The sequence below is a fragment of the Advenella alkanexedens genome (assembly GCF_019132845.1).
Classification (GTDB): domain Bacteria; phylum Pseudomonadota; class Gammaproteobacteria; order Burkholderiales; family Burkholderiaceae_B; genus Advenella; species Advenella alkanexedens.
This window is the reverse complement of record NZ_JAHSPR010000004.1, coordinates 115,344-230,686: the sequence shown is the minus strand read 5'-3', so window position 1 is coordinate 230,686 and position 115,343 is coordinate 115,344. Positions and strand designations below refer to the sequence as shown.

At 49.1% G+C, this 115,343-nt stretch carries 101 protein-coding genes, 5 tRNA genes and 2 pseudogenes (2 of these 108 cut by a window edge); 69 read left to right on the top strand and 39 right to left on the bottom strand.

Going from position 1 to position 115,343, the window contains the following annotated elements:
• Nucleotides 1-1,017, bottom strand: partial view of an AMP nucleosidase gene (locus tag KU392_RS07250; RefSeq protein ID WP_169295210.1) — the 5' portion only. It extends 480 nt beyond the left edge of the window; 1,017 of the gene's 1,497 nt are visible here — the first part of the coding sequence; the start codon lies at nucleotides 1,015-1,017; its stop codon lies beyond the left edge, outside the window.
• An 82-nt stretch (nucleotides 1,018-1,099) separates the two neighbouring features.
• The gene (locus tag KU392_RS07245) at nucleotides 1,100-1,864 is read right to left on the bottom strand and encodes an RNA methyltransferase (protein WP_217734965.1); all 765 of its coding nucleotides are present in this window, start codon (nucleotides 1,862-1,864) and stop codon (nucleotides 1,100-1,102) included.
• A 113-nt stretch (nucleotides 1,865-1,977) separates the two neighbouring features.
• On the opposite strand from KU392_RS07245, the gene KU392_RS07240 reads away from it, so the two are divergent.
• Together KU392_RS07240 and KU392_RS07235 are read left to right on the top strand one after the other, a co-directional pair.
• Nucleotides 1,978-2,772 carry an inositol monophosphatase family protein gene (locus KU392_RS07240; RefSeq protein ID WP_169295209.1) on the top strand — a complete coding sequence of 265 codons (795 nt, stop codon included), beginning with the start codon at nucleotides 1,978-1,980 and terminating at the stop codon, nucleotides 2,770-2,772.
• Between the two features lie 16 nt (nucleotides 2,773-2,788).
• Nucleotides 2,789-3,643, top strand: coding sequence for an undecaprenyl-diphosphate phosphatase (locus KU392_RS07235; RefSeq protein WP_169295208.1), 855 nt, complete (start codon nucleotides 2,789-2,791; stop codon nucleotides 3,641-3,643).
• A gap of 202 nt (nucleotides 3,644-3,845) precedes the next feature.
• On the opposite strand, the gene KU392_RS07230 is transcribed toward KU392_RS07235, so the two are convergent.
• From KU392_RS07230 to KU392_RS07220, 3 genes are read right to left on the bottom strand one after another with little or no spacing between them, the layout of a single operon-like run.
• Complete coding sequence (locus KU392_RS07230) at nucleotides 3,846-5,057, bottom strand: CaiB/BaiF CoA transferase family protein (RefSeq protein ID WP_217734964.1); 1,212 nt, start codon at nucleotides 5,055-5,057, stop codon at nucleotides 3,846-3,848.
• On the bottom strand, nucleotides 5,058-5,915 hold the full coding sequence (locus KU392_RS07225; protein WP_189384184.1) for a MaoC/PaaZ C-terminal domain-containing protein: 858 nt from the start codon (nucleotides 5,913-5,915) through the stop codon (nucleotides 5,058-5,060).
• Nucleotides 5,916-5,942: 27 nt separating this feature from the next.
• Complete coding sequence (locus KU392_RS07220; RefSeq protein ID WP_169295205.1) at nucleotides 5,943-6,857, bottom strand: SDR family NAD(P)-dependent oxidoreductase; 915 nt, start codon at nucleotides 6,855-6,857, stop codon at nucleotides 5,943-5,945.
• 155 nt (nucleotides 6,858-7,012) lie between these two features.
• On the opposite strand from KU392_RS07220, the gene KU392_RS07215 reads away from it, so the two are divergent.
• A complete protein-coding gene (locus KU392_RS07215) occupies nucleotides 7,013-7,921 on the top strand; it encodes a LysR substrate-binding domain-containing protein (protein WP_169295204.1) in 909 nt (302 codons plus the stop codon).
• A 105-nt stretch (nucleotides 7,922-8,026) separates the two neighbouring features.
• Nucleotides 8,027-9,025, top strand: a complete 999-nt coding sequence (locus tag KU392_RS07210) for a Bug family tripartite tricarboxylate transporter substrate binding protein (protein WP_169295203.1) — start codon at nucleotides 8,027-8,029, stop codon at nucleotides 9,023-9,025.
• 74 nt (nucleotides 9,026-9,099) lie between these two features.
• Here the strand turns inward: KU392_RS07210 and KU392_RS07205 are convergent, their stop codons facing one another.
• The 7 genes from KU392_RS07205 to KU392_RS07175 all read right to left on the bottom strand — a co-directional run bounded on the left by KU392_RS07205 (nucleotide 9,100) and on the right by KU392_RS07175 (nucleotide 15,168).
• Nucleotides 9,100-10,077, bottom strand: coding sequence for a Bug family tripartite tricarboxylate transporter substrate binding protein (locus KU392_RS07205; protein WP_169295202.1), 978 nt, complete (start codon nucleotides 10,075-10,077; stop codon nucleotides 9,100-9,102).
• Nucleotides 10,078-10,153: 76 nt separating this feature from the next.
• Nucleotides 10,154-11,146, bottom strand: a complete 993-nt coding sequence (locus KU392_RS07200; protein WP_169295201.1) for a Bug family tripartite tricarboxylate transporter substrate binding protein — start codon at nucleotides 11,144-11,146, stop codon at nucleotides 10,154-10,156.
• Nucleotides 11,147-11,179: 33 nt separating this feature from the next.
• Nucleotides 11,180-11,881 carry a 3-oxoacid CoA-transferase subunit B gene (locus KU392_RS07195; RefSeq protein WP_169295200.1) on the bottom strand — a complete coding sequence of 234 codons (702 nt, stop codon included), beginning with the start codon at nucleotides 11,879-11,881 and terminating at the stop codon, nucleotides 11,180-11,182.
• Nucleotides 11,874-12,548 carry a 3-oxoacid CoA-transferase subunit A gene (locus KU392_RS07190; RefSeq protein WP_169295199.1) on the bottom strand — a complete coding sequence of 225 codons (675 nt, stop codon included), beginning with the start codon at nucleotides 12,546-12,548 and terminating at the stop codon, nucleotides 11,874-11,876. Before KU392_RS07190 ends, KU392_RS07195 begins: the two co-directional genes overlap by 8 nt.
• Nucleotides 12,549-12,556: 8 nt before the next feature.
• Complete coding sequence (locus KU392_RS07185) at nucleotides 12,557-13,519, bottom strand: Bug family tripartite tricarboxylate transporter substrate binding protein (RefSeq protein ID WP_169295198.1); 963 nt, start codon at nucleotides 13,517-13,519, stop codon at nucleotides 12,557-12,559.
• An 84-nt stretch (nucleotides 13,520-13,603) separates the two neighbouring features.
• Nucleotides 13,604-14,776: a thiolase gene (locus KU392_RS07180; protein ID WP_169295197.1), complete on the bottom strand. Its 1,173-nt coding sequence runs from the start codon at nucleotides 14,774-14,776 to the stop codon at nucleotides 13,604-13,606.
• Nucleotides 14,777-14,778: 2 nt separating this feature from the next.
• Nucleotides 14,779-15,168, bottom strand: a complete 390-nt coding sequence (locus tag KU392_RS07175) for a Zn-ribbon domain-containing OB-fold protein (protein WP_169295196.1) — start codon at nucleotides 15,166-15,168, stop codon at nucleotides 14,779-14,781.
• Nucleotides 15,169-15,417: 249 nt separating this feature from the next.
• Here KU392_RS07175 and KU392_RS07170 point away from each other — a divergent pair, with 249 nt between their 5' ends.
• The 3 genes from KU392_RS07170 to paaG are packed head-to-tail and all read left to right on the top strand — an operon-like array spanning nucleotide 15,418 to nucleotide 18,566.
• Nucleotides 15,418-16,608 carry an acyl-CoA dehydrogenase family protein gene (locus KU392_RS07170; RefSeq protein WP_217734963.1) on the top strand — a complete coding sequence of 397 codons (1,191 nt, stop codon included), beginning with the start codon at nucleotides 15,418-15,420 and terminating at the stop codon, nucleotides 16,606-16,608.
• 48 nt (nucleotides 16,609-16,656) lie between these two features.
• Nucleotides 16,657-17,769: an acyl-CoA dehydrogenase family protein gene (locus KU392_RS07165; protein ID WP_217734962.1), complete on the top strand. Its 1,113-nt coding sequence runs from the start codon at nucleotides 16,657-16,659 to the stop codon at nucleotides 17,767-17,769.
• Nucleotides 17,766-18,566: a 2-(1,2-epoxy-1,2-dihydrophenyl)acetyl-CoA isomerase PaaG gene (gene paaG, locus KU392_RS07160; protein ID WP_169295193.1), complete on the top strand. Its 801-nt coding sequence runs from the start codon at nucleotides 17,766-17,768 to the stop codon at nucleotides 18,564-18,566. Before KU392_RS07165 ends, paaG begins: the two co-directional genes overlap by 4 nt.
• 21 nt (nucleotides 18,567-18,587) lie before the next feature.
• Here paaG and KU392_RS07155 read toward each other — a convergent pair whose 3' ends face one another.
• The 3 genes from KU392_RS07155 to KU392_RS07145 all read right to left on the bottom strand — a co-directional run bounded on the left by KU392_RS07155 (nucleotide 18,588) and on the right by KU392_RS07145 (nucleotide 20,624).
• The gene (locus tag KU392_RS07155) at nucleotides 18,588-19,370 is read right to left on the bottom strand and encodes a UDP-2,3-diacylglucosamine diphosphatase (protein WP_169295192.1); all 783 of its coding nucleotides are present in this window, start codon (nucleotides 19,368-19,370) and stop codon (nucleotides 18,588-18,590) included.
• On the bottom strand, nucleotides 19,363-19,872 hold the full coding sequence (locus KU392_RS07150) for a peptidylprolyl isomerase (RefSeq protein WP_211182384.1): 510 nt from the start codon (nucleotides 19,870-19,872) through the stop codon (nucleotides 19,363-19,365). The genes KU392_RS07155 and KU392_RS07150 overlap by 8 nt, the downstream gene beginning before the upstream one ends.
• 119 nt (nucleotides 19,873-19,991) lie before the next feature.
• Nucleotides 19,992-20,624 carry a tetratricopeptide repeat protein gene (locus KU392_RS07145; protein ID WP_217734961.1) on the bottom strand — a complete coding sequence of 211 codons (633 nt, stop codon included), beginning with the start codon at nucleotides 20,622-20,624 and terminating at the stop codon, nucleotides 19,992-19,994.
• Between the two features lie 194 nt (nucleotides 20,625-20,818).
• Here KU392_RS07145 and cysS point away from each other — a divergent pair, with 194 nt between their 5' ends.
• Genes cysS through KU392_RS07120 form a run of 5 tightly spaced genes read left to right on the top strand, consistent with a single transcriptional unit; the run spans nucleotide 20,819 to nucleotide 25,700 of the window.
• The gene (gene cysS / locus KU392_RS07140) at nucleotides 20,819-22,270 is read left to right on the top strand and encodes a cysteine--tRNA ligase (protein ID WP_169295189.1); all 1,452 of its coding nucleotides are present in this window, start codon (nucleotides 20,819-20,821) and stop codon (nucleotides 22,268-22,270) included.
• Nucleotides 22,271-22,279: 9 nt separating this feature from the next.
• Nucleotides 22,280-22,921, top strand: a complete 642-nt coding sequence (locus KU392_RS07135; RefSeq protein WP_217734960.1) for a DNA-3-methyladenine glycosylase family protein — start codon at nucleotides 22,280-22,282, stop codon at nucleotides 22,919-22,921.
• Nucleotides 22,922-22,959: 38 nt separating this feature from the next.
• Nucleotides 22,960-23,916 carry an acetyl-CoA carboxylase carboxyltransferase subunit alpha gene (locus KU392_RS07130; RefSeq protein WP_169295187.1) on the top strand — a complete coding sequence of 319 codons (957 nt, stop codon included), beginning with the start codon at nucleotides 22,960-22,962 and terminating at the stop codon, nucleotides 23,914-23,916.
• Nucleotides 23,897-24,958 (top strand): tRNA lysidine(34) synthetase TilS, encoded by a 1,062-nt coding sequence (tilS, locus tag KU392_RS07125; protein ID WP_246587363.1) that lies wholly within the window; start codon nucleotides 23,897-23,899, stop codon nucleotides 24,956-24,958. The genes KU392_RS07130 and tilS overlap by 20 nt, the downstream gene beginning before the upstream one ends.
• A 46-nt stretch (nucleotides 24,959-25,004) precedes the next feature.
• Nucleotides 25,005-25,700 carry a metallophosphoesterase gene (locus tag KU392_RS07120; RefSeq protein ID WP_217734959.1) on the top strand — a complete coding sequence of 232 codons (696 nt, stop codon included), beginning with the start codon at nucleotides 25,005-25,007 and terminating at the stop codon, nucleotides 25,698-25,700.
• An 80-nt stretch (nucleotides 25,701-25,780) separates the two neighbouring features.
• Here the strand turns inward: KU392_RS07120 and KU392_RS07115 are convergent, their stop codons facing one another.
• The 3 genes from KU392_RS07115 to KU392_RS07105 form a co-directional block, all read right to left on the bottom strand.
• Nucleotides 25,781-26,119, bottom strand: a complete 339-nt coding sequence (locus KU392_RS07115; RefSeq protein ID WP_217734958.1) for a hypothetical protein — start codon at nucleotides 26,117-26,119, stop codon at nucleotides 25,781-25,783.
• A gap of 206 nt (nucleotides 26,120-26,325) precedes the next feature.
• Nucleotides 26,326-26,403 (bottom strand) — tRNA-Arg (locus KU392_RS07110).
• Between the two features lie 17 nt (nucleotides 26,404-26,420).
• Nucleotides 26,421-26,498: transfer RNA gene (locus KU392_RS07105), tRNA-Arg, on the bottom strand.
• Nucleotides 26,499-26,814: 316 nt separating this feature from the next.
• Between KU392_RS07105 and KU392_RS07100 the strand changes: the two genes are divergently transcribed.
• The 3 genes from KU392_RS07100 (at nucleotide 26,815) to KU392_RS14305 (ending at nucleotide 29,703) form a co-directional block, all read left to right on the top strand.
• A complete protein-coding gene (locus KU392_RS07100) occupies nucleotides 26,815-28,029 on the top strand; it encodes an MFS transporter (RefSeq protein WP_217734957.1) in 1,215 nt (404 codons plus the stop codon).
• On the top strand, nucleotides 28,029-28,727 hold the full coding sequence (locus tag KU392_RS07095) for a LysR substrate-binding domain-containing protein (RefSeq protein WP_246587362.1): 699 nt from the start codon (nucleotides 28,029-28,031) through the stop codon (nucleotides 28,725-28,727). The genes KU392_RS07100 and KU392_RS07095 overlap by 1 nt, the downstream gene beginning before the upstream one ends.
• A 274-nt stretch (nucleotides 28,728-29,001) precedes the next feature.
• Nucleotides 29,002-29,703 (top strand): Rieske 2Fe-2S domain-containing protein, encoded by a 702-nt coding sequence (locus KU392_RS14305; RefSeq protein WP_169295183.1) that lies wholly within the window; start codon nucleotides 29,002-29,004, stop codon nucleotides 29,701-29,703.
• A gap of 77 nt (nucleotides 29,704-29,780) precedes the next feature.
• On the opposite strand, the gene KU392_RS07085 is transcribed toward KU392_RS14305, so the two are convergent.
• The 4 genes from KU392_RS07085 to KU392_RS07070 form a co-directional block, all read right to left on the bottom strand.
• The gene (locus KU392_RS07085) at nucleotides 29,781-30,818 is read right to left on the bottom strand and encodes a mechanosensitive ion channel family protein (RefSeq protein WP_281421605.1); all 1,038 of its coding nucleotides are present in this window, start codon (nucleotides 30,816-30,818) and stop codon (nucleotides 29,781-29,783) included.
• Between the two features lie 211 nt (nucleotides 30,819-31,029).
• On the bottom strand, nucleotides 31,030-31,227 hold the full coding sequence (locus KU392_RS07080; protein ID WP_169295181.1) for a hypothetical protein: 198 nt from the start codon (nucleotides 31,225-31,227) through the stop codon (nucleotides 31,030-31,032).
• Between the two features lie 208 nt (nucleotides 31,228-31,435).
• Nucleotides 31,436-32,254 (bottom strand): enoyl-CoA hydratase/isomerase family protein, encoded by an 819-nt coding sequence (locus tag KU392_RS07075; protein ID WP_217734956.1) that lies wholly within the window; start codon nucleotides 32,252-32,254, stop codon nucleotides 31,436-31,438.
• Between the two features lie 100 nt (nucleotides 32,255-32,354).
• Nucleotides 32,355-33,323 (bottom strand): AraC family transcriptional regulator, encoded by a 969-nt coding sequence (locus KU392_RS07070; RefSeq protein WP_281421607.1) that lies wholly within the window; start codon nucleotides 33,321-33,323, stop codon nucleotides 32,355-32,357.
• 347 nt (nucleotides 33,324-33,670) lie between these two features.
• Between KU392_RS07070 and KU392_RS07065 the strand changes: the two genes are divergently transcribed.
• From KU392_RS07065 to KU392_RS07030, 8 genes are all read left to right on the top strand, one after another.
• Nucleotides 33,671-34,498: an ABC transporter ATP-binding protein gene (locus tag KU392_RS07065; protein WP_217734954.1), complete on the top strand. Its 828-nt coding sequence runs from the start codon at nucleotides 33,671-33,673 to the stop codon at nucleotides 34,496-34,498.
• Nucleotides 34,499-34,506: 8 nt separating this feature from the next.
• Nucleotides 34,507-35,391, top strand: coding sequence for a branched-chain amino acid ABC transporter permease (locus tag KU392_RS07060; RefSeq protein WP_217734953.1), 885 nt, complete (start codon nucleotides 34,507-34,509; stop codon nucleotides 35,389-35,391).
• The gene (locus KU392_RS07055; protein ID WP_217734952.1) at nucleotides 35,391-36,431 is read left to right on the top strand and encodes a branched-chain amino acid ABC transporter permease; all 1,041 of its coding nucleotides are present in this window, start codon (nucleotides 35,391-35,393) and stop codon (nucleotides 36,429-36,431) included. The genes KU392_RS07060 and KU392_RS07055 overlap by 1 nt, the downstream gene beginning before the upstream one ends.
• Before the next feature lie 23 nt (nucleotides 36,432-36,454).
• Nucleotides 36,455-37,627: an ABC transporter substrate-binding protein gene (locus KU392_RS07050; RefSeq protein WP_217734951.1), complete on the top strand. Its 1,173-nt coding sequence runs from the start codon at nucleotides 36,455-36,457 to the stop codon at nucleotides 37,625-37,627.
• 4 nt (nucleotides 37,628-37,631) lie between these two features.
• The gene (locus KU392_RS07045) at nucleotides 37,632-38,444 is read left to right on the top strand and encodes an ABC transporter ATP-binding protein (protein WP_169295174.1); all 813 of its coding nucleotides are present in this window, start codon (nucleotides 37,632-37,634) and stop codon (nucleotides 38,442-38,444) included.
• A gap of 2 nt (nucleotides 38,445-38,446) precedes the next feature.
• Entirely contained in the window at nucleotides 38,447-40,264 is a 1,818-nt protein-coding gene (locus tag KU392_RS07040; protein WP_217734950.1) for an AMP-dependent synthetase/ligase, read from the top strand.
• A 116-nt stretch (nucleotides 40,265-40,380) separates the two neighbouring features.
• The gene (locus KU392_RS07035) at nucleotides 40,381-41,511 is read left to right on the top strand and encodes an acyl-CoA dehydrogenase family protein (RefSeq protein WP_217734949.1); all 1,131 of its coding nucleotides are present in this window, start codon (nucleotides 40,381-40,383) and stop codon (nucleotides 41,509-41,511) included.
• A 23-nt stretch (nucleotides 41,512-41,534) separates the two neighbouring features.
• The gene (locus tag KU392_RS07030) at nucleotides 41,535-42,728 is read left to right on the top strand and encodes a thiolase family protein (protein WP_217734948.1); all 1,194 of its coding nucleotides are present in this window, start codon (nucleotides 41,535-41,537) and stop codon (nucleotides 42,726-42,728) included.
• An 89-nt stretch (nucleotides 42,729-42,817) separates the two neighbouring features.
• Here KU392_RS07030 and KU392_RS07025 read toward each other — a convergent pair.
• Together KU392_RS07025 and KU392_RS07020 are read right to left on the bottom strand one after the other, a co-directional pair.
• Nucleotides 42,818-42,910 (bottom strand) — tRNA-Ser (locus KU392_RS07025).
• A 95-nt stretch (nucleotides 42,911-43,005) separates the two neighbouring features.
• Nucleotides 43,006-44,280, bottom strand: a complete 1,275-nt coding sequence (locus KU392_RS07020; RefSeq protein WP_169295170.1) for an aspartate kinase — start codon at nucleotides 44,278-44,280, stop codon at nucleotides 43,006-43,008.
• A 165-nt stretch (nucleotides 44,281-44,445) separates the two neighbouring features.
• Here KU392_RS07020 and KU392_RS07015 point away from each other — a divergent pair, with 165 nt between their 5' ends.
• The 8 genes from KU392_RS07015 (at nucleotide 44,446) to KU392_RS06980 (ending at nucleotide 51,791) form a co-directional block, all read left to right on the top strand.
• Nucleotides 44,446-45,390, top strand: coding sequence for a 2-hydroxyacid dehydrogenase (locus tag KU392_RS07015; RefSeq protein ID WP_217735002.1), 945 nt, complete (start codon nucleotides 44,446-44,448; stop codon nucleotides 45,388-45,390).
• A gap of 225 nt (nucleotides 45,391-45,615) precedes the next feature.
• On the top strand, nucleotides 45,616-46,503 hold the full coding sequence (gene mmsB, locus KU392_RS07010) for a 3-hydroxyisobutyrate dehydrogenase (protein WP_169295168.1): 888 nt from the start codon (nucleotides 45,616-45,618) through the stop codon (nucleotides 46,501-46,503).
• Between the two features lie 66 nt (nucleotides 46,504-46,569).
• Nucleotides 46,570-47,718 (top strand): acyl-CoA dehydrogenase family protein, encoded by a 1,149-nt coding sequence (locus KU392_RS07005; protein WP_425514649.1) that lies wholly within the window; start codon nucleotides 46,570-46,572, stop codon nucleotides 47,716-47,718.
• A 49-nt stretch (nucleotides 47,719-47,767) separates the two neighbouring features.
• Nucleotides 47,768-48,859 (top strand): magnesium and cobalt transport protein CorA, encoded by a 1,092-nt coding sequence (locus tag KU392_RS07000; protein WP_217734946.1) that lies wholly within the window; start codon nucleotides 47,768-47,770, stop codon nucleotides 48,857-48,859.
• A gap of 121 nt (nucleotides 48,860-48,980) precedes the next feature.
• On the top strand, nucleotides 48,981-49,460 hold the full coding sequence (locus tag KU392_RS06995) for a DUF1178 family protein (protein ID WP_217734945.1): 480 nt from the start codon (nucleotides 48,981-48,983) through the stop codon (nucleotides 49,458-49,460).
• Nucleotides 49,461-49,561: 101 nt separating this feature from the next.
• Complete coding sequence (locus tag KU392_RS06990) at nucleotides 49,562-50,701, top strand: NAD(P)/FAD-dependent oxidoreductase (RefSeq protein WP_217734944.1); 1,140 nt, start codon at nucleotides 49,562-49,564, stop codon at nucleotides 50,699-50,701.
• A gap of 190 nt (nucleotides 50,702-50,891) precedes the next feature.
• Complete coding sequence (locus KU392_RS06985) at nucleotides 50,892-51,377, top strand: YajQ family cyclic di-GMP-binding protein (protein WP_169295163.1); 486 nt, start codon at nucleotides 50,892-50,894, stop codon at nucleotides 51,375-51,377.
• A gap of 3 nt (nucleotides 51,378-51,380) precedes the next feature.
• Complete coding sequence (locus KU392_RS06980) at nucleotides 51,381-51,791, top strand: PaaI family thioesterase (RefSeq protein WP_287810514.1); 411 nt, start codon at nucleotides 51,381-51,383, stop codon at nucleotides 51,789-51,791.
• A 91-nt stretch (nucleotides 51,792-51,882) separates the two neighbouring features.
• Here the strand turns inward: KU392_RS06980 and efp are convergent, their stop codons facing one another.
• The 5 genes from efp to acnB all read right to left on the bottom strand — a co-directional run bounded on the left by efp (nucleotide 51,883) and on the right by acnB (nucleotide 60,465).
• Nucleotides 51,883-52,440 carry an elongation factor P gene (efp, locus tag KU392_RS06975; RefSeq protein WP_169295162.1) on the bottom strand — a complete coding sequence of 186 codons (558 nt, stop codon included), beginning with the start codon at nucleotides 52,438-52,440 and terminating at the stop codon, nucleotides 51,883-51,885.
• 75 nt (nucleotides 52,441-52,515) lie between these two features.
• Nucleotides 52,516-53,682, bottom strand: a complete 1,167-nt coding sequence (gene earP, locus KU392_RS06970; RefSeq protein ID WP_169295161.1) for an elongation factor P maturation arginine rhamnosyltransferase EarP — start codon at nucleotides 53,680-53,682, stop codon at nucleotides 52,516-52,518.
• Complete coding sequence (locus KU392_RS06965; protein WP_169295160.1) at nucleotides 53,666-54,877, bottom strand: DUF2863 family protein; 1,212 nt, start codon at nucleotides 54,875-54,877, stop codon at nucleotides 53,666-53,668. The genes earP and KU392_RS06965 overlap by 17 nt, the downstream gene beginning before the upstream one ends.
• A 52-nt stretch (nucleotides 54,878-54,929) precedes the next feature.
• Complete coding sequence (gene acnA, locus KU392_RS06960) at nucleotides 54,930-57,623, bottom strand: aconitate hydratase AcnA (RefSeq protein ID WP_217734943.1); 2,694 nt, start codon at nucleotides 57,621-57,623, stop codon at nucleotides 54,930-54,932.
• 250 nt (nucleotides 57,624-57,873) lie between these two features.
• Nucleotides 57,874-60,465: a bifunctional aconitate hydratase 2/2-methylisocitrate dehydratase gene (acnB, locus tag KU392_RS06955; protein WP_169295158.1), complete on the bottom strand. Its 2,592-nt coding sequence runs from the start codon at nucleotides 60,463-60,465 to the stop codon at nucleotides 57,874-57,876.
• 418 nt (nucleotides 60,466-60,883) lie between these two features.
• Here acnB and KU392_RS06950 point away from each other — a divergent pair, with 418 nt between their 5' ends.
• Nucleotides 60,884-61,852, top strand: coding sequence for a hypothetical protein (locus KU392_RS06950; RefSeq protein WP_169295157.1), 969 nt, complete (start codon nucleotides 60,884-60,886; stop codon nucleotides 61,850-61,852).
• Nucleotides 61,853-61,929: 77 nt separating this feature from the next.
• Here the strand turns inward: KU392_RS06950 and KU392_RS06945 are convergent, their stop codons facing one another.
• Both KU392_RS06945 and KU392_RS06940 read right to left on the bottom strand, forming a co-directional pair.
• On the bottom strand, nucleotides 61,930-62,202 hold the full coding sequence (locus KU392_RS06945) for a GNAT family N-acetyltransferase (RefSeq protein ID WP_169295156.1): 273 nt from the start codon (nucleotides 62,200-62,202) through the stop codon (nucleotides 61,930-61,932).
• Between the two features lie 96 nt (nucleotides 62,203-62,298).
• Nucleotides 62,299-62,676, bottom strand: a complete 378-nt coding sequence (locus KU392_RS06940; RefSeq protein WP_169295155.1) for a hypothetical protein — start codon at nucleotides 62,674-62,676, stop codon at nucleotides 62,299-62,301.
• 263 nt (nucleotides 62,677-62,939) lie between these two features.
• Here KU392_RS06940 and KU392_RS06935 point away from each other — a divergent pair, with 263 nt between their 5' ends.
• The 4 genes from KU392_RS06935 to KU392_RS06920 are packed head-to-tail and all read left to right on the top strand — an operon-like array spanning nucleotide 62,940 to nucleotide 65,777.
• Nucleotides 62,940-63,398 (top strand): MaoC family dehydratase, encoded by a 459-nt coding sequence (locus tag KU392_RS06935; RefSeq protein ID WP_169295154.1) that lies wholly within the window; start codon nucleotides 62,940-62,942, stop codon nucleotides 63,396-63,398.
• 53 nt (nucleotides 63,399-63,451) lie between these two features.
• Nucleotides 63,452-64,603, top strand: a complete 1,152-nt coding sequence (locus KU392_RS06930) for an acyl-CoA dehydrogenase family protein (RefSeq protein ID WP_169295153.1) — start codon at nucleotides 63,452-63,454, stop codon at nucleotides 64,601-64,603.
• 12 nt (nucleotides 64,604-64,615) lie between these two features.
• Nucleotides 64,616-65,647, top strand: coding sequence for an acyl-CoA dehydrogenase family protein (locus tag KU392_RS06925; protein WP_169295152.1), 1,032 nt, complete (start codon nucleotides 64,616-64,618; stop codon nucleotides 65,645-65,647).
• Entirely contained in the window at nucleotides 65,640-65,777 is a 138-nt protein-coding gene (locus KU392_RS06920; RefSeq protein ID WP_169295151.1) for a hypothetical protein, read from the top strand. Before KU392_RS06925 ends, KU392_RS06920 begins: the two co-directional genes overlap by 8 nt.
• Here the strand turns inward: KU392_RS06920 and KU392_RS06915 are convergent.
• Nucleotides 65,770-66,759 carry a malate dehydrogenase gene (locus KU392_RS06915; protein WP_169295150.1) on the bottom strand — a complete coding sequence of 330 codons (990 nt, stop codon included), beginning with the start codon at nucleotides 66,757-66,759 and terminating at the stop codon, nucleotides 65,770-65,772. The two genes, KU392_RS06920 and KU392_RS06915, sit on opposite strands and share 8 nt — an antisense overlap.
• A gap of 242 nt (nucleotides 66,760-67,001) precedes the next feature.
• Here KU392_RS06915 and KU392_RS06910 point away from each other — a divergent pair, with 242 nt between their 5' ends.
• From KU392_RS06910 to KU392_RS06880, 7 genes are all read left to right on the top strand, one after another.
• Entirely contained in the window at nucleotides 67,002-67,766 is a 765-nt protein-coding gene (locus KU392_RS06910; protein ID WP_169295149.1) for a GntR family transcriptional regulator, read from the top strand.
• Nucleotides 67,767-67,855: 89 nt separating this feature from the next.
• A complete protein-coding gene (gene sdhC / locus KU392_RS06905; RefSeq protein ID WP_169295148.1) occupies nucleotides 67,856-68,272 on the top strand; it encodes a succinate dehydrogenase, cytochrome b556 subunit in 417 nt (138 codons plus the stop codon).
• Nucleotides 68,272-68,652: a succinate dehydrogenase, hydrophobic membrane anchor protein gene (sdhD, locus tag KU392_RS06900; protein ID WP_169295147.1), complete on the top strand. Its 381-nt coding sequence runs from the start codon at nucleotides 68,272-68,274 to the stop codon at nucleotides 68,650-68,652. The genes sdhC and sdhD overlap by 1 nt, the downstream gene beginning before the upstream one ends.
• A 3-nt stretch (nucleotides 68,653-68,655) precedes the next feature.
• Nucleotides 68,656-70,434 (top strand): succinate dehydrogenase flavoprotein subunit, encoded by a 1,779-nt coding sequence (sdhA, locus tag KU392_RS06895; RefSeq protein ID WP_169295146.1) that lies wholly within the window; start codon nucleotides 68,656-68,658, stop codon nucleotides 70,432-70,434.
• Nucleotides 70,435-70,444: 10 nt separating this feature from the next.
• Nucleotides 70,445-71,161, top strand: coding sequence for a succinate dehydrogenase iron-sulfur subunit (locus KU392_RS06890; RefSeq protein ID WP_169295145.1), 717 nt, complete (start codon nucleotides 70,445-70,447; stop codon nucleotides 71,159-71,161).
• Between the two features lie 11 nt (nucleotides 71,162-71,172).
• On the top strand, nucleotides 71,173-71,433 hold the full coding sequence (locus KU392_RS06885) for a succinate dehydrogenase assembly factor 2 (RefSeq protein WP_169295144.1): 261 nt from the start codon (nucleotides 71,173-71,175) through the stop codon (nucleotides 71,431-71,433).
• A gap of 46 nt (nucleotides 71,434-71,479) precedes the next feature.
• Nucleotides 71,480-72,790, top strand: coding sequence for a citrate synthase (locus KU392_RS06880; RefSeq protein WP_169295143.1), 1,311 nt, complete (start codon nucleotides 71,480-71,482; stop codon nucleotides 72,788-72,790).
• A 100-nt stretch (nucleotides 72,791-72,890) separates the two neighbouring features.
• Here the strand turns inward: KU392_RS06880 and KU392_RS06875 are convergent, their stop codons facing one another.
• Both KU392_RS06875 and KU392_RS06870 read right to left on the bottom strand, forming a co-directional pair.
• The gene (locus tag KU392_RS06875) at nucleotides 72,891-73,289 is read right to left on the bottom strand and encodes a DoxX family protein (RefSeq protein WP_169295142.1); all 399 of its coding nucleotides are present in this window, start codon (nucleotides 73,287-73,289) and stop codon (nucleotides 72,891-72,893) included.
• 3 nt (nucleotides 73,290-73,292) lie between these two features.
• The gene (locus KU392_RS06870; RefSeq protein ID WP_169295141.1) at nucleotides 73,293-75,575 is read right to left on the bottom strand and encodes an NADP-dependent malic enzyme; all 2,283 of its coding nucleotides are present in this window, start codon (nucleotides 75,573-75,575) and stop codon (nucleotides 73,293-73,295) included.
• 288 nt (nucleotides 75,576-75,863) lie between these two features.
• On the opposite strand from KU392_RS06870, the gene KU392_RS06865 reads away from it, so the two are divergent.
• The 12 genes from KU392_RS06865 to KU392_RS06810 all read left to right on the top strand — a co-directional run bounded on the left by KU392_RS06865 (nucleotide 75,864) and on the right by KU392_RS06810 (nucleotide 92,056).
• Nucleotides 75,864-78,737, top strand: a complete 2,874-nt coding sequence (locus KU392_RS06865) for a 2-oxoglutarate dehydrogenase E1 component (RefSeq protein WP_217734942.1) — start codon at nucleotides 75,864-75,866, stop codon at nucleotides 78,735-78,737.
• 31 nt (nucleotides 78,738-78,768) lie between these two features.
• Nucleotides 78,769-79,971 (top strand): 2-oxoglutarate dehydrogenase complex dihydrolipoyllysine-residue succinyltransferase, encoded by a 1,203-nt coding sequence (gene odhB, locus KU392_RS06860; protein ID WP_169295139.1) that lies wholly within the window; start codon nucleotides 78,769-78,771, stop codon nucleotides 79,969-79,971.
• 93 nt (nucleotides 79,972-80,064) lie between these two features.
• On the top strand, nucleotides 80,065-81,495 hold the full coding sequence (lpdA, locus tag KU392_RS06855) for a dihydrolipoyl dehydrogenase (protein ID WP_169295138.1): 1,431 nt from the start codon (nucleotides 80,065-80,067) through the stop codon (nucleotides 81,493-81,495).
• Between the two features lie 129 nt (nucleotides 81,496-81,624).
• Entirely contained in the window at nucleotides 81,625-82,716 is a 1,092-nt protein-coding gene (gene zapE, locus KU392_RS06850) for a cell division protein ZapE (protein ID WP_169295137.1), read from the top strand.
• Nucleotides 82,717-82,733: 17 nt separating this feature from the next.
• Nucleotides 82,734-84,098, top strand: coding sequence for a tryptophan--tRNA ligase (locus tag KU392_RS06845; RefSeq protein WP_217734941.1), 1,365 nt, complete (start codon nucleotides 82,734-82,736; stop codon nucleotides 84,096-84,098).
• Nucleotides 84,099-84,110: 12 nt separating this feature from the next.
• Nucleotides 84,111-84,662 (top strand): D-alanyl-D-alanine dipeptidase, encoded by a 552-nt coding sequence (gene ddpX / locus KU392_RS06840; protein ID WP_169295135.1) that lies wholly within the window; start codon nucleotides 84,111-84,113, stop codon nucleotides 84,660-84,662.
• A 129-nt stretch (nucleotides 84,663-84,791) separates the two neighbouring features.
• Nucleotides 84,792-86,339, top strand: coding sequence for an ABC transporter substrate-binding protein (locus KU392_RS06835; RefSeq protein WP_169295134.1), 1,548 nt, complete (start codon nucleotides 84,792-84,794; stop codon nucleotides 86,337-86,339).
• A 71-nt stretch (nucleotides 86,340-86,410) separates the two neighbouring features.
• Entirely contained in the window at nucleotides 86,411-87,427 is a 1,017-nt protein-coding gene (locus KU392_RS06830) for an ABC transporter permease (RefSeq protein ID WP_169295133.1), read from the top strand.
• Nucleotides 87,427-88,293: a D,D-dipeptide ABC transporter permease gene (gene ddpC / locus KU392_RS06825; protein WP_169295132.1), complete on the top strand. Its 867-nt coding sequence runs from the start codon at nucleotides 87,427-87,429 to the stop codon at nucleotides 88,291-88,293. Before KU392_RS06830 ends, ddpC begins: the two co-directional genes overlap by 1 nt.
• The gene (locus KU392_RS06820; RefSeq protein ID WP_169295131.1) at nucleotides 88,293-89,312 is read left to right on the top strand and encodes an ABC transporter ATP-binding protein; all 1,020 of its coding nucleotides are present in this window, start codon (nucleotides 88,293-88,295) and stop codon (nucleotides 89,310-89,312) included. Before ddpC ends, KU392_RS06820 begins: the two co-directional genes overlap by 1 nt.
• Nucleotides 89,302-90,294, top strand: coding sequence for an oligopeptide/dipeptide ABC transporter ATP-binding protein (locus tag KU392_RS06815; protein ID WP_169295130.1), 993 nt, complete (start codon nucleotides 89,302-89,304; stop codon nucleotides 90,292-90,294). Before KU392_RS06820 ends, KU392_RS06815 begins: the two co-directional genes overlap by 11 nt.
• Entirely contained in the window at nucleotides 90,248-92,056 is a 1,809-nt protein-coding gene (locus KU392_RS06810) for an ABCB family ABC transporter ATP-binding protein/permease (protein ID WP_217734940.1), read from the top strand. Before KU392_RS06815 ends, KU392_RS06810 begins: the two co-directional genes overlap by 47 nt.
• A 112-nt stretch (nucleotides 92,057-92,168) precedes the next feature.
• On the opposite strand, the gene KU392_RS06805 is transcribed toward KU392_RS06810, so the two are convergent.
• Nucleotides 92,169-94,529 carry a Tex family protein gene (locus tag KU392_RS06805; RefSeq protein WP_217734939.1) on the bottom strand — a complete coding sequence of 787 codons (2,361 nt, stop codon included), beginning with the start codon at nucleotides 94,527-94,529 and terminating at the stop codon, nucleotides 92,169-92,171.
• A 217-nt stretch (nucleotides 94,530-94,746) separates the two neighbouring features.
• Between KU392_RS06805 and yoaA the strand changes: the two genes are divergently transcribed.
• Entirely contained in the window at nucleotides 94,747-96,795 is a 2,049-nt protein-coding gene (yoaA, locus tag KU392_RS06800) for a DNA repair helicase YoaA (RefSeq protein WP_217734938.1), read from the top strand.
• A gap of 197 nt (nucleotides 96,796-96,992) precedes the next feature.
• Here yoaA and KU392_RS06795 read toward each other — a convergent pair whose 3' ends face one another.
• Nucleotides 96,993-97,820: an outer membrane protein assembly factor BamD gene (locus tag KU392_RS06795; protein WP_169295126.1), complete on the bottom strand. Its 828-nt coding sequence runs from the start codon at nucleotides 97,818-97,820 to the stop codon at nucleotides 96,993-96,995.
• 85 nt (nucleotides 97,821-97,905) lie between these two features.
• Here KU392_RS06795 and KU392_RS06790 point away from each other — a divergent pair, with 85 nt between their 5' ends.
• The 5 genes from KU392_RS06790 to phaR all read left to right on the top strand — a co-directional run bounded on the left by KU392_RS06790 (nucleotide 97,906) and on the right by phaR (nucleotide 102,838).
• A complete protein-coding gene (locus KU392_RS06790) occupies nucleotides 97,906-98,877 on the top strand; it encodes an RluA family pseudouridine synthase (protein WP_169295125.1) in 972 nt (323 codons plus the stop codon).
• The gene (pgeF, locus tag KU392_RS06785) at nucleotides 98,874-99,662 is read left to right on the top strand and encodes a peptidoglycan editing factor PgeF (protein WP_217734937.1); all 789 of its coding nucleotides are present in this window, start codon (nucleotides 98,874-98,876) and stop codon (nucleotides 99,660-99,662) included. The genes KU392_RS06790 and pgeF overlap by 4 nt, the downstream gene beginning before the upstream one ends.
• Nucleotides 99,663-99,809: 147 nt before the next feature.
• Nucleotides 99,810-101,444 carry a PHA/PHB synthase family protein gene (locus tag KU392_RS06780; RefSeq protein ID WP_246587359.1) on the top strand — a complete coding sequence of 545 codons (1,635 nt, stop codon included), beginning with the start codon at nucleotides 99,810-99,812 and terminating at the stop codon, nucleotides 101,442-101,444.
• A gap of 42 nt (nucleotides 101,445-101,486) precedes the next feature.
• A complete protein-coding gene (gene phbB / locus KU392_RS06775; RefSeq protein WP_169295123.1) occupies nucleotides 101,487-102,224 on the top strand; it encodes an acetoacetyl-CoA reductase in 738 nt (245 codons plus the stop codon).
• 53 nt (nucleotides 102,225-102,277) lie between these two features.
• The gene (gene phaR / locus KU392_RS06770; protein WP_211182381.1) at nucleotides 102,278-102,838 is read left to right on the top strand and encodes a polyhydroxyalkanoate synthesis repressor PhaR; all 561 of its coding nucleotides are present in this window, start codon (nucleotides 102,278-102,280) and stop codon (nucleotides 102,836-102,838) included.
• Between the two features lie 23 nt (nucleotides 102,839-102,861).
• Here the strand turns inward: phaR and KU392_RS06765 are convergent, their stop codons facing one another.
• The gene (locus tag KU392_RS06765) at nucleotides 102,862-104,001 is read right to left on the bottom strand and encodes a GNAT family N-acetyltransferase (RefSeq protein WP_217734936.1); all 1,140 of its coding nucleotides are present in this window, start codon (nucleotides 103,999-104,001) and stop codon (nucleotides 102,862-102,864) included.
• A gap of 1 nt (nucleotide 104,002) precedes the next feature.
• Between KU392_RS06765 and KU392_RS06760 the strand changes: the two genes are divergently transcribed.
• The 3 genes from KU392_RS06760 to KU392_RS06750 all read left to right on the top strand — a co-directional run bounded on the left by KU392_RS06760 (nucleotide 104,003) and on the right by KU392_RS06750 (nucleotide 106,784).
• Complete coding sequence (locus KU392_RS06760) at nucleotides 104,003-105,025, top strand: CobW family GTP-binding protein (protein ID WP_169295121.1); 1,023 nt, start codon at nucleotides 104,003-104,005, stop codon at nucleotides 105,023-105,025.
• A 247-nt stretch (nucleotides 105,026-105,272) separates the two neighbouring features.
• Nucleotides 105,273-105,349: transfer RNA gene (locus tag KU392_RS06755), tRNA-Met, on the top strand.
• 205 nt (nucleotides 105,350-105,554) lie between these two features.
• Nucleotides 105,555-106,784: an ArsB/NhaD family transporter gene (locus tag KU392_RS06750; protein WP_217734935.1), complete on the top strand. Its 1,230-nt coding sequence runs from the start codon at nucleotides 105,555-105,557 to the stop codon at nucleotides 106,782-106,784.
• 129 nt (nucleotides 106,785-106,913) lie between these two features.
• Here KU392_RS06750 and ssb read toward each other — a convergent pair.
• Both ssb and KU392_RS06740 read right to left on the bottom strand, forming a co-directional pair.
• Nucleotides 106,914-107,264: pseudogene (gene ssb, locus KU392_RS06745) on the bottom strand (single-stranded DNA-binding protein); the annotation flags it as partial.
• A gap of 296 nt (nucleotides 107,265-107,560) precedes the next feature.
• A tRNA-Met gene (locus KU392_RS06740) sits at nucleotides 107,561-107,637 on the bottom strand.
• Between the two features lie 82 nt (nucleotides 107,638-107,719).
• On the opposite strand from KU392_RS06740, the pseudogene scpB reads away from it, so the two are divergent.
• From scpB to infB, 5 genes and pseudogenes are all read left to right on the top strand, one after another.
• Nucleotides 107,720-108,233, top strand: a pseudogene (scpB, locus tag KU392_RS06735) (SMC-Scp complex subunit ScpB); the annotation flags it as partial.
• Nucleotides 108,234-108,529: 296 nt separating this feature from the next.
• On the top strand, nucleotides 108,530-110,068 hold the full coding sequence (gene rluB / locus KU392_RS06730) for a 23S rRNA pseudouridine(2605) synthase RluB (RefSeq protein ID WP_169295117.1): 1,539 nt from the start codon (nucleotides 108,530-108,532) through the stop codon (nucleotides 110,066-110,068).
• A 212-nt stretch (nucleotides 110,069-110,280) separates the two neighbouring features.
• Nucleotides 110,281-110,763: a ribosome maturation factor RimP gene (rimP, locus tag KU392_RS06725; protein ID WP_169295116.1), complete on the top strand. Its 483-nt coding sequence runs from the start codon at nucleotides 110,281-110,283 to the stop codon at nucleotides 110,761-110,763.
• Complete coding sequence (gene nusA, locus KU392_RS06720) at nucleotides 110,760-112,244, top strand: transcription termination factor NusA (RefSeq protein ID WP_169295115.1); 1,485 nt, start codon at nucleotides 110,760-110,762, stop codon at nucleotides 112,242-112,244. Before rimP ends, nusA begins: the two co-directional genes overlap by 4 nt.
• 75 nt (nucleotides 112,245-112,319) lie before the next feature.
• On the top strand, nucleotides 112,320-115,343 hold the 5' portion of the coding sequence (gene infB, locus KU392_RS06715) for a translation initiation factor IF-2 (protein WP_217734933.1). The gene runs 78 nt beyond the window's last position; 3,024 of the gene's 3,102 nt are visible here — the first part of the coding sequence; its start codon is at nucleotides 112,320-112,322; its stop codon lies off the right edge, out of view.

Genomic DNA, 115,343 nt, shown 5'->3' with positions numbered 1-115,343 from the left:
ATCGCGCACATAACCGTGTGCCAGTACGTAGTCGCCCAGTCTTTGGGTGTTGCGCAGGCCTGCGCAGTGGCCCAGCATGATCCAGGCAGAGGGGCGCAGCACGGCAATATGATCGGTAATGGTTTTGGCATTGGACGGTCCTACGCCCATATTGACCAGGGTAATGCCCAGCCCGTCAGGGCGTTTAAGGTGATAGGCCGGCATTTGCGGCAGGCGCACCGGTTGACTGCCGGTTTCGGGGGTGTGGGTGGCGGTGGTAACCAGATTGCCTGGCTCAACCAGTTCACTATAACCGCTGTCGGGGTCACGGACCAGTTCGCGGGCCTTGTTGCAGAAGGCATCTACATAAAACTGGTAGTTGGTGAACAGGACAAAACCCTGAAAGTGTTCAGGGGCGGTTGCCGTATAGTGCTGCAGGCGGTGCAGGGAATAATCAATGCGCGGCGCGGTAAAGGGGGCCAGTGGTTCTGGCATATTGGTGTCGGTTTTCAGGGTGCCGTTAACGATGGCGTCATCCATGATCGCCAGGTCGGGCACATCAAAATAATTGCGCAGGGTCAGGTTGTTGGTATCGTCATAGACCCTTTCCACATACTGGCTGCCCGTAAAAGAAAAATGCAGGGGAATGGGGGTTTTGGATTCGCCAATCTCAACCGCCACCCCATGGTTTTTGATGAGCAGGCTGATTTGTTCCAGTAAATAGGATTTGTACAGCTCGGGCTGGGTAATAGTGGTGGCGTAGATACCCGGTTCGGTGGCATAACCGTAGGAAAGGCGCGAGTCAATTTCCCGGTGATCGGTAACACGCAGGCGGATGGCCGGATAAAATGCCCGCACGCTGTATTCGGGCGGGTTTTCATTGTTGATGAAATCGTAGAAAGCCGTGCGAATAAACCGGGTATTGCGTTGATATATATACACCAGCTGCTCATAGGCCTTTTCGGCATTGTCAAAAGCCATAAAAGCAATATGCTCGGGTGTGGAGATGGCTTTGGGGGTAAGATGCGTATATGTCATTGTCGTATTTTGTTATTGGAATTCAAGGGGTTTTTCTTTCCAGACAGTATAGCGGCATATTATGACAATGACAGCACCCCCATTATTTTTTGCTGGCGTGTTTGATAATGTTGGTGCAGACACCGCGCATCATGTCCACTTCTTCCTGGTTCATATGAATGCGGGTGAACAGGTAGCGCATGCGGGGCATCAGTTTTTTCGGGTGTGCCGGGTTCAGGAAATCAATGGTGATCAGGGCCTGTTCCCAGTGTTTAAGCAGGGCTTCCACTTTTTCACTGGGAGCATACGCGATTGCATTTTGGGTTTCATTGGCCTGGGTGGCCGCCGGATTGTTTTCCATCAGGGCGTAACGCAGTTCCCAGGCGGCCAGTTGCAGTGCCTGGGATACATTCAGGGAGCTGTAGGCCGGATTGGCCGGAATGTGACAGATCCGGTGGCAGCGGCTGATTTCCTCATTTTCAAGGCCGGTTCTTTCCGTACCCAATACCACTGCCACGCGGTTTTCGGGGGCGCTGGCCAAATGACGGGCGCTTAATTGGGCGCTTTGGCGGATGTCCAGGGCTGGCGGGCCCATGTCCCGGCTACGTGCGGTCAGCGCGAATGACAGCGTGACCGGGGCCAGGGCTTCATCCAGGGTTGAAACAAGGTGGGCATTGTGCAGGACATCGGTTGCGCCACTGGACAGGGCAATGGCTTCGGGGTTGTTTTTGATGTCCGGGTCTTTGGGAGACACCAGTACCAGCTCGTTAAAGCCCATGGTTTTGATGGCCCTGGCGGCGGCACCGACATTGCCGGGATGACTGGGTGCCACCATGATAAAACGGGTATGGGCAAAGCTGGGAAGCATGATATTCCTTCAAAAACCATATATTCTAGTGAAAAACAGGTGTTTGGCTAGAACTTGTGGCGGTTGTCATTTAAAATGCCTATTTTACCCAACTCGACTAAAACAGAACAAATATGCATCCAATGCTCACCATTGCCATCAAGGCAGCAAGACGTGCCGGCGCAATCATCAATCGCGGCAGTCTTGATATTGATAAAGTTCAAATCGCCCGTAAAGGCCATAATGATTATGTGACCGACATTGATCATGCGGCCGAAGAGGCGATTATTGATGTGTTGCGTGAGGCTTATCCTGATCACGCTTTCCTGGGGGAAGAGTCCGGTTTTGTATCCGCACAGGAAGGCGACACAAGTGTTGCACCTGAGTATCAATGGATTATCGACCCACTGGATGGCACCAAAAATTTCATTCATGGCTTGCCCAACTACGCGGTTTCCATTGCCCTGGCGCATCGTGGCGTTATTACACAGGCCGTTATTTATGATCCGGCCCGTAATGAAATGTTTACCTCTACCCGTGGTGGTGGCGCCTTTTTGAACGACCGTCGTGTCCGCGTTGCCAACCGTACCCGTTTTTCCGACGCCATGCTGGCTGGCCGCTTCCCTTCCGTGACCAGCTCCAACCGTAAAGGGGCCGAGCGTTTTTATCCCCTGATTGATGAAAGTACGGGTTTTCGCCGTTTGGGTGCCACGGTGCTTGAATTGGCCTATGTGGCTTGCGGGCGTCTTGATGGTTTCTGCGGTGTCAACCTGAAACCCTGGGATATCGCGGCAGGCAGTCTGCTGGTTCTGGAAGCCGGTGGCCTGATTGGTGACTTTGAAGGTGAGCAAACCTGGATGAAAACCGGCAATTTGCTGGCAGGTAGTCCCAAAGTATTTACTCAAATGATTGCTGCTTTGCAAGAATAACGCCAAGAAAACGTGAATGGAACAGTTTATTTATTTACTGAAGGCGGCCTTCCTGGGTGTGGTGGAAGGCCTGACCGAGTTTTTGCCTATTTCAAGTACGGCGCATTTGTTAATTCTTGGTGACTGGATCAACTTTGATTCGGGTGATTTCAAGGTTTATGAGATTGTCATTCAGCTGGGTTCCATTCTGGCGGTTATGTGGATTTTCAGGTTTCGTCTGTGGCAGGTCATACGGGGTACGTTTACCGGTGACCGTACCGAGCTGCTGTTTACGCGTAACCTGATCCTCGCATTTTTGCCGGCTGCGGTTATTGGGCTTATTCTGATCAAGCAGATTGCCCAGCTGCTTGATGGCAAGTTTATTGTTTATGCCTTTACCCTGGTACTGGGTGGTATTCTGATGTTGTGGGTTGAACGCCGCCCCGATATGGCCAAGCATGCACCAGCCGATTCTGATGCTCAAAATGCCAAGGTGAAACGTCTGGAAGATATTACCTGGAAACAGGCGCTGGTGGTGGGTTTTGCCCAGTGCCTGGCCATGATTCCCGGTACGTCCCGTTCCGGTGCCACGATTATTGCCGGCATGATGGCGGGCATACACCGTAAAACCGCGACCGAGTTTTCATTTTTCCTGGCCATGCCTACCATGCTGGGAGCAACGGTCTTAAGTATGTATAAATACGGTGGCGAGCTTAGCGACAGCAATATGCTGGCCGTGGTGATCGGTTTTATCGCAGCTTTTGTCAGTGCCCTGTTGCTGGTTCGTGCTTTGCTTAAGTTTATCAGCGTTTATTCTTATCGGCCGTTTGGCTGGTATCGTATTGTGCTGGGCCTGATTGTCGGCCTCTGGGTGTGGTCGGCAGCCGCTTAAGGTTCTCTGCGACTCCCGGGGTTTTGTTAATAAGGAAGCGGCAGTGAAAAAATCCCCCTGAAACCTGGTTTCAGGGGGATTTTTTTCTGGTTTCCACGCTTTCTGGTTCCCACGCTCCCGCGTGGGAACCGCTCCGGTTTGCATTCCCACGCGGGAGCGTGGGAACGAGTACGCGGGAGCGTGGGAACCAGCAGAAGGGCGATTATTTGTTCAGCTTATACTGCTTATCCAGATTGAATTCGCGCAGGATTTCTTCAGTATGCTCCCCCAATAAAGGCGGGGCCATGCGATATTGAATGGGCGTTGCTGAATAGTTAATCGGGTTGGCCGTGGTAGGCGCAACTCCGGCAATCGGGTGCTCAACCGTTTTCCAGATATTTCTTGCCTTGACTTGTGGCATTTCAAAAACCTGGTCAATGGTATTGATAGGGCCACAAGGCACGCCTGCCGCTTTCAGTTTGTCCAGCCAATTGTCCCGGGTATCGGTACGCATGATGGGCTCCAGAATGGCAATCAATTCCTTGCGGTTTTTCAGGCGACTGCTATTGGTTGTGTAATCCGGATTTTCTGCCAGATCAGGGCGGCCAATGGCTTTGCTGTATGCTGCAAATTGACGGTCGTTGCCGACAGCGACAATCAAATGCCCGTCGCTGGAAGCGAAAACCTGATAGGGCACGACGTTCTGGTGAGCATTACCTGCCCGTTTGGGGGCAACACCCGAGGTCATGTAGTTCAGGTTCTGGTTGGCCAACATGGCAATATGGCAGTCCAGCAAGGCAACATCAATGTGCTGGCCAAGCCCGCTTTTGTTGCGCTCTTGCAAGGCGCCCAGGATACCAATAGTGGCATACATACCCGTCATGAGATCGGTAACCGCCACGCCTGCCTTTTGCGGGCCACCGCCAGGCAAGTCGTCGCGTTCACCGGTAATGCTCATCAGGCCGCCCATTCCCTGGATGATGAAATCATAGCCGGGCTCCTTGGCCATGGGGCCAGTCTGGCCAAAGCCGGTAATGGAGCAATAAATCAGCCTGGGGTTGATTTCCTTGATGCTTTCGTAATCAAGGCCGTATTTTTTCAGGCCACCGACCTTGAAGTTTTCAACCAGAATATCGCATGATTTGGCCAGTTCACGAACCAGATTGCTGCCTTCTTCACTGGCAATATCTATGGCGATAGAGCGCTTGTTGCGGTTGGCACTTAAATAGTAGGCCGCTTCACTGGTGTCGTTACCTTGCGCATCTTTCAGGTATGGAGGCCCCCAGGCACGGGTATCGTCGCCCGTTTCGGGGCGTTCAACCTTGATGATATCAGCGCCCAGGTCGGCCAGGTTTTGCGAGCACCAGGGGCCTGCCAGCACACGCGACAGGTCAAGCACCTTGATGCCTTCTAATGGTAATCCACGTTTAGTCATTTATTTAATCTCGGCAAAGCCATTGCTTAATACAATAATATTTCTTTCTTTGACTTTAGCCTGGAACTGGATTTCGTGCTCATTGCGTTTCCACATTTCACATACCAGCGTTTCACCCGGATAAACAGGTGCAGAAAAACGGGTATCAAAACGAACCAGACGCGCAGGATCATAGTCGCAGAAGGTCTTCATGATAGCATGAGCCGCTACGCCATAGGTGCACAGGCCGTGCAAAATGGGTTGTGGATAACCAGCTGCACTGGCAACGGCCGGATCGATATGCAGGGGATTCGGGTCGGCATTGAGACGATACAAAATGGCCGCCTGCGGCAGGATGGGTAATTCACAGACCTGATCCGGTGCCGTATCGGGGACCTTGGGCAGGGCTGGGGGCGGTTCATCACTAACACCAAAGCCACCATCTGCACGGCAGAAGGTGGTTTGTTCGATGGTGGCCAGCAAGGTACCTGCCTCATCGTAAAGCTTGCGCTCGGTAATCACCAGGGCGCCTTTGTCGGCACCCTTGTCAATTACGTGGGATACCCTGATTTTACCGGTGATTTTTCCGCTGGCAGGCAGCGGTTGATGAATCGTGGTGCGTTGCTCGCCGTGAACCAGTTTTACCCAGGTAATGCCGGCGGCCGGATCTTGCATCCAGAAGCCGGGATAACCCAGAACAACCGCCATGGTGGGGAAGGCCTTGATGTTTTTTTCGTAAACAAATTGCAGCTGGTTTTCATCAAGGGGGTCTTGTCCCAGGCCAATACCCAGCGCGTACAGGATGCTGTCCTTGACAGTATATTCCTGCACGACATCGGGGAACGTCCAGTTTTTAATAAGGTTATAGTCTAAAGCCATTCTTGTCTCCTTGTTGATCAACAGGAATTAAATAGGATCCCAGTTGATGACTTCGGGAGAGCGCTCAAGTTTGAAGAAGCTGCCTTTCAGTGCAGGTGCGGCCACTTCGGCAATTAGTTCAGGGGTCCAGCCGGTAGACATGTGAACTGAACGGATAGGACGAGGCTGGCTGAACAGCATGATTTCGTTGGCACGTACACCAAAGATCTGGCCGGTTACTTCAGAAGCGGCGTCACTGCCCAGATAAACGGCCATTGGCGCGATTTTATTGGCTTCCATTTTTTGCAATTTTGCAACGCGTGCTTTTTCTTCGGGTGTTTCGGCTGGAATGGAGCTGGTCATGCGGCTCCAGGCAAACGGAGCAATACAGTTTGAACGTACGTTGTAGCGGGCCATGTCAAGCGCAATAGACTTGGATAGGCCAACAATGCCCATTTTGGCGGCAGAGTAGTTGGACTGGCCAAAGTTGCCGATCAGGCCGGAAGTAGAGGTCATGTGTACGAAAGCACCGGATTCCTGTTCGCGGAAGTAAGGCGCAGCGGCACGGCTGACGAAGAATGAACCATGCAGGTGAACATCAATCACCTGGCGCCACTCTTCTTCGCTCATTTTGTGGAACAGACGGTCACGCAGGTTACCGGCGTTATTCACGATAATGTCAATTTTGCCGAAACTGTCAATCGCGGTCTGGATGATATTGTTGGCACCTTCGTAGCTGGCAACGCTATCCAGGTTGGGAACTGCCTGACCACCGGCCTTGATGATTTCATCAGCAACTGTTTTGGCCGGGCCGTCGCCACCGCCTTCACCGGTCAGGGAAACGCCAATGTCATTGACGACAACTTTGGCACCTGCTTTGGCATAAGCCAGGGCAATATCACGGCCAATACCGCCACCGGCACCGGTTACAACAACTACTTTTCCTTCTGCAATTCCGCTCATTTTTGATCTCCGAGGTTTTTTTAGGATATAAATAAGAATGCAACCATAAAAACACGATGTGTTCATGGTTTACACATATGGTTGGAGTATAGTAGGCCATAAAATGAATTTTACTTATTCATATTTTTTAACTACCCCCTTTCAATTTATTTAAGATGCGCTACGATTTAACGGATTTAAAATTATTTATCAATATTGGTGAGACATCGAATCTGACCCGTGCTGCCGAAAAGACCTTTCTTTCTTTACCAGCGGCCAGTGCTCGAATCAAGAATCTTGAAGAGTCGTTGAAGGTGCGATTATTGATCCGTCAGGTGACCGGGGTAAAAATGACCCCCGCTGGTGAGATCCTGCTTAAATATGCCAAAGGGGTTTTTCAGCAGCTCGATTGTCTGCATTCCGAACTGCAGCCTTTTTCAACCGGCATCAAAGGCAAGCTGAGAATTCTTGCCAACATGACTGCCACCCATTCTTTTTTATCTGAAGCCCTTTCTTCTTTCCTGCTTGAAAACCCCGATGTTGATATCGAGTTGGAAGAAAAACTGACCAAAGACATCGTTTCCGCCATTCGGGCCGGGTCTGCCGACTTGGGTATTGCATCTGGCAGCATCAATCTGGATGGGTTGGATATTGTTCCCCTTTTCAAGGACGAACTGGTGGTGATTACCGATCTTGAACATGAATTAAAAGATGTTGAAGAAATCAGGTTTGAGGATTTGATCGAAAAATATCAGTTTGTCGGGATTCACCCAGAAAGCGTCATTCAGTCATTCCTGGAAGAAAAAGCATACAAATTGGGCAAGCGCATTCATCAGCGTGTGTATGTGGGGAGTTTTGAAACGGTCTGCCGCATGGTTGACGCCAAGATTGGCCTGGCAATCGTGCCTATAGAATGTGCCCGTAATTACAGCAAGTCAGAGCGTTTGAATATTGTGCGCATCAGCAATGATTGGGCCAATCGCGAGCGCTTCATCTGTCGCCCGGGGGGCAAGGATATTCCTGCCTTTGCCGAGAAGTTCATCGAACACGTGATGAAAATTGCCGGTAACATCAAGCGGCAATAAGCATGGCTTTCAATTTCATGAGGGATGTCTTTTAAAAAGAAAAGGGTTAAAAGATAAAAAGAAACGGCATAATTGGCGGTTAAGTAAATAAAGGAGACGTTAATCATGCCGGTCTTATTCAAACATCGCAGAGCAGTTATTAAAACATTGGCAGCCGTAGTGGTGTCAGGTTTGCCTTTTGGCGCCAGTTGGGCGGATGCCGACAAGTGGCCAGAGCAGGCGGTTAATTTTGTGGTGCCATTTGCACCAGGCGGTCCGGTTGATACGGCAGCCCGCATTGTGACTGCACCCTTGAATGATAAATGGAAGCAGCCCATCGTGATTGATAACAAGGCGGGAGCAGGTGGTATTGTGGGTGCCCGATATTCCGCCAAGGCCAAACCCGATGGTTACAACTATTTCTTTACAGCTATTCATCATGCCATTTTGCCCAGTCTGAACGACAATCTGGGTTACGATGCCCAGAAAGATTTTGAGCCTGTCGGGGGTGTTGCGCGTTTTCCGTTAATTCTGGTGGCCCATCCTTCGCTGAATGTGAAGTCGGTCCAGGAATTGATTGACCTGGCCAAAGAAAAGCCCAATACCATTTCTTACAGTTCATCAGGTACGGGTGGCGGTACGCACCTGGCAGGCGAATTGTTTGCCAGTATGGCGGATGTCCAGTTGCAGCACATTCCTTACAAAGGCAGTGCACCTGCGGTACAGGATCTGGTGGGTGGGCAGGTACAGTTAATGTTTGCCGATGCCACTTCTGCCTTGCCCTTTATTAAAAGCGGTAAGGTGATCCCGTTGGGTGTGGGCAATAAAGAGCGCTCTGCCTTGGCACCTGATGTCCCCACCATTGCTGAATCCGGTTTGCCTGGCTATGAGGCTTATTCCTGGAGTGGTCTGTTTGCCCCCAAAGGCACACCGGCTGATGTTATTAAAAAGCTGAATGCAGACATGAATGAAAGCCTGAATACGCCCGAGATTATTGAAAAAATGAACGGTTCCGGCTCTGAGCCCATGCCTACAACGCCTGAAGAGTTTGGCCAGTTCCTGGATGTTGAAATCAAGAAGTGGCGCGATACGATCCAGAATGCCAACATTAAAGTTCAGGGTTAAAGTTTGAGTTTTGCCACCCGATAAAAAATCCGGCCATATGGCCGGATTTTTTTATATGGAACAGGTTCGCCGGATTATTGATTTGGCTGGATACCCGCTTTCTCAATCACTGCTTCCCAAAGCTTGTACTCACGATCCACTTTGGCTTTCAGGTCAGCGCCGTTACTGAATGTTCGGGTGTAGCCACCGGTTTCCATCAGTTTGTCAAACTCGGGGTTTTGGTCAATGTTTTGCAGGGCCACTTCAAGACGCTTTACAACATTTTCCGGCAAGCCTGCGGGGCCAACCAGGGCATACCATCCGGTTACGGCATAGTCTTCAATGCCGGCTTCGATCATGGTCGGTACATCGGGCAGTGCCTTGTTGCGAGTGGCTGATGTGACGGCCAGCGGGCGCACTTTGTCACCGTTGATATAAGAAATGGCGGTGCCGCTAATGTCAAACATGAAAGAAATCTTGCCGCTCATCACGTCAACCATGGCGGGGGCATTGCCGCGGTAAGGTACATGCAGCATTTCCGTACCCGTTTTTTGCTTCATTAACTCGGCAGACAGCTGGTTGGAAGAACCAATACCGGCAGAACCGAAAGAAATGGCGTTGGGGTTGGCCTTGGCGTATTCAACCAGTTCCTTGACGGATTTGATGGGCAGGTCTTTGTTGGCGACCAGAACGTTGGTGTAGTCAACAATATTGCCAATATAGGTAAAGTCTTTGTCAAGATTGAGGTTGGCTGATTTCTGGATATGTGGCGTGATGGTGGGGGTAGGGCTGGCAATAAAATACAGGGTATAGCCATCGGGTTTGGAACGAATGACGGTTTCGGCGGCAATCATGCCACTGGCACCGGTTTTGTTTTCAATCACGACGGATTGCTTGAGTTCATCGGACAGGAATTTCGCAAATGAACGGGCTGCGGTATCAACCGGTCCGCCTGCCGCATAACCAACCAGCAGTTTGATGGGACGATCCGGCCATTCTGCCGCAAAGGCAGACATTGAAGCGGACAGGGCAGTAAGGGCAGTTGCTGCCACCAATAGTTTCTTGACTAACATAGGGTCTCCAGAAGATACAATCTTAAGGCAAATGCCTTAAAAAAGTTCAAAATTAAAATTTTAGATGTGCCAAAAGTTATTGAACTTTGGCACCTGATTTTTCAACGGCCACTTTCCATTTCTGGATTTCGCTGCTGATATGTTGTTTAAATTCATCCGGTGTTGAACCGGTGATTTCGTAGCCGTAACTGTTGAGTTGTTTTTTAATTTCAGGATCATTGGCCGCATCAACAAATGCCTTGTTCAGTTTCTCGACAATCGCATCAGGTGTTTTGGCCGGGGCAATAATTCCGTACCAGCCGTCAACCGTAAAGTCGGGCAGGCCAGATTCGCTAACGGTAGGGACATCGGGCAATACGTTTGAACGGTTTTTCCCGGTTACGGCCAGGCTTTTTAGCTTGCCGCTTTTAACGTGTGGCATGGAAGTGGAAATGCTGTCAAACATCAGGGAGACTTCCCCGCCCAACAAGGCGACGACTGCCGGGCCACTGCCCTTGTAAGGAACATGAATCATATCGGTGTCGGTGGCTGCCTTGAACAGTTCTGCGGCCAGGTGGCTGGTGTTGCCATTGCCTGCCGAGGCAAAGGTAAGGGCCCCCGGATTCTTTTTGGCGTAGTCGATGAGTTCACTGATATTGTTAGCCGGTGTCTTGTGGGGCGCAGCAACAAGCATGGGCAGGGTGGCCAACAGGGATACCGGTGCAAAATCCTCTTCAGTGTTGTAAGGCAATGAGGCGTACATGCTTGGATTGATGGCATGCGCAGCCAGTACCATCAGGACGGTATAACCATCAGGCTTTGATCTTGCCAGTTGGGAAGTGGCAATGCTGCCGCCAGCACCCGGCTTGTATTCAATCACAATGGGCTGGCCCAGGGCTTTTTGCATTTGCGCGGCAACCGGGCGAGCCAGCATGTCGGCACTGCCACCAGGAGGGTAAGGAATAAGCAAGGTGACTGGCTTGGTTGGGAAATTGTCGGCTTGTGCGTGGGCAACCGTCAATCCGCCACAAAATAATACGGTTCCCATGCCTGCCAATAATTTTGCAACGATCGTTTTTGATGCTTTCATTTTATGTCTCCTCGATTTATTTTTTGGAACCGCTTAGTTGCTGTAATAAGGTTGCTGGTTCTTGTCCAGAAGGATTTTTTTGGGTGGTGTTTCCGCCACCAGCTTGCCTTCGGTTTTTGCCTGCAGGTCTTCAAGGCTTAAACCGTCTACCATGGCATGTACGTGAAAGGCATTGTCTTTCACTTCAATCACGGCCAAGTCGGTATAGACCCAATCAACCACGCTGATACCGGTAAGCGGATAAGTGCAGGCATTCAGCAATTTGGGCTGTCCGTCCCGGGTGGTATGATCCAGCATGACAATGACATTTTTGGCGCCAACAGCCAGGTCCATGGCACCGCCAATGGCTGCGATGGCATCAGGTGCATCGGTAATCCAGTTGGCCAGGTCTCCGTTTACGGCTACCTGAAAGCCACCCAGAATGGAATAGTCCAGGTGACCGCCTCGCATCATGGCAAAAGAATTGGTGTGCTCGGTGATGGAAGCGCCTTCCAGAAGCGTGATGGGTGTGCGGCTGGCATTGATGATGTCGTAATCAATTTCATGATCAATGGCCGTGCGACCCATCCCTAAAATGCCGTTTTCGCTGTGAAGAATGATTTCCCGGTCTTCGGGCAGATAATCGGCAACCAGGGTTGGCATGCCAATGCCCAGGTTCACGTAGACGCCATCGGGCAGGGTTTGGGCGACAAGTTTGGCAATCTGGGCCCGGTTCAATGAAGTAATACTAGACATTGCCAGCTCCTGCCAGAACAATTGATTTGACAAAAATACCAGGTGTCATGACGTGTTCGGGGTGAATTTCCCCCAGTTCTACAATCCGGTCAACCTGGGCGATCGTGTTTTTGGCTGCCGTACTCATAACGGGATTGAAATTGCGGGCGGCCCAGCGATAAGTCAGGTTCCCCCAGCGATCCCCCAAATGGGCTTTGATCAGGGCGAAATCACCGTGCAGGGGTTGTTCAAGAATATAGCCTACGCCATCAACAACACGTTGTTCTTTGCCTTCGGCAACACGGGTGCCATAACCGGTGGGTGTAAAGAAGGGGCCCAGACCGGCACCGGCTGCGCGCAGGCGCTCGGCCAGTGTGCCTTGGGGCATGCATTCAAGCTCCACTTTGCCGGCACGGTAGGCTTGGGCAAACACATCCGATAAAGGCGGGCGTGGGTGCGAACAGATGATCTTGCGAACCTGTCCGTTTTTGATCAGGCCGGCTATGCCGATTTCGCGGGTACCCGCGTTATTGCTGATGATCGTCAGGTCTTTGGTGCCGATCTTCTGAAGGCTGGCCAGCAGCTCGAAAGGAATGCCGGCATCCCCAAAACCGCCAACGATGACGGAGGCACCGTTGGGGATTTGTTCCAGCGCTTCAAGATGGGATGAAACGATTTTATTGATCATGCTAAGTGTTAGTCCATTTTCAGATTGGCCGCTTTAACGGTATCGGCCCACAAGGCTTGCTGGTCTTCAATGAATTTGGCAAACTCTGCAGGCGTGTTGCCACCCGGCTGGCCGCCCATGGCGGCAAAACGGGCTTTTACGTCCTCGCTTTCCAGGGCATTTTTGGCGGCTTTATGAAGCTTGTTAACCACATCATCGGGGGTGCCGGCCGGTGCCAGCAGGCCAAACCATGCGGTCACCACCATGTTGTCAATACCGGCTTCTTTCATGGTGGGCACGTCGGGCAGTTCGGCAACCCGTTCATCGCTGGTCACTGCCAGTGCCTTGAACTTGCCAGACTTGATGGAAGGCAGTGAGCTGGGCAGGTTGTCAATCATGAAGGTGTATTGATTGCCAAGCAGGGCGCTGACGGCAGGGCCGGCGCCTTTATAGGGAATATGCTCGGCTTTCAGGTTGGCGCGTTGCATGAACATTTCTGCCGACATATGCGGAGACTGGCCTTTGCCAGATGAACCAAACGTTTGGTGCTGCTTGTTCTCGGAAACGTACTTGATCAGTTCGTCAACCGTATTGACAGGTGTTTGCTCATTGACAACCAGTACATTGGGTACTGAAATAACCAGGGAGATGGGGGCGAAATCTTCTTTTTTATAGGGAAGTGAATCGTACAGGCTGTAGTTAATGGCATTGGGGCCAATGTTACCCATGATCAAGGTATAACCATCGGGTTTGGATCGTACCAGTGCCTGGGTACCGATAATGCCAGCGGCACCCGCCTTGTTTTCAACCACAACGCTTTGACCCAGTTCCTTGCCCATTTTTTCACTGAGGATACGGGCCGCAATATCCGTGGTACCACCAGGCGCAGCGGGCACAATAATCGTGATATTTTGTTCTGGCCATTCAGCCATGGCAGAGGTGCTGAACAAAATGCCAAGCGAAAGGGCCAGTACTGATTTAATACGTTTCATAATGTCTCCGGTCTTATGGTTATGGGTTTGCCGGCCCTTTTCTGGAAAGGGCCGGTTGGGTGAATTTAAGTTTTTTATTAACACTTAAAGTGTTTCAGCGGTGCCCAGAATAGCGGTTGACTGGCTTGACAGCGTACCGCCATTGCCATGGACAACTGCCAGTTGAGCACCGTTCACCTGGCGCTCGCCACAGCTGCCACGCAATTGACGTACTGCTTCGATCAGGATGAAAATGCCATACATGCCGGGGTGAACGCAGGACAGGCCACCGCCGTTGGTGTTGACTGGCAAGATGCCGCCTGGGGCAATATTGCCATTGCTCACGAATGCACCGCCTTCGCCTTTTTTGCAGAAACCCAGGTCTTCCAGGAACAGGATCGTGTTAATGGTAAAGGCGTCATATACTTCGACCACATCAATATCAGACGGTTTTACGCCGGCCATTTCAAAGGCGATCTTGCCTGATTGTTGTGCCGCGGTAACGGTCAGGTCTTGCATGGAGGAAATCTGGCGGTTCCAGCAGGCGGTTGAGTTACCCAGGACATACACTGGTTTTTGTTTCATGTTTTTGGCGCGGTCGGCACGTACCAGCACGAATGCACCGGCTCCATCGGTGACCAGACAGCAGTCACGAACGGTGAGTGGGTCGGAAACCATTTTTGAGGACAGGACGTCTTCAATCGTGAGTGGATCACGCATGGTGGCTTCCGGGTTCATTTGTGCCCATTTACGTGCTGCAACGGCCACTTCAGCCAGGTTTTCACGGGTGGTGCCGTACTGATGCATGTGACGTGCTGCAGCCAAAGCGTAGGAGCTGAGCGGACTCAGCGGGTTGTACGGATTTTCATAAGGCTGTGGATCCATTTGCTTGCGCATATTGCCGATGGCGCTGCGGCTAAGCGTAGAGGTGCGCTGTGTGCTGCCATAGCAGACCAGTACGGCATTGCATTGACCGGATTCCAGTGCCTGGATCGCCGGCATTAAATGAGCTACAAAGCTGGAGCCGCCAATCATGGTGCTGTCAATAAAGGTGGGACGAATACCCAGGTGTTCGATAACCGGCATGACCCACATGGTGGAAGCTACGCTGGCGGTGGCAATGCCATCAATATCCTGCATGGTCAGGCCTGCATCATCAACGGCACGCTTGGCCGCCTGGATCAGGATTTCCATTTCGGTGTAACCGGTTGCCATACCCAGACCTGCTTGCCCTACACCGACAACAGCGGCAGCACCCCTTAGTTTTTTGTCAATCATTTTTATGCTCCTGCTGGTGTGAAAATAACGATGTTCTGGTCGCCAGACTGGCGAATGCCTGCCTGGACTTTCTGGCCGATTTTCACCTCATCGGGTGCAATGCCTTCCACATGCGCCATCATGCGCGGACCTTCATCCAGGTCGATCAGGGCAACGTTATAGTCACCACCTGCGTCCGGTTTGCGGCGGATAACAGTGGTGGAGTAAACGGTTCCCTTACCTGAGGGTGCGTACCATTCAAGTTCATCCGAACCACAGTTTGGGCAGACCATGCGTGGAAAGAAAATACTTTTGCTGCAATCGCTGCAGCGTTGAATCAGGAAGTTTCCCTGGGCAAGTTGATCGTGGTAATGCTTTTCGGCACCCACGCTTAGAGATTTATTTTGCGTCATGAAAATTCTCGTAAAGTGATAATAAACGTATTCATAGTGGGCTACAGTATTCCTCTATATGAAATTTAAGACAATCTTGTTTTTATGAAGTCTGTCTTAAGACGGATTTAATTATGGTTTCTACTAATACGACGGGATACTGATATGTTTTTCGCTTCAGCCTTTCTTGAATGGGGGGTTCCAAAAAAGTAAATTGTGAAACCCTGTTTTTTGTAGTGTCATAGCATGAATTAAAAAATGGAGGACATTATGGATCTGAATTTAACGCAGGAAGATATTGCATTTCGGGAAGAGGTCAGGCAGTTTGTGGCAACGTCCTTGCCCCAGGACATTAAAGACAAGGTGTTCAAACACCAAAGGCTGGATAACAATGATTACATCCGTTGGCATCGTGTGCTGGATGATCATGGTTGGGGTGCACCCAGCTGGCCGGTCGAGTTCGGTGGGACCGGCTGGAGTGCATTGCAAAAACTGATTTTTGAAATTGAAAGCTTTAAGGGTGGGGCCCCTCGCCTGCTGCCGTTTGGCCTAAGCATGATTGGTCCTGTCTTGATGAAATATGCCAGTCCTGAAATGCAGCGGCGCTTTTTGCCTCGCATGTTAAGAATTGAAGATTGGTGGTGCCAGGGTTATTCCGAACCGGGTTCGGGCTCTGACCTGGCTTCACTGAAAACCCGTGCCGAGAAAACCCCTGAAGGTTATGTGGTGAACGGGCAAAAAACCTGGACCACGCTTGGTCAGTATGCCGACTGGATGTTCTGCCTGGTTCGTACCGATCCTGATGCCAAGCCACAACGCGGTATTTCCATGCTGTTGATTGATATGCGACAGCCTGGCGTGACGGTGCGCCCCATTAAAACGCTGGATGGCGGCCATGACGTGAATGAGGTTTGGCTGGAAAATGTCAAAGTGCCTTATGAAAACCTGGTGGGTAACGAAAACGAAGGCTGGACTTATGCCAAATATCTGCTGGGTCATGAGCGTACCGGTATTGCCGGTATCGGTTTATGTTATCGCGAGTTGCAGATCCTTAAAAACCTGGCCGCTGAAGTACAGTGGAATGGCAAGCCGGCCAACCAGGATGTTCGCATGAAAGACCGGATTTCCCTGATTGAGGCGGATATTCTTTCCCTTGAAATGATGTTGTTGCGCGTGGCGGCAGACAGTACGCAAGGTCCGGGCCCACAGGCGTCCGTCCTGAAAATCCGTGGTTCGGAAATCCAGCAGGATCTGGCACGCCTGCAGCTTGAAGTCATGGGCTTGAACAGCTGGCCTTATAGCCCGTCCTGGCTGGAAGCCGGAGAGGATGTGTTTGGACCGGGACACCCGTTTGCGGCAGCCGCATCGGCCAATTATTTTGATATGCGCAAAACCACGATTTACGGTGGTACGACAGAAGTTCAGAAATCCATTATTGCCAAGCAGATTCTGGATGTATGAAGGGTTGTTGAACGTAGAACAAAGAACTAAGGGATTTTGGAGAAAATAATGGATTTTGCATATAGTCAAGAACAGCAAATGCTGGCGGAAAGCCTGGGCAGGGTAGTTAAAGAAGATTGGAGTTTTGAAAAACGGCGCCAGCGCCAGCAGAACAATGAACTGGACAGCAACAGCTGGAACACCCTGGCCGAGCTGGGGGTGCTGGGTCTGAGCGTACCGGCCGAGTATGACGGTTTTGGTGAGTCTGCGTCTTCCTTGCTGGCCATTCATCAGGAATTGGGGCGTGGTCTGGTTTCCGAGCCGGTTGTGCCCAGCGCGGTTATTTGTGCCAGAATTCTGGCCAACAGCGATCACGAAGCGCTCAAGCAGCAATACTTGAGTGCGATTGCCAGTGGACAAACCATTTTCAGCCTGGCGTATCAGGAAAGCCAGCGTAGCGACAATCTGGCAAACATTGACACACAGGTCGTCCTCCAGGATGGCCAGTTGGTGTTGTCTGGGCAGAAGCGGGCAGTATGGCATGCCGGTGCTGCCCATGCATTTGTCGTGAGCGCTTTGCTCAATAATGAACTGGCTTTGCTGGTTGTGCCTGCAGGCGTGGAAGGGATTGTCATTAACGACTACCCCACCATGGATGGCAGCCGTTGTGGCAATGTGGATTTTGCTGGCGTGCGGCTTGATGAATCTGCTTTGCTGGCAAACGGTGAGGCTGCCTTGCAATTGCTGAACCAGGGGCTGGATGACGGTATTGTTGCCTTGTGTGCTCATGCCGCCGGTGCCATGGATCATCTGTTGCAGATCACGGTTGAGTATCTTAAAACCCGTCAGCAATTTGGCAAACCACTGGCCCAGTTCCAGGTGCTGCAACACCGTCTGGCTGATATGTACATCCAGAAAGAAGTGGCCTTGTCCATGGCCTATGTGGCAGCGGCCGGGGCAGGTGAGCCTGACCAGGATAAAAAGCGTCGCATGCTGTCTTCGGCCAAGATCAAGGTGGCGATGGCCGGTCGTTTTATTGGTGAGAGTGCCGTGCAGTTGCATGGCGGTATGGGCATGACCCATGAGCTTGAGGTGGGCGATTATTTCAAACGTCTGATATTTATTGATTATTTACTGGGTGATACCCAATATCATCTGAAACAGCTGGAGGCCCTGGAATGATTGCCAAATTATATGAAACCATTCTGTTTGCTTATCGCGAAGGCGTGGCTTACATTACCCTTAACCGTCCCGAGCGCTTGAACAGTTTTACGGCAAAAATGCATGATGAGCTTAAGGATGTCCTTTCCCTGCTGGAGTCCCGGGTGGATTTGCGAGGCGTTATTTTGACCGGTGCCGGGCGGGGGTTTTGTGCCGGTCAGGATTTAAGTGAGCGTAAGCCCCTGCAACCGGGTGAAGTGCGTGATTTGGGTGAAAGCCTTGAGAATAATTACAAGCCACTGGTTTTGCGTTTGCGTGCCTTGCCAGTACCCGTGGTGTGTTTTGTCAATGGGGTAGCGGCGGGTGCCGGGTTTAGCCTGGTATTGGCCTGTGATATTATTTATGCCGTACAATCAGCCAAATTCATTCAGGCGTTTGCCAAAATCGGTTTGATTCCCGATGCCGGCTCAACCCACTTCCTGCCGCGTCTTATTGGTACGCAACGCGCCATGGCCGCTTCCATGCTGGCCCAGCCGATTTCTGCCGAACAGGCCCAGGCGTGGGGAATGATCTGGAAATGCATTCCAGATGAGTCCTTGCAGGATGAAATTGCGCAAATGCATCAAACCCTGTTGAGTGGGGCCACCAAAGCTTTGGCAGCCACCAAACAGGCGATTTATGCCAGCAGTGAAAACTCACTGGAACAGCAGCTTGACCTGGAAACCGAATTGCAGCGGGAAATGGGAGCAACCGAAGATTATCGGGAGGGTTCCGTGGCTTTTCTTGAAAAACGGCCTCCTGTGTTTCGGGGCACCTAGTCTTTGTTCATTGCCCCGACCTTAGGGGCTGGCAGGCCAGTCAAAGCGGTGTAAACAAACACCGTTTTTTTTTATCTCTATATAGCCACCGCGAACCGGTTCGCGGTCATATTCCCAGTCGGGCAACACCCAGCGTTCAACTATGTTGCCATGAAGTGTGCTTGTGTGATGGCCCGGCTTATGGGTGTGGCCATGGATCAGGGTATGAACCTGGGTGTTTTCAAGGAAGGCCTGTTCTATCGCGGCAGCAGAGACATCCATCATGGCGTTGTTTTTATATTGATGCGAGTTTTTGCTTTTGTTGCGAATGTGGTTGGCTATACGATGACGCAAACGGCGGGGTAGGGCAAGGAATGTGGCCTGGATAAAGCGGTTGTGCACGATTTTTCTGAATCGTAGGTAGCCCGGGTCATCGGTACAGTATTCATCTCCGTGACTGAGACGGATAGGGCCGGCTGCCGATTCTATGACAACCATGTCTGCCAGGAGGGTCGCGTTTATCTGTTGGGCCAGTTTGTGCCGGATAAGAAAATCGCGGTTGCCATGCATTAAATACAGGGGAATCCGGGTGGCTGTTTTTTCGAGTTGGCCAAGGGCCTCTTGCAGCCAGGGCTCGGGTGATTTCAGGGCGATGTCGTCACCGGCCCAGAAATCAAAAATATCCCCGACCAGTATCAGTGCATTGGCCTGGGCCCGCGCACTGTCCAGGAAAGCATAAAAAGCCTGTCTGGTCCTGGGAATATGCTCGCCCAGATGAATATCCGAGGCGAGCCAGAGGGTTCCGTCAAGCGAAAGTTTATTCAACGATGCTGGCTTTCTGGATAACCACGTCATCGACAGGGACGTCCTGGTGGAAACCACGGTTGCCGGTTTTCACGTTTTCAATCTGGTCAACGACTTCAGTGCCTTCCACGACTTTACCGAAAACGGCATAGCCCCAGCCTTGGGTGGTGGGAGCGGTGAAATTCAGGAAGTCGTTATCACGGGAGTTGATGAAAAACTGGGCCGAGGCAGAATGAGGGTCTTGGGTGCGTGCCATGGCAATGGTGTATTTGTCGTTTTTCAGACCGTTGTCGGCTTCGTTTTTGATGGGGTCACGGGTGTTTTTCTCTTTCATGCCCGGTTGCATGCCACCGCCCTGGATCATGAAGTTTTTAATGACGCGGTGAAAAATAACGTTGTCATAAAAGCCTTCCTTGACATAGCCCAGAAAGTTTTCGGCAGTCACGGGGGCTTTTTCGGTATTCAGTTCAATAACGATATCGCCGTGATTGGTTTCCAGTTTGACACGGGGTAGTGTGCTCATTGTTGATTCCTTTGTTGATAGTGAGGTTTCAGCAGCCAGTGAAACAGGCATAATTGCCAGCCCACTGAGCAATACTAGTGAACGGGCAAGCAGGCTTGCCCTGGAAAATAAATGCATGCTTAGTTTCCGTTGATGATTTGTTTGGTTGCCGCGGCCTGTTTCGCGGCACCGGCAACCCCGTTTTGTACGGCCTGGTCAAAAGAGTGGTTGGCCATGATGAGCTGAACCAGCCCCAGGTTGCGATGGGCGATACCATATTTGGGGTTGATGCCAACGGCCATTTTCAGGGATTGATAAGCCTGATCCAGTAAACCCGCTTGCAGTTGCAGGGTGGCCATATTGTTCCAGGGCTCGGCAAGCTCAGGATATTTGCTGGTCATGTCCAGGTAAACGTTAATGGCCTCGGTGGTTCTTCCAAGACCGGTCAGGGCACGCGCGCGCAAGAAACGCAGCTGCACATCGGTGCCGGGTTGTTCCATATAAGAAACCGTTGGCTGTTTTTTTTCAATTTCATTCAGGGCCTGCTGGAATTTTCCGCTGGCAATGAGTTGGTTGATGCGAAGGCTGGCCTGCACCGGTGTTTCAGGAAGCGAGGTGTCAACCGAGGGTTCAAGCTTTTTCAGCACATCGGCCAGCGCCTGCCAGCCACCATCGGGTTTGATGGCCGAGGGTTCCTGTGCAATTGCCCCATGCATGAAGAGTGAAATTGCAGCGATACCGGCCCATTTGAAAAAATTTAATCGTTGTCTCACTGATCATCCAAAAAATAATTGATCCATAAATTAAACCAGGTGCAGATATGCAGATGGAATTGCTATACTTCCGTTATTGCGTATTTTAGCCTCAGTTCAGATTAGAACGTATTAAACTCTCACTGAACCTGATTAAATTCTTCGATTAACTGCATCCGTCATGTTTGCCGGATGATTTTCTGTTTCTTTTTTCTATGCATATCTATAACTCTTTATCCCGTACGAAAGAGCCGTTCAGGACGGTTGAGCCCAATAAGGTGCGCATGTATGTATGCGGGATGACGGTGTATGACTATTGCCATCTGGGGCATGCCCGGATGCTGGTCAGCTTTGATGTCGTGCAGCGCTGGTTGCGGGAAAAGGGATACGAAGTTACCTATGTGCGTAACATTACGGATATTGACGATAAAATCATTCGCAAAGCGGTGGCCACCAATAAAACCCTGGCTGAAGTGACCGGTTTTTATACCGATGCCATGCATGCCGATGAGCGGGCCCTGGGTGTCCAGTCGCCCGATCACGAGCCTCGTGCCACTTTGCACGTGCCAGGCATGCTTGAAATCATCCAGCGTTTGCAAGACAAGGGTCTGGCCTATCAGTCTGATGATGGTGATGTCAATTTTGCTGTCCGTAAATTTGACGGTTATGGCAAATTGTCAGGCCGTTCACTGGACGATATGCGCGCGGGTGAGCGGGTGGCGGTTTCCTCCAGCAAGCAGGATCCGCTTGATTTTGTCCTGTGGAAATCAGCCAAGGAAGATGAACCCGATGACTCCAAATGGGCATCGCCTTATGGGTTCGGACGTCCAGGCTGGCATATTGAATGCTCGGCCATGAGTAAAGAATTGCTGGGCTTGCCCCTGGATATCCATGGGGGTGGTCCCGACCTGAAATTTCCTCACCATGAAAATGAGATAGCCCAGACCGAAGGTGCTTATGGCGGCAATCTGGCCAATTTCTGGATGCATTGCGGTCCTTTAATGGTGGATAACGACAAAATGTCGAAGTCTTTGGGCAATTTCCGTACCATTCGTCAAACCGTGGGTGTCCGGGAAGAGGCCAGCGAGTCGGCGGATTACGAGTGGAATTTGCGTGAAGCCGAAATGTTGCGCTTTTTTATTGTGCGCAATCATTACCGCAGTCCGCAAAACTTTACGCCTGATAACCTGTTCGATGCCCAGGCTGCCATTGATCGCATTTACCAGACGCTGAACAATGTGGGCGTGCAGGAAGCAGGTATAGACTGGTCTTCCAGTTACGCAGCCGCTTTCAAGGCTGCCATGGATGATGACTTCAATACGGCAGTGGCGGTTTCTGTGCTGTTTGAAATGGCCACCGAGGCCAATCGCCTGAAGTCCAAAGAGCTGGCGGGTCAGATCAAGGCATTGGGGGGCGTTCTGGGTTTGTTGTCACATGATCCTGAAACCTATCTGCGTTCGGTAACCCGCTATACCCGTAAAAATCCTGGGTCAGCCGATATTGACGTGCTTGGTGAAGACCAGATCAACGCCATGGTTGAACAACGCCTGCAGGCCAAAAAAGACAAGGACTTTGCCCTGGCCGACCAGATTCGTAACACGCTTAAAGAAGCTGGCGTGGAACTGGAAGATAAACCGGGCGGACTCACACAATGGCGCAGGGTATAGGGGCAAAAAATGACACAAGCAATACCCGGGCAGGCCTGCAAACCTGATTACTGGGATGAGGCGGTTAACTATTTAATGAAACGGGATCGCATTTTGCGCAAGATCATTCCCGATCATGACGGAGTCTGGCTGGCCAGCAATAAAACGCCTTTTGTTACATTGGCGCGTGCCATTGTGGGCCAACAGGTATCTGTTAATACCGCTGAAGCGACCTGGAAAAAATTTACCGCCTTGTGCGGCAGTCGTCCTGCACCGGCCAAGGTTTTGGAATATGATGTCGAGCAGCTTCGGGCTGCCGGTCTGGCAAAAAGAAAATCGGAGTACATTCTGGATTTAGCCATGCACTTCAATGAAAAGAAGGTGCATCCGGCAAAATGGTCTAAAATGAGCGATGAGGAAATTGTTGATGAGCTGTGCAGCATTCGTGGCATAGGTCGCTGGACGGCAGAAATGTTTTTAATATTCAACCTGCATAGGCCGGATGTTTTACCTTTGGATGACCCAAGGCTGTTAAAGGCAATCTCAATACATTATTTTAGTGGAGAGCCGGTATCCCGCTATGAAGCCAGAGAGGTGGCGCAAACGTGGCAACCCTGGCGAACAGTGGCAACCTGGTATTTATGGCGTAGCCAGGAATCCGTTGCCGAATAAGCCCACTTCCAGCCAGATTCATATTAAAATCAAAAACCATGAAATTTACTTTTTTAGACTTTGAAAAACCCATTGCCGAGCTTGAGCAGAAAATTGAACAACTGCGTCATGTCTCTTCAGATTCAGCTGTAGATATTTCTGAAGAAATTGGACGTTTGCAGCAAAAAAGCGAAGCGCTGACCACTAATATTTATGCCAAGCTCACCCCTTGGCAGACGGCCATGGTGGCACGTCATCCACAACGCCCTTATACGTTTGACTATATCCGTGAAATCTTTACCGATTTTCATGAACTGCATGGTGATCGCATGTTCAAGGATGACCAGGCCATTGTGGGTGGTTTGGCACGTTTTAATGGCGAAGCCTGCATGGTGATCGGTCACCAGAAAGGGCGTGACACCAAAGAGCGGGCAAGGCGTAACTTTGGCATGCCGCGTCCTGAGGGCTATCGCAAGGCATTGCGTTTGATGCGTCTGGCTGAAAAATTCAATTTGCCTGTTTTTACTTTTGTGGATACCCCGGGTGCTTATCCCGGTATTGATGCCGAAGAACGTGGTCAGTCAGAGGCCATTGGACATAACCTGTATGCCATGGCCGAACTGAAAGTGCCTATTATTGCCACTATTATTGGTGAGGGCGGTTCAGGCGGTGCTTTGGCCATTGCCGTGGGTGATGTGGTGCAAATGCTGCAGTATTCCACCTATAGTGTTATTTCTCCCGAAGGTTGTGCATCCATTTTATGGCGCAGTGCTGATAAGGCTCCTGTTGCCGCCGAGGCCCTGTCCATCACGGCCAACCGTTTGCTTGAACTGGGCCTGATCGACCGGATTGTGCCCGAGCCCGTGGGGGGGGCGCACCGTGATGTCACTGCCATGTCACGAACCCTGCGTCGTGCCTTAAGCGAGGCATTGCGTCAGGTTGCCAATGTAGATCCCCAGGAACTCATTAATAAGCGCCTGGAACGTTTGTTGTCATATGGCCGGATTCAAGAATAAACAGCCCGGTCAGTCAAAAGCGTCTTTTCTTAAAGACGCTTTTTTATCGCCCCCTCTGCATGCCTTTTTTCGTATGGCCAAACGCCAGCACATACCGGTAGTGGCGGTGGGCGTCAGTGGCGGGCCCGATTCGGCCATGTTGCTGGTTTATGCCGCACATATTGCCCGCCAATATCAGGTAAAGGTTCAGGGGGTGCACGTACACCATGGTTTGCAGGCGATTGCCGATCAATGGGTCTTGCATACGCGGGCGCTGGCTAAAATGCTAGAGGTGGATTGCAGCATTGAATATGTCAGGGTAGATGCGGCATCAGGCCTGGGTACAGAAGCCGCAGCCAGAAATGCACGCTACCGGGCTTATGAGGACTTTTCGGCCAGAACCGGTATCCGTCATTTTTTGTTGGCTCACCATCTTTATGACCAGACGGAAACTGTTTTGCTTCGTTTGTTGCGGGGCGCCGGTGTGCAGGGGATGGCGGCTATGGGTGCACATACGCAAAGGGGGGCGTTGCATTTTTATCGCCCCTGGCTGGAAGTGAGTCGTCAGAACATTCTGGACGCGGCCGAACAATTTGCCTTGGAAACCGGCTGGCAGGCCGTGCACGACCCTACCAATCTGGACCCTAAATATACCCGTGCCGCCGTGCGTGAAATGCTGGTGCCCGCGCTTGATGAGCGCTGGCCAGGATGGCGTAAAAATCTGGCCCGGCACAGTCGCTTAATGGCGGAAAACACCTTGTTGTTAAAGGATCTGGCGCAATATGATTATGCAATGCTGGATGCCGATAGTGATAATCGCAGTTTTTCTTTAAGAAAATGGCGTGAGTTGCCCGAGCATCGACAAGCTAATTTGCTACGTTATTGGCTTGATCTGCAAAATATCGCCATGCCAACCGAAGCACGGCTCGGCGAGTGGATAAAGCAGCTGCGTCAGCTTCACCAAATGGGGTCTGATCGTAACCTGCGGTTAAAACATGGCAATTATGAGGTACGTGTGCTTAATGGCCGGGTTGTCATGGTTCCTGGCCAGTCAAAGGATTAAAATGAAACCTGGCTTTTCGTTAATATAAATACGGTCGTCAAGTTTCATGCCATTCCCTTCGTTCAAGTCTTTTCCTTTAAATACCCTTGGTCGTGATTTTGCGGTAGGTGATATCCACGGCATGTATAGCCTGCTGGAACAAAAACTGGCAGCTGTTAATTTCAATCCACAAAAAGATCGCCTGTTTTCGGTGGGTGACCTGGTGAACCGGGGCCCGGAATCGTCCCGTGTCATGTCTTTTCTGGAACAACCCTGGTTTCATGCCATCAAGGGTAATCATGAAGATATCGCGATACGTTCGGCGACAGATCCGGATTATATGGATTTGATGTTAAGAATCGGTGGTGCCTGGTTAATGGATAAACCCCCAAAAGAACAGGCCAGGATTCGGCAGGTTTTTGATGCTTTGCCTTTGGCAATCCAGGTGCAAACGCTGGCCGGAAAGGTTGGTCTGGTTCATGCCGAGTGCCCGTTGGACTCCTGGGATGACATGATTTTTCTGCTGAAAGAAGGCAAGCAGGATGCCTTGCATCTGGAAGAAAAGCTGTGCTGGTCCAGAAGGCGCTTTAAAGAACGGGATGAAACTCCCATACAGGGCGTGCGTGCCTTGGTGGTTGGGCATAACGTGGTTGAAGGCATGCAGATCATGGGCAATACCTACTACATCGAAACCGGTGCTTTCCTGCTGGACAGGGAGCATGGCATGACCTTGCTGGATTTGACGACTTTGAAGCCCTTATGAGACGTCCTGTGTCAGGACAAGCAAGCGATTTCCTGGTGCTGTCCTGCCACAGGTGTTTTTGAAACCGGCCTGAGTTCAAATCAGTTTTTCAGACATTGCTGGCTGATTTTTGTAAAAACCTCATCCAGTTTTTTGCGTTCCGGACTTTGATCATTCTTGGCAATCATTTCTTCGTAAAGCTTCATTTTTTCCAGGGGCAGTGCTTTCTCGGTTTCTTTGGTGAAGCATTCACAAATAGTACGGCCTTGCTCTTCGGAGTATTGCGTTGTGCTTGACGATGCATAGCTCCTGATACATTCATTGGTCATATTGGCCTTGACTTCCTCGGGGTAGGGCGTAAATTCAGCTTTTTTGTCACAGCCGACCAATGCTGCTGCACTTGCCAAAACCAGGCTTAATAAAATCCGTTCTGTTCGCATGATGTCTCTTTTTGGGTTGTTTCAGATAAAAGAAGTGTAATCCATTGTTTGCGAACCGACTATTATTTGTGTGTGCGCTTGATATTGCTTTGTAATTTATGGCGGGAGAAGCAGGTGTTTGCATTGTCTGCAGCTTGAGAATGCCCTGGAAGAAAAATCAGGCAATAAAAAAAGCCACTTCAAATGAAGTGGCTTTTTAGAAAAACTGGCGCGCCCGGCAGGATTTGAACCCACGACCCCTTGGTTCGTAGCCAAGTACTCTAATCCAACTGAGCTACGGGCGCATTTACTTAAAGATTGTTGGCGCGCCCGGCAGGATTTGAACCCACGACCCCTTGGTTCGTAGCCAAGTACTCTAATCCAACTGAGCTACGGGCGCATCTTTAAAGAAAGCTATTATGACTAATATCTAAAGATTAGGCAAGCAATTTATGTGGGGAATAAGAAATAATAGGGGGAATGATGCTTTTTTGTATGAGAGGGCTTCTTTTTGTTTTATTTTTACAACGAATTAAAAAAAACGGTACGTGACTGGAAATTGGTGAATTTGCCTATCAATAGTGCTTAATAGCGTTTCCGTCCTGTTTTGCCGGGTATTCTTGTCAATGTCACGGGTGACACATACAATGACAGCTATTGCAATGCACAAAATCTCGTTGTGCCATCTCAAAATTTAATCCAACAACTCAATAGTAATGCAAACCCTTCCCTTGAAACAATTAAGATTGATGCTGGCTTTTCTGTTAACCGGTTTCATTCTCAGTCAGGCATATCGAACCATTGGTGGTGTGCTTTCAGTTCCCCTTAAAAACGAATTTCAGCTTGATAATGAAACCCTGAGCAGTATAGTCGGTTCATTTCACCTTACTTTTGGCAGCCTGCAATTGCTGATTGGTATTTGGGTTGACTGCTTTGGTATTCGCAGAACGATTCTTTCTTTTGCTCCCTTCACCGTTATTGGTGCCATCTTGTCTGGCATGGCCACCTCCCCCGGGATGCTGCTGCTGGGCCAGATATTGCTGGGTCTGGGCTGTGCGCCGGCATTTTTGGTTTGTATTGTGCTTATTTCCAGAAATTTTCCGGCCCAGAAATTTGCACCCATGTATGGTATTGCACTCGGCTTGGGCAGTCTCGGGTTGATATTTACCTCTACCCCTGTAGCCATGATTAGTGAGGCGTTTGGCTGGCGCGCCTGTTTTTATGTGTTGGCAGCGGCCAGTTTTCTGTCGTGGCTGTTGATTTATTTTACGGTCAGGGATATTGACGACAGTATTGATTTTTCTTTGAGCTTTAAACAAAAAATGCAGAATGCGTGGCAGGCTGTCTCTGGCTATAAAGTGCTGTTTAAAATGAGGCACACCTGGGGTATTTTTTCATTGCTGTTTGTTTGTTATGCCGCTTTTCTTACCCTGCGTGGCTTGTGGCTGGGGCCTTTGCTGGTAGAGCGTTTCGGGCAAAGTCTGGTATTTGCCGGAAACCTGGCACTGGCGCTGTCAATTCTGTCATTGTTCAGTCCTTCGCTTTTTGGGCGTCTTGATCCGGGTACAGGTAATCGTTACCGGTTCTTGTGCTTTATTCCATGGATCATGGTCATTGGCTTTATCGTGCTGGCTTTCAGCACTTCGCTGTGGATGAGTGTGGCCTGTACCGTTGTGATTGCCATTGTCAACAGCTGCAGTGTCTGGCAGGTGGCTGATATCCGTGATATCTACCCCAAGGAAATGCAGGGCAGGGCCCTGGCCTTGGGCAACAGTGCCTTCTTTTTAGGGGTGTCATTCATGCAGTCCCTGTCAGGTAATGCGCATTCCATTTTGAACATTAATGGCCTGGATGTTTTTGCTTCGGTTTTCCTGATGTGTGCGCTTGTGATGACAGGTGGCATTGTCGGGTATATTCTATTGCGAAGATAATGATTAATTTTCTGAAGTCGGAATTCAGGATCAGGAGACCGTTTTATGAGATTAACCAGGCTTTAAGCGAATTGCGCATGCCGCATGGTAAAAGCCGTATTAATCTGTCTTTGCGGCCATTTGTCTCCAGTATGTGGTTTACCCGGCAATTAAGTGATTTGTGGTCGAAACATCCAGAGATTGAAATCAATCTGATACACAGTTTGCAGGCACCGGATTTTTTTCGTGACAACATTAACTTTGCCATTGTGTGGGGCAAGCAGGGAGATTGGCCTCATTTAAATACCTTGCGGATCATTCCCGGTAATCTTACGCCGGTGTGTTCTCCTTCTTATTTACAGGAACATGGCAATATCGAGACGGCGATTGATTTAAACCGGCATATCCTGATTCATGAAGAAAACCATTTGGGTTGGCAGCAATGGTTTTTAAAAGCAACCGGAAAGGAAATGACGGCCATTAAGGGGTTTCATATTGATGACACGAATGTACGCATGAATGCGGTGTTGAATGGTCAGGGAATAATGCTGGGCTGTCCTGTGTTGTTGCGTCCATTAATGGAGAAAAAAGAAATTGTCCAGTTGTTTGACGTGTATCTGGATGAGTACGCCTATTTTCTGGCCTATCCCACAAAGGCCAATTTAAGTCGCCAGGAGCGGGAATTCATTGATTGGGTGGCCTCGATCGCGATAACGTGAAGATATCCTCACACCAGATTTTTTCATGACTTTACGCCTGCCATTTTGCAGGCGTTTTTGTTTTTTCTGTCGTCTGCTACCCGAAATTAAATGGCATCATTTTGGCGTCAGAGGCTGCATATTGGCTCTCAGGTAAAGTACCCATCTTTAAAAAAATTCATCTATCCATCAAATTTGCTCAATTTTCAAGATTGCATATCTGTCGCATGATTACTGTCAATTGAATAAAAAAACCATTGAATGGTGTTTACATGAATTTAAAGGAGACACAAAGATGAATACTGCCGTACGTTCACCCATTGCTATTGAAGAGTTTGATCAAAGCTATTTCCAGCATGAGACGGATGAAGTGTATGCTTTGCCGCCTGCCTGCTTCACCTCGGAAGCGTTTTTTCAGTTTGAAATGAATGCGGTATGGAAAAAGCAGTGGTTCTGTGTGGGGCGGGCCAGTGATATTCCCAAGGCCGGTGATTTCTTTACCTTTGAGGTGGGCGATGATGCGCTGTTTGCCATCCGTACCCGTGAAGGCAAGATCAACGTGTTGTCAAACGTGTGCCGTCATCGCAATATGCTGCTCTTGGAAGGCGCTGGCAATGCACGTCGGATCAGCTGTCCTTTGCATGCCTGGGTCTATAACATGGAAGGAGAGCTGGTCTCTGCTCCTGGCCTGAAAGTGCTGCGCCATACCGACTATGAATCGGGCAGATTCACCAATGTTTTTTTAAGTTTTAATGAGAATACCGAGTCCAGTCTTGAGTTGACGTATAACTGGGATCAGAAAGATCCTTATGAAAAGGGTCAGGCTTTTGGGCACCTGGCATTGATGGTGAATGATATTCATGAAGCCGTGGACAAACTGGCTCACTCCGGTGTCAGAATCAAGACGCCACCCAAAAAAATGAATCATGGGCAACGCATTATTGCGTTTGTGTTGGATCCGGATGATTATTTGATTGAGTTGATTGAGCCGATTTAATTGATCGAGCTGGTTTAATTCAGTGTTTTCGGGGCTTGGGTTGGATATTAAAAAGGTGAGCCCCCTCTTTGGCCGTATCAACTGGCCTCTTTTTTGATATAAATGGTACGGGACGGGAAGGCAAAGTCGCAGCCGTGCCCATGGACAATATCGACGATTTTCAAGTAAACGTCTTCTTGAATGTCCAGCCACTCAGCCCATTTAACCGTTTTGGTGAAGCAATACACCATGATATTCAACGAAGAGCTGTCAAACTGGTTGAAATTCACCAGCAGCGTCTGGCTGTTGTCGATTCCGTCGTGCTGTTGCAGCATAGTCCGGATATCGTTAACAATGACAGCTACTTTATTGGCATCTTCATAACGCAGACCAATTTCTGTCTCGATGCGGCGATTGGTCATGCGCCCCGGGTTTTCTACAATGATTGTGGAAAAAACCGAATTCGGCACGTACAGGGGCCGATTATCGAAAGTAATAATTTTAGTCAGTCTCCATCCGATCTCGGCTACCGTGCCTTCGATGCTCCTGTCAGGCGAGCATACCCAGTCGCCAATATTGAATGGCCGGTCAAAGTACAGCATGATGCCTGAGAAAAAATTGCTTAAGATATCTTTTCCCGCCAGGCCAATGGCAAGGCCACCGATACCGCCAAAGGCCATAAGGCCAGACATGCTCATGCCGAAATGCTCACCAAATAGCAACATGATGACAACGAAAGTCGCCAGCTTCAAGACACGCGATATCATGCGTGATGAAGTCTGATCCTTACCCTTCTGGATCTGGTTGTGTTCTAGGCGATTGATCAGCAAGAATAGTTCCCGCATAATAATCAGTACAATCATCAGGGTTGCCAAAAACTCCACATCCTTGGTGGAAACATACTTCCAGTGAAATTCCGCAATAGCCATTTGTGTGTATTGTTTCACGACTAGTACGAAGGCGCACCGCACAGCAACCTGCATCAGGTGAAAAATGATGCTGCGTTTTAATTGGCGATGACGATGGGAGTAAAAACGCAGGCCGATGGAAAGCAGCAGGCAGACAAGTGCCAACACAGCACCAACAGCATACTGGATGAGAATATCTTCTGAAAAGTTCAAATTAAGTATGCCCATTTTTTTTCCAGGAAATAGAATTCTGAAATTATATATAAGCTTTTAATAATTATTGAAATTAACATAAAGCCCTGAACTTATGGTTATTACTCCCCTATGGATAAATTAATACCCGGAAGAATAATACTCGGAAGATATTTTCGTTACTGAAGGCAGGGGCAGGGGCAGGGCTGGGATGCAAGTTATCCCACCAGGGTAAAAAGTATATCTATTAATTTAGCGCTTCATTGGCCGCTTCTTCTGGTGTTAATCCTTCGTAGAATTGGTCTGTAAACCACTCGGCATTCTCTTCGATGTAGTCCTGAGCTTCGCGCGGGGTTGCTCCCGCCTTTACCAAAAAGCCTTCCACTTCAATACACCATTCAATGAGTGCCACTTCGTCCGGATCGGGCGTGTTTTTCTTGCTCATGTTTTTCCTTTGTTTGAGACTACATCATGTTATTGGGCGCCACATTGTCCAGGAACGCTGTTGGATAGGGATTTATAGCATAAAAAATATAGCATAAAAAAAGCCCTTGAAATAAATTCAAGGGCTTTTCAGTATCTCTGGCGCAGATGGTGCTCTTCATCATTGCTTCTCGTGGATAAGGCTTAAAATCTCATGTCACAGTCAATCATTAGGAAAAAGACGCTTTGCGTTTTTGTGTGAAAGCAAAAATACCTTCTTGTACATCCTCCTCACCCGCACTCTCAATAATGAAGCGACGTTCCTGTGCTAAATGATTTTCCAATGTTCTTTGGGTAAAAGTGTGATCGAGTAAGCGCTTTACCCTTGATATTGCTTTTGATGGACCGTTCTGTAGCATCTTGAGCAAGGCATGCGCTTGTGTCATTAATTCAGAGTCTGGGTATATTTCATCAACGATTCCCAGACGTAAGCACATTTGAGCATCCAAGGTTGTATTTGAGATAAACAATTGTTTGGCTTTATATACACCCACACGATTAGCCAATAACCAGGAACTGCCTGCATCGGGTGATAATCCAATAGCCGTATAGCCACAACGCAATTTCATCGACTCTGCTGCCAGTACAAAATCAGCCAGCAGGGCTAAGCCGATACCCGCACCACCCACAGCGCCATTCAGGGTAGATACAATAGGAATGCCAGAGTCCGTTAGTTTCAAAATCGTATTATTCAAGGGTGTAACGAGCGAATCAACATAGGCAGGCAGATTTGCCTGTTCTTCTATAAATGCACGTATATCACCGCCCACACAAAAATTTTTCCCGGCGCCTGTCAGTAAAATGGCCCTTACCGACGCAGTATTCAAAATTTCATTTATTGCATCAGCAAATAATGTAACCATGTCAAGGTTGAGCGCATTCCCATGATCTGCCCTGTTTAGCGTAATGGTGGCAATACCGGCATTAATACTAAAATGAAGTGCTTTAATATCCGAATGATGATTGTTGTTAAGGTCTAAGGTGCCCATTTTATCTCCAGAAAAGGTTTGATCTGATCTTGATGTGCACTGGCAAAATACGTTTTTTCCAGTGAAGGCGTTTTCAATTAAGTTGATATATATTCAAAGACTAAATTTGCAAAATGGTCTGTTTGCGATAGGCACCAGGTGTACTGCCTGTCCACATTTTAAAAGCGCGATTGAAGGCGGCAGGATCCTCAAAGCCCAGCTTATTACCAATAGTGGCAATGGGTGTATCGGTTTTATTTAATAAATCGATGGCGATATCCCGTCGTAGTTTGTCCTTGGTTTTCTGAAAGGTCGTGCCTTCAGAGGCAAGATGCCTTGCAAGCGTACGGGGCGAAATATGCTGAATCAGGGCGACATCATTGATGGTTACATTTTCATGTAACCGGTTTTGCAAGTAGTGACGTAGTTGGTGGGTATAGGGTCTGTCATTGGGTGAAAAATAAAACCAGTTAAGGGGTGCGTTACGGATGAACTCATTTAGCTCAGATTGATCTTGACGAATGGGCTCATGCAAATAAACAGGATCCATATACAGGGCCGTTTCATTTTGATTGAATGTTACCGGACCAGGATAGAGCTGTTCGTATTCAGCAGCATGACCGGGTTTGCTAAAGGGAAAGGCGATGGATACGAAGGGTATTTTGCGTCTTATAAGCCAGGATGAGACTCCTTGTACAAGCATCAGTAGCAGCTCAAGCGCCCATGTGCGCGTAGGTCCTAAATTATTCTTTTCTTCCAGCTCTATTTTAATGAGACCGTTTGGGCACGTTCTGACTTTGTATTCAACATCGTCATTGACCAAGTGGAAAAAATTACGGAACCGGTTAAGCGCCACACCAAGGTCTGGGGCGTCCAGCATAATCATACATAAATATTTAAGCGTTCCATTACGCAGTGGGCGTGAGAAAAGACCAGGCGTTTCATCGTTAAGCTCGATTGCCAAAACACGATATAGTTGAGCAAATTTGCTCATGGTTATACGTGTTCCTTCAAGCTCCAAAAGGGCGGGAGATAGTCCTGTTTTGGTAATCCATTTTTCATTATATGTTGAATGCCTGGATGCCCCCATTAATAAGACATTAATAAAACGGACAGAAATTGTTTGGGCTTCCATGGGTTATCACCTTGATTTATGCAGTTTCTGCGTCTTGATATATAAACATGGGGTAGATAAAGAACAGGATACACGACAAGGTGACTGGATTTATTTTACATACAAAATACTTAGGGTAAACACATAGGGTGGCTGGAAGGTGGCAGCTTTTGCATAGTTTTAGTCTTTTTCTGTCATTTGAAAATATAAATTACTGTCCTAAAATGAATCACATAACTTAATCAGATAAGCAATAAATTCAGACAAAAAAATAGAATAAGTCGGTATTAAAAAAACATATAACGGTTACGAGAGGAGACATCGTGAAGCAAACTGTTATTGAGCCGTTGCTAACGCTTGGCAATATTACGCTCGCCTTTGGCGGCGTAAAAGCATTAACTGATGTGGGTTTTAACGTTGTACCAAATACCATCACGACAGTGATTGGTCCTAATGGTGCCGGTAAAACCTCGTTGTTCAATACTATTTCCGGTTTTTATAAACCACAGGCAGGTGAAATATTCTTTGAAGGCAAGAACATCACCTCGACCCCCGCACCAGAGCGTGCACGTTTAGGTTTGGCACGAAGCTTCCAGAATATTGCCCTGTTTCGCGGCATGACCGTATTGGACAATATCAAGTTGGGACGCCATGCGCATTTGCGCACCAATGTTTTAGATTCTTTTCTCTATGTAGGTCGTGCAAGACGTGAAGAATTAGAGCTGCGCCGTGAGGTTGAGGAGCGCATCATCGACTTCCTTGAAATTGATCATATAAGGCATCACCCTGTTTCAGCCCTGTCCTACGGTTTACAAAAACGCGTGGAAATGGCAAGGGCACTGGCCATCCAGCCCAAGATTCTTATGCTGGATGAGCCCGTTGCGGGTATGAACCGCGAAGAAACTGAAGACATGGCGCGTTTTATTTTAGATGTGCGCCAAGAGTGGGGTATTACCGTGTTAATGGTCGAACACGATATGGGTATGGTTATGGATTTATCCGACCATGTGGTGGTGCTTAATTTCGGTCAGGTGATTGCGGATGGCACACCTGAAGAAATACAGCAAAACCCGGAAGTCATACGTGCCTATCTCGGATCGGGCGATGTAGCCGATTTGCGTCAGCGTTTGCGCCAACCCATCACACAGTAGGTGGAACAATGGATTTTGATTGGCTCTTTTTTGTGGAAATCAGTTTGGGCGGGCTTGGTACAGGGGGCCTTTATGCGCTAACTGCCCTGGCCTTTGTCATCATTTTCAAAAGCACGGGTGTGGTTAACCTGGCGATTGGCGAAATGTTGATGGTTGGCGCTTATTTGGTTTATGGGCTGGCCACCGGTTTCGGTCTGCCAATTTGGCTGGCAATCATCGTTGGTGTCCTTGGCAGTGGCCTGGCGGGTGGGGTTATCGAACGGTTGGCGATTAGGCCCATGGTGGGAGAATCACCTATCTCAACCTTTATGATTACCGTGGGTTTGGCCTCTGTACTTGTGGGGGCCGTCGAGTTGATCTGGACGGCAGATCAACGACGTATGCCACCCATTATGCCCGATGAAGCCATATTTATCGGAGAGGCGTTTGTTTCTTCCAAAGTGTTTTATGGTTTTTTTGTGACCCTCATCCTGATCTCTTTAGGGTTACTGGTGTTTAGGTTTTGGCGTGGTGGTGTGGCGTTACGGGCGACCGCTTTTGACCAAGGGGCTGCTTACTCAATGGGTATTAATGTGCCTCGCGTTTTTTCGCTTTCCTGGGTTATTGGGGCCATGATTGCGACCGTGGCCGGCGTGATTGTCGGCGCTATTGGCGGTATCTCACCTTCTATGGGCATCTTTGGTTTGTCAGTACTGGTGGTTGTGATTGCGGGTGGCCTTGATAGCGTGCTTGGGGCATTAGTCGCTGGTATAGCCATCGGGCTTATAGAGGCGTGGGCAAGCGGTTTTTTAGGAGGTGAGTATAAAGTTGTTGTCACTTTCCTGATACTAATAATTGTACTGATGATCAGACCTTATGGCCTGTTTGGTACCCGTGAAATCGAGAGGTTGTAATGCGTATAGGAACGGCAAAATTTAGTTATAAACATGACGAAGCTTTATTTGACAGTCGTACACAATATGCGTGGTTGTTGGTATTGGCTTGCAGCCTGGTTGTATTTCCCTTCATTGCCAATGAGTATTGGCTATACCTGGCGTGTTTGGTGATGATTAATATCGTTAGCGCCACGGGCCTGAATATCCTTACTGGCTACACAGGCCTGGTCAGTCTGGGACAGGCGGCGTTTATGGGTATTGGTGCGTATGCGGTTGCCTATATGGATAACCATCTTGGTACACCCGTTATCTTTAATTTATTGATGGCAGGTGGCATCACGATGTTGGGCGGGGTTGTGGTTGGCATTCCATCGTTAAGGGTAAAAGGCCTTTACCTTGCCATTGCGACGATTGCCGCATCAATGATATTGCATTTTATTTTTGCCAATTGGAGTTCTGTCACGGGGGGTACGGCAGGTCTAACGGTAGCGCCACCGGTGCTGTTTGGTTTTTCCCTGAACACCTCTTTCCTGTTTTATTGGATGGTGGTGCCCGTTATGGTGGTGATGTTATTGGGTGCAGCGAATCTGTTTCGCACACGCATCGGCAGGGCATTTATCGCAATTCGTGATCGTGATATTTCAGCAGAGGTGCTTGGCATACCATTGTTACGTTATAAGCTTTTGTCATTTGGCCTGTCTTCTTTCTATGCCGGTGTGGCAGGTGGCTTATGGGCGTATTTCTTTCGTATCGTTACGCCCGAGAGTTTTCCTTTAAGTATGTCCATCTTCTTTTTAACCGCCATTATTGTGGGAGGTATGGGTTCTATCCTGGGAAGTATTCTGGGGGCTGTTTTTGTGACGATGATACCCGAGGCTCTCAAGCTCATCGTAGGGTGGTTGCCGGTCTCGGCAGATGCAACCCTTATTTTATCGCCCGTACGTACGATCGTATTTGGTCTGTTAATTATAGGGTTTTTAATTTTAGAACCGCTGGGTCTTCAGGAAATCTGGCAGCGGATACGACGTTTTTTTCACTTATGGCCTTTTAAATCATAAACGTTATAACAGCAGGAGACATCATGAAAATTAAAACTGTGAAAAACTGGCTTGCGGGTTCTGTTGTTGCCAGCCTGTTAGGAGTGGCTGGTATTGCCCAAGCCAATGATAAAGAAATTGTAATCGGTGGTTCCATACCAATGAGTGGCGTGTTCTCCTTCGCTGGTATAGGTATTCACGCGGGTATACAGGATTACGTAAAAATCATTAATGATTCGGGGGGCATCGAGGGATACAAGCTTAGATATGTGCCAGAGGACAGCGGTTATAAAGTGGATGTCTCTGTAGCGGCATTTAAAAAAATAACCAGCCAGAATAAAGTTGATTTTTATTACGGTGACTCGACGGGTTTCAGTAAAACAATTAACCCTGAATTAAATCGTATGGATTCCATACTAATGTCCGGGGCCTCATTTGCCACTGAACTTAATGATCCGGAAAAATACCCGTACCAATTTTTAGCGGGCCCGGACTATACCGAAATGTTTAGTATTTTGCTGCGCTATATCGCCCAGGAAAAACCAGGCGCCAAGGTTGCCTTTGTATACTCAGATACGGAGTTTGGTCGTGACCCGATTGAAGCCAGCCGCAAGGTGGCAGAAGATCTTGGCTTGAAAGTGGCGCTAGAGCTGATGACACCACCCGGTAGTGTTGATGTATCTACGGAAACGGCAAAAATGCGCCGCGCCAAACCAGACTACACCATTTTCCACGGTTATATCCTGGCCCCCATTCCGGAGTTTATTGAACAGGCTCGAAAAATGGGGTTGGATACAAAATTCATGGGTACGTTCTGGACCATGGATAATTCTACCGTTATGCAAATGGGCGATGTTGGAGACGGGTTTATGGGGGTTATGCCATACCGTTACTACTATGACGAGTCTGCGCCTGCGCCCATGTTGGAAAAGATTCGTGAAATGCGTCCCGAGTATCAAAACGTACCTTATATACAGGGCTTTTTATCTGCCATGCTTTATACCGAATCAGCCCGTCGGGTGTTAGCCGAAGGTAAAGAGTTAACGGCGGAAAATATGAAAGCGGCACTGAATACCATTAAGGATTTTGATACAGGAGGCCTTATCGGTGTTCCTATCACCATCAGTGGCAACTCTATACCGGTTGGCCGTATTTATCAGGCTGACGCAAGCAAGGGGCAAATGGTACCTGTATCTGACTGGATCGTTTTGGAGTAATGTTATGCAAGCGACAGCTTCCGTACTGGAACTAAATAATATTGAGGTTTTTTACAATAAGAGTGTTCAGGCTCTACGTGGGCTGTCGCTGCGCGTTGAGCAAGGCCAAATTGTGGCTTTGCTGGGATCCAACGGGGCAGGTAAAAGCACTACGCTTAAAGCCATATCGGCGTTGTTGGCGCTGGAAAATGGTGAGCTTACGGATGGACGCATTCGCTTTGACGGCAAGCCGGTATCACAAAAGCGACCGCATGAATTAGTCCGTGCCGGCTTGTTTCATGTCATGGAAGGCCGCCGTGTGTTTGAAGACTTGACGGTAGAAGAAAATCTCGTGGCTGCGACTTATGCACTGAATGGTCGTCAAGGGCTGAAACCGGACTTTGAACTGGTGTATGAGTACTTTCCACGGCTTTATGAGCGTCGTCATGGTTTGGCCGGTTATTTGTCTGGTGGCGAACAGCAAATGTTGGCGATTGGACGGGCCTTAATTGCGAAACCAAAGCTTATTTTATTGGATGAACCTTCGCTGGGTTTGGCACCTTTGCTGGTGGAAAACATCTTTCAAATTATCGCCAGGATTAATGCTGAACAGGGGGTGTCTATGTTGCTCGTCGAGCAAAATGCATCGATTGCCTTAGCCATCTCTCATTATGGTTACATCATGGAAATGGGCAAAATAGTTACCGATGGGTCGGCCGGGTTTTTAGCGAATGACCCGGACGTTCGTGAATTCTATTTAGGTGTTGGTAGTGGGGGTGAGGCCAAAAGCTTCAAGAACATTAAACATTACAAACGCCGTAAACGCTGGTTGTCATAATTATGAGTCATCATTTAATTTCACAATTAACGTTGCCGCAAATGCTGCGTCAGCGCGCGCAACAAGAGCCTGATAAAGTTGCCTTGCACCAAAAAGATTACGGTATATGGCAGCCCCTGACGTGGGCTACTTATTACCAACGTGCTGTATGGTTTGGCTTGGGCATGAAGTCACTGGGCCTTTCTGACAACGGCCATGTTGGAATAATTTCTGAAAACCGTTCAGAATGGGTGTTGGCACAATTAGGCTGTGGCATGGTGGGCGTGGTCACCGTTGGTGTTTACCCAACCAGCCCCGCCCCCGAGGTTGCTTATATCTTGAACCATTCTGACTCTGAAATCGTCGTGTGTGAAGATCAGGAGCAGGCCGACAAAGTTGCTGAGTCTTTGCATGAACTGCCGCAGCTTAAGCATGTCATTATTATCGAGCCTGATGGTTTTCGTAATACTGACGAACGTATTGCCGATATTGCCGTACTGTATAGTGATGTTGAGCAAGCCGGCAAAGCGTATGAAAAGACGCATTCCGGGCTTGTTGATGAGGTATTGGCCAAACAAACGATGCAAGACATAGGGCTTGTCATTTATACCTCCGGCTCTACGGGTAAGCCCAAGGGGGCGATGATCAGTTACGCCAACATACATGGCGTGACACCAGGCATCATAGAACGCCTGAAGCTGCAACCTGACTCAAACCATTTATCTTATTTGCCTTTGTGTCATGTGGCCGAGCAAATGCTGACCACTTTTGTTCCCATTTATCTGGGGTCGGTGGTTTGTTTTGGTGAATCCATACGTACTGTCCAGGAAGACTTGCGTGAGCTGGCGCCTACCCTGTTTTTGGGTGTGCCACGTATTTGGGAAAAACTCTATTCATCCATCGCGATCAAAATCACTGAAACCGGACGCTTTCGCCGGTGGTTGTTTAATAAAGCCATCGCGGCGTGTGAACCATTCAGATACAAACCAAAAAGTGCCCGCAGTCTAAAAGAAAATGTGATTTACGGGTTTTGGTACTGGATTATTCTGCGTGCCTTGCAAAACTTTATCGGCTTGCGTAATTGCCGGGTGGCCTTGACGGGGGCAGCGCCCGTACCACCTGCTGTCGTCAGGTTTTTTCGTACCATAGGTGTGCCTATTGTAGAAGTGTATGGTCTGACAGAGTCCACGGGAATGGTAACAGGGCAACCTCTTGATGACCCCCATCCTGCCTCTGTAGGCAAGGTTACTTATGGTGCCGAGTACAAGATAGAGCCGGATACGGGTGAATTATTGTTACGTGGGCCGATGGTCTTTGCCGGTTATTATAAAAATGAAACTGAAACGGCTAAAACCATTGTTGATGGATGGTTGCATACGGGGGACGTTGTTAACGAGCGCAACGGTCAGCTTTATATCGTTGATCGCATGAAGGACATCATGATTACCGCGGGTGGCAAAAACATCACGCCATCAGAAATAGAAAATACGATGAAGGGCAGCCCTTACATCAAAGAGTGTATCGTTATTGCGGACGGTCGCCGGTTTGTTTCTGCATTGATAGAAATTGACTTGGAAACCGTGTCAAAGTGGGCGGAAACACGTCAAATAGCTTTTACGCATTTTCGCTCGCTTACAGAGCTTGATGAGGTAAAAGAACTCATCGAGTCCGAGGTCGCTAAAGGCAACGCCCTGTTGGCACCCGTTGCAAACATCAGACGCTTTCATTTATTGACGAAGGAACTTGATCATGATGATGGTGAGGTAACTGCAACTATGAAAGTAAAGCGTAGCAGCATTCATAAGGCTTACGAGACAGAAATAGAAGCTCTGTACGCCTAGTTTTTCACGCCGTTTAGGTCTTTGGGTTTTTTATGATTAATAGCAGCCAAAACATGGCTGTAAGGGTGTCTGTTGCTTGCGTTTTGTGACATGCGCCAGTATTCAGGAGTAATAAGATGCAATTTGAATTGACTGAAGAGCAGAAGCAAATACAGGCCTTGGCGCAACAGTTTTCGAAGAAGGAAATACAAGGCATAGCGAGTCAGGCAGATAAGGCTGCACAATTTCCCATGCATATTTATAGCGATGCATTTTCCTTGGGGCTGCTAAATTCAGTATTGCCACAACAATATGGTGGTGCCGGTCTTGGTTGCATGGAGTTGGTGCTGATAACAGAGGCGCTTTGCCATGCTTGTTTGGGCATTGGTGCTGCTTTATGTATCAATACCTTGGCCGCAGAACCTATCGTTATAGCTGGAACGCACGAACAAAAAGAAAAATACCTTAAACGTCTCACCTCGGGAGCGATGGCAAGTTTCGCACTGACAGAGCCTTCAGCGGGTTCGGATGTTGCCTCCATTAAAACCAAGGCGGAAAAGGTATCGGGCGGCTATCGATTAACAGGTGGCAAAATATGGATTTCCAACGCTAATATGGCGGAATTTTTTGTGGTGTTTGCCAAAACGGATGCCCAGGCAGGCCATAAGGGCTTATCCGCTTTCATTGTGGAGGCGGATAGTGAGGGATTATCTGTGGGTACGCCACTTCCCAAGATGGGACAAAAGGCTGCACCAACGTGTGAAGTGTTTCTGGATGGGGTATTTGTGCCCGATAGTCAGCTTTTAGGTGAAGAAGGCAGTGGGTTTTCAATCGCCATGAAAGTGTTTGACCGCACCAGGCCAATGGTTGCGGCTTTTGGTGTTGGCTTGATACAGCGTTGTTTTGACGAATCGCTTGCCTATGCCAGCCAGCGTCAGTCTATGGGCAAGTCCTTGATGAGCCATCAGGCCATTGCCCATAAACTGGCCGATATGCGTTTGCGCCTGGAGGCGGCACGTTTGCTGACTTATCAATCAGCATGGCGTCTGGATTGTGGGCTGAATAATACGTTAGAAGCGTCGATGGCTAAAGTGAATGCGGCGGACTCGGCGATGTGGGCGGCCACTGAAACCATACAAATATTTGGCGGTATGGGTTATTCAACCGAGTACCCTGCAGAAAAGCTTTTCCGTGATGCGAAGGTACTGCAAATTTATGAAGGCACTTCAGAAATACAACGCAATATCATCGCGCGTGAGTTGATTTAATTCATCATATAAAGGTTAAACATATGAATAAGATAGATTCTAATGAAGCGGTGATTCTTGAAGCTGTGCGTACGGCGTTTGGTCGTCGTGGTGGTGCATTAAGAAATACGCGCCCCGATACGTTGCTTGCCACCGCACTTGAAGCACTTGTCAGTCGCTCTGGTGTGCAGACTTCCATGGTAGGTGATGTATTGGCAGGCTGCGTTAGCCAGGCAGGTGAGCAGGGCGGAAATATCTCACGCCAGGCTTTATTGGTTGCCGGTTTTCCTGACAGTGTGCCTGGGGTTACGATGAACCGTATGTGTGGTTCCAGTCAGTATGCGCTTCATGCAGCGGTTCAGGCTGTCGGTATGCAAGACATGGATTTTGCCATTGCGTGTGGTGTGGAAAGCATGAGTCGGGTTCCGATGTTTCTGGATATGACTTTAGGGCAGCATGACTTTACCGGCTTTGATAATTTGCATCCGGACCTGGTCAAACGTTTTGCTATTCCGCATCAGGTAGAAAGTGCCGAACTTATTGCTGACCATTGGTCCTTAACGCGTTCACAGTTGGATGATTACGCGGTCGAAAGTCACGCACGCGCCAAGGCTGCACGTGATGCAGGCTTACACGCTGAAATCATCCCTTTACCAGGTGTTGATAAGGAAGGTAATACCATCACACTGGATCGCGATGAAGGCATCAGGGAGGTGATTGATAGAGTCCGTATGGATGCGATGGCGCCTGTTTTCAGGTCTGCGGAAACGGGTAAAGTGACCGCAGCCAATGCAAGCCAGATGTCTGACGGTGCAGCGGCGGTATTGGTGGGGCGTTATGGTGCCGCCATTGAGCTGGGATTTAAGCCCAAGGCGAAATTTCTGGCACGCGTTGTGCTCGGTTCCGATCCTGTCATGCAGCTCACCGGGATTATTCCAGCTACACGCCAGGCACTTGTAAAAGCCGGTTTAACAATTAACGATTTGGACTGGATAGAAGTCAACGAAGCATTTGCCAGTGTGGCACTTGCTTTTGAGCGTGAATTTAAGCCCGATACAGCGATTCTTAACCCTTGGGGTGGTGCCATAGCGCATGGTCATCCTTTAGGCGGGACAGGCGCGGGTTTGATGGCCAAGATGTTATCAGGATTGCGTCATGTTGACGGAGAGCTTGGTCTGCAAGTAATGTGTATCGGTCATGGTATGGCAACGGCAACGATAGTACAGCGTCTGGATTAGTTGAAGGTTTTGGGATGGTTCCTTTCCATCCCGTGCTGCAGATAATAAAAAAAGCCCTTGAAATAAATTCAAGGGCTTTTCAGTATCTTTGGCGGAGATGGAGGGATTCGAACCCTCGATGCGGGTATAAGCCGCATGCTCCCTTAGCAGGGGAGTACCTTCAACCTCTCGGCCACATCTCCAAAGAAAAAAGGATTCTAACTAATATAGTTTACTTCTGTCAACTGTTTGTATTGGAAATGCTGTTTTTTAGCTAAAAAACAGCATTTTTCCCCATTTACTCTTCAACAGCGGTTTCGGCTGGGTTGCCATCCAGGCCAAATGCCTTGTGCAGGGCACGAACGGCCAGCTCCATGTATTTGTCCTGAATCAGTACGGAAGTCTTGATTTCACTGGTGCTGATCATCTGGATGTTAACGCCTTCCTCGGCCAGGGTGCGGAACATCAGGCTGGCGACACCGGCGTGTGAGCGCATGCCAATACCAACGATGGATACCTTGCAGACTTTTTCATCGGTGATGACTTCGCGGGCACCGGTATTGGGCACGATGGTTTTTTGAATAACGTCCAGGGTGCGTTTGAAGTCGTTGCGATTGACAGTGAAAGAGAAGTCTGTGGTGCCATCAACAGACTGATTCTGGATGATCATGTCGATGTCGATGTTGGCATCGGCAACAGGGCCCAGAATGGCAAAGGCAACGCCTGGTTTATCAGGTACGCCCAAAAGCGTGATTTTTGCTTCATCGCGGCTGAAGGCGATACCAGAAACTACTGCTGCTTCCATTTTTGAATCTTCCTCGAAAGTAATAAGGGTTCCCGAATTTTTTTCTTCTTCGAGCGAAATTAAGGGGTCGGTTAACGATGACAGGACACGAACCGGAACTTTATATTTACCGGCGAACTCGACAGAGCGGATCTGGAGTACTTTTGAGCCCAGTGATGCCATTTCAAGCATTTCTTCGAATGACACCACATTCATGCGGCGCGCTTCGGGAACAACACGTGGATCTGTTGTATAAACACCATCCACGTCCGTGAAAATCAGGCACTCATCGGCTTTCAGGGCAGCAGCCATGGCAACGGCCGAGGTGTCTGAGCCACCACGTCCGAGCGTTGTAATATGACCATCGGGGTCTATGCCCTGAAAGCCGGTCACAATAACCACTTTGCCTGCGTCCAGGTCTGCGCGAACGCGCTGGTCATCGATAGAGGTGATACGGGCCTTGCCGAAAGCGCTGTCTGTTTTGACAGGAACCTGCCAGCCGGTGTAGCTGCGTGCAGGAACGCCCTGTGCCAGCAATGCCATGGCCAGCAGGGCGCTGCTGGCTTGCTCGCCTGTTGAGGCAAGCATATCGACTTCACGAGGATCGGGGGTTTCTGACAGTTCCTTGGCCAGGCCAAGCAAACGGTTGGTTTCGCCTGACATGGCTGAAGGAACCACAACTACCTGATGGCCTTCTGCATGCCATTTGGCGACACGTTTCGCAACATTTTGAATGCGTTCGATGGAACCCATGGAGGTGCCACCGTATTTATGGACGAATAGAGACATCTTGATGATTGAAGTAAGTTTGCCCTGAATTGAGCCTAAAACCTGATATTCTACAACGAGTTAGATGAATTGTTATATTTTTTTTAAAATGAGTGCTTTATTATTGCCAACGTTGGATATTATCGGTGCGTTTACCTGGGGTGCCGCCACCGTGAGGAGACAGAAATAATGACCAAACATCGTGTGTTACAGGTTGGGCCAGCACCATTGCTGGTTAGTCAGCATCTTGAGAATAATTATGATGTCCTCAGGTTGTGGGAGCAGGAAAACGCCATTGAAGCCCTGAAAGCACACGGGCAGGGATGCGTGGCTGCCGTTACCTCAGCCAAATATGGTTTCAGGAATGAGTGGCTGGATTACTTGCCTCAACTAAAAGTGGTTAGCAGTTTTGGGGTGGGTTATGACTCGATTGATGCCGTCGAGCTGAAACGACGCGGCATTCAACTGGGCAATACACCGGATGTCCTGAATGATTGCGTGGCAGATACCGCCATGACACTCTTATTGGGGGCGGCGCGCGGTCTGGTTCGGGCTGATCGTTTTGTGCGTGAAGGCTGCTGGACAACAGAAGACTTTCCGCTGACCCATAGTGTATCGGGTAAAAAAGCGGGTATTGTTGGCCTGGGCAATATCGGTCAGGTCATTGCCAAACGTTTAAGCGGGTTCGATTGCGAGATTCGTTACCATAACCGCTCTGAAAAGCAGGGCGTGCCTTATCGCTATGAGCCGTCATTGAAAGCATTGGCACAATGGAGTGATTTTTTAATCATCATCTGTATTGGCGGGCCAAGCACCCATCACCTGATCAACGATGAAATCATGAGCGCCCTGGGACCGAAAGGTTTGCTGATTAACGTTTCACGCGGAACGGTCATTGATGAGGTGGCGATGATCAAGGCCTTGCAGGAAGGGCGTCTGGGCGCTGCCGCATTGGATGTTTTTGAAAACGAGCCCTATGTTCCCGAGGCTTTGCTGAAGATGGACAATGTCGTGCTGATGCCGCATGTGGGCAGTGCCACGGTGGAAACCCGTGCACGCATGTCGCAACGGGTGATTGATAATCTGGATGGTTTTTTTCATGATGGGAAGATGCTGAGCAGAGTGGTGTGATTGGGTGTGTGGACAGTGCAGGCTGGAAAGTTTAAGTAAGAAAAAATCCACGTTCCCATGCTTCGCATGGGAACCGGTGTCGGTATTGGTGCTTTCCCGCAAGCAGTCAGGTTTCCCGAAATGATGGAAAAACGTCTTTAAAATGACAGTCTGTAACGCATATTCTCAGTATGGTTGTCATACTTCATTTATTCAAAAATAAAACAGTAATACACGGAGACTTACATGAATATCGGATTTATTGGTCTGGGCAACATGGGTGCCCCCATGGCGCTTAATTTGCTGAAAGCGGGTCATCATGTTTATGTTTATGACTTGGTTGAGTCGGCGGTGCAAATGCTGGAAGCGGCAGGAGCCAGCCGTGAAAGTTCGCCTGCACAGGTAGCCAGGCAGGAAATCGATATATTAATAACCATGTTGCCCGCTTCGGTTCATGTAAAACAGGTTTATCTGGGTGATGAAGGGGTACTGGCAGCCGTTGGCAAACAGGTGTTGCTCATAGACTCTTCCACCATAGATCCGCAAACCGCCCGTGAAGTGGCTGCCCAGGCGGCCGCCCAAGGCAATGACATGCTGGATGCCCCGGTTTCCGGTGGCACGGGAGGGGCGCAGGCCGGTACCTTGACTTTCATGGTGGGCGGCGATGAAGCCGTGTTTGAAAAGGCACGGCCCGTGTTGCAGGCCATGGGTAAAAATATTGTGTACTGCGGTGGCGCCGGTAATGGTCAGGTGGCCAAGGTGGCCAATAACATGTTGTTGGGCATCTCCATGATTGGTGCCGCCGAAGCCATGAATCTGGGGGTCTCCCTGGGCATGGACCCTAAAGTGCTGGCAGGTATCATCAATACCTCTTCGGGCCGTTGCTGGAGCACCGAGGTTTACAACCCTTATCCGGGTGTCGTGGAAACGGCGCCTGCTTCAAAGGGTTATGCGGGTGGATTTGGTGCAGACTTAATGCTGAAGGATCTGGGGCTTGCCACCGAGGCGGCCCGTGCTGCCAAAGTTCCTGTGGTCATGGGCGCTGCCGCCCAGCAGTTGTATCAAACATTCAGTTCCCAAGGGCATGGGAAACTGGATTTTTCAGGCATTATCAAGCTTTTTTCCAATCAGTAAACAGAACCGCTGTCTGGGTTGGCTCAGAAACGGTAATGACAGGGTAACAGTAAGGAATGAATGGGAATGTTTAATACCGCATTAAGCGAAGAACAAAGCATGATTCGTGACATGGCTCGCGATTTTGCGCAAAATGAAATAGCCCCCAGGGCAGAACAGTGGGAAAAAGAGGGCTGGATAGACGATGCCATCATTGAAAAAATGGGGGACTTGGGCCTGATGGGGATGGTGGTACCCGAAGAGTGGGGAGGTTCACTGTCCGATTACGTTTCCTATGCGTTGGCGATTGAGGAAATTTCTGCAGCAGATGCGGCAACCGGTACCATGATGAGTGTGCATAATTCAGTGGGTTGTGGCACCTTGTTGAATGCGGGTAACGATGAGCAGAAAAGGCAGTGGTTGCCAGACATGGCCTCGGGCCGGGCGATCGGCAGTTTTTGTCTTACCGAACCGCAGGCCGGTTCGGAGGCTCATAACCTGAAAACCCGTGCCATCCTGCAAGATGGGAAATGGATACTGAATGGCGCCAAGCAATTCGTGACCAACGGCAAGCGTGCCAGGATCGCCATTATTTTTGCCGTGACTGATCCCGATCTGGGCAAGAAAGGGCTTTCCGCCTTTCTGGTGCCCACCGATACCGCCGGTTTCAGTGTCAGTCGGGTGGAGCATAAAATGGGTATTCGGGCATCAGATACCTGTGCCATTACCCTTGAAAACTGCACCATTCCAGAAAATCATTTGTTGGGTGAAAGGGGCAAGGGCCTGTCGATTGCCCTGTCCAATCTTGAAAATGGCCGGATTGGCATAGGTGCCCAGGCAGTAGGCATTGCCCGTGCCGCGTTTGAGGCCGCTCTTAAATATGCGCAGGAACGTGAGCAGTTTGGCAAAAACCTGCTGGCGCATCAAAGTATTGCCAATATGCTGGCAGATATGCATACCCAAATCAATGCTGCCCGCTTGATGGTTCTTAATGCGGCTTCCCTTAAAGATCGAGGTATCCCATGCCTTAACGAAGCGGCCCAGGCCAAATTGATGGCCTCTGAAATGGCGGAGAAAGTCTGCTCAATGGCCATTCAGATACATGGTGGTTACGGTTATCTGGAAGATTATCCGGTTCAGCGTTATTACCGTGATGCCCGTATTACGCAAATTTATGAAGGTACCAGCGAGATCCAGCGCATGCTGATTGCCCGCAGCCTGGTTGATTACCATTAAGTATCTGGGCTAATGGTATGATCCCTCCTGAATGTCACAGGAGGGAATCATGACAGTTGAAGAAACAGTGAATGCGTCAACAAAACCTGTTGCAGGGGTGCCGGGCGTTAAAGCCAATTCAAAGTCTGCAGTGAAACCTGATCCAAAATCTGCTGAAAAATCATCGGCGGCATCTGTCGTTGCTTCAGTTGAATATGAGCATGGCAGGCGTCTTGGTGAGATGACCATAGACCAGATTTCGGGTTATGTCAAAGACCCCAGCCGCCTGTTGTGGGTTGGCCTGAAAAATCCCACTAATGACGAGTTGCAGCATATTTGCAGGCAGCTGTCACTAAGTGCGGACGCCACGGAAGAAATTATTAAAAAACATGGGCGTCCCAAAATGATTGATTATGGGGAGTATATCCAGATTGTGGCTATGACGGTGACTAAAGAAAACAGTAAAAAACCGGTTTTTGGCGAAATGCAGATTATTTTCGGGATTGGTTTTCTGCTAACGGTCCGGCGTGGCGATGCCCTGTCCAATAGTTCTCTTCGGGAAAGGCTGGAAGGATGGCCCGACTTGATTGCCCGGGGAAGTGATTATGTGGCGGCTGAAATTCTGGATGTGCTGGCTGACAGCTATACTCACTTAACCACCAGACTGGAATATGAAGTTGAGCAGTCAGAGCATCAAATGCTGCTGCAAGGGCTTAAGGAAAGTGATATTCGCAAATTGTATAAACAGCGACGCGATTTGCTAAGGGTTCATACGGCCATTTCTCCCATGATAGAAATTTGCCGTAAACTGTCATTGGTACGGATCGATGTGGTGGAAATGGATTCCCGTTCAAATTTCAGTATCGTTTCAGATCGTGTGGCACGTTTGGTGGAGCAGATCAACTCCTTGCGTGAAGCCCTGGCGTTTGCTTTTGAGGCGGGCATGATGATTGGGCAAAACAACCAAACTGATATTGCCAAAAGGCTGGCTGCCTGGGCTGCCATTTTGGCGGTACCTACGGCAATTGCCGGTATTTACGGCATGAACTTCAGGGATATGCCTGAACTGGATTGGTCTTTGGGTTATCCTTTTGTGCTGGTGCTGATGTTTGGTGTCTGTGCTTATCTGTACTGGCGTTTTAAAAAATCAGGCTGGTTATAGGGAAAACGGCTTTCTTCAGTGATCCTGCGCATGGCTTCTGGCGCCCAGGCGTGGTACGTGTTTTCAAAATAAGCGTTATCATGACAGGTATGCAAGCAAGTTTATTTTTAACCGGGTAATTATGGCTTTGAAAGTTTTTGATCTTCAATGTGAGGCACAACATATCTTTGAGGGCTGGTTCTCATCCCACGAGGATTATGATTCACAGCAGGAAAAGGGGCTTCTGACCTGCCCTGTCTGCGGTAACGCCAAAATCAGTAAAATGTTGTCGGCCCCGCATCTGAATGTTTCCCATCTTAAAAAAGCAAAGCAGGCGCAAACGGTCTCACCGGTGCCTGTGACAGAAGCAGCGGCAAGCCTTACCGACAAGGATCTGGCCAAAATACAGGCCACTGTCATGCAACAATTGCGGGCCTATGTTAAACAAACCGAAGATGTGGGTGATCAATTCACCTCAGAGGCAAGACGTATTCATTATGGCGAGGCGAAGGACAGGGCGATTCGTGGCAACGCCACGCCTGAGCAACGACAGGCTTTGCGGGAAGAGGGGATTGAAGTGTTGCCAATTCCGGACTTTCTGGATGATAATCAGCTTCAATAAGTGTTTTTCCTATACGGTATAAAATTTCGTATAGGTATAATGAAAAACAGAATCAATAAACCGATATTGATAATAACCCTTCCTGTTCTGGAGCTCAAAGCATGAGTAGTGAAAATGAATTTGATGTCATTGTTATCGGTGCCGGTATAGCCGGTGCTTCGGTTGCGTATCGTCTGTCCCCACACGTACGCGTGTTGGTGCTTGAACGGGAATCACAGCCCGGTTATCATTCAACCGGTCGTTCTGCTGCCATGTTTATGGAAACCTATGGCACACCCCAGATCCAGGCATTAACCCGTGCCGGACGTGGTTTTTTTGAGCAGGCCCAGTCAAGCGGATTTACCGAGCAGCCTGTTTTGCATCCTCGTGGTTGCATTTACGTGGCACGGCCAGATCAGAAAGAAGAACTGGATAACATGCTTGCCGAAGCGTTGGCCCTATCGCCCAATGTTGAGTTTATTGATCCGGACTCCATTGTTGAAATGGCGCCGTGCATGAAAAAAGAACAGCTGTATGGCGGGATGCTTGAGCGTCATGCTGAAGATATCGATGTGGATGTTTTGCACCAGGGGTATCTGAAGGGAATGAGAAAAAATGGAGCGGAACTGAAAAACAATGCCGAAGTTGTTCAATGCCAGCGTCTTGAAGACAAGTGGCAGGTTAAGCTGGCCAGCGGAGAAAGTTTTCAATGTAAAACATTGGTGAATGCAGCCGGTGCCTGGGCTGATCACATTGCGCGTGCAAGCAACGTTGCCCCAGTGGGATTGCAACCCTGCCGTCGTACCGCTTTTACCTTTGATGCGCCTGAAGGGCTTGATCTGACGACTTTGCCCATGGTTGTGGACGTTAGTGAACAATATTATTTCAAACCCGATGCCGGTCAGGTGCTGGGCTCACCGGCCAATGCTGATCCGGTAGAAGCACAGGATGTAGTGGCCGAGGAACTGGACGTGGCCACCGGGATTTACTATATTGAAGAGGCCACCACTTTCAAAATTCGTCGCCCCAATCATGTTTGGGCCGGTTTGCGTTCATTCGTCAAAGATGGGGACCTGGTAGTGGGATTTGACCAGACTGCCGAAGGGTTTTTCTGGCTGGCCGGGCAAGGCGGTTACGGGATTCAATCATCTGCCGGTGTGTCCGAGCTGGCCTGCGCATTAATCCTGAACCAGCCCCTGTCGGATACATTGCTTAAAGAAAAAGTCGATCCGGCACTGATTTCCCCTAACCGTTTCAGATAAAAAACGTTCATCCCTGTTGTTCAACCAGGGATGCCTGTTCATGTTCTGGACTGTATCTGGCAAAATGGGCATATAAGGCTTGTCTTAACTTAAGACAGGCCTTATGCATGTCTGCGCTTCAGCCAGAGCGGTTAAAATATGCTAATCTTGACGTGGATATTTATATGACTATTAAAAGGAAAGAGAAAATATGCCATCATTTGATGTCGTGAGTGAAGCGGACATGGTTGAAGTCAGGAATGCGGTTGAGCAGGCCAATAAAGAAATTTCAACCCGTTTTGACTTTAAGGGCTCGGATGCCCGGATCGAACAAAAAGAACTGGAACTGACTATTTTTGCCGATGACGAATTCAAGGTGGGGCAGGTTCAGGATGTGCTGATTAACAAACTGGCCAAGCGTGGAGTGGATTTGCGTTTTCTTGAATATGGTAAAAAAGAAAAGATGTCTGGGGACAAACTCAAGCAATATGCCACTATTCGCAAAGGGATTACCGGAGATCTGGCCAAAAAAATCGTTAAAACCATTAAAGACAGCAAGCTCAAGGTACAGGCCAGCATACAGGGCGACACCGTGCGGGTGAGTGGTGCAAAACGGGACACATTGCAAGATGTCATTGCCTTGCTGAAAAAAGAGGTGGCAGACGCACCGCTGGCTTTTAATAATTTCAGGGACTAAATCGTGGATGCTTGTGTATCGGTTCATCCCATCAATAATCCGTTCCTGGAATGGATGGGCATTACTTTAAGTGACTGGTCTGAAGGGTATGCACAAATGCATTTGCCCATGGGTCCCAATCTGGGCAATCGTACGGGTCGTGTGCAGGGCGGAGTGTTGTGTACCTTGCTTGATTCGGTCGCCGGTTACAGTGGTATTTATTCAGCACCCGGAGATCCCGAATTAAAGGCCCTCACCTTGTCGTTGACCACCAATTTCATTGGTGCGGGTGATGGTGCCATGTTAAAGGCCAGGGGTTTTGTGGAAAAAAAAGGACGTAGCATATTTTTTGCCCGTTCCGAGGTGTGGCTTGATGATGATTTGCTGCTGGCAACAGCGGTCGGGACATTTAAATATTCCCTGGTTAAAAAGTAAGTAAAGTCACCCTGCAAAACCAGCACTTGAAAAAAAACCTGAAGCTATTGCTTCAGGTTTTTTTGTTTTCTATGGTTGGAGACCATTGGAATTACATAACACGGCTGCGGTATTCGTGAGTACGTGTGTCAATTTCAATTTTGTCACCAATGTTGCAGAATAGGGGAACTGCAATTTCAAAACCGGTATTGATTTTGGCGGGTTTCAACACTTTACCGGAGGTGTCGCCTTTAACTGCGGGTTCGGTATAGGTGATTTCACGGACAATGATGGTTGGAAGTTCGACAGAAATGGCACGGCCTTCGTAGAAAACCACTTCAACAGTCATGCCTTCTTCCAGGTAGTGCAGCGCATCACCCATGCTGTCGGCTTCAACTTCGTGCTGGTTGTATTCTTCATCCATGAATACATACATGGGGTCGGCAAAGTAAGAATAGGTGCATTCTTTTTTGTCGAGCATGACCACTTCAAATTTTTCGTCGGCTTTGTAAACCAATTCACTGCCGGAGCCTGTTAACAGATTCTTGAATTTCAGTTTGACAACAGCAGCGTTTCGGCCAGATTTATTGTAATCGGCTTTTTGTACAACCAAGGGTTCTGAGCCAACCATGACTACATTGCCTACGCGCAGTTCTTGTGCGGTCTTCATTAATAATAACTCCAGGAATAATGGGTAGTGTATATCTACAGTAATTTAACCGATAAAAATCGGAAAACGCATATTTTATACTTTTTGCGACATTTTATAATGAATATCAAAAATGGATGAAGATAAAGTCTTGTTTTCAGAAAGATTTTGGCAATATTCGCGCGTTTGCTGTTTCCATTGGGCGCATTTGTCGGGATTGAAGAAAATATCCTGAAAAAGACTGGTAAATGAACCGGGAGCTGCGGCGTTGTTCCAGGCTCGTATTATGCTGGCAACAGAAGGGCAGGTTTGGCTGCTGGCAAGCCAGGCATCCAGCTTAATCAGGTGTGTATTTTCCTCTTGCTCATAAATTTGCCATATGAATGGTCTGGCTGCCCAGATGGCCCTGACAAAACTGTCTTCACCACGAATAAAATTCAGCGAGCCTAGCCAAAGCAGGCGGTCATAGTCGCGTTGGTCTATGAAAGGCAGGCGGATAATGTGCAGCGGGGACGGGGCGGGAGCAACCGCCTCCAGCCGGGTAATTTCTTCTTCCAATGAGGGGGCCACGCCTTCCGGAACCAACAACAGAACCGGCTGATTGGCCTTGACAAGAGCCTGGGCCAGTTCATGCACCGGGGCGCTCGGATAACAAAATAAATTAATGATGGGGGCACCCTGTTGCCAAAGTGCCAGTTGTTGGGCATTTAAAAACGGAGCCAGGAATTTTTCTTGTGCCTGCCGGTCATTTTGCCACTGGTCACGCTCTGACAGCAGGTGTTCTTCACGCAGCAACCCCCCTGTTTTGGCGGTAAACCCGGGGAAAAAGAACAGTTTTACCATGCCATTGGGCTGTAGCGAGGGTTGGGCATGAAAGCTTTCCACCCAGGGTTCGGCTGACAGGTATTCCAGGTTCAGCCATAAACGTGTATTGCCTTTCATGGCTTGTACAAAATCGGGTGGCGGGTCACAGGCAAAGGCTTCAATCACTATTTCAGCCGGTTGTTCAGTGAAAGCCTGATCGTTTACCCAATGACGGACATGGATGCCCTGAACGATTTGCTCGTTAAGCATGGGATCCAGTTCAGGGGCGATTTTCCCAAAGCTGCGCAGATCATCAACCCACAGGCGGATGGTGGCCTGGCTTTGTGTTTTCAAATCACGGGCAAGGCGCCAGCACACGCCAATGTCTCCGTAGTTATCTATGACTTTGCAGAAAATATCAATGCTTTTGGGGTAAGCGGGTTTAATGGAACTGTTCACTGGAAGTGTCTACATCATCAAAATCATCGGGCGCACTGATATACGTCAGTTCTCCGGCAGGGTTGGGAAAAAGTGGCTCATCGGTTTCTTCATGAAGGCCGGGTTTGAGCATTTCATTGATACAAATGATATGTTTGATGCCATTGGCCTGCAGTTGCTCAATGATATTAAGAACCTGTGGCGATTCGGTAATGGTTTCAGGGATGGTTTCTTCCTGTTCCTCACTGAAAAGAGGCCACATGCAGCCATAAATAACCTGATGGGAGTCCAGGAAGGTAAAGCCGATTCGATATTCCTTGATTTGGTCTTCTCCGATGCCGGCAATCGTGGCGCGGAAGGATTGGGCAGGGATATTCAGGGTGTTTTGCAACCATTGCACCGAAGCGCTCAGCGCGGCGAAACGGATTCGTTTATCAGCTTCGCGATTGGCGATATAAAACGCATCGGGTAGGGGAAGTTCGAGGCCACAGGCGGGTAACAGTTCCCTGAACAAGGGCAGGGCTTCTTCTTGCCAGTCTTGCAGACAGCGTTGTCGTTGTTCGGCAAAGTGTTCGCTGGCCTGTTGCCATTTGAAAATAGGCTGGTTTTGGATGACACAGAAAGCAGCCATGATATAGCGGGTATCGGCCAGCATATGGGCGTCTTCGGCGGGCGGCTTGGGACTGGAAAGCGGGTTAACAGGCAGATTCAGTGCCTGCCTGGCCAGCGTATCGCACCATAGATGGGTTTGATCAAAGGATTTTGGCATTTGGTCAACTGAACACAGTTGCGGATGAATGGCTATTTCCACCGCTGTGGCACTGATATGTTTTTTTAGCAGATTGACAAGCGCGGTTTGTGTTTTCAGATTAAGGGTGGGTGATGGGATGTGGAATCGGGTCCAGGCCACCACAGGAATCACAATGAACAGGCAGTCAAAATACACGCCATCTTTTTCCAGCGTGCAGGACTCGGACATGGTTTCCGCATGTTCCAGCAAGATATCATGGGTTTCGGTATCGGTAGAGGCCAGAAAATCAAGTGCACGGTCGACCTGGTTTTTTTTATTGCTGTTGAAAATATCGACCACTTTTTGATCGATCAGGTTTTCCCAGTAGCGGTCTTCAATAATGCAGCCGGACTGTTTTAAGGCTTTACAGGCGTCAATAAGAACCTGGCTTGCCTTGCTTAACTTCGTGAATGCGGTTTTACTCATATTTTGTTTGGCTCCTTTCACGGACGATGATGAAAGGAGCCAGGTTTTTTAATTAAGAAAGAAGTTGTCGAAGAACGAAGGGAAGAATACCGCCGTGCTGGTAGTATTCTACTTCGACAGGTGTATCTATGCGTAGCAGCAAAGGGATGTCCTGTTTGCTGCCATCGGGGCGCTGCACGGTTAACACGACATCCTGTTGTGGCTTGATACCTTCTTCCAGGCCGCTGATGTCGTAGGTTTCATCACCGGTAATCCCCAGGGACTGCACCGAGTCATCTCCTTTGAATTGCAGGGGCAGGACACCCATGCCCACCAGATTGCTTCGGTGAATGCGCTCAAAACTGCGGGCAATTACCGCTTTTACACCCAATAGCTGGGTGCCTTTGGCCGCCCAGTCACGGGAAGAGCCTGTGCCGTATTCTTCACCCCCAAAGACGATTGTTGGTGTACCACTGGCAATATATTGCATGGCGGCATCGTAAATGGGCATTTGCTCTTGACTGGGTTTGTGAATGGTTTCACCTCCTTCAAAGCGGCTGCCATTGGGCAGGGCGGGAATCATAAGGTTTTTGATACGAACGTTGGCAAAGGTGCCACGCATCATGACCTCATGATTGCCACGGCGTGAGCCATAGCTGTTGAAGTCGGGTTTCATGACATCGTGGGCCAGCAGCCATTTGCCTGCCGGTGAGGTTTCCTTGATAGAGCCGGCCGGTGAAATATGGTCGGTGGTGACCGAGTCACCAAAAATGCCCAGCGCGCGTGCCTGTTTGATCGGCTGGAGGGCAGCCGGTGTCATGCTGAAGTCGTTAAAGAAAGGCGGCTCGGCAATATAGGTGGAGGTTGGCCAATTGTAAACGTCACCGGATACACCCTTGATTTTTTTCCACAAATCGCCAGGATTGGATTTGACCTGGGCATAGTTGTTGCGGTAGGCCTTTGGATTCATGGCTTTACCCAGCAGTTTTTCAACCTCTTCATCGCTTGGCCAGATATCGCCTAGCCAAACATCTCCTTTTTTGCCTTTGCCAACCGGTTGGGTCATTAAATCAATATTCAATGTGCCTGCCAGTGCATAGGCCACGACCAAGGGGGGGGAGGCGAGAAAGTTGGCTTTGATGTTGGGGTGAATGCGGGCTTCGAAGTTGCGGTTGCCTGACAGGACGGCAGCGCAAACCAGATCGTTTTTGACAATCGCTTCATTGAACTCGGGCAGCAAATCACCGGCGTTGCCGATACAGGTTGTGCAGCCGTAGGCAGCCACATCAAAGCCCAGTTGCTCAAGATAGGGCAGCAAGCCTGTTTTGGCCAGATATTCGGTCACTACCCTGGATCCGGGCGCCAGTGAGGTTTTGATGTGTTTGGGTACGCTTAAACCCGCCTTGACCGCTTTTTTGGCCAACAGGCCGGCTGCCAGCAGGACACTTGGGTTTGAAGTGTTGGTGCAAGAGGTGATCGCGGCGATCAGGATGTCACCGTTTCCAAGTGTGACACCACTGGGGGTTTCATAAGCGGCCGTGAATTTTTCTGCCGGCTGATTGAAGCCGTTTTGCTCGGGGGGGGCGGTAAACAGCTTGGCAAAGGTTTTTTTGACATTGCCCAGCTCAATCCTGTCCTGGGGACGTTTAGGGCCGGCCAGTGAGGGAGAAACGGTTTTCAGGTCCAGCTTCAGGACTTTGGTGTAGTTGATGTCTTTGGCTTTGGGAATGCCAAACATTTTCTGGGCCTTGAAATAGGTTTCAAGCGCTTCAATTTCTTCATCGGTACGACCGGTGCCCCTGAAGTAATCAAGCGTGTGTTCATCAACCGGGAAAAAACCCATGGTGGCACCGTATTCGGGTGCCATGTTGGAAATGGTGGCACGGTCGGTAACACTTAAGCTGGCAGTGCCCGGACCACAGAATTCCACAAATTTGCCAACCACTTTTTCCTTGCGCAGCATTTCGGTAATGGTTAGCACCAGGTCGGTGGCGGTCACGCCACCGCGTAATTGGCCGGTCATCTCAACACCAATCACATCGGGGGTCAGCATGTAATAGGGTTGCCCCAGCATGGCCGCTTCGGCTTCAATGCCTCCGACGCCCCAGCCCACAACCCCAATGCCGTTAATCATGGTGGTGTGACTGTCAGTGCCAACCAGTGTGTCGGGATAGTAAACATCGTTGGCGTCTTTGTGAACACCACGTGCCAGATATTCCAGGTTAACCTGATGAACAATACCAAAGCCTGGAGGGACAACGCCAAAGGTGTCAAAAGCCTGCATGCCCCATTTCATGAATTGATACCGCTCTTTGTTGCGTTGGAACTCAACCTTCATGTTCAGGTCCAGCGCATCTTTGGTGCCGAAGTAGTCAATCATGACAGAGTGGTCAACCACCAGGTCAACGGGGACCAGTGGCTCGATGGCTTTTGGGTTTTTGTCCATTTTATCGGCGACCGAACGCATGGCGGCCAGGTCGGCTAATAAAGGAACACCGGTAAAGTCTTGCAAAACGACGCGGGCCACCACAAAAGGAATTTCCTCTTCACGTTTGGCGTTGGCTTGCCAGTTGGCCAACTGGCGCACATGTTCTTCGGTTACCTTATTGCCATCACAGTTGCGCAAAACCGATTCGAGTACGATGCGGATGGAAACGGGCAGTTTGTTGATTTTGACGCCCAGTTTTTTACCCAGGGCGGGCAGGGAATAATATTTCCTGGTTTTATTGTTGACCGTGAGTGTTTTGACAGTGCTGGAAAAAGGCATGGCAACCTCGCTGTTTGAGTTAATTGGCAAAAGAATATTGGGGTGGATGGGTCTTGTTTTGATTGTTTGTTTCCAATGATAGCACTAGCTGGAAGATGTTTGCTTGCCGGATTTAAGCAAATGTGCAATACATGGATGATTTTTGCATTGGCAGCAGTGATAAATTAAAAAAAAACAGGCCTTTTCAAGGCCTGTTTTAACATTGAACCAAGCCGTTCCGTATGGAACGGAACGGCGTTGACTTCAGTATTTAGATACCAACAGTATCTGCAATTTCCTTGAAGTCTTCGATCTGGTCAAAGTTCATGTAGCGATAGATTTTGTCGCTGTTTTGGTCGATGATGCCAATGTCAGCCATGTACTCTTCACGTGTTGGGATGCGACCCAGACGGGAACAGATGGCAGCCAGCTCTGCGGAACCCAGGTAAACATTGGTGTTTTTACCCAAACGGTTCGGGAAGTTACGGGTGCTGGTTGACATGACGGTAGCACCTTCACGCACCTGTGCCTGGTTACCCATGCACAAAGAGCAGCCTGGCATTTCCATGCGGGCACCGGCTACGCCCAGAACGCCATAGTGGCCTTCTTCGGTAAGTTGCTTTTGATCCATTTTGGTTGGAGGAGCAACCCACAGTTTGACCGGGATGTCGCGTTTGCCTTCCAGCAGCTTGGAAGCGGCGCGGAAGTGGCCGATGTTGGTCATGCAGCTACCGATAAACACTTCATCGATTTTTTCACCGGCAACCTCAGACAGTGTTTTAACATCATCAGGGTCGTTCGGGCATGCCACGATAGGTTCGTGGATGTCGGCCAGGTCAATTTCAATCACTTCAGCGTATTCGGCGTCGGCGTCGGGCTCAAGCAGTTGCGGGTCGGCCAACCAGGCTTCCATGGCCTTGATGCGTCGGGCCAGTGAGCGTTCGTCTTCGTAGCCGTTGGCAATCATCCATTTCAACAGGGTAATGTTACTGTTGAGGTATTCGATGATGGGCTCTTTGTTCAGGCGAACGGTACAACCGGCGGCTGAACGCTCGGCAGAGGCATCAGACAATTCAAATGCCTGCTCCACTTTCAGATCGGGCAGACCTTCAATTTCAAGGATGCGGCCGGAGAAAATGTTTTTCTTGCCTTGTTTGGCTACAGTTAACAGGCCTTTTTTGATGGCGTACAAAGGAATGGCGTTAACCAGGTCACGCAGGGTCACACCGGGCTGCATTTTGCCTTTGAAACGAACCAGAACGGATTCTGGCATATCCAGTGGCATTACACCGGTCGCAGCTGCAAAAGCAACCAGGCCTGAACCGGCGGGGAAGCTGATGCCGATTGGGAAACGGGTATGGGAGTCACCACCGGTACCAACGGTATCAGGCAGCAACATGCGGTTTAACCATGAGTGAATGACGCCGTCACCAGGACGCAGGGAAATACCACCGCGGGTGCTGATGAAGTCTGGCAGCTCGTGGTGGGTTTTAACGTCGACAGGTTTTGGATAGGCCGCTGTATGGCAGAAAGACTGCATGACCAGGTCGGCAGAGAAGCCCAGGCAGGCCAGGTCTTTCAGTTCGTCGCGGGTCATTGGGCCAGTGGTATCCTGGCTGCCAACAGAAGTCATTTTGGGTTCGCAGTAAGTGCCTGGACGCACACCTTTGCCTTCTGGCAATCCACAGGCGCGACCCACCATTTTCTGTGCCAGTGTGTAACCTTTACCTGAGTCAACAGGCTCAACAGGCAGACGGAACAGGGTTGATGCAGGCAGACCCAGTGCTTCACGGGCTTTGGCGGTAAGGCCACGGCCGATGATCAGGGGGATACGGCCACCGGCGCGTACTTCGTCGAACAGGACATCGGATTTGACCTGGAATTCGGCAATGACTTCACCGTTTTTCAGGGCTTTGCCTTCGTATGGACGCAGTTCAATGACATCGCCCATTTCCATTTTGGAAACGTCCAGTTCGATAGGCAATGCACCAGCGTCTTCCATGGTGTTGTAGAAGATAGGCGCAATTTTGCCACCCAGACAAACACCACCGTAGCGCTTGTTGGGTACGAAAGGAATGTCTTCACCGGTGAACCACAATACGGAGTTGGTGGCGGATTTGCGTGAAGAGCCGGTGCCGACAACGTCACCGACGTAGGCAACCAGATGGCCCTTTTCTTTCAGGGACTCAATGAATTTAACCGGACCGCGCTTGCCGTCTTCTTCGGGTTCGAATGCCGCGCCTTCACGTTTGTTTTTCAGCATTGCCAAGGCATGCAAAGGAATATCAGGACGTGTTGTGGCGTCGGGAGCGGGTGACAGGTCATCGGTATTGGTTTCGCCACTGACCTTGAAAACCGTGACAGTGAGGCTTTCTGGTACTTCAGGACGGCTGGTGAACCATTCGGCATCGGCCCAGCTTTGAATAACGGCTTTGGCGTTTTCATTGCCTTTGTCTGCTTTTTCCTTCACATCATGGAAGGCGTCAAACATGAGCAGGGTTTTTTTCAGGCCATCGGCAGCGATAGTGCCCAGTGTTGGGTTGTCGAGCAAGTCGATTAGCGGGCTGATGTTGAAGCCACCCAGCATGGTGCCCAGCAATTCAGTGGCTTTTTCAGGGGTGATCAGGGGGCATTTTTCGGTGCCGAAAGCAACGGCGGCCAGGTAAGAAGCCTTGACTTTGGCGGCATCATCCACACCTGCTGGTACACGGTGGGTAATCAGATCTACCAGATAGTTTTCTTCTCCGGCGGGAGGAGCTTTGAGCAGTTCGATTAAATCAGCGGTTTGTTTGGCTGACAAAGGCAGAGGAGGGATGCCCAGCGCAGCGCGCTCGGCAACGTGTTGACGATATGATTCCAACATGACGTGACCTTAAAAAATATTAGAGACAACATGACCATTATAAGGCTTTTTCGTAAAAAAGTCTTATGTCTTATATAAGAGTTGACTGCTTGCAGCAACATATTTTCCAAAAATGAGCGTAACATTTTGTTTCCGAAAAAATTCAGGTGGTTTTTGGAAAATGAAGGCAATGCAAGCTCAGGTTGAATTTTACACGGCTGTCTGTTTTTTTTGTTTCTTTCGGTGCATGAAAGTTCCGATATCAGCGGACACATCTACCTTGTTGCCCTGCTCAACAGGTTATAATCCGGCTATTGGTTTAATTATCTTTTTGCGGCATTATTCATGACTTTTATAGTCAATTATATTTGCACTGTTGTGAACGTCATGTATAGTGTTGCCGTTACATTTTCAATTAATTACAAGCAAAAGGAAACGTATGTCTTCTAAGAAGAAGCTTGCTATTGCAACGGCAGGGGTTCTGGTTGTTGCTGCGGGTGCAGCCTGGTATGGTGGTAATAAACTGGCTCAAGGCAAGGTAGAGGAAGAGCTGAAGGCTTTTTTGGTAAAAAACGATTTGCAGGATAATGTGTTTTGGGAAAGTCTTGATGCGAATGTGAGCGGTACGGGCTCAATGAGTAATGTCAAACTTGTCGACAAACAAAATCCCGCGCATTATTTCACTTTCAGCAAAGTGATTCTGAATGATCTCGAGAATACAGAGAAAGTCCAGAAAATAGATATTTCTTTTGAGGGCTTTGCTGATGAAACCGGTAAAAGTCCCATAGGTAAAGTTTCAGACAATCGATTGGCCGATCTGGGTTATACCGAGTTGCCCAAAGTCAATGGCAGCCTGAAGGTCAGTTTTGACAGCAGCACAGATCGTTCTATGTATGAAATCAGTATTGATCAACCCGAGTTGGTCAGTTTTGGTGTCAAACTTGATGCCAATAAAATTGGGGGCTTGCTTGAACAGGTGCGTGCCAATTCACAGGCGATACAGCAAAACCCCATGGCTGTGCTTCCATTTCTGGCGCCTGTCAGTATTAACTCCCTGTCATTCAATATTGATGACAAAGGTCTTGTGAAAAGAGTGATTGCCAAAGAAAAAGGGGCAGCTTTGGGTGAGGCACCTACGCCAGCACAAAATGCGACTTATGAGGCAAAAATGCTTCAGCAAAAAGAGGCCTGCATGAAGCAGGGGGCGATTGTTTTTGGTGTCAACAAAACAGAGGCTTCTTGTGATGCGATTTATAAGTATGTGACCAATCAAAAAGACAGCCTTTCATTTGCCATGAATCCAACGCCTCCATTCGAGCTTATGTCGGTTTTTCAGTTATTGTCTGGCGCGGGTGTGGCTAACGCCAATCAGCTTTTCCAAAACCTGAACATTGAATTGAAAAATTAATATATAGTGCGATCTTAAGCCAGCATGAAAAAAGCGTTCAATCCTGAACGCTTTTTTTGTGGTCACGAGAGAAATATTCAAATGACATTGGTGTATTCAGGGTGCCGTTTGAGGTAGGCAACGGTATATGAGCAGACGGGGTGGACTCTCCAGTTGTTGTTGCTGGCGGTTTCCAGGGCAAAACGGGTCATTTCTGCCGCAATACCACGTCCGCCCACTTCTTTGGGAACCAGGGTATGTAAAACATGCATCACATTGTTATCAAGCCGGTACTCAATCAGGCAGGTATGGCCATCAATTACCGCCTGGAAACGGGATTGTTCGGGAAGGTGCTGGATAGTTAAACTCATTGGCTTGCCTTGGCTGGGGATAAGAATATGATCATGATAATACTTTATATGGCAGCAGGCCAATATGTGCTTGCTGCCGCAAGGGTTTATGCCGTTTTAGCGGGTGAGTAAAATACCCCACACCACGCACATGCAAAGAATGCCAATAAAACAGCAACCCCACAGACCAAGCAGGGGCCATTTGATTTTAACGGGCACTTGCGATGGAATGACATGAGGCAAAATGCGATTGGCATGGCCAATCAGCCAGAACTGCACATTGGGGAAAAACAGCCTGAAAAAATAGTCCAGCAAAATCGAGCAGCGAACGGACAGGGAAAACCGGTGAAAAGGCTGCATGCTTAAATACGGGTGCTTCAGCATTTCATTGGTGGGTTTCAGGGAAAAGAAAATCAGGTAGAGGCCGGAAAATGATGCAATCAGGAAACAGGCCATGAGTATTGCAATGGCATAGGTCAATATCAATTCAATCATAAGAAAGGGAATAAATCTCGGGTTGGCTTGTAAATAATAAATTAACGAAGGATTTTAACCGAAGTTGGGCGACTTGTTTTTTTGGTGATATTCATTCAATATCATAGGATTTTTAATTTATATCAGGCGGGTATTGATATTGCCATGATTCTTTTATTTTTTATTTGATACACGCCAAGCGCTGGTCGGTACAGTAGCTATAAATATGAACAAGAATGCATCAGCAATCGCTGGTGAAAAATACATAAAACAGGAGATGGAACATGACACAGGAAGCAAAATTATTGGGCGAGGGTTTTTACTGGCAGGATCTGGAAGTTGGACAGAAATTCAAAACCTTTAAACGTACGATTACAGAAACCGATATTGTTAATTTTATAAGCGTTACCGGCATGCTGGAAACCATTTTTATTGACAAGACTTTTAATGCTGGTGCCATTAAGGGACGTCCGGTGCCCGGTGCACTCACGTACAGCATTATCGAAGGCATGTTGATGCAAACTATGGTTCAGGGAACCGGCCTTGCTTTGCTGGAAGTGCATAAAAAAATGCTGGCCCCTGTGGTTGCCGGTGATACGATTTGGGCCGAAGTAGAGGTCACAAAGGTAAGACCAACCTCCAAACTTAACCGTGCCGTGGTTTCAACACATATTAATATCAAGAACCAGGATGATATAACGGTGATTAGTTATGACGTAACTCGCATGTTATCAGGACGTTAATTTGAAGCATTACCAATAATAATTTTAAATTTAAATTAAGTGGGTGGTTTGTTATGCTTGACGTTCTTGACCTGGCTTATCTTCCTCAAGAAGAAAACCAATTTCGAGGTGAATTGCGGGCTTTTATTAAAGAAACCACGCAGGAAATGGATGCTTACGCACGGGCCCGTTCATGGATGGGTTTTGATGCCGGGTTCAGCAAAAAACTGGCTGCCAAAGGTTGGTTGGGGCTTACTTTGCCCAAGCAGTATGGCGGTGCGGAAAAAGGTTATTTTTCCCGTTTTGTATTGTCTGAAGAGCTGTTGGGTGCCGGGGCGCCGGTTTCGGCTCACTGGATTGCCGACCGCCAGAGCGGTCCTTTGATTCTGCGTTATGGCACAGAGGCGCAGAAACAGTTTTATTTGCCAAAGATTTGTCAGGGGGAGGCTTTTTTCTGCATAGGCATGAGCGAACCCGACTCCGGTTCTGATCTTGCCAGCATTAAAACCAGGGCGCAAAAAAATGACAAAGGCTGGCTGCTTAATGGCAGCAAGATATGGACCACCAATGCCCATCAGTCACATTATATGATTGCCTTGGTGCGCACTTCAGGAGAGGCGGGTGACCGGCATAAAGGGTTGTCTCAGGTGATTATTGACTTAAGCCTGCCAGGTGTTACGGTACGCCCCATTGTTGATGTGGCCGGTGACGCACATTTTTCTGAAGTGTTTTTTACGGATGTTCAGCTGGCTGATGACGCCCTGATTGGCAATGAAGGCGATGGTTGGGAGCAGGTGAATGCTGAACTGGCCTTTGAGCGCAGTGGCCCTGAGCGTATTTATTCCAGTATGGCTCTGGTGGAGTGTTTTCTGAAAGAGTGCCGGCAACAAGGCTGGCAGTCTGAGCGAGTGCAGGTCACGCTGGGTGGCATTGTTGCCCGACTTGCCGTATTGAGAACCATGTCATTGGCGATTACCAGCAAACTGGCCAAGGGTGAAAACCCTTCGGTAGAGGCATCGCTGGTTAAGGATTACGGTACTGGACTTGAACAGGATATTTCCAAGTTGATTGCTGACTGCATGGGTGGGCATCCCGAATGGACGCCTTCCGTTGAGCTGATCAAGACCCTGGCTTTGGTGGATCAGGTTTGTCCTTCCTATTCCTTGCGTGGCGGTACTCGCGAGATATTGCGAGGTATTATTGCCCGGGGCTTGGGCTTGCGATAAGAAGAGATAAAAATGGACAATTCAAGTATGAATAATCTTTTTGATGAGGCTGTGGGCCGTTTGTTTGCCGATGTTTCAGAGAAATCAGGTAACCGCCTGAATTTATCGTGCACAGATTATGAAACGATCTGGTCAGAAATAGCGGGTTCTGGTTTTTTGGATGTGATGCTGCCTGAGGAACAGGGAGGGGCAGGGTTGAGTCTGAAAGAGGCCGGTAACCTGTTCAGGCAGGAAGGATATTTTAACTTGTCTGTTCCTTTTTCCAGTACTCTGCTGGCCAGGAGTTGGCTGGATAGCAACGGGTTGGCCGTACCTGATGGATCTATTGTGATTGCCACCATGGGGGTACAGGTGTCCGAAGGGCAGGGGCGGATAGTGATTAATAAATTGCCTTTTGGTCACCAGGCAGCCAGGTTTTTGGTGTTGGTTAATCAGTCATGTTATTTACTGGCCCAGGAAAAAGCCGTGGTTCATGAGGTTTACCACGCAGGGTTGTTTGCCAGCGTGAGCTGGCATCTGGAAGAGGCGATTGAGCTGGAGGTGTCTGCGCAAGCTTTGGAAGATTTGCGTAATCTGGCTGCTTTGGCCGCATTGGTGCCCAGTGTGGGTGCTATGGAACGGATTTTTGAAATGACGCTGGAGTATGCCAATCAAAGGCAGCAATTTGGCCGACCTTTAAGCAAGTTCCAGGCAATCCAGCATCAAATCAGCGTCTTGGCAGAACAAGTATGGGCCGCACGCATGGCAGCGCAAATTGCATGTAACAGCAATAATCATCATCCAGATCCCAATTTATTGGCCATTGCTAAATACCAGGTCAGTTTTGTGTCCGATCAGGTCGCCGATATTTCCCATGCGATTCATGGCGCGATTGGCATCACAGAAGAGTATGTCTTGCATTTTTACACCCGACGCGTGCGGGAGTTCAAGTCTGAAGCAGGTACTCAGTCCTACTGGGCAGGGAAATTGGGTCGATATGTGTTGGAAACAGAGGGGGAAACAGTGCTTTCAATGTTGACCGGGGAGTTGTGTCCCGATGCTTGAAAAAGTACCGGGTATGATCGGACTTTTGATGCAAAACAAACTTTCTGTTGTTTTTGATCAATACGGAAAACCTGAAAAAAATAGCCACCTGATGGTGGCTATTTTTCATTCATTGACTGGGATTATTTAAGCAGATCGGCTACACCGTCACGCTCTTCCAGCAATTCTTTAAGGGTGAAATCCATGCGCTCACGAGAGAATGCGTCGATTTCCAGGCCTTCAACACGTTTGTATTCACCATTTTCAGTCGTAACAGGAACACCGTAGATGATGCCTTCGGGGATACCGTAAGAGCCATCTGAGGGAACGCCCATGGTGACCCATTTGCCGTTTGAGCCCAACACCCAGTCACGGATGTGGTCAATGGCGGCATTGGCTGCAGATGCGGCAGAAGACAGACCGCGTGCTTCGATAATTGCTGCGCCACGTTTGCCAACGGTAGGGATGAAGGTTTCACGGTTCCATGTTTCGTCGTTGATGAGCTTGTCCAGGGACTCGCCGTTGACAGTAGCGAAACGGGTGTCTGGGTACATGGTTGGAGAGTGGTTGCCCCAAACGATGAGGTTTTCGATGTCTTTAACTGCTTTGCCAGATTTCTGGGCCAGTTGGGTAAGCGCGCGGTTGTGATCCAGACGCAACATGGCGGTGAAGTTTTTGGCAGGCAGGTCGGGGGCGGATTTCATGGCAATATAGGCATTGGTGTTAGCGGGGTTGCCAACAACCAGCACTTTTACATCACGGCTCGCCACAGCGTTAAGTGCCTTACCCTGGGCGGTGAAAATTTGCGCATTGACTTGCAGCAGGTCTTTACGCTCCATGCCAGGGCCACGGGGGCGTGCACCCACCAACAGAGCGATGTCAGCATCTTTGAATGCGGTCATGGGGTCGCTGTGAGCGGTTATTTCCTGCAGAAGTGGGAATGCGCAATCGTCCAGTTCCATCATGACGCCTTTAAGCGCTTTTTGTGCTTTTTCGTCTGGGATTTCAAGCAATTGCAAAATGACCGGCTGGTCTTTGCCTAACATTTCGCCTGAGGCAATACGAAATAGCAATGCGTAACCGATTTGACCGGCAGCACCAGTAACGGCAACGCGCAGGGCTGGCTTGGACATAAATGTTTCTCCAAAATAGATATGAACGTAAAGAGGTAAGAGCCTTAAGAGCGTATGCGGCAGCCCAATATTGGCACCGGATTATTCATGAAAACTCTTATTGATAATTGCCGATAATCTTAGAATAAAATCCGTTTTTCGTCAAATTGTCTTATAACTTATATCTTATATAAGAATAGACATAAACCCTTGGGTATGAAATAATGTCGCACGTTAATTCAGGTTTTCATTATTCTGTAAATATGTCAGTGTCATCATCCTTAACCGGCAAAGGTGGCGCCATTAGTGGTGCCGCTTTCAGTCCTTTGTATAAGCAAATCAAAGCGTTGCTTGTACAAAGTTTGCATGCCGGTGAATGGAAGCCCGGCGAAAGCATTCCCAGTGAGCTAGACCTTGCCTCCCGGTTTCAGGTCAGTCAGGGAACCGTGCGCAAGGCAATTGATGAACTGGCCGCCGAGAATCTGTTGATCAGACGTCAGGGTAAAGGCACGTTTGTTGCCACTCACCATGAAGCCCAGGTTCGCTACCGTTTTTTGCGGCTTACTCCCGATAATCCCGAAAATAATCAGCGTGCACAAAGTACAATACTTGAATGTAGCCGGCAAAAGGCAACACAGGAAATGGCTCGCATGCTCGAAATTCGTTCTGGAGATACGCTTATATATATAAAGCGCATTATGAATTTGGGTAACCGGCCAAGCGTTATCGATGAAATCTGGTTGCCTGCCGATGTCTTCAAAGGGCTTACCAGCGAGATACTGATTCATAACAAAGGGCCGCTTTATGGTTTGTTTGAGACAAAATTTGGTGTCAGTATGGTTCGGGCGGAGGAGAAGATAAGGGCTGTTGCGGCAAGTCCGCAAATAGCTGATTTTCTTAATGTTTCTGAAGGTTTTCCTTTGTTGCAGGTGGATCGTGTCTCTTATACTTATGGAGATCGGCCCATGGAAATTCGCAGGGGATTTTATCTGACCGATCAATATCATTACAGAAATAGTTTAAACTAGAGGCCGTTTTGGTTAGTGCCGGTTCAAAAGAAGTAATATTGGCCGGGTTTGTTTTTTGTTATATATCGTTTCATTATTTTGAGGCCGTTATGTCAGACTCTACGTCAAAGCCACGTCGGGAATTTCGCAATCTCGATTTAGAGCTTATTGCAGTTAAATACCGCCTGCCCACTGCCGGTAAAGTGTCAATTTTGCACCGTATCAGTGGCGCACTTCTGTTTTTAAGCTTACCTATTATTCTGATACCTCTTTTTGCTGCCAGTGTGGCATCACCAGAAAGCTTTGAGGCTTTGGGAAGCGGGTTTGGTGGCTTCTTGCTGAAACTCATTCTGCTGGTTATTTTGTGGGGCTTCATGCATCACTTGTGTGCCGGTATCCGGTACCTGACCCTTGATTTGCATATCGGCATGGATAAAGTATCCGCCCAGAAAAGTGCAGCGATTGTTTTGGGTACAAGTATTGCCCTTACCCTGATTTTTGCAATTAAACTGTTTGGAGCTCTGTAATGGCAACTCATGAACAAATCGGTAGGAAACGCCTGGTTGTGGGTGCACACTATGGCTCATTTGATTTTCTCGTCCAGCGCATGACTGCGGTCATCCTGGCTGTTTATTCTGTTTTATTCCTGATCTGTGCCCTGTTCACATCCATCAACTATGAGTCATGGAAAGGTTTCTTCACCTTTACCTGTTTTGGCTTGCCTTTGGGTCAAATCTCAGCCACGCTGGCTTTTTTCTCTCTGGCCTGGCATGCCTGGGTAGGTGTACGTGACATTTGGATGGACTATGTGAAACCGGCAGGCCTTCGTGTGGCCCTGCATGTATTAACCGTATTGTGGTTAATTGGTTCAGTCTTGTTTTTCGCGAATATTGTTTGGAGTCTATAAGCCGTGGTCGCAATTAATTCTTCATTGCCACGCCGCCAGTTTGATGCGGTGGTTGTGGGCGCCGGCGGGGCCGGTATGCGTTGTTCCTTGCAGCTTGCGCAGGCTGGTCTTAAAGTTGCTGTTTTATCCAAAGTGTTTCCAACCCGTTCGCACACTGTAGCGGCTCAAGGTGGTATTGGTGCATCTTTGGGTAATATGAGCGAAGATAACTGGTACTGGCACATGTACGATACCATCAAAGGTTCCGACTGGCTCGGTGACCAGGATGCTATCGAATTCATGTGTCGTCAGGCTCCCGAAGCGGTTTACGAGCTTGAACACTTTGGTATGCCTTTTGACCGTAATGCTGATGGCACAATTTACCAGCGTCCATTTGGTGGTCATACCGCCAATTTTGGTGAAAAGCCTGTGCAACGCGCCTGTGCCGCTGCTGACCGTACCGGTCATGCCTTGTTGCACACACTGTATCAGCGTAACGTTGCAGCCAAAACCCACTTCTTCGTGGAATGGATGGCGCTTGACCTGATCCGTAACGATGCCGGTGATGTTCTGGGTGTGACTGCCCTGGAAATGGAAACAGGTGATATTTATATCCTTGAAGCCAAGAAAACCATTCTGGCAACAGGTGGTGCAGGTCGTATCTGGGCCGCTTCCACCAACGCATTCATCAATACCGGTGACGGTCTTGGCATGGCGGCGCGCGCTGGCATCTGCCTGCAAGATATGGAATTCTGGCAATTCCACCCAACCGGTGTTGCCGGTGCGGGCGTGCTGATTACTGAGGGTGTTCGCGGTGAGGGGGGTATCCTGCTCAATAAAGACGGTGAGCGCTTCATGGAGCGTTATGCACCTACCCTTAAAGACTTGGCTCCACGTGACTTCGTGTCCCGCTCAATGGACCAGGAAATCAAGGAAGGTCGCGGCTGTGGTCCGGATGGCAACTACGTTGTGTTGAAACTGGATCACTTGGGTGCCGACGTCATTAACAAACGTTTGCCATCCATTCGTGAAATTGCGATCAAGTTCGGTAACGTCGACCCCATTAAAGAGCCTATTCCTGTTGTGCCAACCATTCACTATCAAATGGGTGGTATTCCTGCCAACTATCATGGTCAGGTTGTTACCTGGGAAAATGGCGAAGAAAAAGTGGTTAACGGTCTGTACGCCATTGGTGAATGTGCGGCCGTATCGGTACACGGTGCTAACCGCCTGGGTACCAATTCTTTACTTGATCTGGTTATTTTCGGTCGTGCAGCCGGTAATCACATTGTTGACTCTCATCCGGAAAAACAACGTGAACACCAGCCTCTGGCTAAAGAGTCTGTAGAAGCTTCCCTGGCTCGTGTCAATGCTCTTGAAACCCGTACTTCCGGTGAGAAAGTACAGGACGTTGCCAATAGCATTCGTGTTTCAATGCAGCAGCACTGTGGTGTATTCCGTACATTGAAACTGCTGAACGAAGGTGTGGGTCAAATCGACGAACTGGCAGAGCAGGTCAAACGCATCAGTTTCAAAGACAAGTCAAAAGTGTTCAACACGGCACGTGTTGAGGCGCTTGAAGTTGAGAACATGATTGAAGTAGCGCGTGCAACCATTAAATCAGCAGCCAATCGCACTGAAAGCCGTGGTGCCCATGCACTGAATGATCATCCGGAACGTGATGATGAAAACTGGTTGAAACATACCTTGTGGCATTCTTCAGATGGCCGCCTGGAATACAAACCGGTTCACATGAAACCACTGACTGTTGAGTCATTCCCACCTAAAGCACGCACTTTCTAAGCAGGATATTATGAGTACTAAACGTATCGTCAAATTTGAAATTTACCGCTACGATCCTGATAAGGACGAGCGTCCCTACATGCAAAAGCTTGACGTCGAGCTTCAGCCTACAGACAAAATGTTGCTTGATGCGATTGTTCGCATTAAAAATGACGTTGATGACAGTCTTGCAATCCGTCGTTCTTGCCGTGAAGGGGTTTGTGGTTCAGATGCCATGAATATCAACGGTAAAAACGGCTTGGCATGCACCACCAATCTGCGTGACCTGAAAGAGCCGATCGTTCTTCGTCCATTGCCTGGTTTGCCGGTTATTCGTGACCTGATCGTGGATATGACGCACTTCTTCAATCAGTATCACTCAATTCGTCCGTATCTGATTAACGAAACACCGCCACCAGAAAAAGAGCGCCTGCAAACTCCCGAGGCTCGTGAGGAGCTGGATGGTTTGTATGAGTGTATTCTTTGTGCATGCTGCTCTACCTCCTGTCCGTCTTTCTGGTGGAATCCAGATAAATTTGTAGGTCCTGCAGGCTTGTTGAATGCTTATCGCTTTATTGCAGACAGTCGTGACCAGGCTACTGCAGAGCGTCTGGACGATCTTGAAGATCCGTACCGTTTATTCCGTTGTCACACAATCATGAATTGTGTTGATGTTTGTCCTAAAGGATTGAACCCAACAAAAGCAATCGGCAAGATCAAGGAAATGCTGGTTCGCCGTTCAATCTAAGTAGTTTGTTTATGGACAAATTAACGGAATTGGAACGGGCCCGCCTTCGTTGGCGGGCTCGTCGGGGACTTCTAGAAAACGATTTGATCATTACCAAATTTTTGGATCGTTATGAATCTTCGTTAACCAACGAAGATGTAAAGTCCCTGACTCAACTTTTTGAGCTGGATGATAACAATTTACTCGACCTTTTGTTGGCGCGTTCAGAGCCAGAAGGTGACTATGATACGCCTAATATAAACCGTCTGATCGGTCTGATGCGTGCAGGGTAAGGTGAGTAAAAAATTATCGTGTTGTATAAACTAATAAGGAATATAGATGAAATTGTCTGAAAAAAAAGCTACGCTCAGCTTTTCCGATGGTAGTAATCCCGTTGAATTTCCAGTGTACCAAGGTACAGTGGGTCCAGATGTTATAGACATTCGCAAGTTGTACGGTCAGACAGGCATGTTTACCTATGACCCAGGATTCCTGTCTACGGCATCATGTGAGTCTGCCATTACCTACATCGATGGTGATAAAGGTCAATTGTTGTACCGTGGTTATCCAATCGAGCAGTTGGCTGTTAATTGCGACTTCATGGAAACCAGCTACTTGCTGTTGAATGGCGAGTTGCCAAATGAGAAACAAAAAGCCGATTTCAATCATCAGGTTACCTATCACACCATGGTTAACGAGCAAATGCAGTTTTTCCTGCGTGGCTTCCGCCGTGATGCGCACCCTATGGCCATCATGACGGGTCTGGTAGGTGCGATGGCTGCTTTCTACCATGATTCTACCGATATTACCAATCCAGAGCATCGCCACATTTCAGCCATTAGGCTGTTGGCCAAAATGCCTACATTGGTGGCAATGACCTATAAGTATTCTCAGGGTCAGCCTTTCATCTATCCTCAGAATGATTTGTCATATACAGGTAATTTCCTGCGCATGATGTTTGCAACACCTTGTGAAGATTACAAGGTTAATGACGTTGTTGAGCGTGCTCTTGATCGCATCTTTATCTTGCATGCCGATCACGAGCAAAATGCGTCTACTTCTACTGTGCGTCTATGCGGCTCTTCAGGTACCAACCCATTTGCAGCGATTGCTGCAGGTGTTGCCTGCTTGTGGGGGCCAGCTCATGGTGGTGCCAATGAAGCTTGCCTGAACATGCTTGAGCAAATTCAAGCCAATGGTGGCATTGCGAAAGTGGGCGAATTCATGGAGCAGGTTAAAGACAAGGAATCAGGTGTTCGCTTGATGGGCTTTGGTCACCGTGTGTACAAAAATTATGATCCACGTGCCAAATTAATGCAGGAAACATGTAAAGAAGTCCTGACTGCCCTGGGTCTCGAGAATGATCCTCTGTTCAAGTTGGCCATGGAACTGGAGCGTATCGCTCTTGAGGATCCATACTTCGTTGAACGTAAACTGTATCCTAACGTTGACTTCTACTCTGGTATTGTTCAGCGTGCAATCGGTATTCCTACTTCTTTGTTCACGGCAATTTTTGCTTTGGCACGTACAGTAGGCTGGGTTGCGCAGTGGAACGAAATGATCTCTGATCCTGCATACAAGATCGGTCGTCCCCGTCAGCTGTTTACCGGTGAGATTGCTCGTGATGTAGTGGAAATTTCCAAGCGCTAATTTTTTGCCCGGTATTTCCAGCCAGTTTGAAAAAGCCCTTCAGGATAATTCCTGAAGGGCTTTTTATTTGGGAAAAAAAACGATCAGTTGTTATAAGGCATCAGTTGTTATAAGGCGTATTTATGCAGTATTTGCCTGCACCACCCAGAAAAATAACCAGCGCACCCACCAGAAAAAGAGCGGGTAATTCGGGTACCCAGCCGCCCGAGCGGCTGAATGAAGACAGTTGCCCCATATGGACAAGGAAAAAGGCAAATAGCATATTCACTGCAATGACCAGGGCGGCAGGGCGTGTATAAAGGCCAATAATGACCATGATTGGCGCAATGACCTCGCCCGCATAAACGCCATAGGCGATAAATGCGGGTAAGCCTTTGGCGGTTACCATGCCAATGAGCGGATCGATTCCGTTCGTGATTTTGATCAAACCATGAAACAGGATCAGAAAGCCCACCCCAAGTCTGAGCAGCAGTTTGGCAAGATCATCGCTTTTCAACAAAACCTAGTTTCCTTGTGATTGCTGCGCGTCAACAACGGCCAGTGCGGTCATATTGACAATACGGCGTGTGGTTGCGCTGGTGGTAAGGATATGTACCGGTTTTGCTGCGCCCAGCAGGACAGGACCCATCGCAATACCATTGCTTCCCGTCATTTTCAGCATGTTATAGGTAATATTGCCAGTGTCCAGGTTTGGCATGATTAACAGATTGGCACGTCCTTTGAGCGTAGAGTCGGGGAAAGCATTAAGCCGGATTTTTTCTGACAGGGCAGAGTCGGCATGCATTTCGCCGTCCACTTCCAGTAATGGTGCGCGTTCGGCAATAATTTCACGGGCGCGGGCCATTTTTCGGGATGATTCGCTTGGGCGGCTGCCAAAGTTGGAGTGGGACAATAGCGCGATTTTGGGTGTGATGCCAAAGCGAATCATTTCTTCGGCAGCCTGAATGGTAATGTCGGCAATTTGTTCGGCACTTGGGTTTTCATTAACGTGTGTATCGCAAATGAACAGGGTTTCATCAGGCAACATGAGCACGTTCATGGCGGCAAAAGTCTGGGCGCCGGGTTTCAGGCCAATGACCTCTTCGACATATTTAAGCTGGTTGTCAAACTTGCTTGAAACGCCACAAATCATGGCATCGGCATCACCGCGTTCCATAAGCATGACACCAATAAGCGTATTGTGTTTGCGAACCATGGCTTTGGCAATGTTGGGAGTAACGCCATCCCGTGCTTTCAGTTTATAGTAGGCTTGCCAGGTTTCATTGAAACGGTCGTCATCTTCCGGATTGACAATCTCAATGTTTTTCCCGTTAATCAGGCGCAGGCCCAGTTTTTCAATACGCATGTTGATGACGGAAGGACGGCCGACCAGGATGGGGTAAGCCAGTTTTTCGTCGATAACGGTTTGGGCGGCATGCAGGACACGCTCATCTTCGCCATCCGCGAAAACAACCCGTTTGGGGGCTGATTTTGCCTGTTTGTACAAAGGACGCATCAACTGTCCGGAGTGGTAGATAAAACTCATCAGCTGGCTGCGGTAGGCATCCATGTCCTCAATGGGGCGTGTGGCCACGCCAGAGTCCATGGCAGCCTGTGCAATAGCGGGTGCAATTTGTACAATAAGACGTGGGTCAAACGGTTTGGGAATGATGTATTCAGGGCCGAAATTCAGGTCCTGATCCTGGTAAACCGAGGCGACTTCATCATTTTGTTCAGCTTGAGCCAATTCAGCAATGGCGGTAACGCAGGCCAGTTTCATTTCTTCGGTAATGCGGGTGGCGCCAACATCAAGCGCACCGCGGAAAATGAATGGGAAGCACAGTACGTTGTTGACCTGGTTGGGATAGTCGGAACGGCCGGTGGCAATAATACAGTCGGGGCGTGCTTCTTTGGCATCTTCGGGAAGAATTTCAGGGTCGGGATTGGCAAGGGCCAGAATCAGGGGTTGATTGCCCATGGACTTGACCATGTCTTTGGTAAGAACACCCGCAGTGGAGCAACCCAGGAAAACATCGGCGTTTTTAATGACATCGGCCAGGGTGCGCGCATCGGTATCCTGGGCGTAGCGAGTCTTGTTCTCTTCCATGTTTTCATCGCGTCCTTTCCAGATCACGCCACGGGAGTCACAAACATAAATGTTTTCTTTGTTGATGCCGACCTTGACAAGTAAGTCGAGGCAGGCAATGGCAGCGGCACCAGCGCCTGAGCAGACCAGTTTGACGTCTGCCGGATTCTTGTTGACAATTTTAAGTCCATTCAGAACAGCAGCTGAAGAAATGATGGCGGTACCGTGCTGGTCATCATGAAACACGGGGATGCGCATGCGCTCACGCAATTTTTTCTCAATGTAGAAACACTCGGGGGCTTTGATGTCTTCCAGATTGACCCCGCCCAAAGTAGGCTCAAGTGCGGCAATAATATCGACCAGTTTGTCGGGGTCGTGTTCGGCAAGTTCGATGTCAAAAACATCCACACCGGCAAACTTCTTGAACAGGCATCCTTTTCCTTCCATGACCGGTTTGGCGGCAAGCGGGCCAATATTGCCCAGGCCAAGTACTGCCGTACCGTTAGTAATCACGCCAACCAGATTGGAGCGGGACGTGTATTTGGAGGCCGCTTCGTCACCGTCATTAAAGATGGCCATACAGGCCGCAGCCACACCGGGAGAATAAGCCAGGGAAAGATCGTCCTGGTTGGCCAGTGGCTTGGTTGGTGTCACTGAAATCTTGCCGGGAGTAGGGTGGGCGTGATAGTCCAGTGCCAATTTAGTGAAATCGTGATTCATAGTAGAGAAGACCCTATTGTATTTTTAGTTTGATAAATTAAAACTAATCGTGTTTATAAAGCAACGAATTATACAAATATACCAATTTGCCAGTCAGTAAGCATTAATAATCTTTTGTTTTTGAAAACTTTATAGAGAAAAGCTTGTTAAATGGGGGTATACTTTTAGGTTATTGGCTTTTAAGGCTAGTACGTGCCTTCTGCCCCGCTATCCGCTATTCGGTCTAGCCGTAACGCGGAAGGTATTCCTGCATCCAAAGGGTGAAACACTCATACCGGTGAAGCGTTTATGACTACGGAAATTGAAAAGAAATTATCCACATCTTATTTATTTGGCAGCAATGCCACCTATGTCGAAGAGCTTTATGAAGCTTACTTGGACAATCCTGATTCAGCACCAGAAGAATGGCGTGCTTATTTTGATCAGTTGCAGCATTTGCCCGCAACCGACGGCTCCACGGGAACCCGCGATCAAAATCACAGTTCTGTCATTACTTCATTTGCCCAGCGTGCCAAAGCCAATGCTTTTGCCGTTCAGCAAATTGCACCTCCCAACCTTGAAGTGGCCAGCAAACAACTGCATGTGCAGTCTCTGATTGCTGCTTACCGTTCATTGGGTGTGCGTCTGGCAACCCTGGATCCCCTGAAACGTCGTGAACGCCCCGAAATCCGCGAGCTCGATCCAGCCTTTTACGGTCTGACCGAAGCCGACCTTGATGATGTGTACTCTGCAACGAATACCTACTTCACCAAGAAAACAACCATGACTCTGCGTGAAATTCTCAATGCCCTGCGCGATACTTACTGCCGCAGCATTGGTGCCGAATTCATGCATATGTCCGATCCTGCCGCCAAGCGCTGGGTCCAGGAACGCCTGGAATCCATTCAAAGCAATCCCAATTTTAATGCAGAGCAGAAAAAACGTATTCTGCAGCAGCTGACTGAAGCCGAAGGTCTTGAGCGTTTCCTGCATACCAAGTATGTAGGTCAAAAACGATTCTCTCTTGAGGGTGGTGAAAGCTTTATCGCCTCCATGGATGAAATCGTCAATCACTCAGCCGCCCGTGGCGTGCACGAAATCGTAGTAGGCATGGCTCACCGTGGTCGTCTTAACATGCTGGTCAATATCATGGGCAAAATGCCTGGTGACCTGTTTGCCGAGTTTGAAGGCAAGCATGCTGAAGGCCTGACCGATGGTGACGTGAAATACCATAACGGCTTCTCCAGTGACCTGTCTACCCCTAGCGGCCCGGTTCACCTGTCTTTGGCCTTTAACCCGTCCCACCTGGAAATTGTCAACCCGGTCGTAGAGGGTAGTGCACGTGCGCGTCAAGAGCGCCGTGAAAATGGCAAGCAGCAGGTTCTGCCCGTACTGGTGCACGGTGACTCGGCGTTTGCCGGTCAGGGCGTGGTTATGGAAACCCTTAACCTTGCGCAAACCCGTGGTTATGGCACCGGTGGCACGATTCATATCGTGATTAATAACCAAATCGGCTTCACCACTTCTGATCCACGCGACGTGCGTTCAACCCTGTATTGTACAGACGTTGTCAAAATGATTGAAGCGCCCGTTTTCCACGTAAACGGTGATGATCCTGAAGCGGTTGCTTTCGTTTCCCAACTGGCGGTTGACTATCGCATGGAGTTCGGTCATGACGTCGTAATCGATATCATTTGCTTCCGCAAACTGGGTCATAACGAGCAAGATACCCCGGCATTGACACAGCCATTGATGTACAAAAGCATCAGTGTTCATCCCGGTACACGTAAACTGTACGGTGACAAACTGGTTGCCCAAGGCGTGCTTGATGCCGACGGCCCCGACCAAATGGTCAAGGAGTATCGTCAGTTAATGGAAGACGGCCAGAAAACCGTTGAGCCTGTATTGACAGACTACAAAAACAAATACGCAATCGACTGGACCCCATTCCTGGGCGCCAAGTGGACAGACCATGCCGATACAGCCGTTCCGTTGGCAGAGCTCAAGCGTATTGGTGAAAAAATCACCACGATTCCAGAAAACTTTACACCTCATAATCTGGTCAAGAAACTGTTGAACGACCGTCGCAAAATGGCTGAAGGCGAGCAAAACCTCGACTGGGGTATGGGTGAGCACCTGGCATTTGCAACTTTGGTTGCTTCAGGTTATGCCGTGCGTATTACCGGTCAGGACTCAGGTCGTGGCACATTTACTCACCGTCACGCGGTATTGCACGATCAAAAACGTGAGCGCTGGGACGATGGTACATATATTCCCCTGCAGAACGTCACCGAGAATCAGGCTCCCTTTACCGTTATCGACTCTGTGCTGTCTGAAGAAGCGGTGCTGGGCTTTGAATATGGTTATGCCTGTTCAGAACCCAATACACTGACTATCTGGGAAGCCCAGTTTGGCGACTTCGTCAACGGTGCCCAGGTTGTCATTGACCAGTTCATTTCCTCCGGTGAGGCAAAATGGGGCCGTCAATGCGGTCTGACCATGATGCTGCCACACGGTTACGAAGGACAGGGCCCAGAACACTCATCTGCCCGTATCGAGCGCTTCCTGCAACTGTGTGCCGACAACAACATGCAAGTGGTTCAGCCTACCAATGCTGCCCAGATTTTCCATTTGTTGCGTCGCCAGATGATTCGTCAGTTCCGCAAGCCTTTGGTCATCTTTACACCAAAATCACTGCTGCGTAACAAAGATGCAACTTCTCCGTTAACTGATTTGTCCTCTGGTGAATTCCAGACGGTCATTCCTGAAGTCAACACGGAAATCAAGGCAGAGCAAGTCAAGCGTATTCTGGTTTGTTCAGGTAAGGTTTATTACGATCTGGTTAATGCCCGTACTGAACGCGAAGCCAATGATGTGGCCATTATTCGTGTTGAGCAGTTGTATCCGTTTGCCCACAAGGCATTTGAAGCGGAAATAAAAAAATATCCTAATGCCACAGAAGTTGTTTGGGTTCAGGATGAACCTCAGAACCAAGGACCATGGTTCTATATTCAGCATCATCTGTATGAGAACATGACTGCCGGTCAGAAACTGTCTTATGCAGGCCGCAATGCTTCTTCTTCTCCAGCGGTTGGCTACATGGCTAAACACGTAGAGCAGCAAAAAGCGCTTATTGAACAGGCATTTGCGCCGAAATTAAAAGGTTTTATCCTAACCAAGTAATTGGACTAACATATTTTACGGATTAAAAAAAATGGCTATTATTGACGTTATCGTTCCCCAATTATCAGAATCAATTTCTGAAGCGACCCTGCTCGAATGGAAAAAGAAAGTAGGTGAAGCGGTTACCCAAGACGAAACCCTGATCGAAGTTGAAACAGATAAAGTGGTTCTTGAAGTGCCAGCACCGGCATCAGGCGTGATTGTTGAAATTGTAGAAGGCGATGGCAGCACCGTGACTGCAGAACAGTTGCTGGCTAAAATTGACACCGAGGCAACGGTAGGTGTGGCAGCTGCTCCTGCAGCCGCTGAAGCTGCTCCGGCTGTTGCTGCGCCTGCCGCGGCAGAAAGCAAAACAGTAAGTGGTGTGGCTTCACCTGCCGCCAGCAAAATCCTGTCAGAAAAAGGCATCAGCGCTGCTGATGTGGCTGGCTCCGGTCGTGACGGTCGTGTCACCAAAGCTGATGCTGTGGCTGCTTCTGCACCTGCCAAATCAGTGGCTGCGCCTGCTGCGCCGCTGTCTGTTTCCCTGGACGGTCGTCCAGAACAACGCGTGCCAATGACACGTCTGCGTGCCCGCGTTGCTGAGCGTCTGCTGCAGTCCCAGTCTGAAAATGCAATCCTGACCACTTTCAACGAAGTCAACATGAAAGCGGTTATTGATCTGCGTAACAAATACAAAGAAAAATTCGAGAAAGAGCACGGTATCAAACTGGGATTCATGTCTTTCTTTGTCAAGGCAGCTGTTGCCGCCCTGAAAAAATACCCCATCCTGAATGCTTCTGTAGATGGCAAGGATATTGTTTACCACGGTTACTTTGATATTGGTATCGCGGTTGGCAGCCCACGTGGCCTGGTTGTGCCTATCCTGCGCAATGCCGATCAAATGTCTATTGCCGACATCGAGAAAAAAATTGCCGAGTTCGGTGCCAAGGCACGTGATGGCAAGCTTACGCTTGACGAATTGACAGGTGGTACCTTCTCCATCTCCAACGGTGGTACTTTCGGTTCCATGCTGTCCACACCTATCATCAACCCACCACAATCAGCCATTTTGGGTATTCACGCCACGAAAGATCGTGCTGTTGTCGAGAACGGTCAAGTTGTTATTCGCCCAATCAACTTCTTTGCCATGTCTTATGATCACCGCATTATCGATGGTCGCGAAGCCGTACTTGGTCTGGTTGCCATGAAAGAAGCGCTGGAAGATCCACAACGCCTGTTGCTTGATCTGTAATCAATACATGGTCTACACACGCCCCCTTACGGGGCGTGGTTCTTTATATGCACCCATTGTGCATGCGAATGAATTAAATTAAAGAGAATTATTATGTCTACTCAATTTGATGTGGTTGTTATTGGTGCCGGACCTGGTGGGTATATTGCCGCTATCCGTGCTGCGCAGTTGGGCAAAAAAGTGGCATGTATCGATGCCTGGACTGACGAAGCCGGTAATCCAAAACCCGGTGGTACATGTACCAACGTGGGTTGTATTCCTTCCAAAGCCCTGTTGCAATCATCCGAACACTTCGAGCAGGCCAATCATCACTTTGCCGAGCACGGTATTGAAGTGGGTAGTGTCAAACTCAAACTCGACACGCTGATCGGTCGCAAAGATACCGTTGTCAAGCAAAACAATGACGGTATCCAGTTCCTGTTCAAAAAGAACAAAGTCACTTTCTTTTCTGGCAAAGGCGAATTTGCCGGTAAAGCGGCTGATGGCAGCTACAACATTAAAATCAGTGGTAAAAAAGAAGAAACCATTACCGCTTCACACGTTATTGTGGCAACCGGTTCACAACCCCGTGCCTTGCCTGGCCTGGCTTTCGACGAAAAACAGGTTCTGTCCAACGATGGAGCCTTAAGCATTCCTGCCGTCCCTAAAAAACTGGGTGTGATCGGTGCGGGTGTAATTGGTCTTGAACTGGGTAGCGTATGGCGTCGTCTGGGTGCCGAAGTTGTGGTGCTTGAAGCCGCTCCTGATTTCCTGGCAGTGGCCGATGCCCAAGTTGCCAAAGAAGCGCAAAAAGCCTTCACCAAACAAGGCCTGGTTATTGAAACTGGCGTGAAAATTGGTGAAATCAAACAAACCGAGAAAGCAATTACCATTCCTTACACCACCGCCAAAGGTGAGGAGCAGTCCCTGGTGGTTGACAAGCTGATCGTATCTATCGGTCGTGTTCCTTACACCACCGGTTTGAATGCAGAGGCCGTTGGCCTGCAACTGGATGAGCGTGGTTTCATTGTGGTTGATGCCGATTGTAAAACCAATTTGCCTAACGTATGGGCAGTTGGTGATGTGGTGCGTGGCCCCATGCTGGCACACAAGGCAGAAGAAGAAGGTGTGGCGGTTGCCGAGCGTATTGCCGGTCAGCACGGTCATGTCAACTTCGATACGATTCCTTCTGTTATTTACACCTCTCCTGAAATTGCCTGGGTGGGTAAAACAGAGCAGGCGCTTAAGGCCGAAAAACGTGAAATCAAAGTGGGCAGCTTCCCTTTCCTGGCCAATGGTCGTGCACGTGCATTGGGCGATACGACCGGTTTTGTGAAAATCATTGCCGATGCCAAGAGCGATGAAGTCCTGGGCGTTCACATTATCGGCCCAATGGCGTCAGAACTGATTGCAGAAGCCGTTACGATCATGGAATTCAAAGGTGCGGCTGAAGACATTGCCCGTATCTGCCATGCACACCCAACTTTGTCTGAAGCAATGAAAGAAGCAGCCCTTGCGGTTGATAAACGTGCATTGAACTTTTAATCAAGTTGGTACTGTTTTAAGTTTTGCTTGAAATAGCAGGCCTGCGGCTCGTGGTTGGTGTTCCCTGAACAGCCAGCCAGGCTGCAGGCCTTTTTAATATAATGAATTTTTAAACTTGAATTTATCGTCATGAATGTTTTGCAGTATTATGAAAAAGCGCTGGGTGAACGCGGCTACAAGGCAGATGCGGCACAGCAGCAGGCAATCCGTCGCTTGCAGAAGTATTATGATGATTGGATCGGCTTTAAGGAGCAGCGCTCGAACAAGCTGAAAAAATTGTTCAGCCGACCGGCTATCCCCAAAGGTGTCTACATGTGGGGTGGGGTGGGGCGAGGTAAAAGTTTTCTCATGGATTCTTTTTACCTGACTGTGCCGGTAAAGCGTAAAACCCGGATTCATTTTCATGAGTTCATGCGCGGCGTGCATTTGCAACTGCAGCAAATCAAGGGTACCCAGGATCCGCTTGATGAGGTGGCGCGCCGTATTGCAAAAAAATATCGTTTGATCTGTTTTGATGAGTTTCACGTATCGGATATTGCCGATGCAATGATTCTGTATCGTCTGTTGCTGAAACTGTTTGAGTATGGCACCTCATTTGTGATGACATCCAATTACGAACCTTCTACCCTGTATCCGGACGGATTGCACCGTGACCGCATCCTTCCGGCCATCAAGCTGATCCAGGAACGGATGGATGTGCTTAATGTGGATACTGGGGTGGATTACCGTTTGCGTACGCTGGAACAGGTCAAAATGTATCATACCCCCCTGACCGAACAAACCCGGCATGAATTGCAGCAGGCGTTTGATCAGCTCTCGGATACGGCTGTTCAGGATCCGGTCTTGCATATCGAGAACCGTGAAATCCGTGCCGAAGCCGTGGGTGGGTCTGTGGTGTGGTTTTCATTTGCCACCTTGTGTGGCGGGCCTCGTTCGCAAAATGATTACCTTGAGCTGGCCAATCGTTTTCATACGATTATTTTATCTGACGTACCCAGAATGCGTCCCAAACATGCCTCTGAAGCCCGTCGTTTTACCTGGCTGATTGATGTCTTATATGACCACAAGGTCAAGCTCATCATGTCTGCCGAATGTGAGCCGGATGAGTTATATACCGAAGGCACGTTGTCCAATGAGTTCCATCGAACGGTTTCACGTATCATGGAAATGCAATCAAAAGAATATCTTGAGTCTGAGCGAAGGGAATCGGTCAGTCTGTAAATGGGGAATTAAAATTCATGAGTAAAAACAAAAGAGTGCTAACCGGGATCACGACCTCCGGAACACCACATCTGGGCAATTATGCCGGGGCCATCCGGCCTGCCATTAATGCCAGTCGTGAAGAGAATGTGGATGCCTTCTTTTTTCTGGCTGACTATCACGCCCTGATCAAATGTGATGATCCCATGCGAGTGGCACGTTCACGTCTGGAAATTGCCGCCACCTGGCTGGCTGCCGGCCTTGATACCGACAAGGTTACTTTTTATCGTCAGTCGGATATTCCCGAGATACCCGAGCTCAGCTGGATTCTCACCTGTCTGACGCCCAAGGGTTTAATGAATCGTGCGCATGCCTACAAAGCCTCGGTAGACCAGAATGTGGCCAAGAACGTGGAGCCCGATGATGGCGTCAATATGGGTCTGTTTTCATACCCCATCCTGATGGCGGCCGATATTCTCATGTTCAATGCCAATAAGGTACCGGTTGGTCGTGACCAGATTCAGCACCTTGAAATGGCCCGTGATATTGCCCAGCGTTTTAATCATCAGTATGGGGCAGGACGCGATTATTTCACTTTGCCTGAAGTTCACATCGAAGAAGAAGTGGCAACCCTGCCGGGGCTTGATGGTCGTAAAATGTCCAAAAGCTATAACAACACGATTCCCCTGTTTGAGGGGGGCAGCAAGTTGCTGAAAGCAGCTATTGCCCGTATTCAGACCGACTCCCGTCTGCCCGGTGAGCCCAAAGATCCTGATGAGTCCCACTTATTCACGATTTACCGTGCTTTTGCGGGCCAGGAAGAGGTAGCGGCTTTCAGGCAGCAGCTACTGGATGGTATGGGCTGGGGTGATGCCAAGCAGGCGCTGGGTGATTTGCTAGAAAATACGCTGGCACCCATGCGTGAGCGTTACAACGAACTCATGTCCAGGCCTGACCAGATTGAAGAAATCCTGCAGGAGGGCGCCCAAAAAGCGCGCCGTGAAGCCACGCCGTTTATGAATGAAATTCGCCAGGCGGTTGGCTTGCGCAATGCCTTGGCGGTAAAAGCGACGCCCAAAGAGCAGAAGAAAACGACCAAGGTTGCCCGATTTGTCAGCTTCCGCGATGAAAACGGACGTTTTCGTTTCCGCCTGATTGCGGCAAGCGGACAGGAGTTACTGCTGTCCATTCCTTTTGATAATCCGAAAGATGCCGGGTTGGTGACCAAGCGTCTGCAGACTGCAAACATTCTCGAGCTGATCACGAAAAACGAACTGGGCGGCAGTTTTGAGGTCAAGCTTGACGGGCAGGTAGTGGCCAATGGTTTTCCCACTTCCAGTTCATCGGAACTTGATGCTAATATCAAGCTTCTAAATGAAGCAATTGAATCAATGAAAGCATAAAGAGGATGTGACGTGGGCCAAACAGCATTGACAATAATTACGGAACAAGATCATGGCGTGGTAATTGACCTGGTATACGCCACACCCGATAATCTGGCTGGTAAAGTGGTTTACCAGGAAGCTGTTTGTGCCCTTCATCCCGATGCGGAAGCCTGTTTGCGCAAGGCGGCTGGCTATGCGTTACAGGCTGGCCTGACACTTAAGGTTTTTGATGCTTATCGTCCTGGCAAGGCCCAGGAAATTTTTTGGTCGGTTCTATCAGACGCCCGGTATGTTTCTGATCCGTCACAAGGCTCCAATCACTCGCGCGGTGTCGCTGTTGATGTCACGCTGTTAAACGAAAGTGGGCAGGAGCTGGATATGGGAACCGGCTTTGACGATATGCGGGAACTGTCTCATCATGACCGCAAGGACTTGCCATCCGAAGTACAAAAAAACCGCCTGTTGCTGCTGGGTATCATGCTACATGCCGGGTTTATCTCCATCCCTTCCGAGTGGTGGCATTATGAACTGCCCAATAGCCGTGCATACCCCATGATTGACAGTGATCTTGTAAAAGTGTGAGGGTCTTTCTGTCTTTTTTTTCCGAAAGGAAATTATTTTTACCAATCGGGTAAACAACTATTTCTGAATTAAATTTATTTTGATAAGATGTCCTGTGTTCCGGTCGATATTCATTGGGAGAAATCGCATATGTCAGGACATCGCATTTACAGAAAATTACTGCTTACGGTCTTTGCTTCGGCGCTTGGTTTTTCAGTAGCCATGCCGGGTGCAATGGCGGCAACACCGAAAGACACGCTGGTAATTGCCAAATCAGCCGATCCGCAAACGCTTGATCCGGCTGTGACCATCGATAATAACGACTGGACCGTGACTTACCCCAGTTATCAGCATCTGGTTAAATACAAAAAAGGTTCTACCGAGGTGGAAGGCGATCTGGCCGAAAGCTGGACCGCTTCCGATGATAACCTGACATGGACTTTCAAACTTAAACCGGGGCAAAAGTTTGCCGATGGCAGCGATGTCAATGCTGACGCGGTCAAATATACCTTTGATCGGCTTTTACGTATCAAACAGGGGCCTTCCGAGCCTTTTCCTGCCATGCAAACCAGTGTGAAAGATCCGCTAACGGTTGAGTTCAAACTTGAAACACCGTTTGCGCCTTTCCTTTACATTCTGGCCAATAACGGGGCGGGTATTATTAATCCGGCCGTAGAAAAAGCCGAGGGTGGGGCAGATAATTTCCTGGCGGGCAATACGGCCGGTTCAGGTCCTTACCAAATGACAAAGTGGGAGAAAGGCCAAGCCATCCAGCTTGAACGGAATCCTCACTATGGTGGTGAAAAACCGGCACTGGATAAGGTTCTGTTGAAAATCATTCCCGATGCATCGGCCCAGCGCCTGCAATTGCAAAACGGCGATCTGGATATTGTGGCCAAATTGCCGGTTGACCAGATTGAGTCCTTGAAAGGCAAACCCGGTGTTCATTTCGAGAAGGTGCCCTCCTTGTTGGTTACCTATCTGTACCTGAACAATAAAACCGGGCCGATGGCCAACCTGGATGCCCGTAAAGGCGTTGTGCAAGCGATTGATTACGAAGGAATTGTTGAGGGCGTACTGAATAATCAGGGTAAACAGCTCAAGGGTCCCATTCCAGATGGCATGTGGGCGTATGATGATTCCAACCCCGATTTCAAACAGGACCTTGATGCTGCCAAGGCCAGTTTCGCCAAGGCAAATCTGGGCAAACAGGATCTGATATTGCTCTATTCAAATCGTGATGCCAACTGGGAGCCCATTGCCCTGACGACCCAGGCTAACCTGGCTGCCCTGGGAGTGAATGTCAAACTTGAAAAACTTGCCAATGCAACGATGCGTGATCGCCTGGGTAAAGGAGAGTTTGATATTGCCATTGGTAACTGGAGTCCCGATTTTGCCGATCCGTACATGTTCATGAATTACTGGTTCGATTCTGAAAAAGGCGGCTTGCCTGGTAACCGTTCTTTCTACTCAAATCCCGAAGTCGACAAGCTGATTCGCAAGGCAGCTGAAATCAGTGATCAGGAAGAGCGCACCAAATTGTACCAGCAGGCTCAGAAAATGGTATTGGACGATTTCGCCTATGCCTATCTGTTCCAGAAAAGTGAGGAAATCGGTTTGCGTGATAATGTGAAAGGTTTTGCGTATAATCCCATGCTTGATGACGTTTATAACGTGCAAGATATCAACAAGGAATAATCGGATTATCAATAAACATTAACAGGCAAAAACGCCCTTTTAACGGACGTTTTTGCCGATGGACAACAGGTATGCCGGTTTTTCAAATTATTGCCAAACGTCTGGTAGGTCTTGTTTTTGTGGTATTGGGCGTTTCGGTTATTACCTTTATCGTTTCTCACCTGATTCCCGGTGATCCGGCCCGTCTTATTGCCGGTGACCGAGCCAGCGAAGCCATGGTTGATGCGATTCGTGAAAAACTGGGGTTGAATCTTCCCCTGTATGAGCAGTACTGGCTGTACCTGAAGGGTTTGTTGCAGGGTGATCTGGGTACCTCCATCCGTACGGGGCGCCCCGTGTTGCAGGATTTACTGGCGTTTTTTCCCGCTACCATGGAACTGGCGGTGGTCTCCCTGATACTGGCCATTCTAATAGGTGTGCCGCTTGGCGTACTGTCGGCAGTTTACAAAAACAAGTGGATTGACCAAATAACCAGAACCGTTTCTGTCATGGGTATTTCCATGCCGGCTTTTTGGCTTGGCATGGGGCTGATCATTATTTTTTATGGCAACCTTTCGTGGTTCCCTGCCGGTGGTCGGCTTAGCCAAGGCGTGCCCGTTCCGCCGTTTGTGACCGGTTTTTATCTGGTGGATTCGCTGCTGGCCGGAGAAATGCGGACTTTTTATAATGCACTCTGGCATCTTGTGTTACCCGCGCTTACTTTAAGTTTTGTGCACTTGGGCGTGGTCTCACGGCAGATCCGTTCCTCCATGCTGGAGCAGTTAAGCGAAGACTATATCCGTACCGCCAAAGCCTACGGTCTGCCCAAATGGCAGGTCATTCTCAGGCATGCCCTGCCCAATGCCCTGATTCCTTCAGTTACTGTGCTGGGCCTGGCCTTGGGGGACCTGCTATATGGGGCCGTGCTGACTGAAACCGTGTTCAGTTGGCCTGGCATGGGGTTGTATGTCGTCAATTCCATTCAGGCACTGGACTTTCCGGCAGTCATGGGTTTTGCCGTGCTGGTTTCTTTTGTGTATGTGTTGTTGAATCTGTTGGTGGATTTGCTGTATTTACTGATTGATCCACGTATTAAAGAGGTGGGTTAATGATGGCGATGGTTGCAGGTCTTAAACACCGGGGTTCCTATTTCTGGTATCAATTGCGACGCAGTCCCATGACCATGGTGGGGCTGGGTATTATTATTTTCATGTGCCTGGCGGCCTTGCTGGCCCCTGTATTGGCGCCTTACAACCCTGATGTCATCAATTTGCGGGCGCGATTGCAGCCACCCTCAATGGCCCATTGGTTTGGCACTGATGAAGTCGGACGCGATATTTTCAGCCGGGTTCTGTATGGTGGGCAACAATCCATCGGTGTGGGTTTGTTCGTGGCCTTTGTGGCCAGTTTCATCGGGACCATTATTGGCTGTTTTTCAGGTATTTTTGGCAAATGGGTTGACACCACTATTATGCGCATCATGGATGTGATGCTGTCGGTACCGTCTTTGGTCTTGACCATGGCGCTGGCCGCGGCATTGGGGCCCAGCCTGTTCAATGCCATGCTGGCCATTACCCTGGTGCGCGTTCCTTATTATGTCCGGCTGGCACGCGGGCAAACACTGGGTATTCGCGAAATGGTGTATGTCAAAGCCGCGCAGACGTTTGGTGCCAGTCGTCATCATATTGTGCAATGGCACGTGATTAGAAATGCCTTGCCCCCCATTATTGTGCAAACTACCCTGGATATTGGCAATGCCATATTAATGGCCGCGGCATTGGGGTTCATCGGTTTGGGAGCACAACAGCCCACAGCCGAGTGGGGGGCCATGGTTTCCGCCGGCCGTAATTTTCTGATTGACCAGTGGTGGTACTCCACTTTTCCCGGTCTGGCCATCTTAATCACGGCAATTGGCTTTAACTTGTTGGGTGATGGGGTGCGCGATATGCTGGACCCCAAACAGAAGGTGAAGTAATGCAAGACAATCAAGCTGGCCAGGTCAATGAATGGGTGCTTAGTGTGGAAGACTTGCGTGTTGAGTTTCCCATTTACAAAGGGGCGGTCAAAGCCCTGAATGGGGTTAACCTGCGGGTGGCTGCCGGTGAGATTGTGGGTCTGGTCGGAGAGTCAGGTTCGGGAAAATCGGTGTGTGCCATGATGGGAATGCGCTTGATTCCTTCTGACAGTTACCGGGTCACGAGTGGCAGCATCCATCAGTCGGGCAGGGATGTTCTGAAACTGAGTGAAAAACAAATGCGGGATATCCGGGGTAGTGAGGTCTCGATGATTTTTCAGGAGCCCATGACGGCCCTGAACCCGGTCATGAAAGTGGGCAAGCAAATCATTAATGTGATTTTGCAGCATCAATCCATCAGCCGGGCCAAGGCGAAAGAAAAAACCCTGGCTTTGCTGCGGGACATGTATATTGCCGACCCCGAGCGGGTTTTTGACAGTTATCCCTTTGAGCTGTCGGGTGGCATGCGTCAGCGTATCATGATTGCCCTGGCATTTTCCTGTGAACCGAAGTTGTTGATTGCCGATGAGCCGACAACAGCGCTGGATGTGACGGTGCAAAAACAGGTTTTGCTTTTGCTTCGTGAGCGGGCCCGTAAAACCGGCGCTGCTATTTTATTGATTACGCATGATATGGCGGTGGTTTCTCAGTTTTGTGAGCGGGTCTATGTCATGTACGCCGGGGCGGTGGTGGAAGACGGTTTCACCCGTGATGTCATGAAGCAGCCCCGACACCCTTATACGCAAGGCTTGCTGGCTGGTTTGCCGGAAAATGTAAAACCGGGTACGCCTTTGAAAACGATTGGTGGGCAGGTGCCCGACCTGGCGCAGTTGCCCGTTTGTTGCTCATTCATGAACCGTTGTGAACGCAAGGCAGACATTTGCAGCAAGGTACCTGATTTATTGCCTTTGACGTCAGACCCGTCTCATAAAGTGGCCTGCTGGATTGTGCAGCAAGAGGATGAACGAAATGCCCGATAACTGTCTTGTTTCCCTGAACGATATTCAGGTTCATTTTCCTGTGAAAAAAAACTGGCTGGGACACGTCAAGTCAACCGCGCATGTCCTGAACGGCATAAATTTGCAGGCTAATGCCGGTGAAACCCTGGGGATCGTGGGTGAGTCGGGATGTGGCAAAAGTACGCTTGCCCAGGTTCTGATGGGGCTGCTGCCGCCTACCCGTGGTACGGTTACCTGGCATACTGGCAGCGGCAAACCCAACATCCAGATTGTATTCCAGGACCCACAGTCTTCACTGGATCCTCGTTTGCCTGTCTGGAAGGTGATTACCGAGCCCATCCATATTCAAGGGGGACATTCACGTGCACAATTGCGTCAAATAGCGGCTGATCTGGCGGTTCAGGTGGGCTTGCGTGAAGAATATATGGATCGTTATCCACATGAGTTTTCGGGGGGACAGCGTCAGCGCATTGCCATTGCACGCGCGCTTGCCCCAAATCCTGATATTATTGTGCTGGATGAGCCCACTTCGGCACTGGACATTTCGGTTCAGGCACAAATTCTGAATTTGCTGAATGATTTGCAAAAAGCCAGGAATTTAAGCTATATCCTGATTTCCCATAATGTTTCAGTCATAAAACATATGAGCAAAAGGATTGCCGTGATGTATCTGGGGCAAATTGTCGAGTTGGGTCCCACGTCTGAAGTATTGCAAAAACCGGCGCATCCCTATACCGAACTTTTGCTGGATGCCGTCCCCGATATGGCCGGCAGCCAAACCATGACAGGGTCAATAGACTTGCCCGAATTGCCGGGTAACCGTCATTTGCCCAGTGGTTGTTTTTTTTATGACCGTTGTCATTACAGGGATGAAGAGGGTTGTCATCTTGCCCAGCCTTTGCGTTGCCTTGGGGCGGAGCAGGCAATAAGATGGGTCCGTTGTTACAAGAATATATATGAGAATTCAATCAGAGCAGAATCCACAGAAAGCGGCATCCAATAAATTAAATTTTGGCGTTATATTATCCCTGTTGCCGTATGTGTGGCAATTCAAGTGGCGCGTAGGCCTTGCGCTATTGTGTCTGGTGTTGGCCAAAGTGGCCAGCGTGATCTTACCTATTTTCCTGAAAGATATTGTCGATCAGCTGAGCATGCCGACCAATGCATTGGTTTTGCCGGTGGCCGCTTTGCTGGCCTACGGTTTGGCGCGCGTTTCCAGCAGTCTGTTCGGTGAGCTCAGGGATGCCCTGTTTGCCAAAGTAACGCAGGGTTCCATCAGGAAAATTGCCAAACGCATTTTTGAACACCTTTTTGGCTTGTCCATGCGGTTCCATCTGCTGCGTCAAACGGGTGGATTAAGCAGGGATATAGATCGGGGTACCAAGGGGATTGGTTTTGTCCTGAATTTTACCCTGTTCAATATTTTGCCCACCCTGCTTGAGTTATTGATGGTAATGGGTATTTTGCTGTGGCGCTACGATGTCTGGTTTGCGGGGGTAACGATGCTTACCATTGTTGCCTATATCCTGTTTACCTTTACCGTGACTGAAAAACGCATGGTCATGCGCCGGCGCATGAACAGTCTGGACAGCATGGCCAATACGCAGGCGATTGATGCTCTCATCAACTATGAAACCGTTAAGTATTTCAATAATGAAGCCTATGAAATCAATCGTTATGACGAGAATCTGGGCAAGTGGGTGGATTCGTCAGTCAAGAACCAGATTTCACTGAATTTCCTGAATGCGGGCCAGGGTGTCATTATTACCCTTGGGATTACCATTTTGCTGTGGATGTCGGCCGACCGGGTGGTACAGGGCAGCATGACGGTGGGTGATGTGGTGCTGGTCTCAGCTTACCTGACGCAACTGTATGCCCCCCTGAATTTTTTGGGTTTTATTTACCGTGAAATCAAGAACTCATTGTCTGATATGGAGCGCATGTTCGGTCTGATGGACGAGCAGCAGGAAATCAAGGATGATCCCGGTGCCATCGAATTGAACACCCGTCATGCCGAGATTGAATTCCGGGATGTGTGTTTTTCTTATGAAAGCGAACGGCAGATATTGCATCATGTCTCTTTCAAGATAGGGGCGGGTGAAACGGTTGCCGTGGTGGGAACGTCAGGAGCGGGCAAGTCCACCCTGTCTCGCTTGCTATTCCGTTTTTATGATGTCAGTTCGGGAAGCATCCTGATCAATGGCAGGGATATCCGTTCTTACACTCAATTAAGTCTGCGTCAGCACATTGGTATTGTGCCTCAGGATACGGTGCTGTTCAACAATACCATCTATTACAATATTGCCTACGGCCGTCCCTCGGCCACGCATGATGAGGTCATCGAAGCCGCCAAATCGGCCAGTATTCACCAGTTCGTGACCAGCCTGCCCGACGGGTATGAGTCACAGGTGGGTGAGCGGGGCCTGAAACTGTCGGGAGGTGAAAAGCAAAGGGTGGCCATTGCCCGCACCATTTTGAAAGATCCGCCCATTCTGGTGCTGGATGAGGCCACCAGTGCCCTGGATACCCGAACCGAGCGCAAGATTCAGGATGAACTGTTCCAGATTGCCAAAAACCGCACCACCCTGATTATTGCCCACCGGCTTTCCACCATTGTGGATGCCGACCGGATTATCGTGATGGATCAGGGCAGAATCATGGAGCAGGGCACCCATAGCGAATTGCTGGAGAAAAATGCCATTTATGCCCGTATGTGGGCCATGCAGTTTCAGGCATCTGACGTGGTTGAAGCGTCTGAATCCTGATTTTTATTCTTTAGCTGTCCAGATCGTTGATATGTAAAAATGCCCCGAATCGCTTCGGGGCATTTTGTTGTGCAGCTTTTAATTGGCCAATAATGGCCGGATTATTGCCGGATTACCGTTTGAGCTTGGCAAAGGCAGCAGCCATGGCGTTGTTGGCGGGTGGTTTATTATCGGCCTGTTGCTGACGGCCTTGCCCGCGGGGACGGTTGCCAGCCGGGGCACTGGCGTTGCCACGGTTTGCCGGCAGGGCATCGTCATTCATGCGCATGGTCAGGGCAATCCGTTTGCGTTGCGCGTCCACTTCCTGTACCTTGACCTGAACCGTTTGTCCGACCCTGACGACATCGCGCGGGTCTTTGACAAATTTGTCAGCCAGGGCGGAAATATGCACCAGGCCATCCTGATGTACGCCAATATCCACAAAGGCCCCAAAGTTGGCCACGTTGGTGACCACGCCTTCCAGGATCATGCCAGGCAACAGGTCGTTAATGGTTTCAATGCCTTCCTTGAACGTGGCGGTTTTGAACTCGGGACGTGGATCACGACCCGGTTTTTCAAGTTCACTGAAAATATCCCTGACCGTTGGCAAGCCGAAACGCTCATCAATAAAATCGGCGGGTGAAACCCCCTTGAGGGCATCTTTTTTGCCAATGATGGACTTGACATCGGCCTGGATCTTATCCAGGATGCGCGCGACGACCGGGTAGGCTTCAGGGTGAACCGCAGACGCATCCAGAGGATTGTCTCCGTTGGGGATACGCAGGAAACCGGCGGCCTGTTCAAAGGCTTTGGCACCAAAACGGGATACATTCATAAGGGCCGAACGGTTGGGGAAGGCCCCATTCTGGTCACGCCATTCCACAATGTTTTTGGCCAGGCTGGCATTCAGCCCCGAAACCCGGGTCAGCAGGGGGGCAGAGGCGGTATTTACATCAACACCCACCGCGTTCACGCAGTCTTCAATAACCGCATCCAGTGAACGGGCCAATTCACGTTGGTTGACATCGTGCTGGTATTGGCCAACACCAATCGCTTTGGGTTCAATTTTAACCAGTTCGGCCAGCGGGTCTTGCAGACGACGGGCAATGGAAACGGCCCCGCGCAGGCTGACATCCAGGTCGGGAAACTCTTTGGCGGCCAGTTCAGAGGCAGAGTAAACCGATGCACCGGCTTCGGAAACCACGATTTTCTTGACATCGGGGTTGGGGAAGGCCTGCAGCATGTCTGCCACCAGCTTTTCGGTTTCGCGTGAAGCGGTGCCATTGCCAATGGCAATCAACTGGATCTTGTGACGGGCAATTAGGGCGGCCAGGGTGCGAATGGACCCTTCCCGGTCGCGGCGTGGCTCAAACGGGTAAATAGTGGCGGTCTCAAGCAGTTTTCCGGTAGGATCAATGGCGGCAACCTTTACACCGGTACGAATGCCCGGGTCCAGTCCCAGAACCGATTTTGGTCCGGCCGGGGCGGCCAGCAGCAGGTCTTTCAGGTTGGCGGCAAACACCTTGATGGCTTCTTCCTCGGCCTGTTCGCGCAGCTTGCCCATCATTTCAGATTCAAAAGCGGTCAACAGCTTGACCCGCCATGTCCAGCGGGAAACCTCGGCCAGCCATTTGCCACGTGCATTGGCATCAATCGTGTAATCGGCATCCAGTTGCAGGAAATCGCTAATGCGAACCACACAGGGGTGGGGCACCAGAGCGTCCTGTTCTTCATTCAGGCCAATACGCAAATCAAGCATACCCTGCTGTCGTCCACGCAGTAACGCCAGAATGCGATGTGAAGGCAGGGTCTTGACCGGCTCCTTGAAATCAAACCAGTCACGGAAATTGTCGCCCTCGGCTTCCTTGCCTTCCACTACTTTGGAGTAGAGCCAACCCTGGTTCCATAAATGGTCGCGCATGTCGGCCAGCAGGTCGGCGTTTTCGGCAAAACGCTCGGCCAGAATGTCGCGGGCACCGTCAAGTGCTGCTTTGGCATCGTTGATTTTTAATTCAGGATTTAAGTACTGTTCGGCCAATTCGGCAGGTATCGCATTTTTATGGTCCAGAATTTCATCAGCCAGAGGTTCCAAGCCTGCCTCTTTGGCAATTTGGGCCCGGGTGCGACGCTTGGGCTTGAAGGGTGCATACAGGTCTTCAAGGCGCTGTTTGGTATCGGCAGCGCCAATCGCGGCTTCCAGTTCCGGAGTCAGTTTGTCCTGCTGGCTGATAGACTCGATAATGGCCAGGCGACGGGTTTCAAGTTCCCGAACATACAAAAGGCGGACTTCAAGATTACGCAAAACGGTATCGTCAAGACCACCGGTGACTTCTTTGCGGTAACGGGCTATAAAGGGAACGGTTGCGCCTTCATCAAGCAGGGAAACGGTAGCGGCAATTTGTGCCGGACGTACGTCCAGTTCCTGGGCCAGTAGCGTAATAATGCGTTGTTCATCAATGCCTGTGGCAGTTTCGGTACTTGGTGTTTCGGACATGTTTACTTAAGAATAATTAAAAACGAACTGTAAATTGTGCCATAAGCGGCAGGTTTGTAGTGAGGGGCTTGGTAATATTTATTAATTTGTATGCTTGCCTGCCGCTTGGTGCCGGATTATTTCGTCCTCATTTGGCAGATTGGTGCCGCAGCTTCGTTACCATCATTAAAATAGCGTATGGGCAGGTTGCCGTCATTTTTTGTTGTTTGGAAAGCGTGTGCGAGTTCTTGATTTTGAAATATCCGATTGGTTCCTGCAAGAAGGGCCTTTTGCTGGTGCGATACCGGGTTACAAGGTGCGGGATGCACAAATTCAGCTCGCGCAGGCTATTGATGAAACTATTCAGGCCAAATCGGTATTGGTGGCAGAAGCCGGTACCGGCACCGGTAAAACCTGGGCCTATCTGGTACCCGCGTTTTTGTCGGGTGGCAAGGTAATTGTGTCAACCGGTACCCGTACCTTGCAAGACCAGCTGTATGCCAAAGATGTACCGCGACTGAAAAAAGTCATGGCGCTGCCGGTGCATGTGGCCCTGCTTAAGGGGCGCAGCAATTATGTTTGTCATTATCATCTGGATCGCATGGAGCAGGATGACCGCTCATTGCGGTCAAAAGAAGAGGTGGTGCAGCTTCGGTATATCCGGCAATTTGCCGACCGCAGTCATACAGGCGACAAGACCGATTGTGCCAAGGTGCCCGAAGACGCCGATATCTGGGGTCGAGCCACTTCCACCCGCGAGAACTGCCTGAACCAGGATTGCCCCTTCGTTAAAGACTGTTTTTTGCTCAAGGCAAGGCGCAATGCCCAGGAAGCCGATGTGGTGGTTATCAACCATGCCCTGTTTTTTGCCGACCTGGTGTTAAAAGAAGAGGGTATTGCCGACTTGCTGCCGGCCGCCGATACCGTCATTTTTGATGAGGCGCATCAGTTGCCCGATACGGCCACCCGTTTCATGGGTGATACGGTTTCCACCGCGCAAATCATGGATTTCTTGAAAACAACCGAAGTCGCCTGCCTGGCCCAGGCACGTGATTCGGCGCGTTGGAGTGAGGCGTGCAAAAAAGTTGAATACTATGTGAAGGATTTGCGTCTGGTAGCTGCCGGTATCGATAAAATGCCGGGTAAAAGAGCCACCAGTGAGCAAATCCCCGAAGCGGAAAAATTCAATGAGGTGCTGGCCAATCTGGAGGACGAGCTGGACAGGCTGGTTCGCATGCTGGTGGCCGTGCAAGAGCGGCATCCGGACCTGATGGCCGCGGCCAAAAGTGGTGCCGAATTACGGGCCAAAATTTATCGCTGGACCCACAGTGCCTTGCCCGAGGTGGAGCCTGACGCGGTTGAACAGGATGAAAAAACAGGGCTTGTCAACAAGAAAGCCCGTCAGCAGGAAGAGCTTGTAAGGTGGGTGGAATTCGGCCTGCATCATTTGCGGTTGAACTCGGCTCCCTTGTCGGTGCATACCTTTGCCCACTATAAAAAACCGGATCAGGCCTGGGTGTTTACCTCGGCCACGCTTTCCGTTTATAAGGATTTTTCCCATTTCACCAGACAGCTGGGTTTGCACAATGCCCGCACCGAACGCTGGGAATCGCCTTTCAATTACAAAGACAAGGCTTTGTTATATGTGCCCAATCATTTGCCTGAAACCCAGTCTCCTGATTTTGCCCAGGCTTTTGTTGATACCTTGCTGCCCCTGATCAAGGCCTCGCCAGGGGGTGTATTGGTATTGTGCACCACGCTTAGGGCAGTTGATTATTTTGCTCATCTGCTGATCAAGGCGTTTGACCAGGAAGATATCGACCGTCCTGTGATGAGGCAAGGGGAAAGCACTCGCGGGCAACTTATCCAGCGTTTCAGGCAACATGCCAATGCCGTGCTGGTGGGTAGTGCCAGTTTTTGGGAAGGCGTGGATTTTCCGGGGGATATTCTTACGCTTGTGGCGATCGACAAACTGCCTTTCGCCCCACCTGATGATCCCGTGTTGGAAGCACGTATCAAGGCATGTCGTGAGCAAGGGGGTAACCCGTTTTTTGAATACCAGATTCCGGGTGCGGCGATTGCCCTGAAGCAGGGAGCCGGCCGCCTTATCCGCACTGAAAGTGACTGGGGTGTATTAATGGTGGGTGACCGCAGGCTGGTTGAAAAACCTTATGGAAAATTGCTATGGCGGGGTTTGCCTTCTTTTAGTCGAACCCGTTATCTGGAAGAGGCAGTGGAGTTTTTTGACAGGACCGATCCACTGGTTGATGAAGCTGCTCAAACCTGAATGACCTCAAGGTTATTGAATCGGTCCTAAAAAAATCTGGATGTTTTTCATCTTTTTGGGGGCTTTTCCCCCCAAGGCTAAGTTCAACGTTGTATTGAATTTTTTGTTTTTATTTTTTCATAAACAAAACCCCGGCAAATTGGCCATTTAAAAGCCATTTTGCGGGGTTTTGTCTGGCCGGTGACGGGGTTTGGGGTTTAGTTATTAAACCACGAGGCCGGTTTGAACATGTCGGTCCAGTGTTTGTCACCATCAAGACCCTGTGCATAATATTTACTGTCGGGGAAGTTTTGATCAAGCACACGTTTGGCATCGTTGGCTTGTTCGGTCAGGCCCAGTTTTTCATATGATTTCATCATGATATACAGGGCGCGCTCGGCTGCCTGGACGCCCGAGAAATCGCGAATGACCGCCTGGCTGCGATTGATGGCCGCCACATAGGCATCGCGCTTGTAGTAGTATTCGGCAACGTTCACTTCGTTTTCAGCAATGGTACTGACCAGCCAGGTAAGGCGGGCACGCGCATCGTGAGCGTAACGGCTGTCGGGGAAGCGGGTTATCAGTTCATTGAAGGCCTGATAAGATTGGCGCAGGCCTTTGGGGTCACGTTCGCTGGGATCCTGGCCGGTATAGCTGCTTAAGAATGCGCTTGGGGGGGTAAAGGTAACCAAGCCTTTCAGGTACAGCATGTAATCGGTGCCGGGATGGTTGGGGTACAATGCAAGGAAACGGTTAATGGCTGCTGTTGCCTGTTCGGGTTCGTCATCTTTCCAATAGACATACGCCTGGTCAATAAGAGCCTGTTGAGCCTGGCTGCTATATGGGAAACGGGTTTCCACTGCCTTCAGATGCTGGCTGGCACTTTTCCATTCAGAGGCGCGTACGTTGTCACGGGCTTCTTGGTAAAGCTGGTCTGCAGTCCAGCCTTGTGTTTTGTCTTCCTGGCTTTTGAACACACTACTGCACCCGACCAAAGCCAGGGAACACAGCACCAATAATGAGTGACGAATAATACTTTTTTGCATAATTAGATGGGTTACAGTAAGTTAAAGGCCAAAACGGTTTGCACAATGTTAGCATTGCGACACAACATTATATGATTATTAATCCATGTCTGATACCACAATTTCCCAACAAGATGAATTTATTGACACAGAACCACGAATTTTCAGGGTGCCCGTTTCGGTAAAAGGCGATCGCCTTGACAAGATACTGGCACAATTAATTCCCGAACATTCAAGAAGCCGATTGCAATCCTGGATAGAGTCGGGATATGTAACTGTAAACGAAAAGCCAGGTAAAGTCAGGCAGATTGTAGGCGCCAGTGACATTATCACTGTCTGTGAGCCCGTTGCCGAAGAAAGCCTGGCGTTTACGCCAGAACCGGTTGAATTTACCGTTTTGGAGGAAAGCAGTCAATGGATAGTGGTTGAAAAGCCTGCCGGGTTGGTTACCCATCCGGGTGCCGGTAATTGGCATGGCACCCTGTTAAATGGTTTGCTTTACCGTTTTCCCGAATTGGTGCATGTGCCTCGTGCCGGTATTGTTCATCGGCTGGATAAAGACACGTCGGGTCTTTTGGTGGTTGCCCGTACAGAGCAGGCGCAAACCCATCTGGTTCGGCAATTGCAGGCCCGCACAGTGGGGCGTGAATATGTGGCCCTGGTCATGGGCAAGGTTATGCCACAGGGAACCATAGATGCCCCGATTGGGCGCGACCGTAAAGTACCGGTAAGGATGTCCACCGATAATCCCATTGCGCCTAAAGAAGCTCGTACTCATTACGCTTTGCTGGCATCGGGGATGGTGGAAGATAAAGCTGTTTCATGGGTGCGATGCAAACTGGAAACCGGACGGACGCATCAAATCAGGGTGCACCTGTCCAGTATCGGGCATTCGCTTCTGGGCGATGAGTTGTACGGTGGAAAACCATGGGCGGGGGCGCAACGGCAAATGTTGCATGCACGGCGTTTGCAATTCATTGATCCTGAGACCGAAACGATGCGTGAATTTGAATCTGCGCTGGCGCAAGACATGCAGCAGGTTATTGCCAATATTCAATGGGAAGAGGCTTCACAATGACAGATGCGAAAGTGGGGTTCTGTAATGAAAATCAGGCATTGGTCAAAACGGTCACTGGACATCAATGGCCCGGTGTACAGTATTTCTGTACCACTCGACAGGGGGGATTCAGCCAGTCGCCCTATGACTCTCTGAATATGGGGATGCATACGGGGGATGATCCGCTGGCTGTGGAACAAAATAGAAGCCGGTTGCAGTGTATGTTGCCAGGTCCTGTGGTGTGGCTTGAGCAGGTGCATGGTACCGATGTATATGATGCGGATCTGTTTGACGCAAAAGACAGGCCCATAACGGCTGATGCCGCGGTGACGACAGAACGCAACCGGGTACTGGCCATTATGACGGCTGATTGCCTGCCGGTTGTGATGGCTTCGGAGGATGGTGAGGTGATTGGTGCCGCTCATGCCGGTTGGCGCGGTTTGCTTAATGGGGTGCTCGAAAAGACCTTGGAAAAAATGAAACGCAAAACCCATCGGAAATGTTTTCGGGCATGGGTTGGGCCGGCCATTGGATTTGAGGCTTTTGAGGTGGGACAAGAGGTTTATGACGCTTTTATTAATCGTGATAAAAATCAGGCGTTGTTTTTTCGACCACATCCACAAAACAAGGGAAAATGGCTGGCCGATTTGTCAGGGCTTGCCGTGCATCGCTTAAGTGAAAATGGTGTAAGTGCTGTTGAGGAAAGCAAATTTTGTACTTTCTCGGATCGGGAACGTTTTTTTTCATATCGCAGACAGGGTCGGACGGGACGGATGGTGACTGTTGTGTGGAAGATAAAACCATAGATCTGAACGCCACCCCAGGTAAGGTTATTCCCTGTGAAGTTGAATAACTTTGATTATTCCTTTATCTTAAAGGTATTGATGCAAGTAAAACGTTGTTACGCTTTTTACGCGTTCACGTTTTTCGGGAATAAAAAGGGGGTGCAAACGATGAAGTATGATCAATTTACAAAAAATATGCCCTGGATGATGCCAATGGTCAATCCAGAGCATATCCAGCAATTGCAAACGGAGTTCACTGAAAACTTCAGGCAACTCATGTTGCAGGCCTCCCAGGGAAGTCTGCCCCCTGTCAAAGACCGTCGTTTCAGCAGTGAGGCCTGGCAGCAAAATCCGCAGTTTTCCGCATTGGCCCATCTTTATCTGCTTTCAGCCAGCACGATGAACAAATGGGTTGAGCAACTGGAGATTCCCGATGCCAGTCGCGAACGTTTAAGGTTCTCGATCACGCAATGGCTGGACGCTTTTGCACCCTCCAATTTTTTTGCCTTGAATCCTGATGCCCTGAAAGCTTTTCAGGAAAGCAAGGGTGAGTCGTTGCAAAAAGGTATGGCTAACCTAATGCATGACCTGCAAAAAGGGCGTATTACCCAAACTGATGAAACGGTTTTTGAAGTGGGACGCAATCTGGCGATTACCGAGGGCTCGGTGGTATTTGAGAACCCGTACTTCCAGCTTATTCAATACAAACCGCAAACTCCTACCGTACATGAAACCCCTTTATTGATGGTGCCACCTTGCATTAATAAATACTATATTCTTGATCTTCAGCCAGAAAACTCAATGGTGGCGTATACCGTTGCCCAAGGGCATACCGTATTTCTGGTGTCCTGGCGCAATCCCTTGCCGGAAGACAAGGATGACATTCAAAATGCCACTTGGGAAGATTACATTGAGAATGGTGTTTTAAAAGCCATCTCGGTCGTGTCCGATATTTCAGGTAAAGAAAAAATCAATGCGCTGGGTTTTTGTGTCGGTGGGACCATGCTGGCGTGTGCCTTGGCCGTTGCGCGCAAACGTGGCCAGGATCCAGTGGCGGCCTTATCCCTGTTAACCACTTTCCTTGATTTTGAACATACCGGAATCATGGATGTATTTGTGGATGAGGCACATGCCTCGTTGCGTGAGCAGCAGTTGGGACAAGGCGGTTTGTTGACAGCCGCTGAATTGGGAACGACATTTTCATTTTTGCGCCCTAATGAGCTGGTCTGGAATTATGTGGTTAATAACTACCTGAAAGGGCAGTCACCTGCCGCCTTCGACCTGCTTTACTGGAATGCCGATGGTACCAATTTGCCGGGTCCTTTCTTTACCTGGTATTTCCGTAACACTTATCTGGAAAACAATCTTAAAAAGCCCAATTACCTCAGTATTTCAGGCACGCCTGTAGATCTTGGTCTGCTGGATATGCCGGTGTACATTTACGCGTCCAAAGATGATCATATCGTGCCCTGGGACTCGGCTTACGCGTCCACGCATATTCTGCAAGGCCCCAAACGATTTGTGTTGGGGGCATCAGGTCATATTGCTGGCGTCATCAACCCGCCCGCGAAAAACAAACGTCATTACTGGGTTTCCAGTGCCGAGACGGAGCAGGTGTTTCCGGTTAGCAGTCAATGGTTTGACAATACGAGACAGGTTCAGGGCAGCTGGTGGCCAGACTGGTCTGAATGGCTGGCTTCCCATGCCGGTAAAAAAGTGCGAGCCAAGAAAACAGCCGGTAATGGTACTTACCCTGAGTTAGAGCCAGCGCCCGGAAAATATGTAAAAGTTAAGGCAGTATAGTATTAATTTTTGTAAATGAGTCAATAAAAAACCGGAGATCTTATGAGTCAGAAAATTGCATATGTAACAGGTGGAATGGGTGGTATTGGAACCTCCATATGCCAGCGTTTATACAAAGAAGGTTTCAAGGTTATTGCGGGTTGCGGGCCTAACCGAAATGCCCAGAAATGGATCGACGAGCAAGCCGCATTGGGGTACAAGTTTTTTGCTTCTACAGGTAACGTTGCCGACTGGGATTCAACGGTTGCCGCTTTTGATAAAGTCAAAAAAGAGCATGGTCCGGTAGATGTGCTGGTGAATAACGCCGGTATTACCCGTGATGGTGTTTTTCGTAAAATGAGCCTTGAAGACTGGAAAGTGGTCATGGATACCAACCTGAACAGTCTGTTCAATGTCACCAAACAGGTGATTGAGCACATGTATGAAAAACGTTGGGGACGTATTATCAACATCAGTTCTGTTAATGGTCAGAAAGGTCAGTTTGGCCAAACCAACTACTCGACTGCCAAAGCGGGTATTCACGGCTTTACCATGGCATTGGCCCAGGAAGTGGCCAGTCGCGGTGTAACGGTTAACACCGTTTCTCCGGGTTACATCGGTACCGAAATGGTTCGTGCCATTCGTCCCGAAATTCTGGAACAAATTGTGGGTACCATTCCTGTTCGTCGCTTGGGTACACCTGAAGAAATCGCCTCAATGGTGGCGTGGCTGGCTTCTGAGGATGCCGGCTTCAGTACCGGCGCCGACTTTTCGGTGAATGGCGGCTTGCATATGGGGTAATTCCTTGCCCCACCCTTTGGGGTGGGGTTGTACACTTCCTTCTATAAATTATTATGATAAATTCATCCGAAACCGGTCAAACACGCATTATTAAAAAATACCCCAATCGCCGGCTTTACGACACTGAATCCAGTACTTATATTACCCTGGCCGATGTCAGGAAACTGGTGCTTGATAATGTCAAGTTTCAAGTGCTGGATGCCAAAACCGGTGAAGACATTACCCGAAGTATTTTGCTGCAAATTATTCTTGAGCTTGAGGGGGGCGGGGTACCCATGTTCAGCTCCACCATGCTCGAGCATATTATCCGTTTCTATGGCAATGCCATGCAGGGGGTAATGGGTACATACCTGGAAAAAAACATGCAGGCTTTTGTGGATATCCAGGAACGCCTGGCCGATCAGTCCAAGAACATGTATGGTGCCCAGTTCAATCCAGACGCCTGGGCACAATTCATGAGTATTCAGGCGCCGGTCCTGAATAATGCCATGAGTAATTATGTAGAACAATCCAAGAATTTGTTTGTACAAATGCAGGAACAAATGCAAAACCAGACTCAAAACATGTTTGGGGTTTTTCCTTTTGTCGCACCGCAAGATAAAGAGAAAAAATAAGGTTTGCCGGCTCTTTGGCTCATTTAACCGTTTGTTTGCCTGAATGGGGAATGTGTTGACAGCATGTCAACATATTTTCCAACCTGGCGAGTCTCAGCGTCCAGGAACGCTTCAATGGCCGCGGCAAAATCTTTTCTGGCAATCCAATGTGCTGAATAGGTGGTAACTGGCAGCAAACCACGGGCCAGCTTATGTTCACCCTGGGCACCTCCTTCAAAATAACGGAATTTGTTGTCGATGCAAAATTCGATGCCTTGCATGTAGCAGGTCTCAAAATGCAGGCCTGGAATAAATTCATGCGCACCCCAATAACGACCATAAACGGTATCATCACCAATAATATTCAGGGCGCAGGCAATGGGCTGGTTGTTTTTCAGGGCAAGAACCAGCAAGACGTTTTCGGGGCATTTTTGCAGGTATGCATGGAAAAATTCCCGGTTTAGATAGGGTTCACGACCACGTTCGTAATAGGTGTTTTGATAGCAGGAAATAAAAAAATCCAGTGTTTCCGGTTCAATGTCTCGCCCACGCAAATGCCTGAAATTGACGCCGGCAGCCAGTACCTTTTTTCGGTCCTGACGGATTTTTTTACGTTTGTCGTAATTGAGCTGCTTCAGGAAGTCCTCAAAACTGGCATAGCCCGGGTTATGCCAATGAAACTGTACATCTTCCCTGATCATATAACCGCACTCACGCAGAATGTTTAAATCGTCGTGGTGGGGGAACAGGATATGAAGGGAAGAAACTCCCATTCTTTTGGCAATTTCAATGGCCTGCTCAGCCAGAATCCGTTTGTGTTGTGCATTGTTGGCCAGTAGCCGTGGCCCGGTAACCGGGGTAAATGGGATGCTGCAAACCAGTTTGGGATAATACGCCAGACCATGACGCTCAAAGGCATTGGCCCATGCCATATCAAAAACAAATTCACCACGTGAGTGGGTTTTTACATATAGTGGCATCAGTCCCAAGGGCGTTTGCTGTTCGTCTTGCAAATAAAGGTACTGTGCGTACCATCCGCACTCGGGAGCAACACAGGTGCTGGTGTGCAGCGTTTGCAGGAAATCGGGACTGGCGAAGGGGTTTTTCTGGCAGAATGACTGCCAGGTGTCAGCCTTTAGGTCTGAGGGTGAATCAAGTATTGAAATTTGAAGTTTTTGGGACATAATGAGTCAGAACAACACGGATAAACAGGGGATAGGTGTCACAGTGATTACCGGTTTCCTGGGAAGCGGTAAGAGTCATTTTATCAGGCAATTGTTAAAGCAGCCTGATGCCGGGCAAATGGCCGTTATCGTTAACGAAATTGGTCAGGTCGGGCTGGATCATCTTATATATCGGCACTTAAGTGCACAGATTGCAGTGCTTGAAGGCGGTTGCCTGTGCTGTCAGCTGCATGCGGACCTGAGCCAGACGCTGCGTGAGCTGTTCATGCTGGCCATGCAAAAGAAAATTCCTGCATTCAGGCACGTTATTATTGAAACTTCTGGCCTGGCTGATCCGTCTTCCATTGTTTTTACCTTAAAGCATGATTTCTTTCTGAACGAGCGTTTTTACAATGCCGGTGTCTTATGTGTGGTGGACAGTTGCCATGCAGAACAGCAACAGCAAGCCAATCCCGAATGGCTTAGCCAATTGCTGGCGGCCGATGTGGTGTTGTTGTCTAAAGAAGATATATGCCCTGAAAAGGTGCCCGCTTTAAAAAAACGGATTGAGTTGCTTGTCATGGGTGTGCCGGTGCTTGGTAAACCGGAGCTTGAAGAGGCGGAAGATTTTTTTGGTATTCTGGCAGACTTGAAGCAGTTGGGTAAACAAAAACTGGCGGCATTTGGGGTGCGTTGGCAAACCGCCGTCTCTGCGTCATTAAAGCCAGCGTTAAAGCCAGTGGCCAGTCATACCGACGTGGATGTTATTACCCTTACCCTTGAGCAAGCGGTCAAAAGAGGGCGTTTTATTACCGCATTGGATGCCATTGCAGAAAAATACGGCGCAGCCCTGTTAAGAATGAAAGCAGTGGTGCAGTTTGTGGGTGATAATCGCTTTTACCATGTACATGGCGTGCATCAGCAGCGCTCAGCTTTTGAGGCATTGGATATTGCGCCGCAGGAACGTGGCGGTATTACGCCATGCGTGGTATTGATAATTAAAAAAGGATATTGGCAGGAAGAAGACAGGGTGCTTTTGTCTTGAAACAGCGTTTGTCTTTTAGCTTGAAGTATCCTGGTTTTCAGTTTTTTAGTGGTAGGAATAGCATGGTTCAATGATGGAGCAAGGTGTATTCATGATTATGCAAGACAGATTTTTACGCGTAAACCCAAAATTCATAAAAAACAACTAAAAACCATAAAAAAAACCACCAAATTGCAACATATTTGTAAAATTAACGATAAAGGCTTGCCTATTTATATCACTTAGGGTTATTATTTAAATCTTCAGACGCGGGGTGGAGCAGTCTGGCAGCTCGTCGGGCTCATAACCCGAAGGTCGTAGGTTCAAATCCTGCCCCCGCAACCAAATAAATCAAGGACTTCCGTATTTTCGGCAAGTCCTTTTTTATTGAATCAATTTACAGTTGCAGAGGCCGTTGTGATTTTGCCTCTCTTTTAGCTGCTCCCTGCTCTCATCCACTATCAAACCACAAAATCATACTTATAGTGTGACTTATCCGCTTGTGGTATTTAACAAGCAGGCTTTTTATTTTGTACTGAAGGATAAAGGCATGGATTTAACCCTTTTAATTTTTTTATCGGTTTATGTTGCCATGGGGTTTGGCAAATTACCTGGATTTAAAATTGATCGTACCGGATCAGCCCTGGTTGGTGCACTTGCCATGCTATCCATCGGAAGTATTTCATCACAGGCGGCATGGAATGCCATCGATTATAAAACCATTGGTCTATTATTTGGATTAATGATTGTCTCTGGTGCATTTGCCGTGTCCGGGTTTTATGGCTGGGCTGCCCATAAAGTCGCAACCTTAAATGTAAATCCTGCAAAATTGCTCGCCGTTTTTATTATGGTTAGTGGTATTCTGTCGTCCATATTAACCAATGATGTCGTGGTTGTTGCCATGACGCCGCTACTTGTTTCCATCACACTTGTCCGTGGCCTGAATCCGATTCCATTTTTACTTGGCTTTTGTTTTGCTGCCAATGCCGGTTCCGTGGGCACACTCATTGGTAGCCCGCAGAATATGATTGCCGCGCAAGCACTTGATGTGTCTTTTGTTGAGCTATTAAAAGTGGCTGGCCTGCCTGCCATCATTTCTTTATTTATTGTTTGGGGTGTCATTTGTTTTCTGTTTAGAGGTAAATGGGAAACCAAACAATCCGCCTCTCATGCACATGCACCCATGTCATTACCCCAACTCAATCTCATCGAAACACTGAAGGCATCCGTGGTGACTGTTGCCCTTGTTGTTTTATTTATCATTGATATTTGGCCACAAGAACTGGTTGCACTCGCAGCAGCCGGTATTTTGCTTATTAACCGAAAGATTGCCTCGAATGATGTATTGAAAGAGGTTGATGGAAATTTAATCCTGCTGATTATGGGGCTGTTCATTGTCAATGCGGCCATGGCAGCAACAGGACTGCCTCAAACGCTGCTTGCCGATTTGAAGCACTTGGGCATGGATTTAAATGATCCGCTGTCTTTATATGCAGTCGGTGCAGCATTAAGCAATATTGTGGGCAATAACCCAACCGTCATGTTGCTGGTTCCCTATTTGGATGCCGGTGCCGATGCGAATGCACTTTGTGCGGCGCTTGCACTTGGTACCGGTTTTTCAAGCAATATGGTAATTTTTGGCAGTCTGGCCGGTATCGTAGTTGTTGAACAGGCGAAAAGCTGTGGCGTGGAAATCTCATTTATGGATTTCGCAAAAGCAGGTTTTCCCGTGTCTGTCATCTGTCTGGTTTTGGCTGGTTTGTGGATATATTTGCTTTAGATCGGTTTATTCACTGACGTTGCTGCAGATGATTACAGGCCTGGCTGCATAAAACAGGCAGGCCTGTGGTTATTGAGCTTGGGCCTTGGTGGCTATGCGGGGTGTTCGTGATGTCTTGGGCAGGGTCTAGTCGGTACCATGGCCATTATTGCTTAGCATTTGCATTTGTTCGGCAATGGTTTCTGTTGTGTAGCGGTCCTGGCCTGTGTTTTTGTCTTGCCATTTGCGTGTTTTAAGGCGGCCTTCGACATATACCGCATTGCCTTTTTTAAGGTATTGTCCGGCAATTTCGGCCAGACGGCCAAAGAAAGCAACACGATGCCACTCGGTTTCTTCACGGCGCTCGCCCGTGTTTTTGTCTTTCCAGTTCAAAGAGGTGGCAATGGATACATTACACATGGCTGTGCCGTCGGGGCTGTGCTTGATTTCGGGGTCGTGCCCCAGATTTCCCACTAAAATAATTTTGTTGACTGATGCCATAAAAATTTCCTGAAAAGGGTGATCCAGGTTTTATGGTAGGGGAATTGCCTATATTGCTGAGTAAATGGTGCAGCATTGTGTCCATTGTGGTTATTGCTTAATGGATTTGGAGATTGAGGGAAGTGGTGGAGTGCCGGAAAGCGGATGAGTGAAAGAAAGAACTAAATTGCGATGTCGTTCAGGGGGGGGGGTAAGGTGATAAAGGCTAAGACAAAGGGCTAACAAATAAAAATAACGAACGACAAAGGGGGTAAATGAAAAAGCCTGTTTCTATAAAGAAACAGGCTTTTTAAAACTGGTTGCGGGGGCAGGATTTGAACCTACGACCTTCGGGTTATGAGCCCGACGAGCTGCCAGACTGCTCCACCCCGCGTCTGAAGAATATAATAATAGTCTACCTGTTATAATAATGCAAGCCGTTTATCGGATTTTAATAACAAACCATATACTGAACCATGGATGAACATTTAATACGCAATGTGTTGGAGGCCGCGCTATTGTGTGCTCAGCAACCAATGAAGGTCTCTGATCTGGCAAAATTGTTTGCTGAGTCGGATGAAGTAAAAAACGATGTAATTAAGCAACAATTGTTAAATTTGCAAGACGCGTGGTCAAATAAAGGTTTAGAATTAACGCAGTTGGCTAGTGGATGGCGTTTTCAAAGTCGTCCACAAATGCAAAAGTATTTAGAACGCCTTAATCCAGAAAAACCACCTAAATATTCAAGGGCGGTTTTGGAAACATTGGCAATTATTGCCTGGCGTCAACCGGTTACACGGGGCGACATAGAAGATATTCGCGGTGTGACGGTATCTTCCCAAATCATTAAAACTTTAGAAGAGCGTGGCTGGATAGAAGTGTTGGGTCACAGGGATGCACCTGGAAGACCGGCTTTGCTTGGGACCACAAAACAATTTTTAGATGATCTGGGATTGAAAGCGCTGGATGAATTGCCTGGTTTGGCCTCTGAGGGAGAGGTGCTTCTGGTTGCCGGAGATAAACTTGCCGGCTTGTTTCCTGCTAAGGAAAATCCGGAAGAAAATAGCAGTCATGAGCAGTCGCCCGTTGCGGATTTAACGCCCGAGGTGGCAGTTGTCCCGAATTCCGGGCAAATTGTGAATAATGATTGAAAAGCAATAAATAAACAGTTAAGTAAAAAACGCGGGCAGGACAAGTATTTACTTGCCGGTGTTTGATTAATGGTGAATCACTAAGACCACTTTAATTTCAAAGTGCTTTCGGAAGAAGGTCAAATAAGCAAATATATGGATACAGTAACGGAAACCGTCACGATTGTCGCGGGTGGTGAGGCGCAGCCTGACTCTGCTCAAGTGAAAAGCAAGGGTCGTAAATTGCGCACGCCATTCAGACGCAGGCGTGCTGATGCAACAATCGAGCCCAGGAAAGAAAAAGCAGTTGCAGCAGAGCAACCGGAAAACGTTCCGGAGCCCGCGAAACGAACACGCAAGCCAACCGCCAAGAGTGGTGTTGCAGCGAGCAAGCGCAAACCGGTAGCTCGCAAACCAGCGGCAAACCGGCCGGCTCAGGAAGTGTCTGCAGCGGAATTGGTGAACGATGAGCAGGTATTTGATGAAAATGAATCGAATAATGCTCTGGCGTTTCTGGAAAAATCCGCAAAACTTGAGCAGCGCCTGGGTAAGTATCTGACCAGTGATGCGGTTATGCCCAAGTTGCATAAGGTTTTGGCGGATGCGGGTGTGGGTTCGCGTCGTGAAATGGAAGAGCTGATTATTGCCGGACGGGTTTCGGTTAACGGTGAGCCTGCGCATATCGGTCAGCGGGTTGGTGTGAATGATGTGGTTCGTGTTAACGGACGTCTGGTTGCCCGTCCCAATGCCAAGCGCCCGCCCCGGGTGATTTTGTATCATAAGCCTGCCGGAGAAATTGTCAGTCATGATGATCCGGAAGGTCGTGCGACCGTGTTCTCCCGATTGCCCAAGATGCGTACGGGTAAATGGGTGTCAGTCGGTCGTCTTGACTTGAATACCGAAGGCTTGCTGATATTCACAACTTCGGGTGATTTGGCCAATCGGTTCATGCATCCGCGTTACGGTAACGAACGTGAGTATGCAGTGCGCGTATTGGGTGAATTGGGTGTTGAGCAAATCCAATCCCTGACCAAGGGTATTCAGTTGGATGATGGTCTGGCAGCGTTTGGGGTGATGGAGCATATTGGCGGTGAAGGCAGTAATCGCTGGTATCGCGTCACGATCCAGGAAGGCCGGAATCGTGAAGTGCGTCGCATGTTCGAGGCGGTGGGTGTAACAGTCAGTCGTCTGATTCGGACGCGTTTTGGAGAGGTTGTCCTGCCAAGGAATCTGCGCCGTGGTCGCTGGGAAGAGCTGGATCCTTCATTGGTGGTGGCATTGATGGTTCGTCTGGGTTTAATGAAGGCTGATGATGATTCGGCCTCGGGCAGAGGGCGTGATCGTCAGCCAATATCGCATGATAATGCCATGCCGCCAGGGTTTGAATCTGCGGTTCCTGATATGGGTTTTGGTCCTTCATCGTATGCGAGGGCAGCGGGCAATGGGCAGCGTAAGCCTGCCCGTCCTGGTGGTGTATATAATCGCAAGCCCAATCAGTCCCGTACCGAGGGTGGTGGTTATGCTAAAAATTCGTCCAGAAAAAACACGCGTCCCAAACAGGAAGGTGTTGCGCGTCCTGAAGGTGGACATAAAGCCAGAGGGGCGGCCCGTCATAAGGATGATTGGCAGCCCAAGGGTGCGGCAGCTCACGAGTCCAGGCTGGGCTTTGTCGGTCGTGGCAGAAGCGGTCGGTAGGCTTTAATGATGTTGTTTTGTTGATAAAATATCAAATACTTAGCAAAATCCAGGTTTTTTTGATATAATCATAGGTTGTCTAGTTGTAAATTCCTTTTTTGAGCAAAAGGAATTTACCTGGTTTATGGAACGAATTATATAAAAACAACGGTTGAGGGATTAAGCCGGTGTTTTTGTAAACAATGGGCTGTAAAAGCCCATTTTTTTATTGTATGGCTGATTTATATACTCTTACTGAACAAGCGATAGCTGGCCTTGGGGTCGAGCTGGTTGATGTCGAGCGTGCTGCCTTTGGGTTGCTGCGCGTAACCATAGATCGTGAAGGTGGCGTGCGAATTGAGGACTGTGAACAGGTTTCTCGCCAACTATCGCGGGTGTTTGAAGTTGAAAATATCGACTATAAACGTCTTGAAGTCGGTTCGCCAGGTGTAGATCGCCCTTTGCGTACACTGGCCGATTTCAAACGGTTTGCCGGTGAGCGGGTGGAAATTAAATTACGTGAAGCTGTCGATAATCGCAAAGTCTTTACCGGGATTTTGTCACAGGAAACGGCTTCTGATGGAACGCAGACAGGTCAATTCTGTCTGGAATTTGATGTTAAAAAGAACGAAACTCAAGTAATTGTTTTTGCATTCGAAGATGTAGAAAAGGCAAAACTTGATCCGGTTCTTGATTTCAAGGGTAAAAAGCGATGAGTCGCGAAATTCTTCTATTGGTTGATGCGTTAGCACGTGAAAAAAATGTGACACGTGAAGTGGTTTTTAGTGCGCTTGAGAGTGCTTTGGCCTCAGCCATGAAAAAACGTTTTAAAGAAGATGCTGATATTCGTGTAACGATAGATCGGGCTACGGGTGCGCATGAAGGCTACCGTCGCTGGCTCGTCGTGCCCGATGAGGCTGGATTGCAGGAACCTGACCGTCAGGAACTGTTTAGCGATGCCCAAGAGATCAAACCTGGTATCCAGGAAGGCGAATACATTGAAGAGCCTCTTGAGCCCGTTGAGTTCGGTCGTATTGGTGCGCAGGCTGCCAAGCAGGCTATCCTGCAAAAAATTCGCGATGCTGAGCGTGAGCAGGTGCTTAATGATTTCCTCGATCGTGGGGAAAGCATTATTGCCGGTACGGTCAAACGCCTGGATAAAGGCGATGCCATTATTGAAACCGGCAAAATAGAGGCCCGGCTGCCTCGTAGTGAAATGATCCCCAAGGAAAACCTGCGGGTTGGTGATCGTGTTCGTGCATGGGTGGCCAAGGTTGACCGTACTGCCCGCAATCAGCAAATCATTCTGTCCCGTACGGCCCCCGAGTTCATTCGCGAGTTGTTCGAAAATGAAGTTCCCGAGATCGAGCAGGGATTGCTTGAAATCAAGGCGGCTGCCCGTGATCCTGGCATGCGTGCCAAAATTGCCGTGGTGGCCTATGACAAAAGAATTGACCCTATCGGAACCTGCGTAGGCATGCGTGGTTCGCGTGTTACCGCGGTTCGTAATGAATTGGGTGGTGAGCAGGTCGATATCGTTCTGTGGGCGGATGATCCGGCCGAGTTCGTGATTGGTGCCCTGGCACCTGCTAATGTCGAGTCCATTCTTGTGGATGAAGAAAAGCATGCCATGGATGTCGTGGTTGATGCCGAGAACCTGCCCAAGGCCATCGGTTCCAAAGGTCAGAACGTAAGACTGGCCTCTGAACTGACCGGCTGGCAAATCAATATCATGACGCCAGAAGAAAACCGCAATCGCCAGGATGAAGAGCGTGCCGCAATGCGTGCCACATTCATCGAGAAACTGGATGTGGATGAAGAAGTGGCTGATATCCTTATTGATGAAGGTTTTACAGGTCTTGAAGAGGTCGCTTATGTGCCCATTCAAGAGTTGCTTGAAATTGAAGGTTTCGATGAGGATACCGTCAATGAGTTGCGTAACCGTGCCCGTACTGCTTTGTTGACCGAAGCAATCGTACAGGAAGAGCGTGTTGAAACTGCCCAGGATTTGCTGGATCTGGAAGGTCTGACCCCAGAGCTTATTGCAAAACTGGCCGAAGGTGGTATTCAGACACGTGATGATCTTGCTGAGTTGTCCACTGATGAACTGTCGGAAATGACCGGTTTGTCAGATGAGCAGGCAGGAGAGTTAATTATCAAGGCGCGAGCCCACTGGTTTGATGAAGATGAAAATTAATCTTCATATCTACAGTTTTAATCAGATTGCCTATTGAATGTTGTTGAATTGTTGTGAAAGGGAAGAGAGAGCCTAATGCCCAGTATTACTGTTGCCCAGTTTGCCGTCGAACTGAAATTGCCTGCCAATGTGTTGCTTGAACAGCTTCGTGCGGCAGGTGTCAATGTGAATTCTGTAGAGGATAATGTCACCGAGAGCGATAAAACCAAACTACTGGATTCCCTTCGCCGTGCGCATGGTGCAAAAGAGGGTAAGAAAATTACGGTAACACGCCGTGAAACGTCAGAGATCCGTCAGGCGGATAGCTCCGGGCGCTCTCGTACCATCCCGGTTGAAGTTCGTAAAAAACGGGTTTTTGTCAAGCGGGATATCACAGATGGCAAAGAAGCCGTGGCAGAGGCCGCCAGGTCTGTTGCCCCGCTAACAGCGCCTGATCAGGCCGTAAAAACACAGCCTGAAGTCGAGGCCGTGTCAAAAGAAATAGTGCAAAAAGAAGAAAATCTATCGGTTGCACAAACTTCTGCTGCGAAAGTGGCTCCTGAAGCTGTACAATTGCAAGATAAGCCACAAGAAAATGTCCCGCCAACCGCCAAGGCATCTCCTGAAACGGTATCTGGCGATGCCCAGGAAACAGCTCAGCAGCCAGTAGTTGCGGCTGACAGTGTGGCAAAAGAAGTGAAATCCACAGAGCCTGACGGTAGTCCTCAGCCGCAAGTTCAACAATCCTCCGTAACTACGGAAGAATCATCAATTACATCTCAACAGGTTGAGAAAAAAGAAGTGCATACTGAATCCAAAAATGTGCCGTCTGCTTCAGTAAAGGCTGATCAGAAACCAGCCCAGGCGTCGACGGTTAAAAGCAAGTCTCCAGAATCAGGCCGTATCAATGAACAGCGTGATGGCAAAACATCACGACCGGCTGATCAAAAGTCGTCCCAGCAGGCAAGGCAGGGTGGCCGAAACGAAGTGGTTAAGGGCAAGGCGCCCGTTGCCGCACCAGCGGTCAATAAAGATATGAATATCCGCTCTAAAAAACCTGTTGTAGAGCCAAGACGTGAGCCGGTAGACACGGCAGCACGTGAGGAAGCACGTCGTCAGGCCGAAGCGGAAGCGGCGGCATTGCGTGATATGCTGAATCGTCCCCGCAAAGTGTTGCGCGCGGCACCCGCTGCAGTAGAAGGGGCTGACGCTGCCAAGAAAGCACCCAAGAAAGATGTCAAGCCCGTTGCTGGTGCCAAGAAAACGGAACGTGACAGCAATTGGACAGATGGTGCCCGGGGTAAAAAACCGGTCGAGAAGCGGGCGGCAGCGCCTGCCAAGGCTCAGGAAGAGGGTTGGCGTGCCGGAGGTGGTCGCAGCGGTTCCAAAAACAATCGCAGGAATCAGCAGCAACAGGTTAAAGAACCGGCAGTGCCCGAGTTTATCGCCCGTGATGTACATGTGCCGGAAACCATTTCAGTGGCAGATCTGGCGCATAAAATGTCTGTCAAGGCAGCAGAGGTCATCAAGCTGTTAATGAAGATGGGTCAAATGGTTACCATTAACCAGATTCTTGACCAGGAAACGGCCATGATTGTGGTTGAGGAATTGGGGCACCATGCCATTGCAGCCAAACTTGATGATCCCGAAGCATTCCTTGATGAAAGCGCACAAAGCATAGACGTTGAATTGCTGCCACGTGCACCGGTAGTAACCGTCATGGGTCACGTTGATCATGGTAAAACCTCTTTGCTCGACTATATCCGTCGTGCCAAAGTGGCAGTGGGTGAAGCCGGTGGCATTACCCAGCATATTGGTGCTTACCGGGTGAAAACCGAAGCGGGTGTGGCGACCTTCCTGGATACCCCGGGACACGAGGCGTTTACGGCCATGCGTGCACGTGGTGCCCAGGCAACCGATATTGTCATTCTTGTCGTGGCGGCCGATGATGGTGTCATGCCACAAACGCGAGAAGCCATTCACCATGCCAAAGCGGCTGGTGTACCTATGGTTGTGGCCATTAACAAGGTGGATAAACCCGAAGCCAACCCCGAGCGTGTCAAGCAGGAGTTGGTTGCCGAGGAAGTGGTGCCTGAAGAGTACGGTGGTGATGTACCATTTGTCCCCGTATCTGCCAAAACCGGTTTTGGTATTGATGATTTGCTCGAAAACGTATTGTTGCAAGCTGAAGTGCTTGAGCTGAAAGCCGCTGTTGATGCTCCCGCCAAAGGTGTGGTGATTGAGTCCAGCCTTGATAAGGGACGTGGTCCTGTTGCCACCATTCTGGTACAAAGTGGTACCCTGAAGCGGGGTGATGCCATCCTGGTGGGCGCAACCTATGGTCGCGTGCGTGCCATGCTCGATGAAACAGGTAAAAACATTCCCAAGGCGGGTCCATCCGTACCGGTTGAAATCCAGGGCTTGTCTGATGTGCCTGCCGCCGGTGACGAGGTCCAGGTGGTTATTGATGAGCGCAAGGCACGTGAAATCGCCTTGTTCCGTCAGGGTAAATTCCGTGACGTGAAACTGGCGCGTCAGCAGGCCGCCAAGCTTGAATCCATGTTTGACAACATTGGTGAAGGTCTGCAAACGCTTGAACTCATCGTTAAAACAGATGTCCAGGGTTCTCAGGAAGCGCTGGTTCAATCGCTGGTCAAGCTGTCTACCGATGAAATCCGTGTACGGGTTGTGCATGCAGCCGTTGGTGGTATTTCTGAAAGTGACGTAAACCTGGCCATTGCTTCCAATGCGGTTATTATTGGCTTTAACGTACGCGCCGACCAAAGTGCGAAAAAACTGGCCGAATCCAATGGTATCGATATTCGCTACTACAACATTATTTATGATGCGGTCGATGATGTTAAAAGCGCCATGTCCGGCATGCTTGCGCCAGAAAAACGCGAAGAAGTCATTGGTATGGTTGAGATTCGCGAGGTTTACAGCATTTCCCGTATTGGTAAAGTGGCCGGTTGTATGGTTACCGATGGTCTGGTACGCCGTGACTCTCAAGTACGTCTGTTGCGTAATCATGTGGTTATCTGGACCGGTTACATCGACTCCCTCAAACGCTTCAAGGATGATGCCAAAGAAGTGAAAGCCGGTTTCGATTGCGGTATCACT

Excerpts from the sequence above, each read along its gene's own strand:
- KU392_RS07230 (WP_217734964.1), bottom strand. The coding sequence starts at position 5,057 with ATGACTAAACGTGGATTACCATTAGAAGGCATCAAGGTGCTTGACCTG.
- KU392_RS06965 (WP_169295160.1), bottom strand. The coding sequence starts at position 54,877 with ATGAGTAAAACCGCATTCACGAAGTTAAGCAAGGCAAGCCAGGTTCTT.
- rluB (WP_169295117.1), top strand. The coding sequence starts at position 108,530 with ATGGATACAGTAACGGAAACCGTCACGATTGTCGCGGGTGGTGAGGCG.
- KU392_RS06815 (WP_169295130.1), top strand. The coding sequence starts at position 89,302 with ATGCCCGATAACTGTCTTGTTTCCCTGAACGATATTCAGGTTCATTTT.
- KU392_RS07165 (WP_217734962.1), top strand. The coding sequence starts at position 16,657 with ATGGATTTTGCATATAGTCAAGAACAGCAAATGCTGGCGGAAAGCCTG.
- KU392_RS06950 (WP_169295157.1), top strand. The coding sequence starts at position 60,884 with ATGTCTTCTAAGAAGAAGCTTGCTATTGCAACGGCAGGGGTTCTGGTT.
- KU392_RS07200 (WP_169295201.1), bottom strand. The coding sequence starts at position 11,146 with ATGAAAGCATCAAAAACGATCGTTGCAAAATTATTGGCAGGCATGGGA.
- KU392_RS06780 (WP_246587359.1), top strand. The coding sequence starts at position 99,810 with ATGAAGTATGATCAATTTACAAAAAATATGCCCTGGATGATGCCAATG.
- KU392_RS07050 (WP_217734951.1), top strand. The coding sequence starts at position 36,455 with ATGAAAATTAAAACTGTGAAAAACTGGCTTGCGGGTTCTGTTGTTGCC.
- KU392_RS07120 (WP_217734959.1), top strand. The coding sequence starts at position 25,005 with ATGCCATTCCCTTCGTTCAAGTCTTTTCCTTTAAATACCCTTGGTCGT.
- KU392_RS14305 (WP_169295183.1), top strand. The coding sequence starts at position 29,002 with ATGAATACTGCCGTACGTTCACCCATTGCTATTGAAGAGTTTGATCAA.
- KU392_RS07115 (WP_217734958.1), bottom strand. The coding sequence starts at position 26,119 with ATGCGAACAGAACGGATTTTATTAAGCCTGGTTTTGGCAAGTGCAGCA.
- KU392_RS07190 (WP_169295199.1), bottom strand. The coding sequence starts at position 12,548 with ATGATCAATAAAATCGTTTCATCCCATCTTGAAGCGCTGGAACAAATC.
- KU392_RS06870 (WP_169295141.1), bottom strand. The coding sequence starts at position 75,575 with ATGAATCACGATTTCACTAAATTGGCACTGGACTATCACGCCCACCCT.
- KU392_RS07180 (WP_169295197.1), bottom strand. The coding sequence starts at position 14,776 with ATGATTGACAAAAAACTAAGGGGTGCTGCCGCTGTTGTCGGTGTAGGG.
- ddpC (WP_169295132.1), top strand. The coding sequence starts at position 87,427 with ATGATGGCGATGGTTGCAGGTCTTAAACACCGGGGTTCCTATTTCTGG.
- KU392_RS07220 (WP_169295205.1), bottom strand. The coding sequence starts at position 6,857 with ATGAGCGGAATTGCAGAAGGAAAAGTAGTTGTTGTAACCGGTGCCGGT.
- KU392_RS06915 (WP_169295150.1), bottom strand. The coding sequence starts at position 66,759 with ATGTCCAAGCCAGCCCTGCGCGTTGCCGTTACTGGTGCTGCCGGTCAA.
- KU392_RS07040 (WP_217734950.1), top strand. The coding sequence starts at position 38,447 with ATGAGTCATCATTTAATTTCACAATTAACGTTGCCGCAAATGCTGCGT.
- mmsB (WP_169295168.1), top strand. The coding sequence starts at position 45,616 with ATGAATATCGGATTTATTGGTCTGGGCAACATGGGTGCCCCCATGGCG.
- KU392_RS07150 (WP_211182384.1), bottom strand. The coding sequence starts at position 19,872 with ATGAGCACACTACCCCGTGTCAAACTGGAAACCAATCACGGCGATATC.
- KU392_RS06790 (WP_169295125.1), top strand. The coding sequence starts at position 97,906 with ATGTCTGATACCACAATTTCCCAACAAGATGAATTTATTGACACAGAA.
- KU392_RS07060 (WP_217734953.1), top strand. The coding sequence starts at position 34,507 with ATGGATTTTGATTGGCTCTTTTTTGTGGAAATCAGTTTGGGCGGGCTT.
- tilS (WP_246587363.1), top strand. The coding sequence starts at position 23,897 with ATGGCCGGATTCAAGAATAAACAGCCCGGTCAGTCAAAAGCGTCTTTT.
- KU392_RS07035 (WP_217734949.1), top strand. The coding sequence starts at position 40,381 with ATGCAATTTGAATTGACTGAAGAGCAGAAGCAAATACAGGCCTTGGCG.
- KU392_RS07135 (WP_217734960.1), top strand. The coding sequence starts at position 22,280 with ATGACACAAGCAATACCCGGGCAGGCCTGCAAACCTGATTACTGGGAT.
- KU392_RS07170 (WP_217734963.1), top strand. The coding sequence starts at position 15,418 with ATGGATCTGAATTTAACGCAGGAAGATATTGCATTTCGGGAAGAGGTC.
- KU392_RS07005 (WP_425514649.1), top strand. The coding sequence starts at position 46,570 with ATGTTTAATACCGCATTAAGCGAAGAACAAAGCATGATTCGTGACATG.
- phaR (WP_211182381.1), top strand. The coding sequence starts at position 102,278 with ATGATAAATTCATCCGAAACCGGTCAAACACGCATTATTAAAAAATAC.
- KU392_RS06990 (WP_217734944.1), top strand. The coding sequence starts at position 49,562 with ATGAGTAGTGAAAATGAATTTGATGTCATTGTTATCGGTGCCGGTATA.
- KU392_RS07095 (WP_246587362.1), top strand. The coding sequence starts at position 28,029 with ATGATTAATTTTCTGAAGTCGGAATTCAGGATCAGGAGACCGTTTTAT.
- KU392_RS06885 (WP_169295144.1), top strand. The coding sequence starts at position 71,173 with ATGGACAAATTAACGGAATTGGAACGGGCCCGCCTTCGTTGGCGGGCT.
- KU392_RS06880 (WP_169295143.1), top strand. The coding sequence starts at position 71,480 with ATGAAATTGTCTGAAAAAAAAGCTACGCTCAGCTTTTCCGATGGTAGT.
- KU392_RS07080 (WP_169295181.1), bottom strand. The coding sequence starts at position 31,227 with ATGAGCAAGAAAAACACGCCCGATCCGGACGAAGTGGCACTCATTGAA.
- paaG (WP_169295193.1), top strand. The coding sequence starts at position 17,766 with ATGATTGCCAAATTATATGAAACCATTCTGTTTGCTTATCGCGAAGGC.
- KU392_RS07100 (WP_217734957.1), top strand. The coding sequence starts at position 26,815 with ATGCAAACCCTTCCCTTGAAACAATTAAGATTGATGCTGGCTTTTCTG.
- KU392_RS07075 (WP_217734956.1), bottom strand. The coding sequence starts at position 32,254 with ATGGGCACCTTAGACCTTAACAACAATCATCATTCGGATATTAAAGCA.
- lpdA (WP_169295138.1), top strand. The coding sequence starts at position 80,065 with ATGTCTACTCAATTTGATGTGGTTGTTATTGGTGCCGGACCTGGTGGG.
- sdhD (WP_169295147.1), top strand. The coding sequence starts at position 68,272 with ATGGCAACTCATGAACAAATCGGTAGGAAACGCCTGGTTGTGGGTGCA.
- KU392_RS07235 (WP_169295208.1), top strand. The coding sequence starts at position 2,789 with ATGGAACAGTTTATTTATTTACTGAAGGCGGCCTTCCTGGGTGTGGTG.
- KU392_RS07240 (WP_169295209.1), top strand. The coding sequence starts at position 1,978 with ATGCATCCAATGCTCACCATTGCCATCAAGGCAGCAAGACGTGCCGGC.
- KU392_RS06995 (WP_217734945.1), top strand. The coding sequence starts at position 48,981 with ATGGCTTTGAAAGTTTTTGATCTTCAATGTGAGGCACAACATATCTTT.
- efp (WP_169295162.1), bottom strand. The coding sequence starts at position 52,440 with ATGAAGACCGCACAAGAACTGCGCGTAGGCAATGTAGTCATGGTTGGC.
- zapE (WP_169295137.1), top strand. The coding sequence starts at position 81,625 with ATGAATGTTTTGCAGTATTATGAAAAAGCGCTGGGTGAACGCGGCTAC.
- pgeF (WP_217734937.1), top strand. The coding sequence starts at position 98,874 with ATGACAGATGCGAAAGTGGGGTTCTGTAATGAAAATCAGGCATTGGTC.
- KU392_RS06910 (WP_169295149.1), top strand. The coding sequence starts at position 67,002 with ATGTCAGTGTCATCATCCTTAACCGGCAAAGGTGGCGCCATTAGTGGT.
- KU392_RS06750 (WP_217734935.1), top strand. The coding sequence starts at position 105,555 with ATGGATTTAACCCTTTTAATTTTTTTATCGGTTTATGTTGCCATGGGG.
- KU392_RS06830 (WP_169295133.1), top strand. The coding sequence starts at position 86,411 with ATGCCGGTTTTTCAAATTATTGCCAAACGTCTGGTAGGTCTTGTTTTT.
- phbB (WP_169295123.1), top strand. The coding sequence starts at position 101,487 with ATGAGTCAGAAAATTGCATATGTAACAGGTGGAATGGGTGGTATTGGA.
- KU392_RS07085 (WP_281421605.1), bottom strand. The coding sequence starts at position 30,818 with ATGGGCATACTTAATTTGAACTTTTCAGAAGATATTCTCATCCAGTAT.
- KU392_RS06760 (WP_169295121.1), top strand. The coding sequence starts at position 104,003 with ATGAGTCAGAACAACACGGATAAACAGGGGATAGGTGTCACAGTGATT.
- KU392_RS07245 (WP_217734965.1), bottom strand. The coding sequence starts at position 1,864 with ATGCTTCCCAGCTTTGCCCATACCCGTTTTATCATGGTGGCACCCAGT.
- KU392_RS07020 (WP_169295170.1), bottom strand. The coding sequence starts at position 44,280 with ATGTCTCTATTCGTCCATAAATACGGTGGCACCTCCATGGGTTCCATC.
- KU392_RS06890 (WP_169295145.1), top strand. The coding sequence starts at position 70,445 with ATGAGTACTAAACGTATCGTCAAATTTGAAATTTACCGCTACGATCCT.
- KU392_RS06795 (WP_169295126.1), bottom strand. The coding sequence starts at position 97,820 with ATGCAAAAAAGTATTATTCGTCACTCATTATTGGTGCTGTGTTCCCTG.
- odhB (WP_169295139.1), top strand. The coding sequence starts at position 78,769 with ATGGCTATTATTGACGTTATCGTTCCCCAATTATCAGAATCAATTTCT.
- KU392_RS07000 (WP_217734946.1), top strand. The coding sequence starts at position 47,768 with ATGACAGTTGAAGAAACAGTGAATGCGTCAACAAAACCTGTTGCAGGG.
- KU392_RS07225 (WP_189384184.1), bottom strand. The coding sequence starts at position 5,915 with ATGGCTTTAGACTATAACCTTATTAAAAACTGGACGTTCCCCGATGTC.
- acnB (WP_169295158.1), bottom strand. The coding sequence starts at position 60,465 with ATGTTGGAATCATATCGTCAACACGTTGCCGAGCGCGCTGCGCTGGGC.
- KU392_RS07215 (WP_169295204.1), top strand. The coding sequence starts at position 7,013 with ATGCGCTACGATTTAACGGATTTAAAATTATTTATCAATATTGGTGAG.
- KU392_RS06865 (WP_217734942.1), top strand. The coding sequence starts at position 75,864 with ATGACTACGGAAATTGAAAAGAAATTATCCACATCTTATTTATTTGGC.
- rimP (WP_169295116.1), top strand. The coding sequence starts at position 110,281 with ATGGCTGATTTATATACTCTTACTGAACAAGCGATAGCTGGCCTTGGG.
- nusA (WP_169295115.1), top strand. The coding sequence starts at position 110,760 with ATGAGTCGCGAAATTCTTCTATTGGTTGATGCGTTAGCACGTGAAAAA.
- KU392_RS06920 (WP_169295151.1), top strand. The coding sequence starts at position 65,640 with ATGCTTGAAAAAGTACCGGGTATGATCGGACTTTTGATGCAAAACAAA.
- KU392_RS07030 (WP_217734948.1), top strand. The coding sequence starts at position 41,535 with ATGAATAAGATAGATTCTAATGAAGCGGTGATTCTTGAAGCTGTGCGT.
- KU392_RS06985 (WP_169295163.1), top strand. The coding sequence starts at position 50,892 with ATGCCATCATTTGATGTCGTGAGTGAAGCGGACATGGTTGAAGTCAGG.
- KU392_RS06930 (WP_169295153.1), top strand. The coding sequence starts at position 63,452 with ATGCTTGACGTTCTTGACCTGGCTTATCTTCCTCAAGAAGAAAACCAA.
- KU392_RS07045 (WP_169295174.1), top strand. The coding sequence starts at position 37,632 with ATGCAAGCGACAGCTTCCGTACTGGAACTAAATAATATTGAGGTTTTT.
- KU392_RS06835 (WP_169295134.1), top strand. The coding sequence starts at position 84,792 with ATGTCAGGACATCGCATTTACAGAAAATTACTGCTTACGGTCTTTGCT.
- sdhC (WP_169295148.1), top strand. The coding sequence starts at position 67,856 with ATGTCAGACTCTACGTCAAAGCCACGTCGGGAATTTCGCAATCTCGAT.
- cysS (WP_169295189.1), top strand. The coding sequence starts at position 20,819 with ATGCATATCTATAACTCTTTATCCCGTACGAAAGAGCCGTTCAGGACG.
- KU392_RS06810 (WP_217734940.1), top strand. The coding sequence starts at position 90,248 with ATGAGAATTCAATCAGAGCAGAATCCACAGAAAGCGGCATCCAATAAA.
- KU392_RS07195 (WP_169295200.1), bottom strand. The coding sequence starts at position 11,881 with ATGTCTAGTATTACTTCATTGAACCGGGCCCAGATTGCCAAACTTGTC.
- KU392_RS06925 (WP_169295152.1), top strand. The coding sequence starts at position 64,616 with ATGGACAATTCAAGTATGAATAATCTTTTTGATGAGGCTGTGGGCCGT.
- acnA (WP_217734943.1), bottom strand. The coding sequence starts at position 57,623 with ATGCCTTTTTCCAGCACTGTCAAAACACTCACGGTCAACAATAAAACC.
- KU392_RS07210 (WP_169295203.1), top strand. The coding sequence starts at position 8,027 with ATGCCGGTCTTATTCAAACATCGCAGAGCAGTTATTAAAACATTGGCA.
- KU392_RS06805 (WP_217734939.1), bottom strand. The coding sequence starts at position 94,529 with ATGTCCGAAACACCAAGTACCGAAACTGCCACAGGCATTGATGAACAA.
- KU392_RS06765 (WP_217734936.1), bottom strand. The coding sequence starts at position 104,001 with ATGTCCCAAAAACTTCAAATTTCAATACTTGATTCACCCTCAGACCTA.
- KU392_RS06940 (WP_169295155.1), bottom strand. The coding sequence starts at position 62,676 with ATGATTGAATTGATATTGACCTATGCCATTGCAATACTCATGGCCTGT.
- KU392_RS06820 (WP_169295131.1), top strand. The coding sequence starts at position 88,293 with ATGCAAGACAATCAAGCTGGCCAGGTCAATGAATGGGTGCTTAGTGTG.
- KU392_RS07205 (WP_169295202.1), bottom strand. The coding sequence starts at position 10,077 with ATGTTAGTCAAGAAACTATTGGTGGCAGCAACTGCCCTTACTGCCCTG.
- KU392_RS07070 (WP_281421607.1), bottom strand. The coding sequence starts at position 33,323 with ATGGGGGCATCCAGGCATTCAACATATAATGAAAAATGGATTACCAAA.
- KU392_RS07185 (WP_169295198.1), bottom strand. The coding sequence starts at position 13,519 with ATGAAACGTATTAAATCAGTACTGGCCCTTTCGCTTGGCATTTTGTTC.
- KU392_RS07055 (WP_217734952.1), top strand. The coding sequence starts at position 35,391 with ATGCGTATAGGAACGGCAAAATTTAGTTATAAACATGACGAAGCTTTA.
- KU392_RS06935 (WP_169295154.1), top strand. The coding sequence starts at position 62,940 with ATGACACAGGAAGCAAAATTATTGGGCGAGGGTTTTTACTGGCAGGAT.
- KU392_RS07175 (WP_169295196.1), bottom strand. The coding sequence starts at position 15,168 with ATGACGCAAAATAAATCTCTAAGCGTGGGTGCCGAAAAGCATTACCAC.
- KU392_RS06845 (WP_217734941.1), top strand. The coding sequence starts at position 82,734 with ATGAGTAAAAACAAAAGAGTGCTAACCGGGATCACGACCTCCGGAACA.
- KU392_RS07130 (WP_169295187.1), top strand. The coding sequence starts at position 22,960 with ATGAAATTTACTTTTTTAGACTTTGAAAAACCCATTGCCGAGCTTGAG.
- KU392_RS06945 (WP_169295156.1), bottom strand. The coding sequence starts at position 62,202 with ATGAGTTTAACTATCCAGCACCTTCCCGAACAATCCCGTTTCCAGGCG.